Genomic DNA, 115343 nt, shown 5'->3' with positions numbered 1-115343 from the left:
TCGGTGCTGCCGCACCTGGCCGGCGCGCAGCGGCGCCGGCTCGACCTGCCCGGCGTGGCGCTGCTGACGGTGGCGATGCTGCTGGTGGTGGTGCCGCTCACGTTCGGCCACGACGCCGGCTGGGCCGCCTGGGTGTGGGTCGCGCTGGCGGCGGGAGTGGCCGGGCTGGCCGCGTTCCTGCGCTTCGAGCACGGCCTCGCGCGGCGCGGCGCGGCCCCGCTGCTGGATCTCGACGCGCTGCTCGCGCCCGGCATCCGCCCGGGGCTCGCGGTGGTGTCGATCGGCTTCATCGGCTACGGCGGCTGGCTGTTCGCCTGCGCGCTCTACCTGCAGACCGGGCTCGGCTACTCGCCGATGATCTCCGGCTTCGTGTTCGCCGCCTACGCGTTCGGCTTCGGCATCTCGAACGTGAGCTGGTCGAAGCTGCCGGCGCGGCTGCTGCGCTTCACGCCCGCCGCGGCGCTGGCGGTGATGGTGCTGGCCAACGCCGCGTTCGGCAGCGGCGCGCGCGAGTTCGGCTGGCTCGCCGCGCTGATGGTGCCGCTGCTGTTCCTGGCCGGCGCGAGCCACGGCCTCACGTTCGGCACCACCGTCAGCCAGATGACGCAGCGCACCGCGGCGCGCCATGCGCCCGCGCTGAGCGGCCTCGTCTCCACCTCGGTGCAGCTGTCGATCGTGATCGGCGTGGCCGCGCTCGGCTCGGTCTATCTGGCGCTCGCGCGGCCCGGCGACGTGCCGCGCTCGGCGCAGGCGATCTCGAGCGTCACGTTCACGATCGCGGTGCTGGCGCTGGTGGCGATCGCCTGCTCGCTGCGGCTCGCGACGATGCGCGCGGTGGCGCCCGCTGCCGCGCCCGCCGCGCGGCCGGGCGGCGACGCGCCGCGCCCGAACTGAGCGCGAGGCCCGTCGCGTGATGTGCTTCCCGATGCAATCCGACATACCGATGGTCACCACCACCATCCCGACCATCCCGATCATCACGAGGATTCCGACTTGAACGCCTATTCGTCCACCACGCACCCGGCCTCGCCCGAGCGGCTCGCCGAGGCGCGCGCCGAGGCTCTCGCCACGCTGCGCGCGATGCTTGCCGCGATGCTGCAGGTCGAGCCCGACGCGCTCGGGCTGGAACAGCCGATCGTCGAGACCGGCCTGACCTCGGTCGAGCTGATCGACCTGATCGTGCGCTGCCAGGCGCGCTACGCGATCGACCTGCCGGCCGGCTCGCTGGCGCGGCTGACGCTGGCCTCGCTGGCCGATGCCGTGGTCGCCGCCGCGCGGCGGGAGGCCGCCGCATGAGCCAGCCGATCGCGATCACCGGCGTCGGCCTGATGTCGCCGGCCGGCTCGACGCCCGCCGCGCTGTGGGACGCGCTGGTCGGGCGTGCCGAGCTGCGCGGCCCCTGGCCGAAGCGCTCGCTCGCGGCCTATCCGGCCGACAACTGCGTGGCGATCCCCGAAGCCCAGTGGCGCGCGCTCGATGCGTCGAGCGGCGGCGTCGAGAACCGCGCGGTGGCGCTGGCGCGCTTCGCCGTCGAACGCTGCCTCGAGGATGCGGGGCTGGCCCATGGCGGGCCGGCCGGCATGCGGATCGGCTGCGTGCTCGGCACCACCACGGCCGGCGTCGAGGTGGCCGAGAACGCGCTGCTGGGCCGCCACGGCGGCGAGGCGGCCGGCGTGGCCGAGTTCGACGCCAGCCGGCTGCTGCCCGGCGACGCCGCGCGCTGGCAGGGGCCGCTCGCGGTGCTGTCCACGGCCTGCTCGTCGGGGCTGCTCGCGCCGTCGCTCGCGATCGACGCGCTGTTGGCCGGCGAGGCCGACGCGATGGTGGCGGGCGGCGTGGACGTGCTGCTCGAATACACGGTCTGCGGCTTCAACGGCCTGCGCGTGGCCACCAAGGAACCGTGCCGGCCGTTCGACGCGAGCCGGCAGGGCGTGGTGCTTTCCGAAGGCGTGGCCTGCGTCTGCCTGGAGCGGCTCGACGCGGCGCTGGCGCGGCGCGCCACGATCCACGCGGTGGTGACGGCGCGCGCGGCCGGCTGCGACGCGGCCCATGCCACCGCGCCCGACATCGAGGGCGTGGCGCGCACGCTGATCGCGGCGCTGGCCGCGCCCGGCGCGCGCCCCGCGCGGCCGGCCGGCGTGTTCGCGCACGGCACCGGCACGCCGACCAACGACATCGCCGAGATCACCGCGCTGCGCGCCGCCTTCGCGGCCGCGTTCGGCAGCGACGCGCTGCCGCCCGTCACCTCGATCAAGTCCACGCTCGGCCATCCGCAGGCGGCGGCCGGCGCGTTCTCGCTGGTGGCCGCGTGCCTCGCGCTGCGGCACCGGCGGCTGCCGCCCACCGCGAACCTCCAGACGCGCGACGCCGCGCTCGGCGACACGCCGATCGTCGACGGCGCGGGCTGGCCGCTCGACGGCGCGAGCGTGCTGGTGGACGCGTTCGGCTTCGGCGGCAACAACTGCGTGATGGTGCTGGCCGATCCGGCCGCGCTGCGCGACACCGCGGGGGTGCCGGCATGACGAGCCCTTCGATTACCGCGCTGCGCATCGTCGCCACCGCCGGCGCCGCGCCCGACGCGCCGGGCACGCCGGCCGACCCCTGGCTGCATGCCGAGCGCCGCTCGCGCAAGGTCGGCCCGCTGCCGGTGAAGGCGCGCCTCGCGCTGGCCGCGTTCGAACGGCTGCGCGCCGCGCTCGGCGACGACGATCGCCGGTTCGCCGCGCCGCGCGCGGGCGTGAGCCTCGGCACGCTGTTCGGCTCGATCGAGGTGGCCGAGCAGTGCCTGACCGCCGTTCACGAGCACGGCTTCGAGCGCGTCACGCCGTCGTGGTACGCCACCGGCCTGCCGAACGCCACGGCCGCGATCGTCGCCTCGCTCGGCGAGCTGCAAGGCCCGAACCTCAGTTTCCTCGGCTACCAGGCCGGGCTCGACGCGATCGTCGGCGCGGGCCGCCAGATCGTGGCCGGCCATGCCGACGCGATGTGCGCGGGCGGCTTCGACCTGCCGAGCGAGCGCTACGTGGCGCGTGCCCGGGCGCAGGCGCCGTTCGCGCGAGCCGCCGCGATCCATGCCGGCGCGGGCCTCGTCTGGCTCGCGGCCGGCGCGCCGCGCGCGGGCGACGCGGGGCAGCTGCTCGGCTGGTCACAGCGGCTGTTCGACGACACCGCCTTCGAGGCCGCGCGCGACGACGGCTTCCGGCCGCTGGTGGCCGCCGCGCGCGCGATGGCCGGGCACGCCGCCGCCGGACTCGAACCCGAACTGCACCTGATCGCCCCGGGGCTGCCCGGCGCGATCGACCGGCTTGCGGCCGGCGCGCCGCTGGCGCTGGCCGAGGGGCTCGGCGACGGGCTCGCCGGCAGCTGGCGGCCCGGGCTGCACGCGCTCGTCGTCAAGGGGCTGGGCCCGGTGGCGACCTGCGTGCTGGTCGGCAAGCCGGGCGGCGCCGGCCATCCATCCCGCCATCAGGAGGCCGCGTGACGAACGTGACCCGCTACAAGAACCTGGACAACGAGCGCATGAACCAGCACATGAACGGCAGCGAAATCGGAGACGAGGTGATCGACATCATCGAGGCGACCCACCGACAGGCGGCGCCGAACCCGTTCGCGGCCCGGCTGCCGGCCGCCGTGCGCGGCTTCGCGGTGCTGGCCGCGCTCGACGCGCTGCGCCCGCACGAGGTCACGGCCAGCGACGGCACGCCGCTCGCCGCCTACGAGGCCGGCGAGCGCGGCCGGCCCACCGTGCTCGTCTTCAACGCGCTCGGCGTGTCGGTGGCGTTCGTCGCGCCGCTCGTCGCGCGGCTCGCCGTGGATTACCACGTGGTCGGCTGGGAGGCGCGCGGGCTGCCGGCGGCGCACGGCGACGAGGCCGCGGCCGCGGATCTCTCGCTCGCCCGCCACGCGCGCGACGCGGCCGAGGTGCTGGCCGCGCTCGGCGGCGACGGCACGCGAGGAGACAACGCAGACGGACATGAAGGAGACAAAGCCGCCGTGCCGCACGCCTTCGCGCTGGTGGCCTACTGCGCCGGCTCGAACGTCGCCGCGCAGGCGCTCGCCGAGGGCCTCGTCACGGCCGGCCGGCTGGTGCTGATGAGCCCGTCGATCGAGCTGCCCGGCGTGGCCGGGCGGACGCCGTACCAGGCCAGCGTGCTGCCGCTCTGGGACCGCATCGCGGGCGGCGCGCACGGGCAGGCCGCGCTGGTGCGCGTGCTGCTCGGGCAGGCGCGCCGCGACGACGACGGCACGCCCGACGCCCAGCTCGCGATCCTCAACGCGCTGCCGTTCGTGGACGACGCCTCGATCGTGCGCTACGCGCGCCTGCAGCACGGCTGCCGGCGCGACGACTGGGCCGCGCGGCTGGCCGGCTTCGGGCTGCCCGCGCTGGTGCTGCACGGCGAGAGCGACGAGGTGATCCACGCGGCCACCTCGCGCGCGGTGGCGCAGGCGCTCGGCGCGGCGCTGCAGACCGTCGAGGCGACGGGGCATTTCGGTGTGCATACGAGCCGTGATCTGCAGGAGCGGATCGCGGCGTTTCTGAAGGACGCTGGCGAGGCCGGCGGAAAACGCCTCTTGGGCAAGGAGTGATGGGCGATGGAGATGCATCTGGACGTACTGGAGGAGGCGAAGGCCGGGCTGGTGGCCCGCATTCGCGACCATTCGTTTCTCGCGCGCTGCCGCTCGGGCGACGTGCCGCTCGACGAGCTGAAGCTGTTCCTGGTGCAGCAGGGGCTCTACAGCAGCTATTTCACGCGCTACCTCTGCGCGCTGATGGCGAACCTGCCGGACAACGCCGACGTGCAGAAGCTGGCCGCCAACCTCTGCGAGGAACTGGGCCTGACCGATGACAGCGAGACGCCGCACAGCCTCGTCTACCGCGCCATGCTCGAACACTTCGGCCTGTCGCTGAACGGCGCGCGGCCGCTGATCGGCACGCGCCGGCTGATCGACACGATGTTCGACCACTGCCGCCATCCCGACCCGGCGCGCGGCCTGGCCGCGCTGTGCCTCGGCGCCGAGGCGCTGGTGCCGGTGGTCTACGCCGACATCATCAAGGGCTTCGAGGCGCACGGCGTGGCGGCCGGCGCGCTGGCGTTCTTCCACATCCACGTGGAATGCGACGACGGCCACGCCGAGACCATGCGCGACATCCTGGTGGAGATCGCGCAGCGCGACGACGAGCGGATCCAGACCATGCTGAGCGCGGGCGAGGCGCTGGTTGACGCGCGCCTCGCGTTCTTCGACGCGATCGAGGCCGGCGCCGGGCGCGAGCGCGGCGCGCACGCGCGAGCGCTCGAAACGGTGCAGTGATGCGTGCGATCCGGCCGCGGCGCGCCTCCGGTTCGCGCCGCGGCCGGCCCCCCACCGAGCAACGGCCGGCCGCATCGCAGCCGCCGGGAGACTGACAGCAACATGTACACGACACTCGATCACGACGCGAGCTTCACCGCCAAGGTGGTGGAACGGCTCGCCGCGAGCTGGGACCACCGCGTGGCGGTACGGCAGCCGCGGCTGGACCTGACGCAATACTGCGACGACTCGATCCCCGAGTTCCCGATCTCGATGGTGCCGTTCTGGGACGACGAGGATTTCGCGCCGCTGCCGCACGCCGACAAGCTGCGCTTTCTCGGCGCGGCCTGGGTCGCCTACAACGAGAAGGCGATGTACCTGGAGGACGAGATCGTGCAGCCGCTTTGCAGCCTGCTGCTCAAGCGCCGCCTGCCCGGCACCGGCGACGCGCGGCTCAAGCAGGCGCTCGCGCAGATCCAGGTGGACGAGCAGTTCCACATCCTGATGTGCCTCGAGGTTTGCCATTGCGCGCGCGAGCGGCACCGGCTCGGCGACCTGGAGGTGCCCGAGCCGCTGGTGGGCGCCGCGCAGCGCGCGCGCCTCGCGGCCGCGCGCGACGAGCGCGAGGCCGCGATCGTGCGGCTCGCCTACGCCTCGGTCGCGGAGATGTCGATCAACGCCTACCTGACGCAGGTCTCCACCGACCTGTCGATCCAGCCGCTGAACCGCATCAACACCGACCTGCACCGGCGCGACGAGGCCGCGCACGGCACCGGCTTCCACGAGATCGTCGGCTCGGTCTACCGCGCGCTCGACGCGCCGGGGCAGGCCGCGTTCGCCGCCGAGATCGCCGCCGCGCTCGACGTGTTCACGACGCCCGACACCACCGCCTGGCACGCGATCCTCGCGCACCTGGCGGTGCCGCATCGCGAGCGGATCCTGGCGCGCCTCGACGCGCGCAACGAGGGCGTGCGGCTGTCGCGCGATTACGCGACGCTGCGCAGCCTGTTCGACGAACTCGGCATCGCGGGCCTCGCCTGAACGCCACCCACCATTCCTGTACGGGAGCAGCATGAAGATTTTCGATCCGGCGATCCTGAACCTGCCGTTCTATGACGACGCCCACCGCCGGCTGGCCGCCGACCTCGAGGCCTGGGTCGAGGCCCACGAGTGGCTGCCGCGCGAATACGAGCGGCTCGAGGCCGCCGAGCGCGGCCGGCTCTACACGCGACTGCTCGGCCAGGACGGCTGGCTGCGCCATGCCGTCGATCCGGCGCCGGGCCGCGAGCGGCCCGACGTGCGCGCGCTTTGCCTGGTGCGCGAGGCGTTCGCCTATCTCGACGATCTGGTCGATTTCGCGTTCTCGATCCAGGGGCTCGCGGCCGCGCCGATCGCCTGGTACGGCTCCGAGGCGCAGCGCGCGGCCTGGCTGCCGGGGCTGCGCGACGGCACCACGATCGGCTCGCTCGCGCTGTCCGAGCCCGAGGCCGGCTCGAACCTCGCGGCGGTGGCGGTGGAGGCCGGGCGCACCGAGCGCGGCTATGCGGTGGACGGCCTGAAGACCTGGGTGTCGAACGGCAACATCGCCGATCACCACTCGGTGCTGCTGCGCACCGGCGAAGGCCCGGGCGGGCTCGGCCTGAGCTTCCTGTCGGTGCCGGCCGCCACCGCCGGCGTGGCGCCCGCCGGCATCGAGCTGCTCGCGCCGCGCGCGTTCGCCTCGCTCGCGTTCGAGCAGGCCGAGCTGCCGGCCGACGCGCTGATCGGCGCGGCCGGCATGGGCTTCCGCTACGCGATGGAGATCCTCAACATCTATCGCGCCAGCGTCGGCGCCGCCGCGCTCGGCTTCGCGCGGCGTGCGCTGGCCGCGTCGCTGGCCTGGTCGCGCGAGCGCCCGGTGGCGGGCGGCAAGCTGCTTCAGCAGCAGTTCACGATCGACAAGATCGCCAACATGGTGGCGTTCGCCGACAGCACCGCGCTGCTGGTCGCGCGCACCGCCTGGGAGTTCGACACCGGCGTGGTGGCCGAGGTGGCCGCGCACGCCAGCATCACCAAGCTGCTCGCCACCGACGGCCTCGCGCGCGTGGCCGACGACGCGGTGCAGCTGTTCGGCGCGGCCGGGCTGGTGGCCGGCTCGCTGCCCGAGGGGCTGTTCCGGCAGGCGCGCGCGCTGCGCATCTACGAGGGCACCTCGGAGATCCAGAAGATCGTGATCGCGGGCAGCGTCTCGCGCCGTCGCGCATGAGCGCGCCGGCGGGGCGCGCGGTGCTGGTGACGGGCGGCACGCGCGGCATCGGCGCGGCGATCGTGCGGCGCCTCGCGGCGGCCGGCTGGCGCGTGGCGGCCTCGTACCGCCACGACGCGAAGGCGGCCGATGCGCTCGAGCGCGAGCTGGGCGAGGCCGGCGTGACGGCCGCCGTGCTGCGCGCCGACGTGACCGATCCGCACGCGGCGCGCGCGCTGGCCGACGAGGCCGCGCGGCGGCTGGGCGGGCTCGACGCGCTCGTCAACAACGCCGGCATCGTCGACGACGGCGCGTTCGTCACGCTCGAGGCCGAGCGCTACCTGAACGTGCTGCGCACCAACCTGCTCGGCGCGATCCGCGTGACCGGCGCGGCGCTGCCGCACCTGTTGCGCGGCCGCGCGCCGGCGGTGGTCAATCTCGCCTCGCTCGGCGGCGTGGCGGGCAAGGAAGGGCAGGTGGCCTACGCGGCCAGCAAGGGCGGGCTGATCGGCTTCACGCACTGGCTCGCGCGGCGCTACGCGGCCGAGGGGCTCACCGCCAACGCGGTGGCGCCCGGCTTCATCGACACCGAGATGATCGCCGGCCTCACGCCGGCGATGACGGCGCACATCGTCGGCGGCAGCGCGGCGCGCCGTGTCGGGCAGGCCGACGAGGTGGCGCGCGCGGTGGCGTTCCTGCTCGAGCCGGGCTACCTGCACGGCACCACGCTGCGGCTCGACGGCGGCTTCAACCGCTGAGGGCGCAGGCACCGCGGACCTTGCCGACCCCGCCGACGCCGGGGCGCCCGCCACGCCGCGCGGCGGGCCGCCGACACGCAACCGATACGCAATTTCTTCACGGAGCCCCAGGATGCAATCCGATCCCGACGACGAGATCACGCTGCTCTACGACATCGGCTATGCCGACACCGACGCGGGCGGCATCGTCTATCACGCGCGCTACATCGAGATGGCCGAGCGCGCGCGCAACCGGCTGATGGTCGCCGCCGGCTATTCGTTCGCGCGGCTCGCCGCCGACGGCCTGCTGTTCATCGTGCGCCGCGTCGAGGCCGTCTATCACGCGCCGGCCTGGCTCGAGGACCGCCTCGCGCTGCGCTCGCGGATCGGCGGCATGACGGCCTCGCGCTCGGTGTGGGTGACCGAGGTCACGCGCGGCACCGACGCGATCGCGCGCATCAGCATCGAGATGGTGGCCGTGGAGCGCGCCACGCGTCGCGCGGTGCGGCATCCGCAGGCGCTGCTCGACGCGCTCGCGCCGCATCTGCCGGCCGGCGAAACGGCGGGGGTGTTCGCATGACGCCCGCCCGCTCCCTGGCGGCGGCCGCCGCCGATGCATTCGCCGCGCTCGACGCCGGCGCCACGCTCGACGCCGGCACCGCGCTCGGCCCCGATGCCGTGACGCGGCTGCTCGCGCACCGCGCGCCGTTCCTGTTCGTGCGCCATGCGCAGGTGGCCGCCGACGGCCTCGCGATCCGCGGCTTCCAGCATTTCGCGCCCGACGAGCCGTGGTTCGCCGGCCATTTCCCCGACGCGCCGATCGTGCCCGGCGTGCTGCTGGTGGAGTTCGTCGCGCAGACCGCGAACCTGCTGGTCGGCCACCGTCGCGACGGCGAGGCGCGCTGCCACCTGGTGGGCGTGCGCAACGCGCGTTTCCTCCAGCCGGTGCTGCCCGGGCAGGCGCTCGAGGCCTGCGTGACGCTGCCGGCCGGCAGCGCCGCGCCGCGCGCCGGCGCGGTGGCCAATTTCGAGGCGGTGGTGTTGCGCGGCACCGAGCGCTGCATGAGCGCGACCGTCACGCTGTACCTGACGCAGTAGCCGCGCGGCGCGCCGCCGGATCCTCAACCCAGACGGAGACAAGCATGAGCGACGTAACGACGAAGCACGAGATCATCGACGTGATCAGGACCGAACTGCTGCCCGCGCTCGAATCGGTGGCCGGCGTGGACCCGGCCGACATCGGCGCCGACACGCGCCTGCTCGGCGAGGGGCTGGCGCTCGATTCGCTCGACGTGCTGGACCTGCAGGTGGCGCTCGAAGGCCGCTTCCGGGTCAGCCTGCCGGTGCTGAACCGCGCGCTGATCGAGGCCTCGGGCAACAGCGTGGGCGGGCTCGCCGCGCTGGTGATCGAGCATCGGTCGCAGGCCACCGCATGAGTGCGCGCGCGCTCGTGATCGACGCGCACGGCGCCATCGAGCAGGCGCTGTGCTCGCGGCTCGCGGCGGCCGGCACGCGGGTGCTCGCGCATCGGCGCGAGGCGGTGGACGCTGTCGCGGCGGCCGGCGCCGACGGCGCGGTGAGGTTCCAGGACGGCGGCCCCGGCGTGACGAACGTCTGCGCCGCGCATCCCGCCGCGCATCTGGCCGCCTGGGACGCGAGCCACGGGCCGTTCGACACGATCGTGTTCGGCCGGCCGCGCGACGCGTCGGCCGGCCTCGGTGGGGGCGACGATGCCGCCGCCGAGTTCGACAGCCTTGACACCTTCGATGCGTTCGCCGAGCGGCTCGAAACGCGCCTCGGCGATTTCCTCGCCACGCTGCAGGCCGCCGCGACGCTGCTGCGCCGCGGCGGCAACGCGCAGATCTGGGCGCTCACGCAGGAAGACAGCATGGGCTATTACCTCGCCACCACGCCCGCCGCGCTGCCGGTGGACGTGCGTGCGCGCCACGCGGCCGTCAAGAGCCTCGGCAAGGAGATGCTGCGGCTCGGCGTGAAGGTCAACGCCGCGCATCTGCAGCCGGCCGCCGAGGAGGCCGCCGACGCCTCCGCGTGGAGCGACGCGCGCGACGGCCTGAAGGCGTTCGCGCTGCGCTTCAAACCCAACGGCGCGGGCGCGGTGGCGAACGCGCTCGTGGCCTGGATCGTCCGCGACGACCTGCCGGTCGCGGGCATGGTGGTGCCGATCGGCATCGGCTTTCCGGAGAACAACCTGTGACCCTCAACGAAACCCTGATCGATTCCTCGCGCGCGCGCCGCCATGACGACGCCGCGCAGGTGCTGGCCCGCCTGCGCGGCGGCCAGACCCATCCGGCCGCCGGCCGCGAATTCGTGCTGCGGCTGTCGTGTCCCGACAGCCGCGGCGTGGTGTACGCCGTCTCGCGCGCGCTCTACGAGGCCGGCTGCAACATCGTCGACACGCAGCAGTTCAGCGACTTCGATGCACGCGCCGCGTCCTCCCCATCGGCTCCGGCCGCCCCGGCAGCGGCCGACGGCGCCGCCGCGCGGGGCCGCTTCTTCATGCGCGTTCACCTCGACGCGCCCGGCGCCGCGACCGGCCCCGACGCGATCGCGCGGCTGCTCGACCCGCTGCGCCGCGACTACGACATGCAGATCGAAGTCCACGACGCCGGCTGGCGGCCGCGCGCCGCGATCCTGGTGAGCCGCGAGGGCCATTGCCTGAACGACCTGATCTTCCGCCAGAGCGTGGGGCAGCTGCCGGTGGAGATCGCCGCCGTGGTGTCGAACCACGAGGACCTGCGCGAGATGGCCGAGCGTTCGGGCCTGGCGTTCCATCATCTGCCGCTCGACGCGGCCGCGGGCGGCAAGCCGGCGCAGGAAGCGCGCGTGCTCGCTCTGCTGGAGCGCGAGCGCGTGGAGCTGGTGGTGCTCGCGCGCTACATGCAGATCCTCTCGCCCGAGCTGTGCGCGAGCCTGCGCGGGCGCGCGATCAACATCCACCACAGCTTCCTGCCGAGCTTCAAGGGCGCCCAGCCTTACCGCCAGGCGCACGCGCGCGGCGTCAAGCTGATCGGCGCGACGGCTCACTACGTGACCTCCGATCTCGACGAAGGGCCGATCATCGAGCAGGACGTCGAGCGCGTCGACCACGCGGCCGGCCCGCGCGAGCTGGCCGCGATCGGCCGCGACATCGAATGCGTGGTGCTCGCGCGCGCGCTCAAGTGGCACTGCGAGCACCGCGTGCTGATGAACGGCGCGCGCACCGTCGTGTTCCGTTGACGTCCGCCGCTGAAATGCGCCGCCGAGCGCCGCCTCCTTCCCGGATCTCCCGCAACCCGCCTTCGAACCCACCATGTCCGCCTATACCGAACAGACCGTCCTCAGCGTCCATCACTGGAACGACACCTTGTTCAGCTTCCGCGCCGAGCGGCCCGCCGGGCTGCGCTTCTCCAGCGGCCACTTCGTCATGATCGGCTGCGAGATCGACGGCAAGCCGCTCACGCGCGCCTACAGCATCGCCAGCGCCGCGCATGCCGACCATCTCGAGTTCTTCAGCATCAAGGTGCCCAACGGCCCGCTCACCTCGCGCCTGCAGTACCTGAAGCCCGGCGACAAGCTGCTGGTGTCGCGCAAGCCGGTCGGCACGCTGGTGCTCGACGACCTGCTGCCGGGCCGGCGGCTCTACCTGTTCGGCTCCGGCACCGGGCTCGCGCCGTTCATGAGCGTGATCCAGGATCCCGAGGTGTACGAGCGCTTCGAGCAGGTGGTGCTGGTGCATGGCGTGCGCTACGTGAGCGAGCTGGCCTATGCCGACTTCATCCGCGAGGAGCTGCCCGGCAGCGAGTTCCTCGGCGAGATGCTGCGCGACAAGCTGGTCTATTACCCGACCGTCACGCGCGAGCCGTTCCACAATCGCGGCCGCATCACCGACCTGATCGAGAGCGGCAAGCTGTTCGAGGATCTCGGCGTGCCGCCGCTGTCGCGCGAGCATGATCGCGCGATGCTGTGCGGCAGCCCCTCGCTGTTGAACGATCTGTGCGCGCTGCTCGATGCGCGCGGCCTGCGCGTCTCGCCGCATCAGGGCGAGCCGGGCGACTACGTGATCGAGCGCGCGTTCGTCGAGAAGTAACGGTGCAGGGCCGGCGCGATCGTGCGGGCAAGCGGCACGACGCGCAGGCCGGCCGGCATCAGCACGCCGGGCGGCACGTCGCCGGCGCCCGGTGCCGTGGCGGAGCCGGCCGAACTGGCCAGAGCGGCCGAGCCGGCCGGCATGAAGCGATGGCGCGCGAACGTCTCGCGATGCTCGATCGCGTCGGGCAGCGGCGTGTGCCGGATCGTCTGGCAGCCGAGCGAGGCCGCGAACGCGACGCTGCGCGCGAGCAGCGCGTCGAGCGCCGGGGCGGCATGCGCGGCGCTCACGTGCAGGCGCCGGATCTCGGCGGCGCACGCCGGCGTGTCGTGCGCGACCAGCGCCGCGCAGCCCACCGGCCGGCCGTCCAGCTCGGCCAGGAAGACCGCCCCGTGCGGCGTCGCGTAGGGCCCCGGCAGCGAGGTCAGCTCGGTGCCGAGCCGCAGCATCTTCACGCCCAGGCGCAGCAGCACCTTCTCGTAGTCGAGCAGCAGGTCCTGCACGCATTCCTCGTCGTCGGGAAAGCGGGCCGCGCGCGCGACGCAGAGAGTCGGCGCGTGCAGCGGGCGCGCCGCCTGCCGCGGGGCGCGCGCGAGCGACGAGAGCGACGAGAGCGACGCGTCGGCGCCGGCCGAGAAGCCGGCCAGGCGTTCGCCGGCAAGGGGCAAGGTGGCCATGTTGGAATCCCTCATCCGCACATCGAGAATCCGGACAGCAGCGCGAGCATGGTGGACGGCGTCAGCCACGCGGCGAACGTGACGGCCAGCAGCGCGAGTCCGGCCAGCCCCAGCAGCACGCGGCACCAGCCCGGCCACGCGAGGCGGCCGGCGCGGCGCGCGGCCGGCGGCGCGGGCCAGGCGGCGTGCTGCCGGCGCGTGTCGGCCGGCCCGTGGGTGCCGTGGCGCGGGTTCATGCCGGCTGCGCGGCCGGTGCCGCCGAGAGGCGCGGCACGCTGCTGTCGTTGATCGGCAGATGCACGAGGCCCGCCACCACGCCGAGCGCCATCGAGCCGTACCAGAGCGGCAGGTACGAATGCACGGCGTCGTAGACGAGGCTGCCGATCCAGACGCCGAAGAAGCTGCCGAGCTGGTGGCCGAAGAACACGAAGCCGAACAGCGTCGCGATGTAGCGCACCCCGAACACCTGCGAGACCACGCCGCTCGTGAGCGGCACCGTGCCGAGCCAGATCAGGCCGGTGACGAACGAGAACACGTAGAGGCTCGCCGGCGTGAGCGGCAGCAGCACGAACAGCGCCATCGCGATCACGCGCGTGAAGTAGATGCCGGCCAGCAGGTACTTGCGGCGCCAGAAGCCGCCCGCGTAGCCGCACAGGAAGGTGCCGACGGTGTTGGCCAGCGCGATGATGGCCAGCGAGATGCTGGCCTGGCGCGCGCTCATTCCGTGGTCGAGCAGGTAGGCCGGCATGTGCGCGGCCACGAACGCGAGCTGGAAGCCGCAGGCGAAGAAGCCGATGTTGAGCAGCCAGAAGCCGCGGTGGGTGAGCGCCTCGTGGACCGCCGCGCGGATCGTCTGGTGCTGGCCGCCCTCGGCGCCGCGTTCGAGCGGCCGGTCGCGCAGCCAGGCCGCGAGCGGCGCGGTGGCCAGCATCACCGCGGCCAGCACGAAGATCGCGCGCACCCAGCCGAACGAATCGATCACGCCCTGCGCGAGCGGCACCATCACGAACTGGCCGAGCCCGCCGATCGTGCCCGAGATGCCGAGCGCCCAGCTGCGGTGCTCGGGCGGGAACAGCCGCGAGAGCGCGCCGTACACGGCGCCGAACGCGGTGCCCGACAGCGCGATGCCGACCATCACGCCGGTGCCGAGCGTGTAGACGCCGGTGGAGGCGGCGAGTGCCATCACCACGAGGCCCAGCGCGTAGAGCACGCTGCCCGCGAAGATCACGCGCGCCGAGCCGTAGCGGTCGGCGATCATCCCCGTGAACGGTTGCGAGATGCCCCAGATCAGGTTCTGCAGCGCGAAGGCGAGGCCGAATGCCTCGCGGGACCAGCCGTGATCGAGCGTGACCGGCACCAGGAACAGGCCCTGCACGCTGCGCACGCCGAGCGCGCCGCCCATCACCACGCCGCCCGCGATCACCAGCAGCCAGCGGTAGCGCCAGGCGTCCTCCGAACGAATCTGCATTACGTCTCCCTGATGTCTTCCCGATGAGGTCGCGCCGTGTGCCTCGTGGGCGGGGCGCGTGGCGCGGCCCGCGCCGGAGGCGGGCAGGCGAACGCACGTTCATTTAAGCGTAGTGCATGGCGCTGCATCAAGTGAGATCGCGGCACGCTTCGCATTCGCCGTATGCATGAAAGCGGGCCGGGACGGGGGCGCCGGCGCGTGGCCTGCTTGGGGGCCAGGGGAGTGCTCGCGCGATCGCGGGCGTTCAACGATCAAGGCGCGGCTGCAAAAGGCAATGAACCTTACATCGAGCTTGTCGAGACGCGGGAAGATGCGTCGAAAGCCCTCTGGCGGCGAAACAATCGCTTGGACCGTGGTTCGTTTTCGTGACGCTCGTACCTTTTTCGCAGGCGTCGCCAGAATGTCATGCCGCTGCCGAAGCCGAACGCCTGCGGCAAGTCTTCCCACGGCATACCGATTTGCAGGACATGCAGGATGCCGTTCAGCGGCGCTGCCCCGGAAACACCGGACACGGCATCGCATCCGGGCACGACGACGAACACCTCACTTCCCCCCCGTCGCATCGAGAAACGTCCCCGTCACGAACGACGCCTCCGCGCTCGCCAGCCACAGAATCGCGCGCGCCACTTCCTCCGGTTGCCCGCCGCGTCCCATCGGGATCGAATCCTTCACTCGATCCACGCGCCCCGGCTCGCCGCCGCTGGCGTGCATGTCGGTATAGATATGCCCCGGCCGCACGCAGTTCACGCGGATCCCTTCGCGCGCCACTTCCTTGGCGAGGCCGGTCGTGAACGTTTCGATGGCTCCCTTCGACGCCGCGTAGTCGACATATTCGTTGGGACTACCGAGCCGGGCCGATGCCGACGAGACGTTGATCACGGCACCGCCGCGCCCGTGGTGGCGATAGGCCATCCGTTTCACCGCCTGCTGCGCGCAGAGCATCGGGCCGATCGCGTTCACGGCGAACACGCGCTGCATGCGCTCGAAGCCGAGATCCTCGAGGCGTGACTGCCGCGCGATGATCGCGGCGTTGTTCACGAGCACGTCGATCCGGCCGAATTCACGGTCGATCGCGGCAAACAGCGCGGCAACTTGCTCCGGGTCCGCGCTGTCGGCCCGCACGGGCAAGGCCCGTCGCCCGAGCGCCTTCACGTCGGCCGCCACGCCGAGGGCCGCGGCTTCGTCGGCGACGAAGCTGATCGCCACGTCGTAACCGCGCGCGGCGGCCAGCCTTGCGGTGGCCGCGCCCACGCCGCGGCTGCCTCCCGTGATCAGGATCAGCGGGGCCTGCGAAACGGAACTCATTGGATGAACCTCCTCTTGATGATGCGATGACGATCCGGGCCGGCCATGACGCACGGCCCTCGTTGAATCAACGCCGAACCGGGACCGCGCCACCCGGCGGTTTCACGCCACGCTCGCCGCGCCCGACGGCCCATGCACGCGACCCGCCACCAGACACGGCAACCGGCCCGCTCATGCCGCGCGCAAATGCCGGCGAAGCATCAGCGCCAGCGGCAGCACGGCCAGCGCGGTGGCCGCCGTCGCGAACGTGGCGCCGTGGACGCCGACCCGGTCGCCGAGGAACGCGTAGGCAATCGGGGAGAGCGCACCCGACGCGATCGTGCCGGTGTAGAACAGCGCGAACGCGCGCTCGGTGTGTTCGACCGGCGTCAGCTCGGGCACGGTGCCGTAGAGCACGGACGACGTACCGTTGAGCATCATGCCCAGCAGCGGCAGCAGCACCATGGCCGGCGCCAGCGGCAGCCAGATCACGGCGAGGATCAGCGCGGCCGTGCCGCCTTCGGTCGCGAGCACGGTGCCGATCACGCCCATCCGCGCGCCGAGCCAGCCGCAGGCGAACTTGCCGGCGGCCCCGCCGATGAACACGAGCGCGAGCGCGGTGCCCATCATCGATGGCGAGATGCCTTTGTCCTTCATCAGGAACGGCAGGAACGTGAGCAACCCCATGCGCACGGCCGTGTCGAGCACGCCGATCGTGAACAGCAGCGAGAAGCCGCTGCGCGCGCCACCGTCGCGACGGCTCGCGGCGCCTTCGACGGCCACGTGGCCCCTCGGTATCGCGGGGAGAAAAAGTGCAATCAAAGCCGCCACCGCCACGCCGATCACCGACACGCTCCACAGCGCGTGACGCCACGGCATGACGGTGACCATCAGCGAGATGGCGGCCGGCAACGCGGATTTGCCGAGGTCGCCGGAGAAGTTGTAGAGGCTGAGCGGCCCGCGGGCGTCGCGCCCATACACGCGCGAAACGGCGCCCGAGGCAAGCGGATGCTGCGTGCTCGAACCGCTTCCGGAGAGCGCGAGCGCCACGCACAGGCCGAACAGCGTGCCCGACATGCCGGCCACGGCGTAGCCGAACGCGGCCAGCAGGGTGCCGAGCGCGAGCGTGGCGCGCGTGCCGAGGCGCCGCGCGAGCCAGCCGGCGGGCAGTTGCAGCGTGGCCATGGTGCCCGCGTAGATCGCGCGCAGGGCGGCCAGCGCGCCGTAGCTGAGACCGAAGTCGGCCTGCCAGACCGGCAGCAGCGCATAGATCATGTCGGTATAGCCGTCGTGCAGCGCATGCGCCGTGCAGGAGAGCCACAACACGCGCGAACGCGAGGCGGCGGCTGGTTGCGTGGCCAGGGCAGGGGAGGAGGAACGTGTCATCGGACAGTCGAAGCGCGGCGCCGCCATGGGCGCCCGCACGTGTATCGGGTGAAGGGACAGGGCTAGTCTAGGGATGCCGGGTATTCGCCACAACTGACGTAAAATTGAGTCAGACGGGAGAAAAAGTCACGGATGAGTCACCGATGAACACGACCAAACGCGTCATCAAGGAAGCGGACCGGCTGCCGCCATTGAATGCGTTGCGGCACTTCGAGGCGGTGGCGCGGCTCGGCAGCTTCGCGGCCGCGGCCAGCGACCTGCACGTCACGCACTGGGCGGTCGGCAAGCAGATCCGCTTGCTGGAGGACTGGTTCGGCGTGCCGCTGTTCGAGCGCCGCGCGCGCGGCGTGGTGCCGACCGACGAAGGCGTGGCGCTGCTCAACGACGTGAACGGCGCGTTCGCGCGCCTGGGCAGCTCGGTCACGCGGCTGCGCCACGAGTCGGCCACGCGGCGCATCACGGGCGTGGTGCGAGTGAACGCGCTGGCGAGCTTCGCCTTGTGCTGGCTGATACCGCGGCTCGCGGATTTCCAGACGCGCTACCCCGATATCGACGTGCGGGTCTCCACCACCTCGCGCAAGCTGCGCTATGTCGGCGATGCATTCGACGTGGGCGTGCGCTCGGGTCCCGAGCACGCGGCGGGCCTCGTGTCGACCACGCTGATGCCCGATCTGCGTCTGCCGGCCTGCAATCCGGCAGTGCTGCTGAGCCATCCGATCCGCACCGTTGACGACCTGCGTCACCATACGCTGCTGCACTCCACGAGCACGCGCACGGCCTGGTCCGACTGGTTGCGGCAGGCCGGCTCGCCGGGCCTGCAGGGCGCCCGGCATCTGGCCTTCGATCACGTGTTCCTGCAACTGGGCGCGGCCGCCGAAGGGCTCGGCGTGGCGCTGGCCTCGCTGCCGCTGATCGAGCGCGAGATCGCGGCCGGGCGCCTCGTCTGCCCGATCTCCGAGCCGGCATGGCGCGGCCCCGACTACACGCTGGTCGTGAACACCGATCGCACCGGCGACGCCGCCGTCACGGCCTTCCGGCAGTGGATCGTGGCGGCGGCGCAGCACGAGGCGGAGCCCGCGCGAAGCGGGCGGCCCGTCGCGCCGCGTGCGAAACGAGCGCGGCGCGAGACGTGATCGCCGCGGTTCGCTCGATCTCGGAGATACGCGATCCGGCCATGAAAGCGCGCTCGTCGTGAAGCCGCCCGGGCCGGCGAAGCCATCGCGACATTTCCTGCCACCGGTCCCGAAAAAGATCAACGAGACACGCTCACCAGCGCCCACGCCTGCGATTCGCCCCGCTACAATGCGCGCTTTTTTCTCGAAAAAGACGCATGACTATGAAATGGCTAGCCGCGCTGAGCCTGCTGTCGATCGCGGCGAGCGTCCACGCCGCGTCGTGTTCGCAGTTTTCTCCGTCCGGCCTCGAGCCCGAGCTGACGAATCCGAAGATGGTCAGGCAGGCGCGCCTGCTCTGTTATTCCGACTTCGAAGTGCTGCACTCGGGCATCACGCATACGCCGCTCTGGTCGGCCGAGCATCTGACCGCCGCGCATCTGGCCGACGCGAAGGGCGAGGTGCGCACCAATCGCTTCTTCGCGGAAGCGCGCCTGCCGGCGGGCGAGGGCGCGACGCTGGCCGACTACCGGCGCAGCGGCTTCGATCGCGGCCACATGAGCCCGGCGGGCGACCGCTGGAACGACGCGGCGATGGCGGAATCGTTCTCGCTGGCGAACATGATTCCGCAGAATCCGCAGAACAACCGGCGCCTCTGGGCGCATGTGGAGGAGGCGGTGCGGGCGATGGCGATGCGCGACGGCGAGGCCTACGTGGTGACCGGCCCGATGTTCCATGGCAGCGAGCTGCAGACGATCGGCGCGAACCGCGTGATCGTGCCCACGGAAATCTTCAAGCTGGTCTATCTGCCGTCGCGGGGCGTGGCGTTCGCGATCGTCGTGAAGAACAGCAACGCGAAGCGCTACGATATCGAAACCGTGCATCAACTGGAGGCCGCCAGCGGGCTGCGTTTCCCCGGCGTGCCGGAACGACTGAAGGATATGAAGGCAGGAGGGTTGTCAGGTGTCTAGGACGAATTTCCCCGCGTTTGCCGACGACAGCACCGTCGTCAACCTCGCCGGCGACGCGTTGACGATCAGCAACGACCCGTCGCGCATCCGCCTGAGCGGTGAGCTCGAGATCGCCCGCGACCAGGAAGGGCTGAAACGGGCGCAGGCGCTGCTGGCCGCGCTCACCAGCATCGTCGAGGCGCTGAAGGCGGCGCCCGACCTGCCGGCGAAGCTCGCCGACGAGCCGCCGGCGCCCACCGGCACGATCGCGAACCCGTTCTGAACCGAACGCGCGCGGCGCGCTTATGCGGGCTTGCGCGCCACCACGGTCGGGAACATCCGCGCGCCGTCGTCGATGAACGTGACGTCGGCGAAGCCGGCGCGTTCAAGCTGCTCGCGCGTCTGCGCATGGGTGCGGAAGCTGCTCCACTTCGCCTCGATCACGCGCGCGAACAGCAGGAACTGCAAGCCGAGCAGCGCCGGCGTGGTGGTGCTCATGTCCCACGGCGAATCGGGCGAGAGCGAGGGCGGCGGCGTGAGGAAGCTGGTCACGAGGCGCCCGCCCGGCTTCAGCGCGTCGAAGAACTTGCGATACAGCTGCACGACGCGTTCGTCGTCGGGTTCGTAGAGGTTGATGCCGTTGCTGGTCAGCACGTCGGCTTCGGCGTGCAGGTCCATTTCCCAGGCATCGGCCCGGCGCAGCGACAGGCGTTCGGTCAGGCCGCGTTGCTCGGCCAGCGCGCGCGCCGCGTCGAGCGCGTTCTGGTCGAGATCGACGCCGATCAGCCGCACGTCCGGCGCCCGCGTGTAGTCGAGCAGCAGCAGGTCGCCCATCACGCCGCCGGGCACCGAGGCGAACACGGCGCCCGGCTTCAGCAGGGCCTGCAGTTCGCGGCGGAAGATGCCGAAGCGCTCGCGCGTGGCGCAGGTGGCGGGCAGGCGCTCGAAGCTCAGGTATTCGAGTTCGGGCACCTGGCCCAGTTGCAGGCTGCCCGGCTCGTGCGTGACGAGGCGGTGCGTCCAGATCGCGTCGAGCCCGCGGTTCACGAGCAGGAAGCGGCCGAGTTCGAATTGCGCGAGCTGGTCGACCAGCGCCAGCTGCTGGTCGAGCGTGGCGCCCGGGAACGGCTCCGCGGCGCGCAGGCGGGCCTTGGTCGCTTCGATCGTGGCATCGAGCGTGGCGCCGGATTGCGCCTCGTGCGAGATCAGTCGGTCGGACGTGTCCATCGTGTCGGTCGGCTCCGCGTCAAGGTGGGAATGGAATAGGGCGCACGATCATAACGCGTGTCGGCGCGGCGCTCCATACCTGCCCGGGGCCGCCTGCGTGCCGCCGTCCGGCAATTCGCATGGGGCATCGACGCATCGACGCATCGACGCTGCCCGGCCCGCCGCGCTCAGGCGCCCAGCAGCCGCTTCACGCGCGGAATCACGTGTTCGGCGAAGCCCTGCATGTCGGCCTCGAACGGCTGGAACTGCAGCATGAACAGCTCGATGCCGGCGCGATGGAACGCGGCGACGCGCTCGGCCACCTCGTCGTAGCTGCCGACCAGCCCGGCCGCGGTGCCGCCGTTCGAGCCGACCCGCGCCGAGCGCGCGAAGGTCTGGATCATCACCACGTTCGGGTCGATATTCCGCTTTTGTTGCTCGCGCAACGGCTTGTCGAGTTCGGCCAGCGCGAACAGGTGCTGGAGATGCGCCTCGGCCTCGCCGGCCGTCTCGCGCGCGATCACGAACGCCGACAGCCCGAAACGCAGCGGCGCGGCGCCGGCCGCGCGCGGCCGCGTGCCGACGTCGGCGATCAGGCGCGCCACGTCCTCGTGCGGCTGGCCGTTGATGAACCAGACGTCGCCATGGTCGGCCACCAGCTGGCGCGCCGGCTCCGATTCGCCGCCCACGTAGATGCGCGGCCGTGCCCGGAACGGGTCGGTGGGCCGCAGCGCGTAGTCGTCGATGCGGAAATGCTCGCCGGCAAAGCGCACCGTCTCGCCGGCCAGCAGCGCCTCGACCACGGTGATCCATTCGCGCCCGTAGGCGTAGCGCGCGTCGTGCTCGGCGAAGCCGATGCCGGCGCGTTCGAGTTCGGGCCGGTTCCAGGCGTTGACGAGGTTGATCGCGAAGCGCCCGCCGCTGATGTGCTCGATCTGCTGCGCCATCTTGGCGAGCACCACGGGGTGGTAGAGGTAGGGCTTGATGGCCGCGATGATCTCGATGCGTTCGGTCAGCGCGGCGAGCGCGGCCGAGGCGGTCCAGGCCTCGAGCTGGTCGAGCGCGGGATCGTGCGGATTGATGGTGTGCTGCGCGACCAGCACGGAATCGTAGCCGAGCCGTTCGGCGGCCAGCACCAGCGCCTTGTTGCGCGCCCACGAGGCGTCGTAGGGTTCGTCGGGATCCTGCAATGCGGCACGGCTGCCGTGAACGAGCGCCCACACGCCGAAGCGGGGAAGGGAGGCGGCCATCGGAGTTCCTTGGTGAGGCTGAGCAGCCCGCTATGGTCGCGAGATCGCCGGCCGCCACCAACCAAGTTTTCGAGCTATCGATATTCTTGCGCGCCGGCCACGCTTTGCGCCGCTGTCACGGCGGCGTCCCGCATGAGGTATAACGTACCGCTTCAGGACATCGACATATCGACACGACGGAGCCGCCCATGCATCGAATCGGATATCTGCTCAGCGACGGGTTTCAGATCATGGCGCTGGCGTCCCAGACCATCTTCGAGGTGGCGAACCTGGTGGCCGGCACGCCGTTCTATACGGTCGAGAACCATTCGATCTCGGGCGGCCCGCAGCGCTCGTCGCTCGGCATGCGGGTGGAGACGCGGGCGGCGCCGCCGCGCGGCGGCGTCGATACCTGGCTGGTGGTGGGCGTGATCGATCCGCTCGTGGTGCCGCCGCCGGACGATCTGGTCGCGTTCCTGCGCCGTTCCAGCGGCCGCGCGCGCCGCGTGGCGGGCATCTGCACCGGCGGCTTCATGCTGGCCGAGGCGGGGCTGCTGGACGGGCGCCGCGCCACCACGCACTGGGCCTTCGCGCGCGCGCTGCGGCAGGCGCGTCCGGCGATCCAGGTCGAGGACGACCGCATCTACATCGTGGACGGACCGGTCTGGACCTCGGCGGGCATGACGGCCGGGCTCGATCTGGCGCTGGCGATGGTCGAGCAGGATCTGGGCGCCGACGTGGCGCGCTCGGTCGCGCACAAGCTGGTGATGCATCAGCGGCGCTCGGGCGGCCAGTCCCAGCACTCGGAGATGCTCGAACTGGCGCCGAAGTCGGACCGCATCCAGAACGCGCTGAACTACGCGCGGCAGAACCTGCATCGTCCGCTGTCGGTGGAGGAACTGGCCAAGGCGGTGCATCTGAGCCCGCGCCAGTTCAGCCGCGTGTTCACGATGGAGACGGGCCAGTCGCCGGCCAGGGCGATCGAGGGGCTGCGCCTGGAAGCGGCGCGCCTGATGGTCGAGCGCGGCACGCATCCGCTCGAGGTGATCGCGCGCGAGACCGGCTTTCGCGACCGCCGCCACCTGCGCGAGGCGTTCGTGCGCGGCTTCGGCGTGCCGCCGCAAGCGGTGCGGCGCGAGGCGCGGGGCGGCTGAGGCCGGGCGGGCGAGCCCACGGCCGCCGCCGGGCAGCATCCGCGCGTCGCCTCGAATTGCCGCCTCAACCCGGCGGCGCCGACACCTCGATCGCGAGCAGCGCCGAGCTGACCGACTTGCCGTGCGCGTCGAGCGCGAGCGAACGCGTGACGCCGCCGCCCAGCGCCTCGCCGAGCACGAAATTGAAGGCGGCCAGCGCCGGCAGTTCGTGGCGCACCACCTCGCCCCGCACGAATGCGCCGAGCCAGGCCTTCACGCGCGCGGCGCTCAGCTGCTCGCGCAGGTGCGCGTAGTGTTGCGGATCGCGGCAGATCACCGAGACGTTCAGCGTGTTGCCCTTGTCGCCGGTGCGCGAATGCGCGAGTTCACGCAGTTGCATCGTCAGCCTCCACCATCGTGAACGTGGGCCGCACCTGCTCGCGCGGCAGCAGCACCGACTGCACGGCCAGCACCTCGCGCGCTGCCTTGGTCACGCCGCCGCCGCCGGCCGGCCCGTTGGTATAGAGCGTTTCCACCTCGTTGCCGATCCGCGCCGCGTCGACCGTCGTGGCGGTGCGGCCCGCCACGCGCAGCCGCACTTCGGCGGGCTCGCCGCGCGTGCCGGCCAGCGTGTCGCCGTACAGCGCGTCCACGCCGATCAAATCGATGCGCAGCTCGCTCACCGCCACGCCCGTCAGCGCCAGCCGCTCGCGCACGATCTCGCCGGCCAGCCGCGCGCGCGCGGTCGCGCCGGGGCCGCCATACGAGATCTGCCCTTCGCCGATATGGCCGTCGGTGTAGGCCACCGACACCTTCAGCGTGTCGGGTCGCGCGCGGCCGGCGCCGCCCGTCACGCGCACGCGGTCGGGGCCGTCGGGCACGACGCTCACGGCGCTGAAATCGGCGGTCACGTCCGGTTGCAGGTAGCAGGCCGGATCGTGGATCTCGTAGAGCAACTGCTGCTTGCAGGTGTCCACGCTGACCCGGCCGCCCGCGCGCGCGAGCTTGGTGACGGTCACGGCGCCGTCGGCGGACACCTCGCCGATCGGAAAGCCGAGCCGCGCCAGGTCCGGCACGTCGAGCCAGCCGGGATCGGCGAAATAGCCGCCCGTGACCTGGCCCGCGCATTCGAGCAGGTGGCCGACCACGGTGGCTTGCCCGAGGCGCGTCCAGTCGTCCATCGGCCAGCCGAACGCGTGGATCAGCGGCGCGGCGAACAGCGCCGGGTCGGCCACGCGGCCGGTCAGCACCACGTCCGCGCCGGCGGCCAGCGCCGCGACGATCGGCTCGGCGCCGAGGTAGGCGTTGGCCGACACGATGCGCTCGCGATAGTCGGCGACCGCGTCGCCCGATTCGAGGAAGCGAAACGCGCCGGCGAGTATCGGCCCGAGCACGTCGTCGCCGCTCACGGCCGCCACGCGCAGCCGGCCCACGCCGAGCGCGGCCGCGATCCGCGCGGTCTCGCGCGCGGCCGCGAGCGGGTTCGCGGCGCCCATGTTCGAGATGATCCGCACGCCGTTCGCGGCGGCGGCGGGCAGCACCGCGCGCATCCGCGCGCCGAGCAGCGGATCGTAGCCGAGCGCCGGATCGGCGCGGCGCGCCTGTTGCGCGATCGCGATGGTGCGCTCGGCCAGGCATTCGAAGATCAGGTAATCGAGCGCGCCGTGTTCGGCCAGTTCGACGGCGGGCTCGATGCGGTCGCCGGAGTAGCCGGCGCCGGCGCCGAGCCGGACCGGACGATCGGGGGGAAGGGCGGTCATGGTGAACGATCCGGTTGTGCGCGCAACGACATGGCGGATGTCGTCATCGCATCAGAGCGGGAACACGCCGAGCACGACGCAGGCGATCGTCATCACGACGGACGCGCCGAACAGCAGCGGGAACGTGAATTTCTGGTGCTCGGCCAGCTCGATGCCGCACAGCCCGACCACCAGGAACGTGGCCGGCGTGAGCGGGCTGACGGGAAAGCCGGTGGTCATCTGGCCGAGCAGCGCGGCCTGGCCGACATGCACGGCCGGCACGCCGAGCTGCCCCGACACCTCGGCGATCACGGGCAGCACGCCGAAATAGAACGAATCGGGATCGAACAGCAGGCTCAGCGGCATCGCCAGCAGGCCGAGCACGACCGGGATGTGGCCGGCCATCGACGGCGGCACGAAGCCCACCGCCGCGCCCGCCATCGCCTTGAGCATGCCGCTGCCCTGCATCACGCCGGTGAACACGCCGGCGGCGAGCAGGATGCCGGCCATCATCAGCGCGGCGCGCGCGTGGGCGTCGATGCGCTTGCGCTGCATCTCGACGTCGGGATAGTTGACCACCAGCGCGATGCACAAGCCCACCATGAAGGTCAGCGCGGGCGGCACCCGCTCGCCCAGCACCACCATGCTGCCGAGCACCAGCACCGTCAGCGCCAGGTTGAAGCCGAACAGGCGCGGGCGGCGCAGCGCCTGCTCCTCGGGCGTCAGCACGCGCTCGGGCATCGGGATCGCGCCGTGCGCCGCGCCGCCGAGCCGTTTTTCCTCGCGGCGGCCGAGCCAGTAAGCGGCGCCGAACACGAACGCGAGGCCCACCGCCTGCACCGGGATCAGCGGGTTGAACAGCGCGGAGATCGGCAGGTGCAGCGAGGCCGAGGCGCGGATCATCGGCCCGGTCCAGGGCAGGAAGTTGATGCCGGCCGCCATCGACACGGCCGCCGCGAGCACGCGCCGGTCCATCTTCAGGCGGTCGTAGAGCGGCAGCATGGCCGGGATCGTGACGAGGAAGCAGACGGCGCCCGAGCCGTCCAGGTGGATCAGCAGCGCGAGCAGCGTGGTGCCGATCACGATGCGCGTGGGGCGCGTGCCCACCGCGCGCAGGATCCGGTCGATGATCGGGTCGAGCGTGCCGGCGTCGGTGATGGTGCCGAAATAGAGGATCGCGAACACGAACATGCCCACCACCGGCGCGAGGCTTTTCAACCCGCCCACCACGAAGCCGCCGACCTGCAGCCCGAAGCCGCCGGCGAGCGCGGCGGCCACCGGCACGACGATCAGCGCCACGAGCGGCGAGAGCCGCCGCGTGAGGATCGTGCCGAGCAGCGCGACGATGGTGGCGAGCCCCAGCAACGGCAGCATCATGGTGTCTCCGGTCTTGTCTTTTGATGAGGGCGAGCGTAATTTCGCCACCGCGATAACGCAATTGAAATGATTTGATCGCAGCAATCACACTTCGTTATGGATCGGACATGGACCTGAACCTGCGCGAGCTTCGCGCGTTCGTCACCGTCGCGCAGGCCGGCAACTTCACGCGCGCGGCGGCGCGCCTGCATCTCTCGCAGCCGGCGCTGACCGTGCAGATCCGGCGCCTCGAGCAGACCGTCGGCGCGCGCCTGTTCGACCGCAACAGCCGCAGCGTGGCGCTCACGCAGACCGGGCGCGAGCTGCTGCCGCTGCTGCAGCGCTCGCTCGACGACATGGAGCGCGTGCTGCGCGACGCGCGCGCGCTCGGCGACGGCACCGCCGGCACGGTGCGGCTGGCCTGCCTGCCGACCTTCGCGGCCAGCGTGCTGCCGGACCTGATCCGCGAGTTCCGGCGGCAGGTGCCGCAGGCGCGCTTCGAGATTCGCGACGGGGTGGCGAGCGCGGTGGACGCGCTGGTGCGCGGCGAGGAAGTCGATCTCGGGCTGACCGGCGGCGAGCGCGTCGACCCCGCGCTCGAGGTGCTGCACGCGGGCTCGGACCGGCTGGTGGTGGTGTGTCCGCGCGGGCATCCGCTCGCGCGGCGCCGCCGCGTGACGGCCGCCGACCTGGCCGCGCACCCGCTGGTGCTGACCGCGCGCGGCACCAGCGTGCGCGCGGTGGTGGACACGGCGCTCGCGGCGCCGGCCGGGGCGGGCCGGCTGCCCGAGGTGGCCTGCGAGCCCACCTACATGATGACGGCGGTGGCGATGGTGCGCGGCGGGCTCGGCGTGACGATCCTGCCGGCCTCGGCACGCGAAGTGCTCGCCGAGCCCGAACTGGTGACCCGGCCGATCGCCGACGCGGCGTTCGCGCGGCCCGTCGCGCTCGTGAAGCGGCGCGGCCGCACGCTGCCGCGCATCGCCGAGGCGTTCGCGGCGGCGCTGGTCGCGCACGGGTTGCAAGGCGCGGTGCAACCGCCGAAACCCTGATGTACGCTGACGGCCGCGCGTGCGCGAGGCGCGCGCCGGGCGGGATCGAGGGGCGCCGGAGGCAACGGTGCAACCGATTGTTCAGTTGACTAGATGACTTCGCGTGTGCGGGCGAAGTCCCGGGGCCGGGCGCTTCGCAGGCTTCGCGAAAGCACCGCCGAATCTGCGTCAAACCCATACAGGGCAACGTTCCAAGGGTATCCCCTAGGTCGCCGTTCGTTTTCTCGAAATCGCTTGCCAAGGTGATTTTGTTGACTCATTCTTGTCTATACAAGATCAACGTTGGTCGTGGTGTTGCAGGTAATTTCCGAACCTATGGGGAATGTCGACATGAAGAGTAAGCACAGCCGTCTCGCAACGCTCGTGATCGGAGCGGTCCTCGGATCCGCGATGATGGCCGGGTCCGTGCAGGCGAAGGACTGGAAGACCGTCACGATCGCGCTCGACGGCAGCTACGCGCCGTGGAACCTGACCTTGCCGGGCGGCAAGCTCGGCGGCTTCGAGCCGGAGCTGGTCGCGAACCTCTGCGCGCATGCGCATTTGCAGTGCAATCTCGTCACGCAGGACTGGGACGGCATGATCCCGGGCCTGCAGGCCGGCAAGTTCGACGTGCTGATGGACGCGATCTCGATCACGCCGGACCGCGAGAAGATCCTCGCGCTCTCGCAGCCCTACGCGTCCACGCCGGCCACCTTCGCGGTGGCCGACACCAAGATCCTGCCGAAGTCGTCGCCGGCGGTGGGCGCGGTGCGCCTCGACAACGACGCGCGCAGCGCCTCGCCCGCCATCGAGATGCTGCGCAAGGCGCTCAAGGGCAAGACCATCGGCCTGCAGTCGGGCACGATCTACACGGCCTTCGTCAACAACAACTTCAAGGACGTGGCCTCGGTGCGCGTCTACAAGAGCGCGCCCGAGCGCGACCTCGATCTCGCCAACGGCCGCATCGACGCGTCGTTCGACGACATCACCTACTACACCGCGAACGCCGACAAGTCGCACGTCGTGCCGGCCGGCCCGGTGATCGCCGGGCCGGTGTGGGGGCCGGGCGAGGGCCTCGCGTTCCGCAAGACCGATACCGACCTGAAGGCGAAGTTCGACGCCGCGATCACGGCGGCGAAGGCCGACGGCACGATCAAGAAGCTGTCGATGAAGTGGTTCAAGACCGACGTGACGCCGTAAGCGTCGCGCGGGCTCTCGCGGCGCCGCGTGCCGCGCCCGGCGGGGCGCGCGGCGTCAGTCCGGTAGTGCTGCATCGTCTGGCTTGCCTGGGGTAGTCGCCATGTCGTCTCTCATCACCATGCTCGGTTTCGGATCGGAGGGCTGGGGCAGCGTGCTGCTGCTTGGCGCGCTGATGACGATCGTGCTCACCTTGTCCGCGCTCGCGATCGGTTCGGTGTTCGGCGGCCTGGTGGCCGCCGCGAAGCTGTCGCGCTTCCGGGCGCTGCGCGTGCTCGGCGATTGCTACACGACCGTGTTCCGCGGCGTGCCCGAGCTGCTCGTGATCTACCTGTTCTACTTCGGCGGCTCCTCGCTCGTCACCACGGTCGGCCAGTGGTTCGGCGCCGACGGCTTCGTCGGCGTGCCGCCGTTCGCGATCGGCGCGGTGGCGGTGGGCATGATCTCGGGCGCCTACCAGGCCGAGGTCTACCGTGCCGCGGTGCTGGCCGTCTCGCGCGGCGAGCTCGAGGCCGCGCGCGCGATCGGCATGCCGCGCCTGACGGCCGCGCGCCGCGTGCTGATCCCGCAGGTGCTGCGCTTCGCGCTGCCGGGCCTCGGCAACGTCTGGCAGCTGAGCCTCAAGGATTCCGCGCTGATCTCGGTGACGGGCCTGGCCGAGCTGCTGCGCGCCACCCAGGTGGCGGCCGGGTCCACCCACGAATATTTCCTGTTCTTCGTCGCCGGCGGCGCGCTGTACCTGCTGATGACGGGCCTCTCGAACCGCGTCTTCGGCAGGGCCGAGGCGCGCGTGGGCCGCTCGTTCAAGCGCAACTTCGCACGCAACTGACGTCAGGGCGGCCACCATCATGCATATCGATTTCCCGTTCCTGCTCGACACCATGCGGCAGCTGATCGCCGCCGTGCCGACCACGCTGGGGCTGTTCTTCCTGTCGCTGGTGCTGGGCGGGCTGCTCTCGCTCGTGATCGTCACGCTGCGCGTGTCGCCGCACTGGCTGCCGAACCGCTTCGCGCGCGCCTACATCCTGGTGTTCCGCGGCTCGCCGCTCCTGATCCAGATGTTCCTCGTCTACTACGGGCTCGGCGAGTTCGGCGTGATCCGCGAGAGCTTCCTGTGGCCGGTGCTGCGCGAACCCTACGTGTGCGCGGTGCTCTCGCTCGCGCTCTGCACCGCCGGCTACACGGCCGAGATCATTCGCGGCGGCCTGATGGCGGTGCCGGTCGGGCAGATCGAGGCCGGCCAGGCGATCGGCCTGTCGGGTTTCGCGCTGCTGCGCCGCGTGATCGGCCCGATCGCGCTGCGCCAGTGCCTGCCGGCGTATTCGACCGAAGCGGTGCTGCTGGTCAAGTCCACCGCGCTCGCGAGTCTCGTGACGGTGTGGGAAGTCACGGGCGTCGCGCAGCAGATCATCCAGCAGACCTACCGCACCACCGAGGTGTTCGTCTGCGCGGCGCTGATCTACCTGTTCCTGAACTTCCTCGTGGTGCGCGTGCTCGGCTTCGCCGAGGCGCGGCTCTCGCGGCACCTGCGCGGCGCGCCGGCGGCGGCGCCGCAAGCCGTCGCCACGCTCGAGGCGCGGCGCGCCGCGCCCTGAACGATCGCCCCATTCCCTGCTGGAGAAACGCATGCATTCCGCCAATCCCGTCGCGCTGTCCGCGCGGAACATCCACAAGTCGTTCGGCGATCACCACGTGCTGAAGGGGATCTCGCTCGACGCGCGCGAGGGCGACGTGATCTCGATCCTCGGCGCGAGCGGCTCGGGCAAGAGCACGTTCCTGCGCTGCCTGAACCTGCTCGAGATCCCCGACGACGGCGCCGTGACGCTGGCCGGCGAGGAACTGAAGATGACGCGCCGCCGCGACGGCACGCTGCAGCCGGCCGACCGGCGCCAGGTGGATCGCGTGCGCTCGCGGCTCGGCATGGTGTTCCAGAACTTCAACCTCTGGTCGCACATGACGGTGCTCGAGAACGTGATCGAGGGGCCGATGCGCGTGCTGAAGCGCAGCCGCGCCGAGGCGGTGGAGGAGGCCGAGGCGCTGCTCGCGCGGGTGGGCCTGGCCGAGCGGCGCGCCCACTATCCGGCGCATCTGTCGGGCGGCCAGCAGCAGCGCGTGGCGATCGCGCGCGCGCTCGCCATGCATCCGAAGGTGATGCTGTTCGACGAGCCGACCTCGGCGCTCGACCCGGAGCTGGTGGGCGAGGTGCTGCGCGTGATGCGCTCGCTCGCCGAGGAGGGCCGCACGATGCTGGTGGTCACGCACGAGATGGGCTTCGCGCGGCACGTCTCGAACCGCGTGATGTTCCTGCACCAGGGGCAGGTGGATTCGGACGGCACGCCCGACGAGGTGTTCGGCGAGCAGAAGTCCGAGCGGTTCCGCCGCTTCGTGTCGGGCCACGAGGACCGCAATGCCAGCTGATTCACCGTTCGCACGAACGTTGCGGGTGCAACGGCCGTTCGTCCACGCCACCATCGTCTGATCCGCAGGTACCGCCATGGCCATCCTCCGTTCCGATCGCCCGCTCGACTGGCGCGACATCGCCGCCGTCGCCGCCGGGGAGCCGCTGCACCTTTCCGACACGGCGCGCGCGAACATCGCGGCCGCGCGCGAGCTGGTCGAGCAGATCGTCTCGCGCGCGATCCGCGCCTACGGCGTGAATACCGGCGTGGGCGCGCTCTGCGACGTGGTGGTGTCGCCGGCCGACCAGCACGATCTCTCGCACAACATCCTGATGAGCCACGCGGTGGGCGTGGGCGCGCCGCTCGGCCGCGAGGAGACCCGCGCGATCATGGCCGCCGCGATCAACAACTTCGCGCACGGCCATTCGGGCGTGCGCGTGGAAGTGGTGGAACGGCTCGCGGTGCTGCTCGAGGCCGACTGCCTGCCCGAAGTGCCGGCGCTCGGCTCGGTCGGCTACCTGAGCCACATGGCCCACATCGCATTGGTGTGCGTCGGCGCGGGCCACGTGCAATGGCGCGGCGAGCGGCTCGCGGGTGCCGACGCGCTCGCGCGGCTCGGGCTCGCGCCGCTCTCGCTCGGTGCCAAGGAAGGCTTGAGCCTCGTGAATGGCACGCCGTGCGTGACGGGCCTGGCCGCGCTCGCGCTGCGGCGCGCCGCGCGGCTGCTCGACTGGGCCGACGCGGTAGCGGCGATGAGCTTCGAGAATCTTGGCGGGCAGATGGCCGCGTTCGATGCGGAATCGCTCGCGTTCCGCGTCTCGCCGGGGCTCGCCGAGGTGGGGGCGCGCATGCGCGCGGCGCTCGACGGCAGCGGGCTGCTCGCGGCCGCGCTCGGCCGTCACACGCAGGATCCGCTCAGCATGCGCACCATCCCGCACGTCCACGGCGCCGCGCGCGACGTACTCGCGGCCACCGCCGAGGTGGTCAATCGCGAACTGGCCTCGACCACCGACAACCCGATCGTGACCGGCACGCCCGACACGCCGCGCGTCTATTCGCAGGCGCACGCGGTGGGCGCCTCGATCGCGCTGGCGATGGACAGCCTCGCGGTGGCGGTGGCGCAGGTCGCGGCGATGGCCGAGCGGCGCATCGACCGGCTCGTCAATCCGCTCGTGAGCGGGCTGCCCGCGTTCCTCGCGCATGCGGGCGGCACGCGCTCGGGCTTCATGATCGCGCAGTACACGGCGGCCTCGCTGGTCGCGCAGAACCGCCGCGAGGCGGCGCCCGCGAGCCTCGACGGCGGCGTGACCTCGGGGCTGCAGGAGGATCATCTGTGCCATGCCACGCCGGCCGCGCTGAAGGCGCTGGTGGTGATCGAAAATAGCTGCCGGATACTTGGGATAGAATTGCTCGCCGCCGCGCAGGCCTACGACCTGCAGCCGGTCGAGGCGTCGCGCGCGGCCTATACGGAGGCGCTGCATGCGCGCATTCGCGGCGAGGTCGCGACCTATCGCGACGACCGGCCGCTCGCCGACGACATCGCGTTCGCGTTCCGGCTGATCGCCGACGGCACGCCGCCGCCGCTGCCGGACCCGGTGAAGGTGCGGCCGGTGGACGGCACGCTGCTGGCGGACGCGGCGCCGCCCTCGGCGGGCGGCCCGATGGCGTCGGCCAACGACGTGCTGCCCGCGGCGATCGGCGGCTGAACGGCGCCACCTTGCGATCGCGGCCGGCCGATCGCCCCTCACCGACGAAGTCGAGAATAACGATGATTACGAATACAGTGGACGATGCGACGCAGCCGGCGGGGGCGCGCAAGCCGGCTCCCGCCTATGAGCAGATCAAGCGCTACGTGATCGGCCACATCGCCAGCGGCACCTGGAAGCCCGGCGAGATGATTCCGTCCGAGACCGAGCTCGTGAAGGAGTTCGGCGTGGCGCGCATGACCGTTTCGCGCGCGCTGCGCGAACTGACCGCCGAACGCGTGCTCACGCGCGTGCAGGGCTCGGGCACCTTCGTCGCGCCGCGCGACGTCGAATCCACGGTGCTCGACATCCGCAACATCGCCGACGAGATCGTGGCGCGCGGGCACCATCACAGCGCGAAGGTGCTGCTGCTGGAATCGAGCCTCGATCCGCAGGCCTGCGCCGCGCTCGATCTGGCGGCCGGCCCGGTGTTCCATTCGCTGATCGTCCACTACGAGGAAGGCGAGCCGATCCAGTACGAGGATCGCTACGTGAACCCGCGAGTGTTTCCGCAGTACCTGGAGCAGGACTTCACGGCCGAGACGCCGAACCGCTACATGGTGCGGCTTGCGCCGATCCAGCGCGCCGATTTCCGCATCTATGCGCAGAAGCCCGAGGCGCCGATCCGGCGCCATCTGGCCATGGAAATCGGCGAGCCGTGCCTGATGATGTGGCGGCGCACCTGGGTGGGCGAGGCGGTGGCCACCGCCGTGCAGCTCTGGCATCCGGCCTCGCGCTTCCATCTGGCCGGCAGCATGTGAGCGCCGGGGCAGGGCGCGCGAATCGCTCGCGGGCCATGCCGCCTTGATGCGTTGATGCGTCTTCGCGGTTTGCGCGCGCCCGTTCGCGGCGCGCGCCGCGCCGCCTGCGTCGTCTGCTTTTTCTTCCTGTTTGACTAGACAAGCTGCTCGTGTCCCGGCATGGCGATGCGGGTGTCGGCGCGCGCGCGTCCACAAAAAATACCTTCGGATTGCTGCTCTCGGTATTAATCCCGAGGCCGCGAAAAATTTCCATTTCCAGGATAAAACGCGTTGTCTAGACAACATTGGCCGGCTAGACTCGTGGCTGTCCGGTTGCGCTGCAGCCGATCGTGCCGATCCGGCTTTTATCTCCCGAGGGCTGTCATGAACCATCCGAACCACATCGATCCGCGTCTCGATCCGACGCGCGTGATCCGCGCGCCGCGCGGCGCCGAGAAGACCTGCAAGACCTGGCTCGCCGAGGCGGCGTACCGGATGCTGCAGAACAACCTCGACGCCGAGGTGGCCGAGCATCCGCATGCGCTGGTGGTGTACGGCGGCATCGGCCGCGCCGCGCGCGACTGGGCGTGCTTCGACCAGATCCTCGCCTCGCTGAAGGACCTCGAGGACAACGAAACGCTGCTGATCCAGTCGGGCAAGCCGGTCGGCGTGTTCCGCACCCACGCCGACGCGCCGCGCGTGCTGCTGGCGAACTCGAACCTGGTGCCGCACTGGGCCAACTGGGACCACTTCAATGAACTCGACCGCCAGGGCCTGATGATGTACGGCCAGATGACGGCCGGCAGCTGGATCTACATCGGCAGCCAAGGCATCGTCCAGGGCACCTACGAGACGTTCTTCTCGGTGGCGAACCAGCACTTCAACGGCGATCCGTCGGGCCGCTGGATCCTGACCGGGGGCCTGGGCGGGATGGGCGGCGCGCAGCCGCTCGCGGCCACCATGGCCGGCTTCTCGATGATCGCGGTGGAATGCGACGAGTCGCGCATCGATTTCCGCCTGAAGACGCGCTACGTCGACAGGAAGGCGACCAGCCTCGACGAGGCGCTCGCGCTGCTCGACGAGGCCAGGCGCGACGGCCGGCCGGTGTCGATCGGCCTGCTCGGCAACGCGGCCGACGTGTTCGCCGAGGTGGTCGCGCGCGGCATCACGCCGGACTGCGTGACGGACCAGACCAGCGCGCACGATCCGGTGAACGGCTACCTGCCGCAGGGCTGGAGCGTGGCGCAGTGGCAGCAGGCGCGCAAGGTCGATCCGCAGAGCATCGTCACGCCGGCCAAGCAGTCGATGGCCAGGCAGGTGCAGGCGATGCTGACGCTGCAGCAGCGCGGCGCGGCCACGCTCGACTACGGCAACAACATCCGCCAGATGGCGCTGGAGACGGGCGTGCAGAACGCGTTCGACTTCCCGGGCTTCGTGCCGGCCTACATCCGGCCGCTGTTCTGCGAGGGCAAGGGGCCGTTCCGCTGGGTGGCGCTGTCGGGCGATCCGGAGGACATCTACAAGACCGACGCGAAGGTCAAGGAGCTGATCCCCGACGACGCGCACCTGCACAACTGGCTCGACATGGCGCGCGAGCGGATCGCGTTCCAGGGGCTGCCGGCGCGGATCTGCTGGGTGGGCGTGAAGGATCGCTACCGGCTGGGCCAGGCGTTCAACGAGATGGTGAAGAATGGCGAACTGAAGGCGCCGGTCGTGATCGGCCGCGACCACCTGGACACGGGCTCGGTGGCGAGCCCGAACCGCGAGACCGAAGCGATGAAGGACGGCTCGGACGCGGTCAGCGACTGGCCGCTGCTGAACGCGCTGCTGAACACGGCGGGCGGGGCGACCTGGGTGTCGCTGCACCATGGCGGCGGGGTGGGGATGGGCTTCTCGCAGCACGCGGGGGTGGTGATCGTGGCGGACGGCAGCGCGGCGGCGCACGAGCGGCTGGGGCGCGTGCTGTTCAACGATCCGGCCACGGGCGTGATGCGCCACGCCGATGCCGGTTATGAACTCGCGCAGCAGACCGCGCGCGAGGTCGGGCTCAAGCTGCCGATGCTGGGGCGTTGATGCCGGGCTGCTGATGCGGCCGGCCGTCATGGACGGCCGGCGATCTCGACGACGGCCGGTGCGATCGTGGCATGCCATCATGCCTGCGATCGCGCCGGCCGTTTTTCATGGGCGGGCTCAGCGCGCCCAGCGTCCTTCCACCCAGACCCAGCCCGGGCCGCGCTGCGCCCAGTGGCCCGGCACCCAGTGATGGCCGACGCGCACCACTTCCCAATGGCCCGGCTCCCATTCGTAGGCGCCGTGTACCCAGCGCCAGTGGCCCGCGGCCCATGCATAGCCGCTGCGTTCGGCCGGCACCACCTCGACGCGCGGCGGCGGGGGCGGGGTGCGTACCACGACGGTTTCGACCGGTTGCGCCGGTTCGACCACGCAGGCGGCGAGGCCAAGGCCCGCGAACGCCGCGATGGCGAGCGCGCCGAGCGTGCGCCGCGCGGTCTGGCGCAACACGACCTGCCCGTCTTGTTTCGTTTTTTCTTCCATGATTCCTTCAGTTGTCCTGCGCGGTTTATGTTGTTGAAATAATCGGCGCGCGCGCGCTGGCGTCGGCGCCGCGGCGACATCATAAGCGAACCCGAACGGAAATCCATCGGAAAACCGCCACCGCGCGTGGGGCCGGCTGGCGCGTGTCGATCCACGTCGCCGGCCGGGTCGACTTCATGCCGTGCGTTTACGCCGGATCGGTGTACTTCAGCGTCCAGCCCAGCGTGCGCGTGACACCCGAGCCGAGCGGGAAGAACCCCGTGGTGCAGGTGTAGCTCGAATTGAGCGCGCCGATCGGCGTCGCCGAAGGCGGGTACGGCGTGCCGGGCAGCGAGCCGAAGCTCGACACGCCGCAGCTGTCGAAGCCCGTCGTCGCATAGCCGGTGGCCGCGGTGCCGATATATGACGCCGAGGCGCCGTCGGGATTGGCCGTCGAGTTCGTGATGAGCGCGAAGCCGGCGTAGCTGGTCGTGACCAGGATGTCGCCGGTCAGCGTGGCCGAACTGAGCGTGTCGGTACGCGAGACCTGACCGTGGCTGAACGTGAGCACCGTGTGGGTTTGCAGATCGATGTCGGTCGAGGCGAGCGGGTTCTTCGTGGCGAGCCGGAACTTCGTCGTGTCGAACGACACCACCACCTGCCCGTTCGCCTCCTGCACGTTCAGGTTCCGGTAGTAGGTGACGGGCTGATAGGTCTTGTTGTTGTAGAGGATCTGCGGAATCAGCAGCGCGTAGGTGGCGTTGGCGGTGCCGTAGATCAGCCGGTCCGAGAACGGCACCGGATAGTACGGCGTGAACGGGTTGTAGTCGGGGGCCTGGCTCAGGTTCAGGTTGAACACGCGCTTGCCGTCGCGCACCGTGACGAGCGCGGCCACATACGGATGCGCGGTGTCGGTCGGCAGGTTGTACCAGGTCAGCTTGACGTGCGGCTGGGTGCTGTCGAGCCAGGCCTGGAACGCCGTGTCGGTGAGCGGCGTCGTGCCGCCGAAGCCGAGCTGGTTCCACCATGCGTTCACGTACAGGTACTGATGCAGCAGGCTGAAGTTTTCGCCCATCACGTGGGTGATGTCACGATCGACGTCGGTGCCGCGGCCCTTGACCCACATGTTGACGGACGGCGTGGGCAGCGCCGGGTCGTACCAGAAGTTCTCGAAGCGCAGCGCGGCGTGATAGATGAAGGCGTAGGCGGCCTGCTTCTCCGCGTCGGTCAGCACGCCCACGTTCGCGGCGGCGGTCAGCACTTCCATGAACGCGGTGTCGCCGGATGGCCCGATCGAGCGGCCGTAGTTGAAGCCCTGGCCGTCTAGATTCAGCTGCGGCAGGATCAGGTCCACCGACTTGCGAAGATAGCCCTTCAGCTCGGGCGTGAGGTTCGCCTCGTTGCCCATCTCGAGGGTGCTCTCGGTCACTTCGGCGATCAGCAGCGCGCTGTAGCGGTCGAAGCGCGCCTGGTCGTAGTAGGTGGTGTGGGTGTCGGACGCTTCGTCCGAGAAACCGCCCGAGGCATCGTTGCGGAGGTGGTTCGTCAGCGTGTAGAGCAATGCGTCGCGCGCGCTCATGGTGGCCACCGTCGGGTCCGTGGCCGACGAGAACGTCGGGTTGCTCCAGCCGAGCTTCTGGCGCAGGCCGGCGATGCCGTAGGCCACCGCGTAGCCATTCCACGACGTGTTCAGCGAGGCGATGTCGATCGGCGTGCCGGCGGCCGGGCAGGTGCTGGTCGCGCCGCTCGCGTCGGCGCCGAACATGTCGCAGAACTGCAGGCGCTGCCGCAGCGTGGCCAGCATCGCGTCGCTGAACACTTCGTTCAGCATGCCGTGGGCCTGGAGGTTGTTCAGCGCGACGAGGAAGTAGTATTCGCCCCACGACGTGTTCGCATACCGGTAGTTGCCGCCGTTCAGGCTCGTCATCAGCGCGGTCGTGACCGTCTGGTAGGTCGCGAGATAGGCGGCGTACTGCGGGTCGTGCTTCGCCTTCATGTCGATCAGGATCCACGACAGGCCGAGCGCGAGCTTGCCGGGTATGAACTGGTCGCCGGTGTTGGTCGCGAGCGGGTGGATCCAGCGCGCGCTGCCCATGTCCATCCATCAAATCGAGTTTGTCGAAGCGAGAGAAGATGCGACGAAAGCCCTTCAATCGGCGGAACAGTCGCTCGACTTCGCTGCGACGCTTGTACATTTCCCGGTCGTACTCCCAAGGCTCGACGCGTGTACTCAACGGAGGAACGACGGGAATAAGACCGAGATCAAGCGCAAGTTGTCGGGTTTCGTTGCCTTCATACGCTTTGTCCATCGCAGATGTAGCGGCCGATTCGGCGGTCCCAGACGTTCGAGCAATGCTCGCCCTGCGGGGCATCGCCGGCTTCGACGTCCCCCCGCCCTTGAGTAGCACGACGCTTTAGAGTCCAATCACGTAGTCAGGAGATTGGGCATGAAGAAACGATTCACCGAAGAGCGGATCATTGGTTTCCTGCGCGAGGCGGAGGCCGGCTTGCCGATCAAGGAGCTTTGTCGGCAGCATGGCTTTTCCGAGGCAAGCTACTACCTGTGGCGCAGCAAGTTCGGCGGCATGAGCGTGTCCGACGCGAAGCGCCTGAAAGAACTGGCGGCCGAAAACAACCGGCTGAAGAAGTTGCTCGCGGAATCGATGCTGGAGAACGAAGTCACTCGCGAGGCACTACGAAAAAAGTGGTGGGCGCACCGTCATGCCGAGACTTGGTGCGCCGGCGGCTTGAGCGAGCGACATGCGTTGCGGGTGATCGGCATGAGCACCCAGCGCTTATCGCTACAGCCCCGCGCCCGGACCCGCAATCCTCGCCCTTGCGGCCGCAGATCGTCGCATTGACGCAGCGGCACCGTCGCTATGGCTCGGGCATGATTTATCTGAAGCTGCGGCAGTCCGGCATGATCGTAAACCACAGGCGCGTGGAGCGGTTGTACGCGCAAGAGAAACTGCAGGTGCGTCGGCGCAAGCGCAAGAAGGTTCCGGTTGCGCAACGCCAGCCATTGGGCCGACCGTCGGTAGCCAATCAGGTGTGGTCAATGGATTTTGTGTTCGACCGCACGGCTGAAGGCCGCGTGATCAAGAATCTGACCGTGGTTGACGATGCCACGCACGAAGCCGTGGCCATTGTGCCGGAGCGGGCAATCGGTGGGCATGCATTGACGCGAATCCTCGATCGCGTTGCATTGCTTCGCGGCTTGCCGAAGGCGATTCGGACCGGCAGCGGCAAGGAGTTCTGCGGTCGGGCGATGTTGACGTGGGCACATCGGCGAGGTGTAAAGCTGTTTCTGATTGAGCCCGGCAAGCCGAATCAGAATGCTTACATCTAATCGTTCAACGGTCGATTCCGCGACGAATGCCTGAACGTGTACTGGTTCACGAGCCTGTCTCATGCCAAGGTGCTGATCGAGGCGTGGCGACGAGAGTACAACGAAGAGCGGCCGAAGAGATCGCTGGGCGGGCTGACACCTGCGACCTACGCTCGCCAACTGGCAGCAAAAGCAAAGACATCAACCCCGGATTCTAAAGCCGGACGCTACTGACAACGGGGGGACGTCGCTGATTCCATCACCACGCTGCGCTGGCGTATCGCTGCATACATCGCGCGTCGGCTCCTGCGATGTCCGTTTTGCTCAGCGTTCAAGAGTAATTATTGACACAGTAAGACTAGGCATGGAACGGCGTATCGTAGTTGAACCGCACCGGGAATCGTGGAGGCTGGTTGGTTTAAGTTAATGCGGACACGTCAGCGGCATTTCTGAGTTGCCTGTAGTAGTTTGCCTCAGCTTCAGCAGGCGGGATATAGCCGAGCGGTTCCATCAGCCGATGACGGTTGTACCAAGCGACCCATTCCAGCGTTGCCAGTTCGACGGATTCCCTCGTTTTCCAAGGGGCGCGCCGATGAATCAGTTCCGTCTTGTACAGGCCGTTGATCGTCTCGGCCAGCGCATTGTCGTAGCTGTCGCCCCGGCTGCCGACCGACGGCTCGATGCCGGCCTCAGCCAGCCGTTCGCTGTAGCGGATGCTGACGTATTGAGACCCTCTGACGCCGAATGATGAATCAAAGTCCCGTCCTCACCCGGTTGGCGGGCGTACAGCGCTTGTTCAAGTGCATCCAGAACGAAGTCCGTGGTCATCGACGAGTTGACGCGCCAGCCAACAATACGGCGGGCAAACACGTCGATCACGAATGCCACGTACAGCCAGCCTTGCCATGTCGAGACATACGTAAAATCCGACACCCAGAGCTGATTCGGTCGGTCAGCCTTGAACTGCCGGTTGACTCGGTCCAGCGGGCGCGGCGCGGTCACCTCGAGAATCGTCGTGCGAACACGCTTACCGCGAACTGCGCCACGCAAGCCCTGCAGTTTCATCAACCGTCCGACCGTGCAGCGTGCCACTGCAATGCCCTCCCGGTTCATCTGCTTCCAGACCTTCGGCACGCCGTAGACCTGCATGTTGGCCTGCCAGACACGCTTGATCTCCGGTTGCAAAAGCTCATCGCGTTTCGCGCGGGCGCAGCGCTTCGACGGATCGCGAAGTTGTGCTGCATGGCGTCGGTAGCCCGACGGGGCAATCCGCAAAACCTTGCAGATCGGCTCGACCCCGAAGGTGTCGCGATGCTGATCAATGAAGGCCTTCAGGACTTGAAACGGCGGTCGAGCTCCGCCTGGGCGAAAAACGCGCTCGCCAGTTTGAGAATCTCATTGGTCCGGCGCAGTTCCTTGACCTCGCGCTCCAAGGCCTTGATGCGTTCACGCTCGGCCGTACTCACGCCATCGCGCTCTCCACGGTCGACCTCGTCGCGCTTAACCCAATCCAACAACGTCTGCGGCGTGCAGCCGATCATCGGCGCAATCGATTCGACTGCCGCCCACATCGACGGGTGCTCGCTACGCTGCTCGCGTACGAGGCGCACAGCGCGCTCTCGGACTTCCGGGGAAAACTTGCTTGGCTTCTTGTTCATAGCTCGATTCTCTCAAGAATACGAGCCTCCACAAAATCCAGTGCGGTTCAAGTCGTTAAACGCCGAGTTCGGCTTTTACATCGACGTGCAGGCCCTGCTTGAATGGCCAGAGAAAACAACGCTCCTGAATGTCGCCGCGACTTTCTGTCTACTTTACATCTGTGCGCTGGCCTTGCTTAAATGGGTAAAGAAAACGAAGGCCGCAACGCTCCTGAATGTCGCCGCGAACTTCTATTTACTGACAACGCTCGTTTGCGTTGGCAGCGTTCTGCTCCATGCGGGGCGAATCTATGACATTATGCGGCACCATCCTCTCACTCGTCTGCCTGAATACATCTGCGGCGTCGTCGCCCGCCTGTTGCAACTCGGCACGGAAATCAGCGCTGGCCCGCTACTCAAGCTGGCTTCGATTGCTTCCATCGCAATCTGCGTGTTCGGTAACGAAAATCGTGATGCGGTCGCAATGATCAGCCTGTGTGCGCCCGCATTTTTGCCTTTCATTATCGATGGCGGTACCAATGACGTGGAAGAGAGGTCTTCCGTGTTCACACACGGGCGGTGGCAACTCATCGGAGAGGGAACGTTCTCACTGGACATGACGCGGGCGTTGCCTTTTGTCCTGATGGCCGGTGCCGTACAGACGCAAAATTTCAACCGTACGCAATCATTCTCACGTGCGCTTTCCTCACGGCAAGCGGTACCACTTGGGATCGTCTTCTACAAATTCGTCGAGTTACCGCTGTACCAGCTCATTCCTTCCCATGCGCGCTTCAGCCGATCAAAACATGTGCGTGTCGGATCTGCAGGCCGGAAGCCCGTAACTGACACGCAGCACGCCACCGTTACGGAGGCTCATTCCACCAGTCGATCCTCACAATCGCTATGAGAGTACAGGCCTTATTCCTTGACCGGGACGGTGTCGTCAACGTCGACACCGGCTACGCGCATCGCCCAGAGCAGATTCGCTTCGTCGACGGGATCTTCGAGCTCGCGGCCGCGGCCACCCGCTACGGCTACAAGATATTCACCATTACGAATCAGGCGGGGATCGGCCGTGGCTACTACACGGAGCAGGCGTTTCAGATATTGATGGATTGGATCAGCGAGCGGTTTGCCGAGACAGGCGGCACGATCGAGCGCACATACTTCTGTCCGCATCATCCGAAGCACGGGGTTGGCAAATACCGGCGGTTGTGTGAATGCCGCAAGCCGGCTCCCGGCATGCTGCTAGAGGCCGCACGCGACTACGATATCGACCTTGCCCGATCAATCTTCGTCGGCGACAAGCAGTCCGATATGGCAGCGGGGCAGCAGGCGGGTGTCGGCACCCTGCTATATATCGGCGACGAGTTGGACTTCCAACCGGACATCAAATTGACGTCACCAGTCGAGGCGATTGCGTATCTGCACGCAGGCAATGGAACCCATTCATCGTTGCCCCTTTACTCCGATACCGCTCCCTGAAAAATACCCGAGAGATTGCTTTACACGAATATGGATGGTCACAATCTGACGCACCCGCTCTTAACGATCGCGATCCCGACGTTCAATCGCGCCGGCTTTCTCGAATTGTGCTTGTCCCAGTTTCTCGCCGATGTCGATCTCGTCGAGAACAACACAGTAGAGATCCTCGTGTCGGACAATTGCTCGGCCGATGGCACGACAAAATGTATCGACGCGCTGCGCGAGCGGGGGCTGCCTGTCCGCTACGTCCGCAACGAAACCAATGTCGGCTCCGATGCAAACATCGCGCAGTGTTTCAACGAGGCGCGCGGTGATTACGTCCAAATCCTTGGCGACGACGATCTCTATCTTCCCGGAAAATTGCGTGAGATAGTCGCGATTCTACGGCAGAAAGAGCGCGGTGTTGTCTGCCTCAAATCATATGGCTACGAGCGGGATTTTCTGAAGGAGCGGCCGAGCGGCAGAACCGCCCTGATGGATTTCGCGCAAGCCTCGGATTTTCTATACAAAGTGGGGCCGCTCGTTACGTTTATCTCCGCCTGTATTGTCAACCGCCGCTTGCTCTCCGATGTCGATGCACGCGCGTTCTGTGGAAGCAACCTGGTCCAAGTGCATCTGGTCGTACGGGCGATGTTGCGCGCCCCCCTGAACAGCTACTATGTCGATTACACGCTCGCCTGTAAACGAGCGAATTCGGGCGGGTACGACTTCTCTAAGATATTCGTCGAAAATTTCTTCGAAATTCTAGCGAGTTACGAGACGTACGGATTGCCGCGCGAAGCTATGCGGCGCTTGGGCACCAAAATGCTAATCAGCTACTACCCGTTCAATCTACTAAGGCAGCGGCTGGCCAAACAAGGCGACGCCCGAGCCACCTATAGTCGTTTCGTGACACGGTTCGGCAGACAGTATGCTTTTCTCGTGTTTTGCGCACCTATCATTGCGCTACCGAGGCCTCTCGGTGTCGCCTGGGGATGGGTTGCGGTGCTCGTCGGTCGCATATGGAACGGTGAGCTTGGGCGAGGCTTGCACTTTGCGATACATCAGTTTTCCTTGATGATGAGAAGAACTCGATCCCGCGCATGGATTTCGCCGGCTTTGCATAACGTAACGGCTGAGAAAAGACGAACTGATACGCATCATCGGCGAAAACCATAACCCATTTCGACCGCGTCCTGCGTTTTCCAGATAATCTATTTCGACCTGAAGATGGCTAATTTCATGACCAGGACTCACAGTCCAGCGGAAACGCTGAAAACCAATATCAGTGAGTCACTGCGCGCAAAGGAAGCACTGCTCAACGACGTAAAGCTACTCGACGCATTCTCGGCTGCTGCAGCGCACGTAATCGACTGCTTTAAGTCTGGCGGACGGATGTACGTAGCCGGCAACGGCGGATCTGCGGCCGATTCGCAGCACCTCGTAGCCGAATTTGTCAGCAAACTGGCGCGCGATCGCAACCCGCTGCCGGCCGAAGCCCTCACGACGGACACTTCGATTCTCACCGCCATAGGCAACGACTATGGCTATGAGCATATCTTCTCGCGTCAACTGATCGCGAAGCTTCGGCCGAACGACGTATTCCTGGGCATCACGACCTCTGGTAAATCAAAGAACGTGCTGGCTGCGCTGCAAGTCTGCAAGCAGGTCGGCGTAAAGTCGATCGTTTTCGCTGGGTTCGGCGGTGGCCCAGCAGCCGAACTCGCAGACTATGCGCTGACCGTACCGGGCGGCCGCACCAGCACGATTCAGGAGATCCACATTGTGCTCGCGCACAGTATTTGCGAGTCGGTTGAACAGGCGTTGTTTCCGTTGGAAGACTGAGCGCGGGGCCGTTTAGACCAGAGACGCTTGGCAGCAATTCAGTCGGTGCGGCATTACGGCGACGCTGAAAGACAGATGCAGAGATCCGATTCGATTGAACGTTTCATCGGGGCATGCCGAACGCTCAGATGGTTGCCAAGCATCCGCCGCCCATGCAGAAAGAGTGCGGATAGCACGCTGTTCCGACTGCTGCACCTGTCGAATCAACCAGCAAGCATGTCCCCCAAATCCCGCAATGTCGGCACGGAAGACACAAGCTATAACCTGTTCGAAAACGACGGAGTTCCCAGATCCGAAATCACTTACCGCCGCAACCAGCCCAGGCCCGAGGCGATGCGCATGTATTGAACGACGGGATTTCCCAATCATTAATTCCGAAGGAGCTAGGCCTAGATGAAAGTTGTATTGCTTGCAGGTGGTCTTGGTACCCGAATCTCGGAGGAAACCTCCGTTCGACCGAAGCCGATGGTGGAGATCGGTGGCAAGCCCATTCTGTGGCACATCATGAAGATCTATGCCACGTACGGTTTGACCGATTTTATCGTTTGTTGTGGATATAAAGGATATCTAATCAAAGAGTACTTTGCCAATTATTTTCTGCACATGTCGGATGTCACGATCGATCTGGGCCAAAACCAGATCGAAGTCCATCAAAAGAAGGCTGAACCGTGGCGCGTGACGCTGGTCGACACCGGCGAGACCACGCAGACCGGCGGCCGCCTGCGCCGCTTGCGGGATTACATCGACGGCGATTTCTGCATGACTTATGGCGATGGCGTTGGTTCAATCAACGTGACCGAACTGCTCAAGTTCCACCGCGAGCACGGCAAGCAAGCAACGATGACGGCCGTCCAGCCGCCCGGCCGCTTCGGTGCTCTGGAACTGGACGGCACCCAGGTGAAGTCGTTCATGGAAAAGCCGACCGGCGACGGTGGCTGGATCAACGGCGGCTTTTTTGTGCTGAACCCGTCCGTGATCGACCTGATCGAAGGTGACGACACGCTGTGGGAGCGCCAGCCGCTTGAGAGACTCGCACGTAACGGCCAACTACAGTCCTGGTTCCACCATGGCTTCTGGCAGCCGATGGACACGCTGCGCGACAAGTCGCATCTCGAAGAACTCTGGAAAACAGGCCAGGCTCCCTGGAAAACCTGGGAGTGACGATGCAGGTTAATCCGGCCTTCTGGCAAAGCAAACGCGTTTTCCTGACCGGGCATACCGGTTTCAAGGGTGGCTGGATGTCGCTCTGGCTGGCCTCGATGGGTGCGAAGGTGGCGGGTTATGCGCTTCCTCCTAACACTCAGCCGAACCTCTTCGAGGTCGCGAACATTAGCACGGTGCTCGAGGAAAACCACTTTACCGACATCCGTGACCACGAAGCCCTCACCGCCGCGATGGTCGCGTTCCGCCCGGACATCGTGATCCACATGGCGGCTCAGGCACTCGTGCGTTACTCGTATGCAGAACCGGTTGAGACCTACGCGACCAACGTGATGGGCACCGTGCATGTGCTCGATGCAACCCGTCGGTGCAAGGGCGCGCGCGCCGCAGTCATGGTGACCTCCGATAAGTGCTACCAGAACAACGAGTGGCCATGGGGTTACCGCGAAGACGAACCGATGGGCGGCTACGATCCGTACAGCAATAGCAAGGGTTGCGCGGAACTCGTCACGTCGGCCTACCAGCGGTCGTTTTTCCCCACCGCACGCTATGACAAGCACGGCGTCGCCGTCGCATCGGGACGTGCGGGCAACGTGATCGGTGGTGGCGACTGGTCGGCCGGCAGGCTCGTGCCGGACGCGCTCGCTGCGTTCCAGAAAGGCGTGCCGTTGATGATTCGCAGCCCCGGCGCCGTGCGCCCCTGGCAGCACGTGCTGGAGCCTGTATCGGGCTACCTCGTACTGGCACAGGCGCTAGCGGAACAAGGTGCGATGTTCAGCGGCGGCTGGAATTTCGGCCCCAGCGATGATGATGCCCGCAGCGTGCGCGAGGTCGTCGAACTCGCGATCGAGAAATGGGGAGATGACGCCCGCTGGCAGCAGGATGGCGCCGAACAGCCGCACGAGGCCCACTTCCTCAAGCTGGATTGCTCGAAGGCGAAGCAGTACCTCGGCTGGCGCCCACGCTGGAACCTGTCGACGGCGCTTGGCGCGACGATCGACTGGCAGCGCGCGCTGACGGCAGGCAAGGATATGCAGCAGGTCTGCCATGCGCAGATTCTCGACTATGTAGAGGCTGCGCAACGCGCTGCGAAAAAGTAAACCAGGAATTGCTAAAGGTCTCCCAACAAATGGCTATTGAAATTATCGACGCTAAAAAGCAGGTGCAGGACGCGCTTCGCGGGAAAATCGCCGCGTTGGTCGACGAGTATGCTGCGCTTGCATTCGCCGACAAGCCCTTCGTCCCGGGGCAGACGATGATCCCGCCTTCGGGCAAGGTCATTGGCGCGCCCGAACTGCGCAACATGATCGAGGCATCGCTCGACGGCTGGCTGACGACGGGCCGCTTCAACGACGAGTTCGAGAAGCGCCTGGCCCAATACATCGGCGTCGAGTACCTGATCACGGTGAACTCGGGCTCCTCGGCAAATCTGGTTGCATTCACCACGCTCACGTCGTCGAAGCTCGGTGACCGTGCAATCCAGCCAGGCGACGAAGTCATCGGCGTGGCAGCCGGCTTCCCGACCACCGTGAATCCGATCCTGCAGTTCGGCGCGGTTCCGGTATTCGTCGACGTCGAACTTGGCACGTATAACATCGACGCGTCGCGCATCGAAGCTGCGATCACTAGCAAGACCAAGGCGATCATGCTGGCGCACACGCTCGGCAATCCGTACAACCTTCGCACTATCAAGAAGCTGTGCGAGCGTCACAACCTGTGGCTGATCGAAGACTGCTGCGACGCACTCGGTGCGACCTACGACGGCAAGAACGTCGGCACGTTCGGTGACATCGGTACGCTCAGTTTCTACCCGGCCCACCACATCACGATGGGCGAAGGCGGCGCTGTGTTCACGAATAATCCCGAGCTCAAGCTGATCGCCGAGTCGTTCCGCGATTGGGGCCGTGACTGCTACTGTGCGCCGGGCAAGGACAACACCTGCACCAAGCGCTTCTGCTGGAAGCTCGGCAACCTGCCCGAAGGCTACGATCACAAGTACACGTATTCGCATCTCGGCTACAACCTGAAGATCACCGACATGCAGGCCGCTTGCGCGCTCGCACAACTCGACCGCATCGACGACTTCGTCGCGAAGCGTCGTGCGAACTTCGACTTTCTGAAGTCACGCCTCGTCGCGTGTGAGGAGTTCCTGCTGCTGCCGGAAGCGACCCCAAACTCCAGTCCGTCGTGGTTCGGCTTTCCGATCACGCTGAAGGATGGCGCGCCGGTGAGCCGGCTCGATCTGTTGACATACCTCGACCAGAACCGCATCGGCACACGCCTGCTGTTCGCGGGCAACCTGACGCGCCAGCCTTACATGATCGGGCGAAACTATCGCGCCGTCGGTGATTTGACCAACAGCGACATCGTGATGAACCAGACGTTCTGGCTGGGCATCTATCCGGGCTTGACGACTGAGCATTTGGACTACGTCGCGACCAAGCTCGAAAACTATCTTGGCATTGGATTCTGATGATGGCCTCGCTCGCTGGCGCGCGCGCCGGGCACCGCCAGCCGTTCATCGAAATCGCGCACAGCGATTTCGAGCGGCTGGCTGCACACATCGATTCTCGCGAATTCGAGGGCAAGACGATTCTGATGTCGGGGGCGACCGGGTTCTTCGGCATGTGGATGCTCGCGTATTTCTCCTGGCTGCACGATGCCGGCAAGCAGCGCTTTCGTTTGCTCGCAATTTCCCGCGACCCGACCCAGTTCGAGCAGAAGCATGCATGGATTGCCAATGCCGAGTGGCTACATTGGATCACTGGCGACATTCGTAACTTCGAATTTCCTGTCGAGCCAGTCGATTATGTGATCCATGCTGCGACCGACACGTCTGCACAGGCCGGCCGCTCTCCGCGCGTGCTGCTGGAGTCGATCATCGGTGGCACCCGTCACATCCTCGACTGCGCGAAGGCATGCCGCGCGCCGCGCGTGCTGCTCGTCAGTTCGGGCGGCGCCTACGGCGGCCAGGCACTCGACGTGCCGCGCCTCGTCGAAACGTCGCGAACCGCGCCGTCGACGATGGACATCGGCGCCGCGTATGGTGAAGGCAAGCGTGTCATGGAGCTGCTCGGCACGATCCATGCATATGAGACGTCGTGCGAGGTCGTGTCGGCGCGCTGCTTTGCGTTCGTCGGGGCAGGCCTGCCGCTGGACGGCCATTTCGCGATCGGCAACTTCATTCGCGATGCGCTGACGCAGGATCGGATCGTCATCCATGGCGATGGCAAGAGCGTGCGCTCGTACCTGTATGCGGCCGATCTGGTGGGATGGTTAATGCGGCTACTGCTCAAGGGCGGGAACCGGGAGATCTACAACGTCGGCTCGGATGCCGAAATCACGATCGACGAGTTGGCGCGCGCGGTGATCGCCACGCTGGCGCCGTCGAAGACGGTCGTCATCGACGGCATGGTTACCGACCCGGGTGCTGGAAATCGCTACGTGCCATCGGTAGACCTCGTTCGGGAACAGCTCGGACTCGATGTCTGGACCCCGCTGCCGCTCGCGATTCAAAACACCGCTCTCTTGGCACCTGCACTAACATGAAAGCACTGATTCTCTGCGGCGGGCTGGGCACTCGCCTCCGAAGCGAAATCGGCGTGTTGCAAAAGGCGGTCGCCGACGTCAACGGACATCCTTTTCTCTACTACGTAATCGAGCAGCTCGCGCAAGCGGGTCTGAAGGACCTCGTCTTCTGCACGTGCTATCAGGCCGAGCAAGTGGAGCAGTTCGTGGCCAGCCTGCCGGCTGACCCCGCGCGCCGGGTCGCGATCGTGCGCGAACCCGTAGCGATGGGAACAGGGGGAGGGCTGATCCATGCTATCAGCACGCTGCGCTACGAAGGCGCATTCATCGCGCTAAATGCGGACACTTATCTTGACGCCAAAGCGTATCGCTCGGCCGCCTGCGCGCAACCGCCGTCGATCGTCGTCACACCGGTCGACGACTGCGGGCGTTACGGCGCCGTCCAGATCGACGACACCCAACGGGTGATCGCGGTCGAAGAGAAAGGCAAGATCGGCCCCGGCCTGATCAGCGCAGGCGTTTACGGTCTTCATACGCGCTATCTGCGCGCGTTCCCCGATGCGCCGTTGTCGATGGAGGAACACATCATTCCGGCGCTGATCTCCGGGCAATCCCTTGTCGCGACGCGCTATAACGGCCCGTTCCTCGACATCGGCACGCCCGACAGCCTGAAATTCATTCGTGAACACGGGGTGCAGAAACTGCAATGAAAGACCATTTCATCGACCTCGTCGTCAAGCATGATCAGCCGGTCGTCGATGCGATAGCGGCAATCGAGCGCGGCCCCACGCAAATTTCGCTCGTCGTCGACGACGCGAGAGTCCTCGTGGGCGTGCTAACGAACGGCGACATCCGTCGTTTCCTGATGCAAGGTGGTCAGACCAGCGCTCCAGTTCATACATGCATGAATCGGAAGTTTCATGCACTGCCCTACGGCACGACCCGCGAAGAGCTGCTCAAGCTGTTCGACCTCGGCTACAACGCTGTGCCGCTGCTCGACGAGGAAGGTCGCATCGTCGAATTCGCGACGCCGGACTTCTTCCCGCCGACCAAGGAAGCGGCCGTGCTGTCACGCGCACGTGCGCCAGTCCGCATCAGCTTTTCCGGCGGGGGCACTGATCTCACCTACTACTTCATGAAGAATGGCGGGGTGGTGCTGAATGCGTCGATTGCGCTCTATGCACACGCGACGCTAATTCCATCGGCGTCGCCCGAGATCAACATCATCTCGCACGACATCGACCGCCATGAGCACTACTCGATGCTGCGCAACCTGCTCGATAGTCCGGACAAGAGCCTGCTGTCGTCGGTCGTCTCGGTGATCCGTCCGGATTTCGGCTTCGATCTATACGTCCACTCCGATTTCCCGGTGGGCTCGGGCCTTGGCGGATCGTCGGCGGTCGCGACCAGCGTCGTCGGCGCATTCAACGAACTGCGGCTCGACAAGTGGAGCACTTACGAGATCGCTGAGATTGCCTTCCAGGCGGAACGGCTCAGCTTCAGTATCTCCGGCGGCTGGCAGGACCAGTATGCGTCGGCATTCGGCGGCTTCAACCTGATCGAGTTTGACGGCAAGCGCAACATGGTGCATTCGTTGCGCCTCGAGGAGGCGATCCGGAACGAACTCGAAGAGTGCCTCGTACTGTGTGACACGGGCATTGAGCACGATTCGGGAAAGATTCACGAGCAGCAGCGCGAGGACTTCCACAAGACCGATCGCAACAAGCAACTGCTCGACATGGTTGCGCTATGCCGCAAGATGCACCGGCATCTGATTCGCGGCGATCTCAGCGACTTCGGCGCCAGCCTGCACGAAGCGTGGGTCATCAAGCACGGCTTGTCCGCCGCGATCAGCGGTAACACGCTGGATTCGATCTACAAAACGGCACTTGACGCTGGTGCGCTCGGCGGCAAGCTGCTCGGTGCGGGTGGCGGCGGATTCTTCCTGTTCTACGTGCAGCCTCGCAACCGAGCAGTCGTCTGCGCACAACTCAAATCGCTCGGCTGCACGCTGAGTACAGTCCGTTTCGAGCCGGAAGGCGTTACATCGTGGAGAACGAAAGTAGAATGACCGCATCGACATTCAAGATTGACGATTTTACGGTGGGAGGCCCACGCACATTTGTGATTGCCGAGATCGGCAACAATCACAATGGCAGCGTCAAGCTGGCGAAGCAATTGGTCGACGTGTCGGTCGATGCCGGCGCGGACTGCGTGAAGTTCCAGCTTCGTAATCGCGAAGCGCTCTACCGCACCGCACCCGGAGAGGAAGGCTCGGAGGACCTCGGTGTCGAGTACATCCAGGATCTGCTGAACAAGGTCGAGCTGACCAACGACGAACACCGCGCATTGCGCGAGTACTGCCGCGAAAAGCACGTCACGTACATATGTACGCCGTGGGACGAGCCCAGCGTGGACGTGCTCGCCGACTTCGACGTGCCGGCGCTCAAGCTCGCTTCTGCCGATCTCGTGAACCCGTACTTGATCCGCAAGGCGGCGAGCCTCGACAAGCCACTGATTCTGTCGACCGGGATGTCATTCGAACCGGAAATCGAGGCTGCGGCCAAGCTGGTCCGCAGCCTCGGTGTGCCGTTCGCGATGCTCCATTGCAACAGCACGTATCCAGCTCCGGAACAGGACATCCACCTCGGCTATATCAAGCGCCTGCGGGAAATCCACGACGTGGTCGGCTACTCGGGCCATGAGCGCGGCATCGCCGTGACGATTGCCGCGGTCGCGCTGGGCGCGAAGATCATCGAGCGGCACATCACGCTGGACCGCAACATGGAAGGCCCGGACCATGCTGCGAGCCTCGAACCGAGCGAATTCAAGGCGCTGGTTGACGGCATCCGCCAGGTCGACCAGGCACTGCCGTGGACAGGCCCGGGCCGCCAGGCGAGCCAGGGGGAACTGCTCAACCGCGAAAACCTCAGCAAGAGTGTGATCGCGGCACGTGCGATCAAGCAGGGCGAAGCCTTCACCGAGGGCAACCTGCGTGTCGCGAGCCCGGGTCAAGGCCTCGCGCCGTACCGCCTGCCGGAGCTGCTGGGCAAGACCGCGCATCGTGACATCCGCGTCGGCGACTTCTTGTACGAAGGCGATCTGACCGGCGAGAAGACCGTCAAGCGCGCGTACAGCTTTGCCGGATACTGGGGCGTTCCCGTGCGCTACCACGATTTCCAGAAGTACGCAGAGATGATTGACCCGGATCTCTACGAGTTCCACCTGTCGTATCGTGACCTGTCGCTCGCGCCAGAGAACTACCTGAAGATGGTCGACTGCAAGCGTCTGGTCGTGCATGCACCGGAACTGTTCGAGAATAGTGAACTGCTCGACCTGACGGCCGACGATCTCGGCTACCGCCAGCGCTCGATCGACAATCTGAAGCGGGTGGTCGACGCAACTGAGCGCATGCGTCGCTACTTCCCGCATGCCGACTCCGCGCTGATCGTCGCGAACGTCGGCGGCTTTTCGATGGACGAGCCATTCCCGCTCGCGCACCGCGCCGAGCTATACGACCGCTTCGCCGAGTCATGCTCGAAGATCGATTTCGGCTCGACGGAACTGACGACGCAGAACATGGCGCCGTTCCCCTGGCACTTCGGCGGGCAACGCTATCAGAACATCTTTATGATGCCGGACGAACTGGTGCAAAAGGCGCAGGAACTGAAGCTGCGCTACTGCACGGACCTGTCTCATCTGTCGATGACCTGCAGCCACTTCGGAATCGATTTCCAGGAAGCGCTCGCGAAGCTGTTGCCGTACACGGCGCACCTCCACGTTGGCGATGCGTTGGGCGTCAACGGCGAAGGCGTCTTGATCGGGACCGGCGACATTGACTGGCAAGCAACGTGGGAGAAGGTATCCGCATACCCGGACGCGAGCTTCATCCCCGAAGTGTGGCAAGGCCATAAGGACCACGGTGCCGGTTTCTGGCACGCGCTGGATTTCCTCACTCAGCTTGGCTAGGACGCCACAATGAACGTCGCAGAATTCATTCTTTCAAATATCCAGCAACTGGGCACCGATACCGTGTTTAGCTTGACGGGAGGCATGGCCATGCACATTAACCGTGCAGCGGCCGAGTCCAGCATGCGGGTGATTTACTGCAATCACGAGCAGGCCGTCGCGGCTTCCGCAGACGGTTATGCAAAAGCCAAGGACTTCGTCGTGCCGGGTCTCGCGATCGTCACGTCGGGGCCGGGTGTCACCAACACGATCACTTCGGTCGCGTCGGCGTACTACGACTCCGTACCGATGTTTGTCCTGGCCGGCCAAGTCAAGCGCGCGGACATCAATGCACACGGTGTGCGCAGCCACGGTGCGCAGGAAACGCCTCAACTGGAACTGATGCAGCCGATCACTAAGTCGGCGTTCCGCTACATCCCGGCCGAAATCGATGATAAGACGCTGGCGGCCCATCTCGCGCAAGCCTTGACAGGCCGAAAAGGCCCGGTTTTCATCGAGATTCCGCTCGACGTCCAGGCTGAAGTCGTTCCGGATGCCGAAGCGCGTCTCGCAAAGATAGCCGAGCAAATCGCCGACGCTGCCAACAAGGATCGCGAAGTGCCTGAAGTAGCAGTCGGGGCGATCATCGATGGACTGAAGACGGCCCGACGGCCAGTGCTGGTCGTTGGCAATGCGCTGCGCATTGCCGGAATCTCGCGTGCATCGATCAAGCAGTTCGTGGAGAAGACCGGCATCCCGACACTGTTCACCTGGGCCAGCTTCGATCTGTTGACGCATGATCACGTGCTCAATTTCGGCAGTGCCGGTGGTCTCGCGCCGACGCATTCGAATCAGATCATCCAGTCCGCCGATTTCATCGTCTTCCTAGGCACGCGCCTCGACCTGCTGACCACCGCGTTCAATCCGGCCAACTACGGCAAGAACGCGCAGCGCATCGTCATCGAACTGGACGAGAAGGAGATCGCGAAAAACGCTGGCCTGCCGAACACGACCTTCTTCAACGAAAATGTCGCCGGCGTCGTGCGCGCGCTGCTCGAGCGTGCTCCCGAGACTCACAGCGCCGAATGGCTTGCCCATTGCAAGAGCCTGCTGATCAAGGACCAGACGGACGAACAGGCGGCATTCGGTACGCCCCGTCTGACGACGTACCAGATATCGAACGTGCTGTCGAAGTCGCGCCTCGGCAAGTACGTCGTGCCGACCGCGTCGGGCTACGCGATCGAAGGCATCGCCCGTTTCTTCAAGCCGGCCGAAGGCGCGACCTTCGCGTGGGCGGGGCATGTACTCGGCTCCATGGGACTCGGCCTACCGACCGCGGTGGGTGCTGTTGCCGCGTTGAAGCAACCCGTGGTCTGTCTTGAGGGCGATGGCGGCTTGCTGCTCAACGTGCAGGAACTGTTCACGCTCGCGGCGAACCCGGATCTACCGCTGACGGTCGTTGTGCTGAACAACCGTGGTTACCAGTCGATCATCAAGTCGCAGACGCGTGCGTTCAGGAAGGAGTTCGGCGCATCGGCAAAGTCCGGCTTGTTCGAACCCGAGTTTGAACTGCTGGCGGAACTCGTCGGCCTGCCTTACGAGAAGTGCGAGACGCTGGAACAACTCGAGGCCAGTCTGAATAGCGGTGTGCCGCGTCGTCTGATCGACGTGGCTGTCCAGGAAGACGGCTATCGCGGTCCGGCCATCACGACGAAGTTCGACGAGAACGGCAAACCGTATTCGACTGACATCGGCGACGTGACCTGGGAGCGATAATTCGCCACTCCGACGTACGGTGGAACTGAAGGTTCCGCCGGACCCGATACGCGAAAGGGCGCCGTCATTGACGTTCGGCAGCCGGCTCGGTCAGTACAGCATCGCCCTGAGCTTGCGCTTCATGGCGCCCGGCGCCATGTTCACCACTGCATACGTCAGGCGGCTACGGTAAAGGTACACGACGACGCGGTGCGTCAGTTTTCGCAGCGCGCTGGTCGGCTGCGCCGGAGTTATGCTGATCGGGTAGACGTGCGATAACGAGTCGACGGGCTCGACAAGCACGAATTCATCCATTTCCTTCTGGGTGAGGATCTGCCAGTGGTCGCTGATCGCCGGCGCATCGATGAGCTTGTAGGCAAGCATAAAGTTATCGTTGTCACTCACTCGTGAAACGATGAAGCCGCGCGGATGCAAGCGCACGAAGCTGTCGCCGAGCTGGCTGACGATCAGGGTGCCGAATCGAAGCGCCAGGCTGTCGATGCCAATTGCATCAAGAACCAGTCCTATCTTGTCGGTGAAATCCCGCCCCCGCAGCGAATTGCAGCCAACGTAGAGTTCCTTGATCATGTCGTTGAGAATGGCCTTCTCGGGGCAGACACGACACAGGAAATCGTAGACCTCGTCGAATTCGGTCTGCGTTATCCGCTCCAACTTCTTGAACCATCCGAATCTGATCTGCGCGACGATGTGCGAATAGATCTCGTCGACCTGACGGCGCAGCAGCGTGCCTTCCGAACACATCGACCGCCGCACGTCACCGTGATCGTAGACGCCTTTCGCGATCAGGTAATTGAACTGGCGAATCAGGCCGAATGTCCACGCGTAGTAGCGGTATGTCTTGGCAAGCTTCGAGTAGCGCGCCCATTCGCTGTCGTCGCCCGCGTGGTAGGCCTTACTTTCGATCTGGACGAGGTACATCGAAAAATACTGGACATCCTCGCCGTCAAGCATCGCCAGCGCCGTGGTCACATGCGAGAAGTGCGGCCCGCATGTGACGATGATTTCCTTCCAGACCGCCCGATCGAGACAGCGTCGCTCGAAGATCCATGCCCCCATGCCGGTCGCGATGAAGTTTATGCCGGTGCTCATGACGAATAGCTTGTATGGCATCGCTGCGTGATTCGCCAGCATGTGCGTCGACGGGTAATTGTTGGTCTTGCCGGTCTGGTCGATCCAGCTGGAGTTGAAGTAAGCGGCCGGTGTCGTCGGTGCTTCCAGCCACTTTGCCAGCATACGCAGCCCTTCCGGCAGGAAAATCCGCTTATCACCGGCAAGCCAGATGTACTTGCCTTGCGCGTGCGCGGATGCCGAGTGGGCCGACTCTTCCGCTGTCAGCTCGAAGCGTTCCGAGCGCACTACCTTCATTGAGTGGAATAGCGCCTGGATGCGTTCAAGACGATTTTCGACATGCGAGTAGTCGATCGGTGCAATTGGATCCGCGTTCAGAAAAACAATGAGTTCCGCCTTTTCGAGCAGCGGTTTCGGTGCGTTGTTTACCAATGAGTTCAAGCAACGAAAGAGATTTCTTTCTTTCCCAGTGGTCGGAACCACAATCGAAATCAACGGGCTGCCCATCAATTCGCTCTTAAAAATATGCATACAGTATAAAAACAGCAAATCCCGTCTAATATACGGTGCGCCACGTAGTGTGCAAAGGAGACATCGCACGCGATGACTGTTTCCCCTGGAGGGCAAAACATTGCAACAAACACGCGTTCGTGTGTCCAGTGTCAGCAGCTCGCCTCCGACACGATGGTGCCGTGCTCCATCGTGATGCGCCGCGTCGCGAGACGCTCCGCGAGCTCGTGATCATGCGTCGCAATCACCAAAATGCCGGCATCGCTGACGAATTGCTCCAGACGCGTTTCAGCCTTGTGCTTGAAATGTTCATCGCCGACACTCATCCACTCGTCCATTAGCAGGATTTCCGGCTTGATCACGGTAGAAATCGAAAAGGCAAGCCGCAGCGTCATGCCCGCCGAATAGGTCCGCACCGGTACGTTCAGGAAGTCGCCGAGTTCGCTGAATTCCGCAATCTCTTCCGCGAGCCTGGCAATTTCCTTCGCCTTCAGTCCGAGGAACAGTCCGCGCAGATACATGTTCTCGTAGCCGGTCGACTCCAGATCCATCCCGAGCATTGAATCAAGCAGGCTGGTAATCCGTCCCTGCACGTGAACCTTGCCGATTTCGGGCTCATAGACGCCCGCCAGCACGCGCAGCAACGTCGTCTTGCCGGCACCGTTGCCGCCGATCAGCGCTATGCGGTCGCCACGTACGATTTCGAGGTTGATTTCATGCAACGCCTCTACGACCGTATGGCCAGGCGAACCGACAAACCGGCCGCCGGTCGCGGCAGCCATCACCGCACGTTTGAACGAGCGGTGCCGTGCGTCGTAAATCGGAAAGCGAACGGTGACATTTTCAAGCGAAATATGCATATTAAACGCCCTCGATCAAAGCCAGTACGTCACGCGATGACGCAGCTTGCCGAGCATCGCCAGCGCCAGCGCGAGGCCTACCACGGCCATGCCAATCGCACCGATCCAGGTTGCTGGCGCTGGCATCCGGCCCAGCAGCGGCTGGCGTATGAGTTCGAGCAGGTAGAAGAACGGATTGAAGTGGATCAGGTGCTGACGCTTCGGCGACAATTGCTCGACTTTCCAGATGATTGGCGTCACGAAGAACAGCACCTGCACCAAATTGGAGATCACCGGATGCATGTCGCGATAGCGTGTGCAAAAAATGCTCACCACGCAACCCATCCAGAACAGGTTGACGAGCACGACCAACATCGAGAGCGGCAGGACCAGTAAGCTAGCATTCAGGTGAACCGGCAGAATGGCCCAGACGATCACAAAGACGAGGATGTTGTGCCCCAGGATAATCGTATGGCGCCACATCACCCGGAACACGAACATTGATAGCGGCAACTTTATTTGTCGGAGGTAGTTGGTCGAGTTCGAGAACGCCTCGCCAAAATCGGCAATCTGGCCAGCCATGAAGCCCCAGATGATGAGGCCAAGCGCGAGGTGTGGGATGAAGGTGGCGGGATCGTACTTGAACAGCATGCCATAGAGCGGACCCATCGCGCCGATCATCACGGCCATGCTGATTGTCAGCCAGAACGGCCCCAGCAGTGAGCGTCGATAGCGCTGACGAATATCCTGCACACCCAGCGCCAGCCAGAGATCGCGGCAGCGCAATCCATCCCGGATGTCATTTACGGCGTTTAAATACTTCACACTCAGTGGTTCAAAAGATCAGTCTGGTGACTGGTTTTATGGAATGGGCGTAGACAACGACGGAAGCGCCGCTGAACGCCCGCGTTGAAATTGGCGTACATCGAAGCCGCAAGAAGCCAGTCGCGTGCATCATTCGAAATGGCTGCCGGATCGAGAAAAAGCGCCCTAACTGACATGCCCCAAAGTATGAAACTTTGAGCAAGCTCGCGAAAAACGGGCGTGCAAAAATTCTGAGCTAAACTTGATGTGCGTCGGACGAAGGGTGTTATTTTTCAACTGTAGAAGTCGCGACCCGATCTGACAGTTACCCGTTCCGACGGTGCGTGACTGTCAGATCAGATTCAGGTGGCTCACTTTCTCCTTCCACACCTCCTTGCCCGTGATGAGCGTTTGCAGAGGCGTGCGACCACAACACATCTTACCTTGATGGGTCCGCTCGCCGTTGTAGTACATCAGCCAGGCATCGAGATCGACCTGCAGCTCCGACAGCGTCCAGATACAGCTTGCGGCGGAACGCGACCTGATAAAACTCCTGCGGGATGGTTTTGTGGAACCGCTCGCAGATGCCATTCGTCTGCGGATGTCACGCCTTGGTTCTGGTGTGCTCGATGTCGTTCAGCGCCAGGTACAACTGATAATCGTGCGATTCCGGCTTGCCGCAATACTCCGTGCCTCGATCGGTCAGCATGCGCATCACACCCATGCCGTGCTCCTCGAAGAACGGCAGCACCCGATCATTGAGCAGATCGGCCGCCGTGATCGGCGTCTTGGTGGTGTACAGCTTGGCCATGGCCACTTTGCTGTACGTGTCGACGAAGGTCTGCTGGTAGATCCGGCCTACGCCCTTGATCGTGCCCACCTAGAACGTGTCTTGCGAGCCCAGATAGCCGGGATGAGCGGTTTCGATTTCGCCGTGGGCCACATCGTCGTCCTGCTTTCTTTCCAGCGCGGCCACCTGGTCCTCGCTCAGCACGATGCTTTTTTCAGCGACCTGCTTCTCCAGCGCCACGAGCCTCAGCTTGAAGGACGACAACGCGTGACGCAGCCGGATCGAACGAACCCCGGATGCAGACACGAAAATGCCGCGCCGGCGTAATTCGTTGCTGACCCGAACCTGCCCGTGGGCGGGCTGCTCCATGGCATAGCCCAGCACGACGATTTCCGTCGATTCATCGACGCGATTCTTGGGATTCGGCTTGCGCCGATTGCTGTCGAACAGGGCATCGATGCCGCCCTCGGCCACGGCGTTCTGATAACGGTAGAACGTATCGCGCGAGAGCCCCATCACCTTGCAGGCTTTCGACACGTTGCCCAGCTCGGTGGCCAGATTCAGCAGACCGATCTTGTGGCGGATGACGTTTTGGTTGAGACTACTCACGGGGTGACTCCTTGGCGCTTGCGCGCTGTTTTGATGAAGATTCGCACCTCTATCAAAACGGGTAACCCCACCTCTTGGCAAGGCCTTACTGTCAGATCAAGTCTGAACTTCTACACCTGATTGGCACGGTCGATCTTCATGCCGCGTAGCAGGTACGGCCAGATCTTGTGCTGTGCGTGGCGCCGGCTCGTGTTCGGCTTGCAGTACAGCGCCTCGACACCCATGCGCCTCATCAGCGCGCGCACACGCTGGCGGCCGACTTCATGGCCTTCCCGGCGTAACAGACGTGCCAGCATCCGTGCCCCGGAAAATGGAAACCCCATGTGCAGTTCGTCGATTCGACGCATCAGCAACTGATCCGCCTCGCTCACTGGCTGCGCCCGGTAATATGCGCTCGATCTCGCGACGCCAACCAGTCGCGTCTGTCGCGAAACCGGCAACGCATGCGTGCGGTCAATCATCGCTTTGCGCTCGACAGTCCGGCTTTGCCGAGCGCTCCGGACAAAAAATCGTTCTCCAGCGTCAACTGTCCGATCTTCGCGTGCAGCGTTTTCACGTCCACCGGCGGCTCGTTCGACGGTGGACCGGCCGCGCCGAACACATCCGCCGCACGCTCCTGCAGTTGCCGCTTCCACTCCGTGATCTGGTTCGGATGCACATCGAACTGCTGCGCCAGCTCGGCCAGCGTGCGCTCGCCCTTGACCGCCGCCAGGGCCACTTTCGCCTTGAACGCCGCTGAGTGCGTCCGTCGGGTTCTCTTCGTCATCTTTCCGATTCCTTTGCCTGCATTATCGCTGGCTCAAGCCCCGGGCATTCCACTTACCCGACTGTCCGAATTTGCGCGGCCACCTCTCAATGGCTCGGCGAGCCGCCATATTCCATCTCAGGCCGATGCCGATGTCGGGCGGGAAGGGCGGGCCTGCGGTATGAAAAACGCCCTCGCATCGAGACGATGCGGGGGCGTAGCCAGCCGACGAGAGGCGATGGCCGGCTGGCCGGCCGCCGCGCCCTCATCGGCGTAGGCAGCCGTATGCAGCTTGCTGTGCAGCCGCTTATTGCACCTGCCGCTGCCGTGCCACGAACTTGCCGTGATAGCGCACCACCGGCCGGGCCTGGCGCACCACCGACGGCGCCGTCGCCAGCTGCCGCAGCGAGACCGCCGCCGGGCCGCTCACCGAGGTCAGCGCGGCCGAGCGCGAAGCCGGCGCGAGCTGGTTGCTGACGAGCAGCGCCGCGTCGTTGCGCAGGTTCGTCAGCAGCACCGGATCGTTCACGCGCGACAGTTGCGGCAGCAGCGCGCTCCAGGCCGTGTCGCTGTAGTTCGTCACGTAGTAGTCGAAGCCGGTGGGGTTCGCGAGCACCGCCGAGCAGCCCTCGAGCCGCACCTGCGTCTGCGTGTCGGAGAGCGCGAGCGTCTTGCGGTTGATGAGGCCGTCGCCATACGCGAGCGTCACCGGAATCGTCCACTGCGTGCCGGGGTAGGCGTTCCGGTTCGGGAACGGCGCCTGTTTCAGCGTGACGATGTTCTGGTTCTTCGTCAGGTCGCACTGCGTGTCGAGCGACAGCAGCGGCACGCCGGTCTGGCGCACGAAGCTGTCGCCGATCGGGCCGACCTTCTGGCCGCTCGCGTTCGACAGTGCATCCCACAGCCGCTGCGGCGTGCCGTTGCCGAACGAATAGTCGGCCAGATACTGCTGCAGCCCCTTGCGCATCACCTCGTCGCCGAGATAACCCTCCAGCATCTTCAGCACGTGGCCGCCCTTGTCGTAGACGAAGGTGCCGGCGTTGATCACGAAGTCGTTCGAACCGAACGCGTTGAAGTTCGGCTGCACCGGGAACGCGTCGGGGCCGATGTCGGCCTTGATCACGGCCGCCTTGTTGCCGGCGTCCTGCACCCAGTTGAACACGTCCGGATGGAACTGGATCGTGGTGCGCGTCTCGAAGTACGTCGCGAACGACTCGTTGAGCCAGACGTCGTCCCACCAGTCGAGCGTGACGAGATCGCCGAACCACTGGTGCGCGGCCTCGTGCGTCAGCACCGTGAGCCCGTAGCGCGACATCGGCGTGCCGGGCTTGGGCAGGATGTCGTCGGCGAACTCCAGGATCGACCCCCAGTTCTCCATGCCGCCGAAGTTCAGGTCCTTCTGCGCCTTGAACTTGTCGTTCGCGGCGATCGTGTCGAACTTGGTCAGCGGCAGCGCGATGCCGGTGTAGCGGTAGTAGTAGTCGAGCGCCTGCTTGGTTTCCTGCATCGCCGGCTTCGCCCACTCGCTCATGCCGGGCGGCGTGAAGATGCGCAGGTGCAGCCCCTTGCCGTCGGGCAGCGGGCTCGTGAAGTCGTCTTCGAGCGTGTCGAACTTGCCGCCGCCGAAGAACAGCAGGTACGACGGCATCGGCGGTGTCTTCTCGAACGACACCAGCTTGTAGCCGCCGCCGATGCTGGCGGCCGGCTTCTCGGCCGCGTTCGACACCACGCGCCACGCTTGCGGCACCTCGGCCGACACTTCATAGGTGGGACGGAACGCGGGTTCGTCCCAGCCCGGGAACCACTGGCGCGCGAGGTCCGATTCGCCTTGCGTGAGCACCGCGCCGCTGGAGGTGCCGTCGGTGCCGACCAGGTCGACGCGGAACATGCCCTCGGCCGCCGAGCAGCCCGGATACGGATCGTTGTCGCAACTGCCGACCGTGCCCTGCGCCGGGTCGCCGTGCGAATCGAAGTTGATGATGCCCTGCCATTCCATGTGCAGCGAGTAGTTGCCGCGCGGGATCGTGCCGCTGGCCGGGCGCAGCTGGTAGTAGTCGCCCTGGCCCTGCGGCGTGGCGATCAGCTCGATGTTGCCGGGCTGCAGCGTGATCTTGCCGTTGGTGAACTGGATGCGATGGCCGGCCACCACGATCGCGTTGACGGCCTGCTTGACGTTGATCTCGACGTCGGCGCGCCCCTGGAACTGGCTCAGGTCGTCGCTCGGCCGGAACCAGAGCTTGTAGTTGACGGGCACGACGGTGTCGGGCATTTCCACCGGCGGCGTGCCGGGGTTGACCGTGGCCCGGGTCGGCGCGGCGGTGCCGGCCGGATTGTTCGCCGCGCCGAGCGAGACGGCCGAGCCGGCGCCGCCGTCGTCACCGCCGCAGGCGGCGAGCGCCAGCAGCCCGATCAGGGAGAGATGACGGATGTTGCGGATACGCTTCCACATACCGATGCCTCTGCTGTTGGAATGAACGGTTGATGTCATGTTGAAACCGGCAGGCAATGCCGCTCCCTCGCCGGTTTGATTTCGGCGAAAAGAAATGGCTGGCTTTCCGGATGAAACGAAGGCGGGAATTAAGCGGAAATCAGGTGATGAAATGCATGATCGAAGGCCCTGTTGTTCAAGAATGGTTGGCAAACGTGGCGCGCTCTCGGGCGCGTGCCGGCTCGACGACACGGATCTCGGCCAGCGCCCGCGCGACGGCCGCGAGGCCTCGGTGCCGTTGGCTTTCTCGCTTCGGGATCGCGGCGGCGCAGCGGCGGCGCCGCCCCAGGCTGACATCGAGCCGACGCTTTGCTGAATGCCGGCTGCCGCCGAATCCGTGAGCGAATATACATCGTAATTTTTTGTAATGGAACAAAAGGATTGTCGAAATCCGCTGATCTGAAGTTTTTGCCGATTCGCAAATCGATAAAGAAAAATATGCTTGTTAATTGAAATGACTGTTTGAATTGGAATGGTGATCGTGCCGTGAAACGAGAAGATGGCGGCGATATTTTCATTTCACCGCAATTCGGAATGGATTCACGCCGGGCGGCGGCAAGCAAGACGAAACCAGGCCGTCATGTGGGCCATGGATCGGGGTTGCGGGTTAGCCCGGATGGCCGGCGGCGCCGTTCTGAACGATCTTCGAGCGGATTGGCTGGACCTTTGGTCCGATGCCGGCACGACCCGAGGCGCCGGTGCCGGTGGTACGGGCGGTGACGCCGCCGGCGTCTGCGTCGTTGATCCGGATCCCGAAGCGTTTTTTCGCCCTTTCTGCTGTTTCGCCCGCGCAGGCAGCCGCTGCGCGACGTCAACCCGAACGAGGAACACGCCCGATGAGCTCACGCATCGATGCGCATCAGCATTACTGGCAAATCGCCGCCCGCGCGGGCGACTGGCCGCCGCCCGAACTCACGGCGATCCATCGTGATTTCGGCCCGGCCGATCTCGCGCCGCATCTGCGTGCGACGGGCATCGACGGCACCGTGCTCGTGCAGTCGCTGCCGTCGCTCGACGACACGCGCTACCTGCTCGATCTCGCGAGCGCGACGCCGAGCGTGAAGGCGGTGGTCGGCTGGGTCGACCTGAAGGCGGCCGACGCGCCCGCGCAGATTGCCCGGTTCGCGGCGGCGCCGAAGTTCCGCGGCGTGCGGCCGATGCTGCAATCGCTCGACGACCGCTGGATCGACGACGCGGCGCTGGCACCGGCCGTGGCCGCGCTGCTCGCGCACGACCTGCGCTTCGACGCGCTCGTGCTGCCCGCGCAACTCGATGCGCTCGCAACCTTCGCGCAACGGTATCCGGATCTGCCGATCGTGATCGATCACGCCGCCAAGCCGCCGATCGCGAGCGGCGCGATCGAGCCGTGGCGCAGCGCGATGGCGCGGCTCGCGGCACTGCCGAACCTGCACTGCAAGCTGTCGGGCCTCTGGACCGAGGCCGGCGACGTGACCGGGGGCAACCCGAGCGCGCCCTACGTGCAGGCGGTGGCCGAGCTGTTCGGCCCGCGCCGCGTGATGTGGGGCAGCGACTGGCCGGTGCTGCGGCTCGCCGCGCATCACGGCGGCTACGAGGATTGGGTCGCCGCCTGCGAGCGCGACGGCGAGCGCTGGTTCGGCGCCGGCGCGATGGCGGATCTGTTCGGCGGCAACGCGCGCCGTTTCTACCGGATCGACTGAACGCCGCGAGCCGGAGGAAGGCGGGCCGGCTCGCGCTTGCATCGCGCCCGCCGGCCCATCTCGCCTGGAGTCCCCGAAGCCCACGAAGCTCCACGCCGCGCCCGGGAAAACCCGGAGTCCATCGAGGCATTGAACGTCGTATGATTGGCTGCAATTGGCTGGACCATTAAACCAATCGACACCAACACGCCGGTCACGATGGCTCGCCCGCCGGCTTCGATTGCCATTCCGAAACGACGCAGCACGCAGCTGGATTCACGACCGATCACCATGCCCATCATCCGCTCGATGCGCGTCCTGGACGTGCGCTTTCCGACCTCGCAACGGCTCGACGGCTCCGACGCGATGAACCCCGATCCCGACTACTCGGCCGCCTACGTGATCCTCGACACCGATCACGACGGCCTGGCCGGCCACGGCCTGACCTTCACGATCGGCCGCGGCAACGAGATCTGCTGCGCCGCCATCGAGGCGATGCGCCATCTCGTGGTCGGCCTCGACCTCGACTGGATCCGCGAGGACATGGGCCGCTTCTGGCGCCACCTCACCTCCGACAGCCAGTTGCGCTGGATCGGCCCCGACAAGGGCGCCATCCACCTCGCCACCGGCGCCGTGGTCAACGCCGCCTGGGACCTCTGGGCCAAGGCCGAGGGCAAGCCGCTCTGGCGCCTCGTGGCCGACATGACGCCCGAGCAACTCGTGCGCTGCATCGACTTCCGCTACCTGAGCGACGGCCTCACGCGCGACGAGGCGCTCGCGCTGCTGCAGCGCCAGGCGCCCGGCAAGGCAGAGCGGATCGCCACGCTCGAACGCGAGGGCTACCCGTGCTACACGACCTCGGCCGGCTGGCTCGGCTACGGCGACGACAAGCTGCGCCGGCTCTGCCAGGAAGCGGTGGACGCCGGCTTCCATCACGTGAAGCTGAAGGTGGGCGCGAACCTCGAGGACGACATCCGCCGCGTGACGATCGCGCGCGAGGTGCTCGGCCCCGATCGCAAGCTGATGATCGACGCGAACCAGGTGTGGGAAGTGAGCGAGGCGATCGACTGGGTGCGCGAGCTGGCGTTCGCGAAACCGTGGTTCATCGAGGAGCCGACCAGTCCCGACGACGTGGAAGGCCACCGCAAGATCCGCGAGGCGATCGGCCCGGTGCAGGTGGCCACCGGCGAGATGTGCCAGAACCGCGTGCTGTTCAAGCAGTTCATCATGCGCGGGGCGATCGACGTGGTGCAGATCGATGCGTGCCGGCTGGGCGGCGTCAACGAGATCCTGGCGGTGATGCTGCTGGCGGCGAAATACGGCCTGCCGGTGTGCCCGCATGCGGGCGGCGTGGGGCTGTGCGAGTACGTGCAGCATCTGTCGATGATCGACTACGTCTGCATTGCCGGCACGCGCGAGGGCCGCGTGATCGAGTACGTCGATCACCTGCACGAGCATTTCGTCGAGCCATGCGTGGTGCGCGACGCGGCCTATCTGCCGCCGGCGGCGCCGGGCTTCTCGATCGAGATGAAACCCGAGTCGCTCGAACAGTACCGGTTCCGCGGCACGTCCGGGGCGCCTGCCGGCGCCGCGGCCTGAGCCCGCTGGACATCACGGAGGCAGCCAGTTGAATCTCGATCTCGAAGACAAGGTCGTGCTGGTCACGGGCGGCGCGGCCGGCATCGGTGCCGCGATCACGCGCGCGCTGGCCGCCGAGCACGCGATCCCGGTCGTGCTCGACCGCAACGCGCCCGACGACGCGTTCGCGGCCGAGCTGCGCGCGTTGCAGCCGCGCACGCGCTTCGTGCGCACCGACCTGCTCGACGACGCGCAATGCGAGGCCGCCGTGGCCGGCGCGCTTGCCGAATTCGGCCGCATCGACGCGCTCGTCAACAACGCCGGCGTGAACGACAGCGTCGGCCTCGGCGCCGGGCGCGCCGCGTTCGTCGCCTCGCTCGAACGCAACCTGATCCATTACTACGCGATGGCGCATTACTGCGAGCCGCACCTGAAGGCGAGCCGCGGCGCGATCGTCAACGTCTCGTCGAAGACGGCGCTCACCGGCCAGGGCGGCACCAGCGGCTATTGCGCGGCCAAGGGCGCGGTGCTCTCGCTCACGCGCGAATGGGCCGCCTCGCTGGCCGCCCACGGCGTGCGCGTGAACGCCGTGGTGCCGGCCGAGGTGATGACGCCGCTCTACGAATCGTGGCTCGCGAGCTTCGACGATCCGGCCGCCAAGCTCGCCGCGATCACGCAGCGCATCCCTCTCGGCCAGCGCATGACGAGCGCCGACGAGATCGCCGCCACCGCCGTGTTCCTGCTGTCGGGGCGCGCGGCGCACACCACCGGCCAGTGGCTGTTCGTGGACGGCGGCTACACGCATCTCGACCGCGCGCTGAGTTGAGGCGCGCAACGACGCACACGCGATCCAACGCATTGCAACCCACCCGCACGGCGCCTCGCTTCGCGTCGCGCGGCCAACCCCGGAGACACCCCGATGCGGCAATGCCTGGCGCTGGACCTGAAGGACGACCCGGAATCGATCGCGCGCTACGAAGCGCATCACGAGCGGATCTGGCCGCAGATCGCCGCGCATCTGCGCGGGCAGGGCGTGACGGCGATGGAGATCTACCGGATCGGTAACCGGCTCACGATGGTGATGGAGACCGACGACGCCGTGTTCGATGCGGCGCGGATGCGGGCGGCGAGCCTGGCCGATCCGAAGGTCGTGGAATGGGAGGCGCTGATGGATACGTTCCAGCAGCCGACGCCATGGAGCGAGCCGGGCACCAAGTGGACGCCGATGGCGCGCATCTTCGATCTCTCCCGGCAGTAACGCGGCGCATCCCGGGCGCATCAGGAACACGGCGGGCAGGGCGATCGACCGAGACGGCAACGGAAGGAGACAAGCATCATGCAACAGGTATCGAGGGCCGGCGCGGCGCCGGCCGGCACGACGGAACGCAGCCACGACTGGCGCACCGCGTTCATTCTGGTGACGAGCCTCTTTTTCATGTGGGGGCTGTCGTATGGGCTGCTCGACGTGCTCAACAAGCATTTCCAGGACGTGCTGCATGTCAGCAAGGCGCAGTCGGGCCTGCTGCAGGGCGCCTATTTCGGTGCCTACTTCGTGATGGCGATGCCGGCCGCGCTGCTGATGGAGCGCTTCGGCTACAAGCGCGGCATCCTGCTTGGCCTGGCGCTCTACGCGATCGGCGCGCTGCTGTTCATTCCGGCCTCGGCGGCCGCGAGCTTCCCGTTCTTCCTGTTCGCGCTGTTCGTGATCGCCGCCGGGCTCGGCTGCCTCGAGACCGCCGCGAATCCCTACGTGACCGAACTCGGCGCGCCCGAGACGGCCGAGCGGCGGCTCAACCTCTCGCAGTCGTTCAACGGGCTCGGCAGCTTCCTCGGGCCGCTGATCGGCGGCACGTTCTTCTTCCAGGCGGCGGCGCCCTCGGCGACCGCCGCTGCGGGTGCCGAGGCCGGCCTCGATTCGGTGCGCGTGACCTACGTGGCGATCGCGGTGATCGTGGTGCTGCTCGCGCTGCTGATCGCGCGCACGCCGATGCCCGACATCCGCCGCGCCGCCTCGCCCGCGCAGCGCGCGGCCGGCGCCTCGCTCTGGTCGCGCCCGCACTTCGTCGGCGGGATCGTCGCGCAGTTCTTCTATGTGGCCGCGCAGGTGGGCGTGGGCGCGTTCTTCATCAACTACGCGATCGTCCACTGGCCGGCGCTGACCGCCCAGCGCGCCTCGTTCCTGCTGTCGGTGGCGCTGCTGCTGTTCATGGCCGGGCGCTTCGTCAGCACCGCGCTGATGGGCCGGATCCCGCCGGCCGCGCTGCTGAGCGTCTATGCGCTCGCCAACGTGGCGCTGAGCGTGGTGGTGCTGGCCGGCATCCCGGTGGTGTCGGTGCTGGCGCTGATCGCCGTGTTCTTCTTCATGTCGATCATGTTCCCGACCATCTTCGCGCTCGGCGTGAAGGACCTCGGGCCGCAGACCAAGCGCGGCGCGTCGTACCAGGTGATGTCGATCGTCGGCGGCGCGATCATGCCGTATGCGATGGGGCGCGTGGCCGACGGCTCGGGCGTGAGCATGGCTTATGCGCTGCCGCTCGTGTGCTTCGCGATCGTCGCGTGGTACGGCTGGCGCGGCAGCCGCGTGGCCGGCGCCTGAGCCGCGCCCGAGAGGGGCGGCGGGAAGGGGGCGGACGGGGCGGCTCGCGCCGACGTATTAGAATCGCCGTCTGGTTCACGTTCGCCGCCTTGCCGGCCGCGGGCGGCGAACGCCTTCGACCCCGACGCTCCTCGCCCGCGCAAGTATGCCGATCCAGCCCATCCAGAACCGCCGTCTCTACCAGCAAATCGCCGACCAGCTGCGCGCGATGATCGAATCGGGCAGCTTTCCGCCGGGCAGCTACCTGCCGCCCGAGCGCGAACTGGCCGTGCAGTTCGGCGTCTCGCGTACCTCGGTGCGCGAGGCGCTGATCGCCCTGGAGGTGAACGGGCTGGTGTCGGTGCGGGTCGGCGACGGCGTGTCGGTGCGGCCGCGCGAGCCGCGGCCGGCCACGCCCGACACGGTGGCCGCGCCGCGTTCGGCGCGGCTCGAAGTCGATCCCGAACTCGGCATCGAGTTCGACCTCGACGCGGAAATCCCGCCGTTCTCGCTGTTGCAGGCGCGCAAACTGATCGAGCCCGAGGCGGCCGAACTCGCGGCCGTCCATGCCTCCGAGGCGCAGCTCGCCGCGATTCACGACGCGTTCCTGCGCAACCAGCGGGACAACCGCAGCGGCTCGACCACGCATCCGGGCGACCGCCTGTTCCATATCCGCATCGCCGAGGCGAGCGGCAACGACGCCTACGCGATGATGGTCAAGCAGATGCTCGCGCATCGCTACGATCCGCTGTTCCAGCGTCTGCAGCGGCTCTACACGCCGCGTGACATGCCGCATCGCTCCGAGGTCGAGCACCGCGCGATCCTCGACGCGCTGGAGGCGCGCGACGCAAAGGGCGCGCGCCGCGCGATGCTCACGCACCTGAATTCGGTGATCCGGATTTTCTCGCGGCAATCGGCTTAGGGCCGCGCGGCGGGTTCGGCTCCCGCTGCCTTCCGCCGTCTTCCGGCACGGCTCGCGTCGTCGTCGCCCGCAGTGCCTCAGCCGCCGGGCCGAGCCAGCAGCAGCACCGTCAGCGAACGCACGCCCTGCGCGCCCTGGATTAGCACGCCCTCGATATCGGCCGTGGCCGACGGGCCGGTCACGAGCGCCGCGTAGTTCGCGGTGTGGAAGTCGCCGAGGCGGTAGATGTCCTGCAGGCCGTCGACGATGTCGGCCGGATCGAGCAGCACCACGAGGTGCTGGACCAGATAGCCGAGCGCGTTGACGCGATATTCCTCGTCCGACAGCCAGACCGAGCCGGTTTCGGCCACGCCGTAGCGCGCCCGCACCACGCCCACTTCCACCTCGTGCAGCGAGGCCGGCAGGCGCGCCGGGTCGAGCGGCTCGGCACCCGTCAGCTCGGGCGTGGCGGTGAGCGGCGTGTGGCCGGGGAAACGCTCGGCGAACCAGCCGGGCAGCTCGGCGGGGGAGGCGGGCGCCGCGTGGCGGCCGCCCATCGTGGCGAGATTCGCGCAGAAGCGCTCGAGGCGCCCGCCGGCGGGCGTCGCGAAGCGCGGCAGCTCGGGCAGCGGATGCGGATCGTCGGCGGCGACGCGGCCCGCAAGGGGGCCGTCATCGTCGCGCACGGCCACGCGCTGCGCCGCGCGCACGCGCATCAGGAATTCCTCGCGGGAGGTGCTCATGTCGATTCCTTGTCGTGGTTCGCGGCGGCGTGGCGGTCGTCGTCTGCGGCGTTCGCGGTGGCCTGCGATGCGGCGGGCACGGGCGAGGTGGTTGAGGCGACTGAGGCGACCGAGGCGACCGAGGCGGCTGAAGCGTTTGAAGCGGTCGAAACGGCATGCGGCGCGCCCTTGCCGCGGTGCGCCTCGTACCAGTCGCGGAACGTCTCGCGCGGCGCGTCGGGCAGCTCGCGGCCCTTGCCCCAGGTGTTGAGCGGGTTGTAGAGCACGAGGTTCGGCAGGCGGTGCAGGGCGCCCTGCAGCGAGCGCACCGAGGCGCGATACAGCGACGGGTTCGCGAGCAGCTTGCCGGCCACCTTGATCAGCCCGCGCTTCACGCGCGGCAGCTCGCCTTCCTCGGCCACCACCTGCCGCCACTTGTAGAGCTGCTCGTGGATGTTGATCTTCACCGGGCAGACGTTGCTGCAGCTGCCGTTCATGGTCGAGGCGAACGGCAGCGTGCTGAAGCGCTTCAGGTCGTAGGCCGGGTTCAGGATCGCGCCGATCGGCCCCGCGTAGGTGCTGCCGTACGACAGCCCGCTGCTGCGCCGGTACACCGGGCAGGTGTTCATGCAGGCGCCGCAGCGGATGCACTTGAGCGAGTACCAGAAATCGTCCATCGCGAGGCGCGCCGAGCGGCCGTTGTCGACGATCACATAGTGCAGCTCGGTGCCCGGCCGAGGGCGGCGGAAGTGCGAGGTGTACTGCGTGATCGGCGAGCCGAGCGCGCTGCGCGAGAGCAGCCGCACGAACACGCCGAGATCGGCGATGCGCGGGATCAGCTTCTCGATGCCGATCGAGACGACATGCACGGGCGGCACGTTGGCCGAGAGGTCGGCGTTGCCCTCGTTGGTGCAGACCACCACGGTGCCGGTCTCGGCCACCGCGAAGTTGCAGCCCGTCATGCCCGCGCCGGCCGCGAGAAAGGCCGGGCGCGTGGTGACGCGCTGGCTCTCGGCGAGATAGTGGATGTCGTCGTTGGCGGGATCGGTGCCGAGCGTGCGGCCGAACAGTTCGGCCACGTCACCGCGCAGCTTGTGGACGGCCGGCACCACCACGTGCGAGGGCGGCTGGTGGTCGAGCTGCTGGATGCGCTCGCCGAGGTCGGTTTCCATCACGTCGATGCCGCGCGGGCCGAGGTATTCGCGCAGCTCGCATTCGTCGGTCAGCATCGACTTGCTCTTGACCAGCGTCGTCACGCCATGCGAGGCCAGGATGTCATGCACGACCTGGTTGTGCTCGGCCGCGTCGAGCGCCCAGTGGACCGTTACGCCGTTGGCCTCGGCGTTCGAGGCGAACTGGGCGAGATAGTCGGCCAGGCGCGAGAGCGTGTGCTCCTTGATCTGCGAGGCGAGCGAGCGCAGCGTTTCCCATTCGTCGATCGAGGCGGCCTGCGCGTCGCGTTTCATGCGCAGGTCCCAGAGGCGGCGGTCGTGGAACGCGACGTGTTCGGTCTTGGCGAGAAACGCCTCGGCGGCCTTCGCGTGATCGACCCGGATCGTCTTGCTCATGCGCGTGCCTCCCCGCGGCCGGTGCCCGGCGCGGCCCGGCCGCGCGAGGCCGGCGCGAGCGCGGCCAGCTGCGCGGCGTCGAGGCCGTTGAGCACCTGCGCGATGTGCAGGAAGCGCACCGGCCGCTGCTCGCGCGCGGCGCAGCCCTGCTGGTGCATCAGGCACGACATGTCGGCCGAGACGATGAATTCGGCGCCGGCCTCGTGGTGGTCGCGCACCTTGTCCTGGCCCATGCGCACCGACACCGCCTGCTCGGTCACCGAGAACGTGCCGCCGAAGCCGCAGCATTCGTCGGGCCGGCGCGGCGCGGCGAAGCGGATCTCGCGCACGCCTTCGAGCAGCGTGCGCGCCTTCGACCACGGCTTGCCGGGAATCTCGCTGGCCGAGGCCGCGTGCAGGTGGCGGATCGCGCTGCAGCTGTTGTGCAGCCCGACCGAGTGCGGAAACGCGGCCCACGGGAACTCGCGCACGCCGAGCACGTCGTGCAGGAACTCGGTCAGTTCGTAGGCGCTGGCGCGCACCGCGGCCACCTTCGGCGATTCGCCGGCCGCCGTCAGGTGGCGGCGCACGTGGTGGATGCAGCTCGACGATGGCCCGACCACGTAGTCGTAGCCGGCGAAGTTCTCGACGAACAGCGCCTCGGTGCCGGCCGCGTCGGCCTCGCAGCCGTTGTTGGCGAGCGGCTGGCCGCAGCAGGTCTGGCGGCGCGGGTAATCGACCTCGAGGCCGAGTTTTTCCAGCAGTTCCAGCGTCGCGACGGCGACTTCCGGATACAGCGCATCGATGAAGCACGGGACGAACAGGGCCACCTTCACTTGAATCTCCTGCCGGGGGAAGCGGGCACCGCCGTGGGGGAGCGGGTGCCATCGTGGGGTCGTGCCGCCGCGCGAACGCCGCCGCGGGCGGAGGCTGCCGCCGCCTTGCTCGGGCGCCGTCAACCGGTGACCGCCATGATCGACAGCCGTGCCGCGTTCCGGCAAACTGGTACGACCAGTTTACGCGCCGCCAGCCGGCACCGCTCCCCGTGAAAACACCCTGATGAAGACGCTCAACCAGACCGACCGGATCATGCGCGAGATCGAAACCCGGCTGATCGAGGGCGTCTGGGCGCCCGGCCAGCGGATTCCGGGCGAGCGCAAGCTGGCCGAGGCGATGGGCGCCGCGCGCTCGACGGTGCGCACCGCGCTGCAGCGGCTCGTGGCGCGCGGGCTGCTGACGAGCCGGCCGATGTCGGGCTTCTACGTCTCGGACCGGCTCCAGACCGGGCTCATCTCGCCGTGGCGGCAGCTCGTCAGCGAGCATCCCGAGCTGCGCCCCGACATGCTCGAATTCCGGCTGATGCTGGAAGGCACCACCGCCTACCTGGCCGCGATGCGCGCCACCGACGACGATCTCGCGCGCATCCAGGCCGTGATCGACGCGATGGCCGACGCGCATCGCGACGGCGACCACGAACGCGGCTCGCGGCTCGACGGCGATTTCCACGCGGCGCTCGCGAGCGCCTCGCACAACGCGATGCTGCGGCACCTGCAGGGCAGCCTCGCGAAGATGCTGCACACCCACATCTCGCTCAACAACACCGGGCTCGTGGCGCTGCGCGAGCAGTCCTCCGGGCAGTTGCTCGGGCAGCATCTGGCGCTGTGGGAGGCGATCCGCGCGCGCCGGCCCGAGGAGGCGCGGCGGCTGATGCTGGAGCACATCGGCTTCGTCTGGCAGCGGCTCGAGCCGGAACTGCCGGTGACGATGCTGTGAGCGGCTTCGGTCCGGCGCCTGGTCGTCGGCGTTCCGCATGGCGCGGCTTTTTCCTCGAACCGATTCCGACGACACGATGACTTCACTGCTGATCCGCAACGTCCGGCTCGCGAGCGGCGCGAGCACCGACCTCCGCATCGACGGCGATCGCTTTGCCGCGTTCGGCCCCGCGCTCGACGCGCCGCCCGGCTGCGTCGTGGAGGACGGCGGCGGCGCGCTCGCGCTGCCGGGCCTCGTCGAGGCGCATACGCATCTCGACAAGACGCACTGGGGCATGCCGTGGTTTCGCAACGAGGTGGGGCCGCGGCTCGTCGACCGGATCGAGTTCGAGCGCCGCTGGCGCGCGACGAGCGGCCACGACGCGGGGCGCCAGTCGCTCGCGCTGGCGCGTGCGTTCCTCGCGGCCGGCACCACGCGGCTGCGCACGCACGTGGACATCGACACCGAGGCGGGGCTGAAGCACCTGGAGGGCGTGCTGGCCACGCGCGAGGCACTGCGCGGCACGATGGAAATCCAGGTCGTGGCGTTCCCGCAGTCGGGCGTGCTGGCGCGCCCCGGCACCGCGGCGCTGCTCGACGCGGCGCTGCGTGCTGGCGCCGATTGCGTAGGCGGGCTCGATCCGTGCGCGATCGAGGGCGATCGGGCGGCGGCGCTGGACTTGCTGTTCGGGCTCGCCGAGCGGCACGGCAAGGGCCTCGACCTGCATCTGCACGAGCGCGGGGCGACGGGCGCCGCGTCGCTCGACGCGATCCTCGATCGCACCGCCGCGCTCGGCATGCGCGCTCGCGTGGCCGTCAGCCATGGCTTTTGTCTCGGCGGCGTCGACGCGCCCGCGCGCGACGCGCTGCTGGCGCGGATGGCCGCGCTCGAGGTGGCGCTCGTGACGAGCGCGCCGCCCGACATCGAGGTGCCGCCGCTGCTGGCCTGCCGCGCGGCCGGCGTGACCGTGGCCGGCGGCAACGACGGGATTCGCGATACGTGGACGCCCTATGGCCGCCCCGACATGCTCGAACGCGCGATGCTGATCGGCATGCGCTACAACCTGCGCCGCGACGACGAGCTGGCCGTCGCGCTCGACTGCGTGACCGGCTCGGGCGCGCGCGGCTGCGGGTTCGCCGACCATGGGCTCACGCCGGGCGCGCGTGCCGATCTCGTGCTGGTGGAGGCGGCCACGCCGGCCGAGGCGGTGGCGGCGCGGCCGGCACGGCGGCTGGTGGTGGCCGCGGGGCGGGTGGTGGCGCGCGATGGCGTGCTGGTCGATTGACGGGATGAAGGCGCCGGAATGTCAAACAGGCGGCGGGCATGGGGCGTGCTCCGCCGCGCGCTGCGCGAAGCGTGCGTGATGCCGCCGGGCTCGCCATGTCGCTGCAGGCGAATCCGGCGCGACGGCTGGCGGGGCGAGGGCGCCGGGCAGTGGCAGGGCGCGCCGGGTTCGTCGCGCGCCGCGTGGCGGGACGGTTGCCGGCCGCCGGTGCGGGCCGGGCATCGACGCCGGATCGCTGCTGCAATGGGAGCCCATTTCACGAGCGCCCGGAGAGGCCCATGATCGAACGTCCCGACACCCCGGCCGCCGCGCCGCGCTCGGCGCCCGAGGCGCACGACGCGCTCGGCAAGCTGCTCGACAGCCTTCACCAGCGCGGTTTCCTGCGCGTCGCGCACGACTTCGTCGATGCCAACAGCCAGGTCGCGGAGATGCTCGGCGGCCTGAGCCAGCCGGAAGTCCAGGCCGGCATGCAGAACCTCGCGGTGCTGCTGACGGCGCTGTCGCGCATCCCGGCCGACCAGCTCGGCCGCTTCGCGTTCGCGGCGACCGACGCCGTGAATCACGTCGCGAACTGGCAGCCCGCCGAGCATCGCGATGCGGCGCCCGGCGTGACGGGCGCGTATCGGCTGCTGCACGACGAGGCGCTGTGGCAGGCGGTGACGCCGCTGCTGGAAGGGCTGAAGGTATTTCTGCAGCGCTTGCATGAGGCGCCGGGAGCGGCGAGTCCGGGAGCGGCGCCGCGAGGCTGATCCGACGTGCGGGATCGGGCAGCCTGAGCGCGACGCCCAAGGGGGAACCCGGCACCGTGCCCCGGCAGCCCCCGGATGCAGCGCTGCTACTTCCGCAACGCCGCCGCCAGCGCCGCTTCCAGCACGCCCTTCGAGCGGCAGGCCACGCGCGCGACCTTCGCCTTGCCGTCGGCGATCACGCTCGCGGTGCCGCTTACGTCGACGGACACCGTCACGCCCTGGTCGGCCTGATCGACGCGCGTGATCACCTTCAGCGTATTGGTGACGTTCGAGGTCTGCTTCAGCGCGGAGCAATCGAGGAAGTTGCCCGCGTTCGGATAGGTCGAATAGGCCGAGGCGACCAAGCCGGTCTCGCGGTCGTCGACGCGCACGGCCAGCTTCTGGTCGGCGTAAAACTGGCCGACCTTCTCCAGCACTTCCTCGTATTTGCGATTGCCGATCACGATCGGCTGATTCGACTGACCGCCGGTGCCCTTCGCCGCGGCGCCCTTGCCGCTGTTTTGCTGATCGGCTTGCTGGCTGTCGCTGCTGGCGAAGCCGCCGCCGCGCGCGCCCGGCCCATACAGGTTGATGCACCCCGCCAGGGCCGAGCAGGCGAGCAGGGCGAGTAACGGATATTTCATTGCAAACCCGGTTTGATTAACGGTAGTAAAGGCTGACGCAGCCGGAAAGCCCGACCGTCAGCAACAACACAAGCGCCCAGTCGATGCGCATCGCGGCCTTCAACGGTAATAGGCGGCGATGCAGCCGGCGAACTGGGTGCAAACGAAAATCAGAATCGCGATCGAAATACGCTTATGCATTGGGTGGTAATCCTCGTCATCGGTTGAAACGCGAGATGGACGGCATGTCCGTCACGCAGGCCGCATTCTTGTCGGCACGAATCGTAAGCACAATTTGACGAATCTCCTGATTTTTTGAGACAAATCCCGATCGTAAAATCCTTTTACGCAATGCGATTCCGGATGACGACGTTCGCCGCGTTTCTGTTGATTTATCCTGCCGTGGGGAAATGACCGGTGCCGGAGCCATCGCCGGGGGTGTCGCAACCAGCCCCGACGCCACGTCGGTCGGCTGCCGGCCGTTTTTGAGACATTCGACATCGTGGCCCGGCTCACTCACAATGACCGTGCCGCAACGATCAAGCGTGCCGCCAAGTCAATGACCCATCGAACGGCGCCAGGATGAACTCCAGCGCGGAAATCTATTTGAAGGACTTCCATCGCCGCCGGGCGGGCGCGACAGGTCGCGCCTTCGGCGATCAACCTGCACGATCGGGGCAGGCGGAATACGCATCTTCCTATCATGCACTGGCGCATCGCGTGCCAAACGATGCGATGCCGCGGACGGTGCTGGACCTGGCTTGTGGCGACGGGCCGCTATTGCGAATTCTGAACGACCGGGGGCATGCGCAAACGAAACTGATCGGCGTGGACATGAGTGACGGCGAGTTGAGCGCCGCCCGGCAAGGATTGCCGCGCGGAATTCGCCTGCTTGAAGAGCGTGCCCAGCAGATGTCGCTCGATAGCGGCTCGGTGGACTACGTGCTGTCGCACATGGCGCTCATGTTGATGGATGATATCGAGCAGGTAATCCGCGAGATCCGCCGTGTATTGCGTCGGAACGGCACCTTTTCCGCTGTCGTCGGACGCACCTTCTTGACGGGAAGGATCGGTACGGTCTTTTTGGACGTCTTCAAGCCGATTGCGAAGACTCACCTCCCGCGGTTGCCGCTCGGCGACGCACGCACCCGCAGTGAAGGCGGGTGGCGGGAACTTCTGGGACGTGAATTTGTTGACGTCGTGTTCGAGGACATCGAGATCGACTGGACACCTGCGCCCGAGCAGTTCTGGTTGGAGATGCTTGATACCTACGATGCCGACAGGATGCCGGAGGAGGCACGCGCACGGCTCAAGCGAGAACTATGGCCGGCGCTTGCGCCCTTGCAGGATGAAAACGGGCGGCTCCAGACGGGGTGGGGCCTTCGCCTGATTCAGGCCACCGCCGCCTAGCAGGCGGAAGCGGCCTGTCGGCGGTCCCGGGCAGATGGTTTCGATCGGAGAATCAGACCAAGCGCCTGGGGCGCCGAATCGGAACCGGGAACCGACGGACTCCCTGTGCCAATCGGCAAGCGCCATCGTTCACGGTCTCGCGGGGCATCTCGCCTCGCCCCGGGCGCCTGTCTAACTCATTGACTCATCTCGTCGAGTTTCCGCTCGGAAGATTGGCCGGGGAATTTGCACTGCCCATATCGAATCACGAGTACCCCCGTCGCCATCAATACCACCGCAAGGGCGGAGGCAAGCAGATGCGCCTCGGTATTCGTTGCGGCCCGCAGGATGATGTCTCGCGCAATCGAACCGATCGCAATATACAGTGGAAAACGCACCGGCAACTGACCGGATTTGAGATATTGGCTCACCATCGCAAACACTTCCAGGAACAGGAACATCAGCAGCAGGTCGGTGAGGGTTACCTGCTCCGTGCGGATGACGCTCCATACCAGATTCGCCAATGCGATCGCGGTGCCGAGGCCGATGACGACGAGGCCGAGCATCTCGCAAATTTCCATCAACCATTTCAGATGCGATTCAAGTCTCTCTCGCAGCATGGTGTTCCATCCAGTACGCGTTTGCCGACGTGAGCCGGGTCGACCCGACGCCGGGGCGAACGTCCGGTCGATGGGCCCGGGCGGGGCGACGGGGAGCCGGGGAGCCGGGCATTGGGCGTGTCGGCTTGCTCCTGGTGGTTCGCCGATCGGGAAATCAGCGAAACGCCCGGCTCCAGGGACGACTCACGGGCCTTATCCACGACTCGCGGTTTGCGGTATCGCATTGATGTCGAGATGATCGAATCGCACGCTTGCCTGTATCTGGCGCAGCACCTGTCCGGCCTCGTAATACTTTCCCGCGTCCAGCAACGCCGAGGCCTGGTCGATCCTCGTGGCCGTCGTCGCCAGCGGCACCACGTCAACGGTGTAATCAACGTTGACGTCGGCGAGCTTGAGGGCGCGGATCGCCGCGCCGCGATCGCCGCTTTTCAAGGCCGCATTGGCGTGTTCGACGGCCTTGGCCTTGATCGGCTGGCTGGCGAAATTGTCGAGGATCGTCACATCGCCGGCGACTGGAAGCCACGCTGTCCGCGCCTCGCCGGCCGGACTCGGGTGTTTTCCTGCCGCGTCGGTCAGCGACGATGCCGCCCGCAGAAATGCGGAATCGTCGGATGCGGCCGCTTTCATCGCCACCTTGGCTTGGGCCAGCAGGTGCGCCGCGCCGTCCGGATCGCCATTGAACAGCGCGGAACGTGCGGCGCCCACATCGTCCATGGCGTGACTGCCGGCGTCGGACAGCTTCGTGAAATCCTGCCTCATGGCAGTCGGTTCGGATGTCGAAGCAAATACGTAATGAATCGGCAGGATCCCGACCGACAGGGCGACCGCGGCCATCAGGCAGGCTGCTGCATTCCTTTTTCTCTGGATTCGCATTTCAACTCTCCTTTCGAGAACATCGACTTGGATGACGACCCGGACCGGCTTTCGCATGCATCACCTGTCCGGTGCTGGCAAAGATAGGGCGCGGAAATTAACGGATACTTAAGGCGATGTGGCGGCGCCGTTGCTCCCGCGCGATGCATGGTCGTCAGTGGGTCCGGCACACCGGGCGAGGCACCCGGCGTCGCACCTGGCGGCGATCGTCGAACCTGATGGCACGGCCTGCACGCCGGCGCCGCGCTTCATCTGCGATGTGCCGACGTGGCAGCGTCTCGACGCGGGTCTTGTCGCGTGCCCCGGTTGAAACGAGAAAGGCCGCTCCGGTTGCCCGTGAGCGGCCTGCATCGTTTTCGCGCCGTGCGTTACTTCGGCGCCGACTGCGTGCGGACATCGTGCCGACCGATCGTCGGGCGGAACTCCTGATTCGCGGCCGCCCGTGGTCGGCCCGGTCCCGCTCGAGGCGCGCCGCGGCCTGCCGCGGACATCCGGCCGGGTAATCTGCCGCCTGAAAGCTTGCGGCATTGCCGTTTTAGATAATGAATTTTCGAGCGCGGGCGAGTGAGGCGAGCCCTTGAATGCTTGGGCAGGTCGCTTGTTTGCAATAACGGACACATAATCGCAGGATTGTTGAGCGTTGCGAAATCGTGACCGAAAGCGTGAATTTTAGGCTTCGATAAAACAAAATGCTCGGGATCGACTGGTCAAACCTGCGGGGCGAAATTCAATGAAGCCGGTTAATGTCACGGATGCCACGGTTGCATCGATGCGGCGGCGATGCCTTGCCGCCGCCGGCGTCATGACAAACCGGTTAGCCGAGCGTGAACTTCAGCGTGCCCAGGCTGCCGACTTCCACCACGCCATCGCTATTGACGAAGGCGCGCGTACCTTCGGCAATGATCGTGTTGTCCGTCAGATAAGCGCCATTCCAGCTATCGACGATGTTGTAGGGGCGCTGGTCGGGGCGCTGGCTGCCGCCGAAGCTGATGTTGAACGGCGCGACGCCGTCCTTGCCCTGGGACTTGCTGAACACCCAGCCATAGTGCCCGACGTTGCCTTCGGAATTGAACGCACCGATCGGGCTGTACTTGGTGCCATAGCCGCCGGCGATGACGCCATTGGACGGATCGGCGGACGTGATTTTGAATGTGAAATTCTTGTCCGACGAAGTATAGGTGCCGGTGAGCGGGACATTTGCCATGTTGATCTCCATTTTGCGTGGTTGTGAGTAATGCAGTTCAGCGCGTTGGTCGCGCATCTGCCACGGCAATATATACACCGAATACCGTAGATACATCCTGTCAGGGCTGACAGGGCGGAAAAACAGAATCACTCGATTATCATTTTGGATGGTCGTTGCCGAACAATGCCGAGAATCATCGGCAATAAGGCGGCGAGTGACAAACGATGGCGACGGTTTTCGGAAAAAATGAATATTAATATGTGAATAATTTATATCCTGATGAGGTGTGGATTGATTCGATGACGCCGCCGGCAGCGGGAGATGCCTTTCGCTTGCCGCTGCGCGAGCAGATCAACCCGGCGCACCGGCTGGTTTGCCCTGCGGATCTGATCGACCGGCCGCGAGCGAGCGCGTCGATCAGTGCGTGCCTCGTGTCGCACTGGGTCCCTCGCGGCGCGACGCCATCGGCCTCGCCGACGCAAAACGCTTCAGACCATGGTCGGCCGTAGGCGGTTGTTGAGGCCGGGCTCACAGATCGGCGACAATCGATCATTGCGCAACGCGATACTGTCGATTGCGCCGATGTCTTTCTTGTCCACGGCAACCCTCTCCGACTCGCCGTTCCATTCACCTTCTCGAAGTCACCGAGAACCCCTTGACCGCGCCAACGCAACCAATCCGTCCGGATTTTCAAGGACGCAGGCCCCGAGACTCGTCGAGCCGGTTCGCCACATCATGACGCCGACGAAAAAGCTGGCGCTCATCCTGACATGCGTGTTTGCGTTTTCCCGGCATGGCCACGCGCAATGTGTCGACCTGGTCGCCAGTCTCGATGACGGCCAGTTGATGCAGTCGCGGATTGCGCTGATCGACCATGCCACGCCCGCCGAGCCGATCCGCATTCTTGCCTACATCTTCGAAATCGATCAGACCGGCGGCGTGCTGCTGCGCCATCTGGTCGAGGCCGCGCGCCGTGGCGTGCCTGTCAGGCTGCTGATCGACGGCATCGGCCCCGAGCCGCACTTCCCGTTCGAGGACGAGCTCATCGTCGCCCTGCACCAGGTGGCTCCGGGTATCGAACTGCGGATCTTCCATCCGCGACCGGATCTCGTGGAGCTTGCGCATCGCATGCACGACAAGCTGTTCCTGGTGGGCAACACGGCCGTGATCGGCAGTACCTCGATCTGGGACGAGAGCTTCCGCAACTGGCTCAGCGAGCGCGATCTGCTGGTGTCGGGCGACGCCGGCCAGGACGCATCCTCGCTGCACGCCATGCACCAGCATTTCGACTTGTTCTGGAATAGCCCGCAAGCGGTTCGCCCCGAGCCGGAAAAATTCCTCGAGGTCGACAGTCCTTATCGGATTTCGCGCGGGTATCTGACGCTGGATCTGGCGCGCATCCATGATTGGCGGGCGTGGCTGCTGGCGCCGCCCGACGCCGCGGCCGCGGCGACAGACGCATCCGCGCCCGATGCGCCCGCTGCCTATGTCGATCCCGTCTCGATGCCGATTGCCTGCGATCGCCTGCGCTATGTCCACGACTGGCCCGACAAGCACTCACCGGGCACGTTGCGGGACATGCTGCAGGCGTTCGCCGCGGCGCGGCACGAAATCCTGATCATCAACCCCTACCTGATCCTCGTGCCGGAATTGCGCGAGGCGCTTGCACGCAAGCAGCGCGAGGGGGTGAAGGTGACCCTGGTGAGCGCCTCGCTGGCGAGCGTCGCGCAGGAATTTCCCGCGGTCGGGCGCGCCTATGCCGACGATCTGCCCGGCCTGGTGAGGGCCGGGATCGACGTGCGCGAATATTCCGATCGGGAGAACCGCATGATGCACGCCAAGCTGGTCGTCATCGACGGGCATCGATACTATCTCGGCAGTTTCAATTTCGATTCGCTGTCGGCCCGCTTGAATACCGAAAACGGCCTGTGGATAGACGTCCCCGAGGGTGGGCTCGATCCGTTGCAGGACAGCGTGGCGTACTTCGTGAACCATTCGAGTCCGGTGAGCGACGCCAATGGCCGCCTTCTGGCGGATCCCGACGCGCGCTGCCGGGCCGCCGGCTGCGGCGGCGCCTGGCGGTGGGTGGCGGTGATGATCCGGAATTTGCTCTGAGCGCGGCCTGGCCGGTCATTTTCGGCCTGGCTTCGCGTGCAGCACTTCATTACCCGAAATGCAGCCGCCATCGCATGCCGGCAAGTTCGCGGATGACTGCCGCCCGGTAGCGGACCCACAAGGATGCCGTCAGCGACCGTTCACGTGACGACGCCCGGCCAACCCGTTCGAAGTTCGCCGTCGCCGTGATCGGGTTGCTCATGCCGTTACGGTGTCCGTGCTCGTCCGTTTCGGAAATAGGATGCCCTCCCTGATTTTGCTTCCCGGCTTCACGCCATGGCCCCACGGCAAGCCCCAGCGCAATTCAGCGGGGGCGCCGAGCAGCGATCGCAGCTCGGCCATCTTGCCGGGCATCACCGGGGAAAGCAGGTTGGACACACCGTGGATCGCTTCCACCAGCGTATACAGCACCGTATCCAGCCGGTCGGACGCCTCGGCGTCTTTCGCCAGCCCCCATGGCGCGCGACTCGCGACGTAGCCGTTCAGCTCGGTTACGAACTCCATCACCCGCTTCGCGGCACCGCCCGGTTTCATCTCGTCGACCAGCGCCAGAACGGTGGCTGGCAACTCGCTCGCCCGCGCGATGATCCGTTCTTCCGGCGCCTCGTTCGCCTTCGGCGCAGGCACCGTTCCGCCGCGGTACCGCGTCACCATGGCAAGCGTGCGGGCCACGAGGTTGCCCAAGTCGTCGGCGAGGTCGCGGTTCAGCCGCTGTTCAATCACGGCGTGACTGATTATTCCGTCAAAACCAAAGCTGACCTCGCGAATCAGCGTGTAGCGCAGCGTATCGACGCCGTACATGTCCGCCGCCTCCAGCGGATCGACGCCGTTGCCGAGCGATTTGCTCATCTTCCGGCCGTCGGCGCCGAGCAGGTGTCCGGAGACGTGCAAGCGTCGATACGGAGGGATTCCCAGCGCATGCGTCATGCTCAGCCAGAACAGGGTATGCGTACGCAGGATGTCTTTGCCGATGACGTGCCGCACCGATGGCCAGTAATCACCGAAGACGGATTGCTCGGGATAGCCGAGCGGTGAAATGTAGCTGAGCAGCGCGTCGAACCAGACGTAGGTGACGTGTTCGGCATTCCACGGAATCGGGATGCCCCAGTCGAGCCGATCCACCGGACGAGAGATGCTCAAGTCACCTATCGGCTCTTCCAGCAGCGTCAGGATTTCGTTGCGATAGTGCGCAGGCTGAATCAGGTCCGGGGTGTCCAGCAATAGTTGGCGCATCCAGTCACGGTGGGCCTCCATGCGGAAGAAATAGTTGGGTTCGCGCCGCAACACCGGCGGCTCCTTGTCCTCGGGAAGCTTGCCGTTCACCAGTTCCTTGTCCGTGACGAAGCGCTCCTGGCCGACCGAGTAAAGTCCTTCGTAGTCGGCCAGATAGATTTCTCCGGCCTCGAAGAGCCGCGTCAGGCAATCGGAGACGACCTTGGCGTGTGCGGGCGCGGTGGTGCGAACGAACAGGTCCGGTTCCACGGCCAAGCGCCGCCAGGCTTCTTCAAACGTCCGTGCGTGGCGTTCCGCGAACGCGTGAGGCGGTTCGTTGGCCAGCATCGCGGCCTTGGCGATTTTTTCGCCGTGCTCGTCCGCGCCGGTGAGCAGCAGTACCTCATGTCCGGCGGCCCGCAGGTAACGGGCCATGATGTCGGCATGTACGCTGGCGTAGGCATGGCCCAGATGGGGGCGATCGTTCACATAGTAAATTGGCGTGGTGATGTAACGATGCGTCATTTGCCGCTCCAAAAAAGAAAAGGGACGCCCGCGGCGTCCCTTTTTAGAAGCAAAAAGCCCTCAGCGCCCGGGGAAATATCCTTCCTGGGGCATGCGCATCGAATGCACGAGAGCTTGACGGGCTTGAGTGTTCATTGAGTTGAATTTCACGACGAACGAGCGCGGATTGGCGCGCGATTGCTGCATCGTGCCAGCTAACGCCAAGCCTGTCCAGCGTCGCGGCCGGCGATAACCCGGGCAGACCATTCATGCCCCTTGCCGGCCATTGCGGCGCGCTCGTCGAACCACCGCTGCGGGTCGGTGACGGGCAGCGCTGCCCAAAGCGCCGGCGGAGGTCCTGGCGCGGCTTTTCCTGCTGCGGCCTGTCGGATGAGGCAAAGGCGCCGCATCAAACGCGCCGGCCCACCCTGTACGTCACGCGCCCGCATTCAGCGAGTAGGTTTCCCGCCCGGCACTGCGCAACGCCTCGATCATCAACGCGGCGGCCGGCGAAAGCAGCTTCTCGGCCGGCGTGATGAGCCCGAAATCATCCATCCAGCACTCCATCGGCAGCGGCAGAATCTCCACCATGCCGTGCCCGGCGTAGTAATCCGCCACGTCCTTGGCCAGCACCGCGATCATGTCGCTCTTTTCCAGGACGCGCGTGATGAACAGCAGGGCCGCCGTCTCGACCACGTTCGAGGGCGGCGCAAGGCTCGCGCGCTGGAACATCAGCTCGAAGCGATGCCGCAGCACGCTGCCGGCCGGCGGCACGATCCAGGCGTGGCGGCGCAGTTCCTCCAGCGCACTCGGCGCGCCGGTCAACAGCGGATGTCCGCGCCGCACCACGGCGCGTACCAGCTCGCCGGCCAGCGTCTCGTAGCGCAACTGGCGTTTGTCGTGCTCGGGCGAGAGCCGGCCGATCACGATGTCGAGTTTGTCTTGGGCCAATCGCTCGAGCAGTACGTTGCTGGTGTCGATCTCCACCGAAATGCGGATGTCGGTGTGCTGCCGCTTCACGGCCGCCACCGCGGACGGCAGCAGCCGCACGCCGGGCGAGGTGATCGCGCCCACCGCCACGTGCCCGAGGCGTCCCGCCTTCAGCGCGCTCAGTTCCTCCTGCGCCTGTTCCAGGCTGCCGAGCGCGGCGCGCGCATGGCGGATCAGCGCGTCGCCGTACAGCGTCGGCTTCACGCCGCGCGGCATGCGTTCGAACAACACGGTCCCGAGCATCTCCTCCAGTTCGCGCAACAGTTTCGAGGCGGCCGGCTGCGTCATGCTCAGCGCCGCCGCCGCGCGGTGGATGTTGCCTTCCTCGGCGAGCGCCACCACGAGCAGCAACTGCCGTGTCTTCAGGCGCGTGCGGATGTACCAGGGATTCGAATCGAGCATGGAATTAGGTGTTTGCACCGATACGGAGATCGATATGTGAGACGTCCAACTTTTCATTAGTACGTTATCAACTTTGTTAATAGACTGCACGCAAATCTGGCCACCCCAAGGCGAACGATGTCGGCAAGCAAACCGAAGCTGCGGTCCCAACAATGGTTCGGCACCACGGACAAGAACGGCTTCATGTATCGAAGCTGGATGAAGAATCAGGGTATTCCCGATCATGAATTCGACGGCAGGCCGATCATCGGCATCTGCAATACGTGGTCGGAGCTGACGCCCTGCAACACCCATTTCCGCAAGCTCGCCGAGCACGTCAAGCGCGGCGTGTACGAGGCGGGCGGCTTCCCGGTCGAGTTCCCGGTGTTCTCGAACGGCGAATCGAACCTGCGCCCGACCGCGATGCTCACGCGCAACCTGGCGAGCATGGACGTGGAAGAGGCGATCCGCGGCAACCCGGTGGACGCGGTGGTGCTGCTGGCCGGTTGCGACAAGACCACGCCGGCGCTGCTGATGGGCGCGGCCAGCTGCGACGTGCCGGCGATCGTGGTGAGCGGCGGCCCGATGCTGAACGGCAAGCTCGAGGGCAAGGACATCGGCTCGGGCACGGCGGTCTGGCGCCTGCACGAATCGCTGAAGGCCGGCGAGATCGACCTGCATCATTTCCTGTCGGCCGAAGCGGGCATGTCGCGCTCGGCCGGCACCTGCAACACCATGGGCACGGCCTCGACGATGGCCTGCATGGCCGAATCGCTCGGCGTGACGCTGCCGCACAACGCGGCGATTCCGGCCGTGGACGCGCGCCGCTACGTGCTCGCGCATCTGTCGGGCAGCCGCATCGTGCAGATGGCGCTGGAAGACCTGAGGCTCTCGAAGATCCTCACGCGCGCCGCGTTCGAAAACGCGATCCGCACCAACGCGGCGATCGGCGGCTCGACCAACGCGGTGATCCACCTGAAGGCGATCGCGGGCCGCATCGGCGTGCCGCTGGAGCTGGAGGACTGGATGCGCATCGGCCGCGGTACGCCGACGCTGGTGGACCTGCAGCCGTCGGGCCGCTTCCTGATGGAAGAGTTCTACTACGCGGGCGGCCTGCCGGCGGTGCTGCGCCGGCTCGGCGAGGCGCAGCTGCTGCCGCATCCGGACGCGCTGACGGTGAACGGCAAATCGATCTGGGACAACGTGCGCGAGGCGCCGAACTACGACGAGGAAGTGATCCGTCCGCTCGACCGGCCGCTGATCGCCGATGGCGGCATCTGCATCCTGCGCGGCAACCTCGCGCCGCGCGGCGCGGTGCTGAAGCCGTCGGCCGCCACGCCGGAGCTGCTCAAGCATCGCGGCCGCGCGGTGGTGTTCGAGAACTTCGACCACTACAAGGCGACCATCGGCGACGAGTCGCTGGACGTCGACAAGGATTCGATCCTGGTGATGAAGAACTGCGGCCCGCGCGGCTATCCCGGCATGGCCGAGGTGGGCAACATGGGCCTGCCGCCGAAGCTGCTGCGCCAGGGCGTGAAGGACATGGTGCGGATCTCGGATGCGCGCATGAGCGGCACGGCCTACGGCACGGTGGTGCTGCACGTCGCGCCGGAAGCGGCGGCGGGCGGCCCGCTCGCGGCGGTGCGCGACGGCGACTGGATCGAACTCGATTGCGAGGCGGGACGGCTGCATCTGGACATCAGCGACGAGGAACTGGCGCGACGCCTCGGCGACATCGATCCGGCCGCCGCGCCGGGCGTGGCCGAGCAGGCGGGCCGCGGCGGTTACGCCCGGCTCTACGTCGACCACGTGCTGCAGGCCGACGAAGGTTGCGACCTCGACTTCCTGGTCGGCATGCGCGGCGCGGAGGTGCCGCGCCACTCGCACTGACGGCGCGTGCCGCGGCCGATGCCGCTGTCGGGATGCCTGACGGCGGCCGCCCGGCACCGGCCGCGCGCCGCGCGACGGGACCGGTCGGCAAGTGCCGCCGATCGCCGGAGCGGGCGCCGCCGCCAACGGTGTCCGACGCGCAACGCACGCGCCGCGCGCGACGCGGATCGCCGACAAGGTTCAAGGAGACACGATGACGAATTCGCAGGACGGGCGCGCCGGCGCCACCGATAGCGCGCAGGAGCGGCAGATCGTCGGCCACATCTCGCGGCGGCTGGTGCCGTTCCTCGCGCTGATCTACGTGGTCGCCTACGTCGACCGCACCGTGGTGGGCTTCGCGAAGCTGCACATGAACGCGGCCGTGGGCTTGAGCGACGCCGCCTACGGGCTCGGCGCGGGGCTGTTCTTCGTCGGCTACTTCCTCTGCGAGGTGCCGAGCAACCTGGCGCTGTCGCGCTACGGCGCGCGCGTCTGGTTCGCGCGGATCCTGTTCACGTGGGGCTTGATCACCATGGCGATGGCCTGGGTCAGCGGCCCGCACAGCTTCTACGCGCTGCGCTTCCTGCTCGGCGCGGCCGAGGCGGGCCTGTTCCCCGGCATCCTCTATTTCCTCACGCAATGGTTTCCGATGCGCCATCGCGCCGGCGTGATCGGGCTGCTGGTGCTCGCGCAGCCGGTCGCCGGGATCGTCACGGGGCCGCTGGCCGGCGCGCTGCTGGAGACGCACGGCCTGTTCGGCCTCGCCAACTGGCAGCTGCTGTTCATCGCCACCGGGCTGCCGGCGGTGCTGCTCAGCGTGCCGACGCTGCGCGTGCTGCCGGAGTCGCCGGCCCAGGCGCGCTGGCTCGCCGATCACGAGCGCCGCTGGATCGAGCGCGAACTGGCCGCCGACCAGCGCAGCCACGCGCTCGACCCGCACCGCAACGCGCTGGGCGCGCTGAAGGACCGCCGCGTGCTGCTGCTGGCCGCGCTGTACCTGCCGTTCCCGATCAGCATCTACGGGCTGTCGCTGTGGCTGCCCACCATCATCAAGGGCTTCGGCGTGGGCGATGCGACGGCGGGCTGGCTGTCGGCCATTCCGTACCTGTTCGCGGTGGCGGGCCTGCTGATCGTGCCGCGCCACTCGGATCGCCGCCGCGAGCGCTACGGCCACATCGTGGTGGTGACCACCGCGGGCGGCCTGACGCTGGCCGCGAGCGCGTGGGTTCACGCGCCGGCGCTGCAGTTGCTGCTGCTGAGCCTGACCGCGTTCTCGCTCTACTCGATCCAGACCGTGGTGTGGGCGCTGCCCGGCGAATTCCTGAGCGGGCCGAGCGCGGCCGTGGGGATCGCGACGATCAACTCGCTGGCGAACCTGGGCGGCTATTTCGGCCCCTACGGCGTCGGCGTGATCAAGGACGCCACCGGCAGCCTCGCGGCGGGCCTCTATTTTCTCGCGGCGACGCTGTTGTTCGCGGTGCTGATGACGTTCGTCGTGCGCGCCGCGCTGGCCCGGCCGCGCGACGAACGGGACGGCACGCTCGCGCGCCAGTCGTGACCCATCGTGACCAGCCGTGACGCCGCCCGCATGATCCGTTTATCGAAGCAGGACCGAAGGACACCATGAATACGAGTCGTTCCCCCCGTTATCGCGGCGTTTTCCCCGTCGTGCCCACCACCTTCACCGAGACCGGCGAGCTGGATCTGGCGAGCCAGAAGCGCGCCGTCGATTTCATGATCGACGCGGGCTCGGACGGCCTCTGCATCCTCGCGAACTTCTCCGAGCAGTTCTCGCTCGCCGACGACGAGCGCGAGCTGATCACGCGCACCGTGCTCGAGCACGTGGCCGGCCGCGTGCCGGTGATCGTCACCACCACCCACTACGGCACCGGCATCTGCGCGGCGCGCAGCCGGCGCGCGCAGGAGCAGGGCGCGGCGATGGTGATGATCATGCCGCCGTATCACGGCGCGACCTTCCGCGTGCCGGAGCCGGCGATCCACGAGTTCTACGCGCGCGTGTCGGACGCGATCGAGATCCCGATCATGATCCAGGACGCGCCGGCGAGCGGCACGGTACTGTCCGCGCCGTTCCTCGCGAAGCTGGCGCGCGAGGTCGAGCAGGTGGCCTACTTCAAGATCGAGACGCCGGGCGCGGCCAACAAGCTGCGCGAACTGATCCGGCTGGCCGGCGACGCCGTGGAGGGGCCGTGGGACGGCGAGGAGGCGATCACGCTGCTGGCCGACCTGAACGCCGGCGCGACCGGCGCGATGACGGGCGGCGGCTATCCGGACGGCATCCGCCCGATCCTCGAGGCGCACCGCGAGGGCCGCGCCGACGACGCCTACGCGCTGTACCAGCAATGGCTGCCGCTGATCAACCACGAGAACCGCCAGGCCGGCCTGCTGGCCTGCAAGGCGCTGATGAAGGAGGGCGGCGTGATCGACTGCGAGCTGCCGCGCCACCCGCTGCCGGCCATGCATCCGGACACGCGCGCCGAGCTGATCGCGATCGCGCGCCGGCTCGACCCGCTCGTGCTGCGCTGGGGCAAGTGACATCCACAGGACCATGACCATCAATACGACCACCTATACCCTCGGCATCGCCGGCGTCGGCAAGATCGCGCGCGATCAGCATCTGCCCGCCATCGCCGCCAACCCCGGCTTCGAACTCGTGGCCGCCGCGAGCCGCAACGCGCAGGTCGATGCGGTGCGCAACTATCCCGACATCGCGGCGCTGCTGGCCGCCGAGCCGGGCCTCGACGCCGTCTCGCTCTGCACCCCGCCGCAGGTCCGCTACGAGCAGGCGCGCGCCGCGCTGCTGGCCGGCAAGCACGTGATGCTCGAAAAGCCGCCCGGCGCGGGCGTGAGCGAGGTCGAGGCGCTGCGCGCGCTGGCGCGCCAGCACCACCGCACGCTGTTCGCCACCTGGCACTCGCGCCATGCGGGCGCGGTGGAGCCGGCGCGCGCATGGCTCGCCGAGCGCGAGGTGCGCGAGGTGCGGGTGCGCTGGAAGGAAGACGTGCGGCGCTGGCATCCCGGCCAGCAATGGATCTGGGAAGCGGGCGGCCTCGGCGTGTTCGATCCGGGCATCAACGCGCTGTCGATCGTCACGCGGATCCTGCCGAACCCGGTGCTGCTGCGCGCTGCCACGCTGCACGTGCCGGCCGACTGCGCGACGCCGATCGCGGCCGAACTCGACTGCGTGGACGCGGCCGGCGCGCCGGTGCACGCCGAATTCGACTGGCGCCACGGCCCGGTCGAGCAATGGGAGATCGACGTCGACACCGCCGACGGGCGGCTGTCGATCGCCGAGGGCGGCAAACGCCTGACGATCGCGGGCGAGGCGATCACGCTCGATGCCGAGCGCGAATACGCGTCGCTCTACGAGCGGTTCCACTGGCTGATCGGCCATGGCACCGACGACGTCGACGTGAGCCCGCTGCGGCTCGTGGCCGACGCATTCATGTTGGGCAAGCACGTCGAGGTCGAGCCGTTCGGTCACTGAACGGCCGCGACCCGACCATCACCATAACCGAGGAGACAGAAACATGATTCGCAACACCCGCCGTCTGACCCTGCGCGTCCTGCTCGCGGCCCTGTGCGCCGCGCCGCTCGGCTTCGCCGCCACGGCCAGCGCCGACGCCCCCGTGAAGATCGGCTTCCTGGTCAAGATGCCCGAGCAGGCCTGGTTCATCAACGAGCAGAAGGCGGCCACCGCGCTCGGCCAGAAGGAGAACTTCTCGGTCGTCAACATTGGCACGCCCGACGGCGAGAAGGTGCTGGCCGCGATCGACAACCTCGGCGCGCAAGGCGCCAAGGGCTTCGTGATCTGCGCGCCCGACGTGCGCCTCGGGCCGGCCATCGAGCGCCGCGCCAAGCAGTACAACATGAAATTCGTGACGGTGGACGACCAGCTCGTCGATTCGTCCGGCAAGCCGCTGCCGAACGTGCCGCACCTGGGCATGTCGGCGTTCAAGATCGGCAACCAGGTCGGCCAGGCGATCAGCGACGAGATCAAGAAGCGCGGCTGGAAGCCCGAGGAAGTCGGCGCGCTGCGCATCACCGACTACGAGCTGCCCACCGCCAAGCTGCGCACCGATGGCGCGACCCAGTCGCTGCTGGCCGGCGGCTTCCTCAAGCAAAACATCTTCGACGCGCCGCAGAAGACCACCGACGACGAAGGCGGCTTCAACGCGGCCTCGCCGGTGCTCGCGCAGCATCCGAACATCCACAAGTGGGTGATCTTCGCGCTGAACGAGGAATCGGTGCTGGGCGCCGTGCGCGCCACCGAGCAGCTGCACGTGCCGAGCGCCGACGTGATCGGGGTGGGCATCAACGGTGCCGGCGAGGCGTTCGCCGAGTTCCAGAAGACGCAACCGACCGGCTTCTACGGCACGATCGCCGTCAGCTCGACCAACCACGGCAAGGACAGCGCGCAGAACCTGATCGACTGGATCCGCACCGGCAAGCAGCCGCCGGCCGACACGCAGACCACCGGCAAGCTGATGACGCGCGAGAACTGGAAGGCGGTGCGCGCCGAGCTCGGGATCTGAGGATGACGCAACCAGGCGACCGACAGGGCGGGATGCAATGACCGATCAACTCATGATGGATGCGGGCGTGGCGCCGGCAGGCGGCGACGCCGCGCGCGCCTACCTGGAACTCGACGGCATCACCGTCAGCTTTCCGGGCGTGCGCGCGCTCGACCAGGTCTCGCTCGCGGTGCGCGCGGGCGAGGTGCATGGCCTGATGGGCGAGAACGGCGCCGGCAAATCGACGCTGCTGAAGGTGCTGTCGGGCCTGAACCAGCCGCAGGAAGGCACGCTGCGGCTGGCCGGCGTGGAGCGCCGCTTCGCCACCACGCGCGCGGCGATCGATGCCGGCATCGCGATCATCTACCAGGAGCTGCATCTCGTGCCCGAGCTGACGGTGGCGGAAAACCTGATGCTCGGGCAGCTGCCGAACCGCCTCGGCGTGCTCGACGAGCGCGCGCTCGTCAAGCGCGCCACCGACGAACTGGAACGGCTCGGCGAGCGCATCGATCCGCGCACGCCGGTCAAGGATCTCTCGATCGGCCAGCGCCAGATGATCGAGATCGGCAAGGCGCTGATGCGCGACGCGCGCGTGATCGCGTTCGACGAGCCCACCAGCTCGCTGTCGGCGCGCGAGACCAAGAACCTGTTCCGCATCATCGACGCGCTGCGCGCCGACGGGCGCGCGATCATCTACGTCACGCACCGCATGGACGAGGTCGATGCGCTGTGCGACCGCGTCACCGTGTTCCGCGACGGCCGCCGCATCGAGACCTTCGAGTCGGTGGCCGACCTCGACCGCAACCGCCTGATCGCGGCGATGGTGGGGCGCTCGATCGCCGACGTGTACGGCTACCGGGCGCGCGCGGCGGGCGAGGTGCTGCTCGAGGCGAAGGGGCTGATGGGGCCGGGCCTCGCCGAGCCGGTGTCGTTCACGGCGCGGCGCGGCGAGATCGTCGGCTTCTTCGGGCTGGTGGGCGCGGGGCGCTCCGAGCTGATGAAGCTGATCTACGGCGCGGTGCGCGCGAGCGCCGGGCACGTCGAACTGGGCGGGCGGCGCATGAACTTCGCGAGCCCGCGCGACGCGGTGCGCGCCGGCATCGCGCTGTGCCCCGAGGACCGCAAGCAGGAGGGCATCGTCGCGATCGCGTCGGTGGCCGACAACCTCAACATCAGCGCGCGGCGCCATTTCAGCCCCGCGCGTTTCCTGCTCGACGAGAAGCGCGAGCGCGAACTCGCGCAGGAGTACATCCGCAAGCTCGCGATCAAGACGCGCAACGGCGATACCGCGATCGGCACGCTCTCCGGCGGCAACCAGCAGAAGGTGATCCTGTCGCGCTGGCTGGCCGAGCGCATCGAGGTGTTCCTGATGGACGAGCCCACGCGCGGCATCGACGTGGGCGCGCGCGCCGAGATCTACCACCTGCTGTACGACCTGGCCGAGGCCGGACGCGCGGTGGTGATGGTGTCGAGCGATCTCGCCGAGGTGATCGGCGTGGCCGACCGCATCGTGGTGATGCGCGAGGGGCGCATCGTCGGCAGCGTGCCGAAGGCCGAGGCCTCGCCCGACGAACTGATCAAGCTCGCGCTGCCGCGCTGAGCCAACCACTGCGGCGCGCCTGCGACGTTCGCGGCGCGCCGTTTCGAAACGATGGACCGGACATGAACCAAGCCATGCAGCCAAAGGGTACGCCCACCGCCAACGAAGCCGCCGCGCCGATCACGCCCTCGCGTGCGCGTGCGTGGGAGATGATCAACAAGTCGGGCATCGTGGTGGTGTTCGTGGTGCTGTTCGCCGTGCTCTCGGCAACCGTGCCCGACTTCCTCACGACCCGCAACATCCAGGGCCTGCTGCTGTCGGTCACGCTGATCGGCTCGATCGCCGTGACCATGATGTTCGTGCTCGCGCTGGGCGAGGTGGACCTGTCGGTGGCCTCGATCGTCGCGTTCTCGGGCGTGGTGGCCTCCACCGTGATCACCGCCTCGCACAGCGTCATGCTCGGCGTGGCGGCCGGGGTGCTCGCGGGCGGCGCCGTGGGCCTCGTGAACGGCGTGCTGATCGCGCGGTTCCGCATCAACTCGCTGATCGCCACGCTGGCCATGATGGAGGCGGTGCGCGGGCTCGCCTTCCTGACCTCGAACGGCGACGCGGTGATGATCTCCGAGGAGCGCTTCTTCGATCTCGGCAGCGGCTCGTTCCTCGGCATCTCGTTCCCGATCTGGAGCAACATCGTCGGCTTCGTGGTGTTCGGCTTCCTGCTCAAGAAGACCGTGTTCGGCAAGAACGTGCTGGCGGTGGGCGGCAACAGCGAGGCGGCGCTGCTCGCGGGGCTGTCGGTCACGCGCATCAAGATCGTCGTGTTCGTGCTGCAGGGGCTCGTGACCGGCTTCGCCGGCGTGATGCTGGCCTCGCGCATGAGCCTCGGCGACCCGAAGACCTCGGTCGGGCTCGAACTCGGCGTGATCTCCGCCTGCGTGCTCGGCGGCGTGTCGCTGACGGGCGGCGTGGCCACCATCGCCGGCGTGCTGGTGGGCGTGCTGATCATGGGCGCCGTGCAGGACGCCATGAGCCTCGTGAACGTGCCGACCTTCTACCAGTACCTGATCCGCGGCGGCATCCTGCTGCTGGCGGTGCTGTTCGACCAGTTCCGGCGCAGCAAGCGGGCGGTGTGAGCGTGGGCCGGCGGGGCCGGTCGGTGTGTGAAAGCGTGGCGTGACGGGAGCGGCCGATCGTGGTGGTCCGGTGGTGTTGGCCGGGTACCCGGTCGGCCTTGTCGTTGGTGGCGCGTTGGCGCGGCCGGCTTCGCGCGCCGGAAACGTCCACGAAGGCCGAGGCGGGGCAGGGTGCCGCCGCGAGCCGGAAAGCCCCGGCGCCGAGGCCTGGCAGTAAAGCGGTCGCGCTGCCGGCGATCGTGGCCGGGCAGCGCCTCGGCCGCGCGCATTCGCTCGCGCGCGGCATGGGCGACCTGGTGGCGGCCGCCAACCCGCGCACGATCGGCGCGCGCCTCGGCGCCGATTCCTGAGCGGCGCCGCCTGATGCGGCGGCGCGCCCACCGGCTCACCCGGCCGCGCGGACTCGGACGGCCAGCCGCAGCCAGCTGAGCAGCGAGGCGAGCGCCGCGAAGATCGCGCCGAGCGTCAGCGCGACGGTCGAGCCGTGATGCGAGAACAGGCCGAAGCAGAGCGCCACCAGCGCCGCGCCCGTGGCCTGGCCGATCAGCCGCGAGGTGGCGATGATCGCGCTGGCGCCGCCGCTGCGTTCGGGCGGCGCGCTCGAGATCATCGATTTCAGGTTCGGCGACTGGAAGAAGCCGAAGCCCGCGCCGCACAGCGCCATGCGGATGCCGATGTCGAACGCGCCCGGGTTGGCCGGCAGCAGCGCCGACGAGGCCAGCCCGAGCGCCAGCGCCGCGAGCCCGAGGCCGCTCAGCATGCCGGGCTGATAGCGGTCCGACAGGCGTCCGGCGATCGGCGCGGCCAGCGCCACGAACACCGGCCACGGCGTGAGGATGAAGCCCGTCTGCACCTGGCTCAGGTGCTGCACGGTCTCCAGATAGAACGGCAGCGACACGAACGCGAGCCCCTGCGCCGCGTAGGCCGACGAGGATACCGTGGCGGCCAGCGCGAACGAGCGGTTGCGGAACAGATCGACGGGCAGCATCGGCGCCGGATGCCCGGCCTCGCGGCGCACCAGCAGCCAGCCCGCCAGCAGCGCGACGAGCGCGGTGGCGACCGTCCAGGCGGCCGGGCCGCGCTGCGTGGCCTCGCCCAGCGCGTAGATCAGCGCCGCGAACGTGACCACGTTGAGGCCGGCCGCGAGCGGATCGAAGCGGTGGCCGGTGCGGATCGAGTCGGGCAGCGCCGGCCACGCCACCAGCAGCGCGAGCCCGCCGAGCGGCACGTTGATCGCGAACAGCCACGGCCACGACGCCACCGACAGGATCAGCGAGGCCACCGTGGGGCCGACCGCGTAGGCCACGCCCACGATCAGCGTGTTGATCCCCATGCCGCGCCCGAGCCGGTTGGGCGGGTAGATGATGCGGATCAGCGCGGTGTTGACGCTCATCACCGCGCTGCCGCCCAGGCCCTGCAGCACGCGCGCGGCCGTGAGCGTGGCGAGCGAATCGGACAGCGCACAGGCCAGCGAGGCGAGCACGAAGGTGGCGAGGCCCAGCAGGTAGACGCGCCGGTGGCCGACGATCGCGCCGAGCGCCGCGAACGGCATCAGCGTGGCCACCATCGCGAGCTGGTACGCGTTGACGATCCAGACCGAGGCGGCCGGCGAGGTATGCAGGTCGGCCGCGATCACGGGCAGCGCGACGTTGGCCAGCGCGGTGTCGAGGATCGACAGGCCCACCGCCATCAGGATCGCGAACATGGCCCGCCGCGACGAGGCGGACATCGCGGGCGGTACGGCGGTGGGCAGGGCACCGGCGGCGTTCGCGCCGGCGCCTGCAACGGGTTTTCGGTCCGGCACGGGGTTCCTTTCGAGTAGCCGACGGCAGGGCGTGCGCCGGACGACGCGCTGCCGTCACGTGGAACGCCCTCACGCCGTCACATCCGGTTCAGGCGCCAGAGATCATACCGCTCGTCGGCTGTTTTCACCGCGAGCACGCCGTGTTCGTCGAGCGCAAACAGCAGGCGGCCATCGCGATGGCAACGCAGGCGGGACGTGGGGTTTTCGCATGATCGGTACATGAGCGAGGTCTCGGGGTTCGCGGCATGGCGGCATGGCGGCGTCGTGCGGCGCGGACGGCGTGACGGCTACCGAGGCCGCGCGCGGGGCGTCGGCAAAGCCGCTGTTTCGTCTCGACGGCCGAGCGAAAACGAACAGGGCGCGGCAGGGCGACGGCACCGCGCGCCTCGATGCAGGAGCGGCACGAGGCGCGCCGCGGGCGCCGGTACATGGGTGCAAAACGTTCGACGCGTCCGCTCGATCCATGCCGTCCAACCTCGTCGGACCCGCCCGGCATCAAGCCGATGGAGACCGCTCGGTCCACGCCGGGCCGGCCTTGCCATCGCTCCGCGCCGCGCCCGACATGACCGGTGAAACCGGCGCTTGCCGCCGCACGAACGCCGGTGCCGGCGCGGCGAACGGCGGGCGCGGGCGCGCGGGCCTCCCGTCGCCCGACCCGTTCCTCAACCACCCACCGGCAGATCCCCCACATAGGCACGCACGTAATCGTCCTGCGCGATCGGCGCCGCCACCATCTCCGTGTTCAATTCGAACGCGTCGAGCAGCCGGTCGAGCTGCGCCAGCACCGCGTCGTAGGCCGTGAACGCGATCCGGTCGCGCGTCACGTAATCCAGCGCGCCGCCAAAGTGCTCGAGCGCATGGATTGCCGCGAGCGCGAGCAGCGCGTCGCGATCGGCGCCGTCGGCCGGATGGTCGAGCATCGCCTCGAGCGCGAGGCGCGCGCCGTGCGTGCGCGCCAGATCGAGCAGGGCGGGCAGGCGCGGCTCCCAGGTCGCCGAGAAATCCGCGTCGCCGAGCTGGGCCGGCGTGAGGCCCGCGGTGGCGCGCGCATGCTGGCGGCGCTCCTCGAAGCGCGCGAGGCGGCGGATCGCGTCGGCGCTGTCGAGCGCCCCGGGCGGGCTCGGTTCGTCGGGCAGCTCGCACGGCGCCGAGGCGAGCTGGCGCCCGATCTCGATCAGGATCAGCTGGTTGTCGCCGCCGGCCCAGGTGTAGGCATCGGTCAGATCCTCGTAGGCGTGGTAGCGATTGACGCCGAGGCAGCCGTGGCTGCCGCTCGCGTTGCGGCAGCGGCGCATCACCTCGGCCGCGCCCGACACGGCCACCGCCTTGGTCAGCGCGGCCAGCCGGTTCACGGCCGCCCACGGCACCGTGGCGATGTCGTTCATCTTGCGCTGCGTGCCCTGCTGTTCCACCAGCCGCCGCGCGAAGCCGCTGACGACGTAGGCCTCGGCCAGCGCCGTGAATAGCAGCCCCTGCTGGTTGCGCAACGCCAGCAGCGTGCGGCCGGTGCCGAGCCGCGCGCTGGTCTTGCGATGCGAGGCATAACGCAGCGCGGTCCAGACGCAGGCGCGCGCGGCGGCGGCGGCGGCCACCGAGGTGGCCGTCGAGGCGTTGGTGCTGATCGCGAGCGAGCGCACCAGGCGCTGGTCCGAGCCCGCGAGCGGATCGCTGACGTTGCCGTCGCGATCGAGCGTGGCGCTGTCCTGCAGCCAGTGCGCGCGCGGCACCCGCACGCGGTCGAACGAGGCGATGCTGTAGTCGAGATCGAGCGAGGTCGGGCCGGGCAGCGCGCGGATATGGATGCCGTCATGCACCCGCTCGCGGTCGCGCACCGGCACCACGAACGGAAACAGCCCGTGCTGCCGGCCGCCCGCGCGCAGCCGCGCGTAGACGATCGCCGTCTTCGCCACGCCGTCCAGCGCGATGTTGCCCATGAACTTGCAGGCGCCCGCGTGCGGCGTGGTGAGCACGAACTCGTCGGCCTGCGGATCGTAGTCGGCGTGCGTTTCCACGCTCATATGGCTGCACGCCACGCCGACCTCGGTGATCAGGATGGTGGCGGCCGAATCGAGCCGGTCGAGTTCGCCGATCAGCGTGTCGAGCGCCGGCGAGGGGCGGCCGAGCATCATCACCGAGCTGAGGCAGACGCCGTAGTGCGATTGCGCCGCGCTGAACAGCGCCGGATCGATGGTGGCCGCGAACGCCAGCATGCTGAAGAAGCGATCGCGATCGACCAGCAGGGCCGAGCCCGAGCCGGCCCAGTCGTTGATCGCGGCGAGCCGCGCGTAGGTGCGGCGATGCTGGGCGACGCGGTCGGCGTCGTCGTGATGCGGCTGGAAGGCCGGCTGGCTCAGCAGGGCGGTCAGTTCGGCGTGGACGCCCTTGGCATGACCGTGAATCAGCGTGCGCAACATGTCGAATCCTTGATGAATGGGAGGCTGGATTGGGTTCCGGGGGAGCGGGGCGCGGCGTTACCAGCCCGGCAGCTCGGCGTCGCCGGTCACGGCCTCGGCGGCGGCGGGCTGGGCGGCGGCGCCCGCCAGCTGGCGGTGCAGCGCGTCGGCCAGCGCGGCGAGCGTCGGGTGTTCGTAGACCACGGTCTGGTCGACGGGCATGCCGAGCCGCGTCTCCAGATGCAGCGCGAGTTCGACGGCGCGCACCGAATCGCAGCCGAGTTCCGCGAAGGTCTGCCGCGCATGGGTGGGCGCCTTCAGCCCCTCCCCGACGAGCCAGGCCGTGGCGAGCGCGACGATCGCCCCGGCCGTGAGCGGCGCGGCGGCGACCGGTTCGACGGACGCGTCGGGCCGGTGCGTGGCGGCCGCCGCCGGTACGGCGGCTTCACTCGTGCCGAGCGGATTCGCGCGCGACGAGCGCCCCTGCACGATCCGCTCGAGTTCGCCGCGCGCATGCAACTGCCGGCACAGCACGCGTTGGATCTTGCCGCTCGAGGTCTTCGGCACCACCTCGGGCTTGACGAGCACCACCTCTGCCACCGCGAGATCGTGCTCGCGGAACACCGCCTCCGAGATCAGCGATATGAGCGCCTCGCGATCGACCGTGGCCAGCATCGATCGCTCGACTTCCTGCACCACCACCAATGCTTCTCCGTCGCCGCCCTCGACCGCGAACGCGGCGCCACCGGCCGGCCGCAGCGCGTCGTGGGCGCGCTGCACCGTCGCCTCGATGTCCTGCGGATAGATCTTGCGGCCGCGCACGATGATCACTTCCTTGATGCGGCCGGTCACGTACAGCTCGCCGTCGAGGATCACGCCGAGGTCGCCAGTGCGCAGGAACGGGCCGTCGCCGTCGCGGGTGGTGGCGCGGAAGCCGCGCTGCGTTTCGTCCTCGCGTGCCCAGTAGCCGTGCGCGACGCACGGGCCGCCCACCCAGATCTCGCCGACCGTGTCGGCCGCGCACGGCACGCCGGTCTCGGGATCGACGACGCGCACGCGCTGCGGCGCGCGTACGCGGCCCGAGCTGACGATCTCGCGCTGCCGCCCGGCCTGTTCGGTGTAGGCGATGCGCCCCTGGTCGAGCGCCTGCGAATCGACCGACAGCGTCACCGGTTCGGCCTGCGGATCGCCGGCCGACACCACCAGCGTGGCCTCGGCGAGGCCGTAGGCGGTCTGCATGCTGGCGGCGCGAAAACCGCTGTCGCGATAGGCGTCGCGGAACCGCGCGATGGCGCTGGCGCGGATCGGCTCGGCCGCGTTGAACGCCACGCGCCAGCTCGACAGATCGAAGTCGCGGCGGCGCGCCTCCGGGATCCGGCGCACGCAGAGTTCGTAGGCGAAGTTCGGCGCCATGCTGACGGTGGCGCGATAGCGGTCGATGGTCTCGAGCCAGCGCGCCGGGTTCTGCACGAACGAGACGGGCGGCATCAGCACGCATTCGGCGCCGGCCCACAACGTCTGCAGGATGTTGCCGATCAGGCCGAGGTCGTGATATGGCGGCAGCCAGGTCACCACGCGCGCGTCGTGATCGATGCCGGTGGCCGGCCCGGTGATGGCGGCGTTCGCGGCGAGGTTGCCGAAGCTGATCACGGTGCCCTTCGGGTTGCCGGTCGAGCCCGAGGTGTACTGCAGGAACGCGGGCGTGTCCGCGTGCGGCCGCGTGCGCGCGACGGCGGCACGCGCGGGCGCATCCTCGAGGCAAAGGATGTCGAGCGCCGACAGCTCCGGATTGGTGGCGAACCAGCCGGCCAGCTTGGTGGTGGAGGCCTGCTCGGTCAGGATGCAGGTGGCGCCCGAGTCGCGCACGATCGCCACCAGCCGGTCCCAGCTGGTGCGGCCCGGCTTCGCGATGTTGGCCGGGATCGCCACCACGCCGGCGCGCAGGCAGCCGAGGAAGGTCACGACGAACGCGAGCCCCGGCTCGAACAGCATCAGCGCGCGCTCGCCGCCCACGCCGTGCGCGGTGAGCGCGCCCGCATAGGCTTCCACGCGGCGGTGCAGCTCGCCGTAGCCGAGCCGCTCGGTCTCGGCGCCGTCGGCGCCCACGGCGATGTAGGCGATGCGCTCGGGGTGGAGCGCGGCGCGCTGTTCGAGCAGGTCGAAAAAGCTGCGGTCGTGGTCGGACAGGGGATCGATCGACACGGGAACTCTCCAGGTATCGGGTTGCATGGCCGGCTGACGTCGGAACGTCGGAACGTCGGAACGTCGGAACGTCGGAACGTCGGAACGTCGGAAACATCGGGAAGCTCGGATACGGGTGAAGCGGGCGCCGCACGGGCGCCGCACGGGCGGCGTTCGTCACGGCATGATCGATCCGGAATCCTCATCGATCGGTCGGGCGGGCCACGTCGATCCGCCCGTGCCGCCCGTGCCGCGAGCGGTCGCCGCCCGCCTCGATGCCCGTCATGTTGGCATGGCGGCAAGCCACGCAATCTGAACTTTTCTGAACGGCGCGCCGGCCCCGGAAAACGTGACAAATGTTCACTTTGCCCCCGGTCGATGCGACTTATGCTGGCCGCCATCCGCATCACGAGTGCCCGCGGCCGATGCCGGCGGCGGCCCCTGTACCGTGCCTCCCAGGAGAACCCATGACTGATCAGGTGATAGACGAGGTGATCGCCGCGCCCGCCCAGGTGCCGGACGTATTCGACGTGGGCGCGACGATCCCGTTCGGCGTCGTGCCGCGGCGCATGCATGCGTGGACGATCCGCCGCGAGCGGCACGGCGAGCCGCAGCAGGCGTTCACGCATGAAGTCGTGGCGGTGCCCGAGATCGGCGACGACGACGTGCTGATGCTGGTGATGGCCGCCGGGGTCAACTACAACGGCGTGTGGGCCGCGCTCGGCGAGCCGTTCTCGGTGCTCGACCTGCACTCGCAGCCGTACCACGTCGCCGGCTCCGATGCCTCCGGCATCGTCTGGAAGGTGGGCCGCAACGTGCGGCGCTGGAAGGTGGGCGACGAGGTGATCGCGCACTGCTCGCAGGTGGACGGCGACGACGAGGAATGCAACGGCGGCGACCCGATGCTCTCGGCCACGCAGCGCATCTGGGGCTACGAGACCTCGCACGGCTCGTTCGCGCAGTTCTCGCGCGTGCAGGCCACCCAGCTGCTGCCGCGCCCGCAGCACCTGAGCTGGGCCGCCAGCGCCTGCTACACGCTCACGCTCGCCACCGCCTACCGGATGCTGTTCGGCCATCGGCCGCACGCGCTCGGCCCGGGCCAGTCGGTGCTGATCTGGGGCGCCGCGGGCGGGCTCGGCACGATGGCGATCCAGCTCGCGGCGCTGGTCGGCGCGAAGCCGATCGCCGTGATCTCCGACGACGCCAAGGCGGCCTTCGTGCAGCGGCTCGGCGCGGCCGGCGTGATCAACCGCGCGAAGTTCGACTGCTGGGGCGTGCCGCCCGCGACGACGGCGCCCGGCCATGCCGCCTACATGGACGGCGTGCGCGCGTTCGGCAAGGCGATCTGGCAGGCCGCCGGCGAGAAGCGCGACGTCGACATGGTGTTCGAGCATCCGGGGCGCAACACGTTTCCGGTGTCGTGCTTCGTGGTCAAGCGCGGCGGCATGGTGGTGTTCTGCGCGGCGACGAGCGGCTACGACCTGACCTGCGACGCGCGCTACGTCTGGATGCGCCAGAAGCGGATCCAGGGCAGCCACTTCGCGAACCTGAAGCAGGCCGCGGAAGCGAACCGGCTGGTGATGGCGGGGCGGATCGACCCGTGCCTGTCCGAGGTGTTCGGCTGGGACCAGCTGCCCGAGGCGCACCAGAAGATGCGCCGCAACGAGCACGCGCCCGGCAACATGGCCGTGCTCGTCAACGCGCGGCACCACGACGACGGCCGCCGCATCGCGCCGCCGAACCTGCCGTCGAATCCGTCGCCGATCGCGCGCTGACCCCGCCGGCGCCCGCCCGCCCTTCATCCATCTGACTCGAGGAGCATATGCAGACGCCGCCCGACTCGCGCATCGCCATCATCGGTTCGGCCTTCCGGTTTCCGGGCGAGGCCGGTTCGCACGCCGCCTACTGGGCGCTGCTGCAGGCGGGGCGCACGGCGCTGCGCGACACGCCGGCCGAGCGCTTCGACATCGAGCCGTATTTCGACGCGGACCCCGGCGCGTCCGGCACCACCTATGCGCGCCGCGCCGGCTACGTGGACGGCGTGTTCGAGTTCGATCCGGCGTTCTTCGGCATCTCGCGCGCCGAGGCGCTGGCGATGGACCCGCAGCAGCGCTGGATGCTGGAGCTGAGCTGGCACGCGCTGGAGCATGCCGGGATCGTGCCGTCCACGGTGCGCGGGCGCAATCTCGGCGTGTTCGCCGGTAGCGGCGAGGTGGACTACGGACGGCGCAGCGTCTGGTCGGGCGACCCGCACCGCATCACCACCTACGCGCGGCTCGGCACCAACAAGGCGGTGCTGGCCGGGCGCATCGCCTATTGCCTCGGCGTGCATGGCCCGGCCGTGTTCGTCGATACCGCCTGCTCGTCGTCGCTGGCGGCCGTGCATCTGGCCGCGCAGAGTCTCGCGAGCGGCGATTGCGACATCGCGCTGGCGGGCGGCATCAACCTGATCCTCGGCCCCGAGGAAACCATCGCGATGGCGCGGCTGCAGGCGATGTCGCGCTCGGAGGCCTGCCGGCCGTTCGACGCGGCGGCCGACGGCTACATGCGCGGCGAGGGCGGCGGCATGGTCGTGATGAAGCGGCTGGCCGACGCGCTGCGCGAGCGCGACCGCATCGACGCGGTGCTGGCCGGCTCCGCGATCAACAGCGACGGCGCGAGCAACGGCCTGACCGCGCCGAACGGCGCCGCGCAGGAGCGCGTGATCCGCCGCGCGCTCGAACGGGCCGGCGTCGGCGCCGAGGCGGTGGCCTATGTCGAGGCGCACGGCACCGGCACGCCGCTGGGCGATCCGATCGAGCTTGGCGCGCTGCGCAACGTCTACACCCATCAGGTGCCGCGCGCGAAGCCGCTCCTGGTGGGCTCGGTGAAGGCGCAGCTCGGGCATCTGGAATCGGCGGCCGGCATCGCCGGGCTGATCAAGGCGCTGCTGGTGCTGCGCCATGGCGAGGTGCCGGCCCAGGCGAACTTCGCCGAGCCGAACCCGCGCTTTCGCTGGGACGGCAGCCGGCTGGAGGTGCCGCGCGAGCGCGTGGCGCTGGCCGCCGACGCGCATGTCGGCGTGAGCAGCTTCGGCATCAGCGGCACCAACGTGCACCTGGTGCTCGCGCGCGCGCCGCGGGTCGAGGCGCCGCCGCTGCCGGCGCGCGAACGCGTGCTGCCGCTGTCGGCGCGCTCGCGTGACGGCTGCCGCCGGCTCGCGCTGGCGCTGCGCGAGCAGCTCGCGAATCCGGGCACCGCCTTGCGCGACGCCTGCTACACGGCCAGCGTGCGGCGCGAGCATTGGGCCACGCGCGTCGCGCTGGTCGGCACCACGCGGCGCGACTTCGTGCAGGCGCTCGACGATTTCATCGCCGACGATCCGAGCGGACGCTGGCATGCGGGCGAGGCCGAAGCAGGCCCGGGGCAGCGCGGCAAGCTGGTGTTCCTGTTCCCGGGCCAGGGCGCCTGGAAGCCCGGCGTCGGCGGCGGGCTCTATCGCGACAATCCGTTTTTCCATCGCCACGTCGATCGCGCGCTCGCGCTGCTCGATCCGGCGCTCGCGCGCGAGGTGCTGGGCGCGCTGCACGGCGAGCGGCCGGCGGCGGTGCGCCACCGCGTCGGCCAGCTCGCGCACTTCGTGTTTCTTCATTCGCTCGCGCAGGCCTGGATCGAGCTGGGCTGCACGCCCGACGTGGTGATCGGCCATTCGCTCGGCGAGCACGTGGCCGCCGTGATCGCCGGCGTGATGTCGGTGGAGGACGGCCTGAAGGCGGTCGAGGCGCGCGGGCGCCTGTTCGACACCGAGACGCCGCGCGGCGCGATGCTCGCGGTGGCGGCCAGCGTGGACGAACTGCACGCCTGGTTCGAATTCGGCACGGTGCTGTTCGTGGCCGGCATCAACGGCCCCGGGCAGACGGTGCTGAGCGGCACCACCGAGGCGATCGCGGCGGCGCAGGCGGTGGTGGCGGGCAAGGGGCGTCGCGTCTCGGCGCTCGGCACCTACGACACGCCCGGGCATTCGCCGCTGCTCGCACCGCTGCGCGAGCACTTCGCGCGCGCGCTGGCGCCGCTGCGCTTCGCGCCGCCGCGCATCCGCCTGATCTCGACGCTGACGGGCCGGGCCGCCGGCGCGGAGATCGCGTGCGTCGAGCACTGGCTCGATCTGGTCGAGCAGCCGGTGCGCTTCGCCGAGGCGCTCGAGCAACTGGCCGGCGAGGACTGCGTGCATCTCGAGGTGGGGCCGGGCAGCGCGCTGTCGAACCTCGCGCGCGCGGCCACCCAGCGCTGGGATCGCTCGATCAGCTCGCTCGCCGACGGCCCGGACGGCGACGAACACACCGAGCCGGCCGGCTTCGCGCATGCCTGCGCGCGGCTCTATTGCGTCGGGCAGCTGTCCAGCTGGGCCGCGCTCTACCGGCAGCCGCCGGCGCCGGCCGAGCTGCCGGGCTATCCGTTCGAGCGCGTGCATCTGGAACTGCCGCGCGTGACGATGCGGGCGGCCGAGGCCGGCAACGGCCATGCGCCGCTGGCCGAACCGGCCGGCCTCGCCACCGCGGCCCGCGCGGTGGCCGGGGCCGCCGGGCACGACGGGACGAACGTGGCCGGCGCGCTCGCCGTGATCCGCGAGCTTGCCGCCTCGGTGCGCACGGTGCCGGGCTCGCTCGACGACATCACGCCGCTCGCGCGCGGCGGCTTCGATTCGCTCGCGCTCACCGAGCTGCGCACGCGGCTGCAGCAGCGCTTCGGCCGGCCGGTGCCGGTCTCGCTGCTCGCGCGCGGCGCGTCGATTGCCTCGCTCGCCGCGTTCCTCGGCACGGCGCCGCGAGACGGGCAGGTCGCCACGGTGGCGCCGGCCACGCGCCACGCACGTGCCGGCGCGCCGCTCGTCGAGACGCTGCGCGAAGGGCGCGGCGCCACGCTCGCGCTGGTGCATCCGGTGGGCGGCGACGTGCTCTGCTATCAGGCGCTCGCCGCGGCCTGGCCCGGCGACCCGACCATCGTCGGCCTGCGGCACCCCGATCTCGACGCGCCGCCGCCGTTCGCGGCGCGCACGCTGGCGGGCCTCGCGCACGACTATCGCGACGCGCTCGTCACGGCGCTCGGCAGCCTGCCGGACCGGCTCGGCGGCTGGTCGTTCGGCGGCCTCGTCGCGCACGAGATGGCGGCGCAGTGGGAGGCGCAGGGGCATGACGCGCCGCCCTTGCTGATCATCGACAGCCCGTTCCCGCGCGGCGCGTTCGTGGGCCGCCTGCACGCGATCGTGACAGCGGCGCCGAGCCTCGAGGCGCTGCGCGACGACGCGCGACTGCGCGAGCTGATCGAGCACGAGCTCGGGCTGGCGGCGCTGCGGCCGAGGATGACGGCCGACGCGTTCGCGCGGCTGCTGGCGGTCGTCACCTCGAACGCCGCCGCGCTCGGCGGCCACGCGCCGCGCGTGGTCGACGCCCCGATCGTCTACGCGCTCGCCACGCGCGGCGCGAACGGCCGCGACGGCGCGCAGGCGATCGCGCACCTGCACGGCATGACGCGCGGCGCGGTCAGCTTCGGCGAGTTCGACGAGGATCACGACTCGATCGTGGCCGAGGCGGCGGCGCGGGCCGTCACCGCGTTCCTTGGCGAGAGCCACGCCGATCGCGGCGAAGCCGTGGCCGACGCCTGACCGCGCAACCCTGTTTCACCATTTCACGTCTTGCTGGCCATGGAGGAAAGCGCATGAACGAATCGGGCGGATACGACATCGAGGACCTGGCGGTCGGCATGAGCGAGCGCTTCGTCAAGACCCTGACCGAGCACGACGTCGTGCTGTTCGCCACCGCCACGGGCGACCACAATCCGGTCCATCTCGACGACGACTACGCGCGCGGCACGCGCTTCGGCGGACGCATCGTCCACGGCATGCTGTCGGCGTCGGTGATCTCGGCGGCGCTCGCGTCGCGCCTGCCGGGGCCGGGCACGATCTATCTGTCGCAGAACCTGCATTTCCGGCGGCCGGTGAAGCCGGGCGAGACGCTCAGCGCGATCGTGACGATCCGCGAGTTGCAGCCGCGGCGGCAGCGCGCCGTGCTCGCCACGGTATGCGAAGTGGACGGGCGCGTGGTGGTGGAGGGCGAGGCCGTGGTGATACCGACCTCGCGGGCCCCGGCGGCGGCCGGGGCGGCCCGGCGCGCGCCGCCGCTCGCGGTCTGAATCAATCGGTCCTGGCCGCACGCGGGACGATCCGGCATTTCAACCGACAGGAATCCTCATGAAGCTGAATGGCAAGGTGGCATTGGTGACGGGCGGCACGTCGGGCATCGGCAAGGGCGTCGCGATGCGCTTCGCGCGCGAGGGCGCCAAAGTGGGCATCGCCGCGCGGCGCGAGGAGGAGGGCCGGCAGGTGGTCGAGCTGATCCGCGCCGCGGGCGGCGAGGCGATCTTCACGCGCACCGACGTGGCCTGCGCCGAGGATTGCGCGCGCGCCGTGGCGGCCACCGTCGAGTCGTTCGGCAAGCTCGACATCGCGATCAACAACGCCGGCACGGAAACCTACGGCAAGCCGCTCGCCGAGACCGACGAAGCCGCCTGGGACACGGTGCTCGACGTCAACCTGAAGGGCGCGTTCCTGTCGATGAAGTATGAAATTCCCGAGTTGCTGAAGCAGGGCGGCGGCGCGATCGTCAACATCGCCTCCGTGTACGGGCTGGTCGGCTCGGCGTTCGGGGCCTCGCCCTACCACGCGTCGAAGCACGGCCTGATCGGGCTCAGCAAGGCCGCCGCGCTCGAATACGCGCCGCGCCACATCCGCATCAACGCGCTGTGCCCGGGCCTCGTGCTGACCGAGATGGCCGAGCGCTGGCTGGCCGAGACCGACGTGGGCGCGCAGCTGAAGGCGCTGCATCCGCTCGGGCGCTTCGCGTCGGTCGCGGAGATCGAGGAGGCGGTGCTGTTCCTCGCCTCCGACGCGTCGAGCTTCATCACGGCGGCGTCGATGCCGATCGACGGCGGGTATTCGGCGGGTTGAGCGGAGGGTTGAACGGCCGGCCGTGGGGTGACGCGGGCGGCCTGCGTTCGATCGCACCGATGGTTGGCGGGACTGCCGACTGCCAGCCGCTTTACCCGTCCTTCAACCGCCCGCCGCCGGCCGGTATTGCCCGATCACGGCGTCGGCGCGCGACTCGTCGCACGGCTTGCCGATGAAGAAGCCCTGGCCGTCGAGATCGCCGGGCCGGCAGGCCCAGGCAAGCCGCGCCGCGCTCTCGATGCCGGCCCGCACGATGCGCTGGCCGCACTCGCGCGCGATCGCGGCCAGCCTCGCGAGCCGGGCCCCGCCTCGGCGCTCGCCGGCAGGCGCACGAGCAGCGAACGGTCGAACTTCACGATGTCGGCCGGCAGCTGCTGCAGCGTCAGGGAATTGAAGCCGGCGCCAAGATCGTCGAGCGCCACGCGCGCGCCCGCCGCCTGCGCGGCGTGAATCGCCTCCCCCAGCCAGTCCGGCCGCTCCGGCTCCACCGTGCAGGTCAGTTCGATCCCGATGCCTTGCGGCGCCACCGCGCGGGCGCGGCAGGCGTCCGCCAGCCGCCGCGGCGGCGCCGTGAACTGGCCGGCGAGTCCGGAATCCTCCACCACGCTGATGAAATATGCGGGATGCGGCACGGCGCCCTCCGGATGGCGCCACCGGATCAGATATTCGAATCCGCACCGACGGTGCACGGGCAGCCGCGCTTTCGGCCGTGCCATGAAGAGGAATTCGCCCTGGTCGAGGCCGCGTTCGGCGTCGTTGACGACGGCTTCGAAATGATCGGTCGGGGCAGGGGGCATCGGCCGGCCGCGGGACGTTGGCTCCTTGGCGCGTCGCGCGCGAGCCGATCGCAAGCATTCCTGACGATGGCGGCGCGGGACGGGATGGGGCGCAAACCTGGCATATCGGCGGTGGATTAAAAACACGCAATTCGATGACCACTTCCATGGAAAAGGCATGCCATCGATGAATTCCAGGTTCGTCATATTCCTTCAATAAAAATGACGTCATTTTTTCCGTGAATTCACCCCGCCCGTCGGACCACCCGGAACCCACGCCATCAATCCGTCAAGCCCGCCGCCAGCCTGCACGAGCTGAAATTTTTGACAGTTGTCCGGGTTCGATAATTTTGATAAGCGATTGGAATGGCCGGCTGGATTTACCACGCAATTTATTCGTGACATTTCAAATTCCGGAGATCGGCGTACTATCCGTGCGATCGCACTCATAAACGAAATTCATCTTGAGTTCATTGTCTTGCATCAATGTCTCGTTCGTCGGGGAACGGACAGGTTGTAGTGCAGGTGTCATCGAACGATTGACGGCGTGCGGCCGCTATCAGACAAGTCATGATGAAACGTAAATTCCCTGCCTTCGGGCGCCTGCGCCGGGCCGGCCGGAACGCGCCCGTGCCGGCCCGGCCGTATCCGGACCTCGCGCGGGAGTGGCCGGGGCTGGCGGCGGTGCTGCTGCTGGCCTGCCTCGTGTTCGTGTATACCGGCATCCTGCAGCGCGCGGACCTGGCGTTCCTGGACCTGGCCTCGCGTTCGATGCATCGCGGCGCGGTGCCGGGCGTGATCGTGGCGGCCATCGACGCGCGCACGCTGGAGCGGCTCGGCGGCTGGCCGCTGCGGCTCGACGTGCAGGCACGCCTGATCGACCGGCTGACCGAAGCCGGCGTGGCCGCCGTCGGGCTCGACCTGACCGGCGCCGACGACGCAGCCGGCGCGCGGGGCCGCGCGGCGCCCGACGGGCTGGCCGTGCTGGTGGCCGCGATCCGCCGCAACGGCCACGTCGTGCTGCGGCGCCCGGCGCCGGCCCCCGACGGCCTCGACGGCACCGACGGCGAGGCGCTGATCGACGCGCTGGCGAATGCGGGCTACGCGGCCGGGCAGGCCGAACTGCTGCGCGACGCGGACGGCATCTACCGCGGGGTGCCGCTGCTGGCCGGCGCGGCGCGCCTCGAACCGCACGTCGCGACGCTGTTGCTGCGGGCCAGCGGCAGCCGCGCCGTGTTCTGCGACGAGGCCGAGATCGCCGCCGCCGCGCGCCAAGGGCGCGGCTGCCCGCGCTACCTGCCGTTCGGCGCCGCGCGCGGCTACCAGACGGTGTCCTACCTCGACGTGCTGCAGGGGCGGGTGCCGGCCGACCTGCTGCGCGGCCATATCGTGCTGGTCGGCGCGACGGCGGCCGGCCTTGCCGCGCGGCTCGCCACGCCGGCCGTCCACGGGCCGCCGCTGAACTGCATCGGCTTCCTCGCGGAAGCGACCAGCGCGCTCGCCGGCGCGACGCCGATCCGGCCCGCGGGCCGGCGGCTCGCCTTGCTGTTCAACCTCGGCGTGGTGCCGCTGCTGTGCCTGGCGCTGTCGCTGCTCGGCCCGCGCGCGAGCCTGCTGGCGGTGGTGGGGCTCGCCTGCGGCCTGACCGGCTCGGCCTGGGCGCTGCTGCGGCTCGGGCACCTGTTCGTGCCGGCCGCGGCCGGCGTGCTGACCTGCGCGCTCGCGTATCCGCTGTGGGCGTGGCGCTCGCAGGAGGCGCTGCTGGCCTACCTGTCGCGCGAGGCCGGCGGGCGCCACGCCGCCGGCCCGCTCCGCCGCCGCCGCGGGCTGATGGCCTCGTTGCTGCGCGACGTCCACGACTACCGCGAGCTGGTGGCCGAGTGGGTGGACGGCCTGCCCGAGGCGACGCTGGTCGGCTCGGCGCAGGGCACGGTGCTGCTGGCCAACGCGCAGGTGCTGGCGCTGGCGCGGCGCGCGGAGCTGGCCGGCGACGGCCAGCGCTCGCCGCTCGGGCGCCGCGTGGCCGACGTGCTGTTCGAGATCACCGCCTCGCATCGCGCCGTGGAATTCGCGAGCCAGGCGCTCGCGCTGCTGGCGCCGCGCGCGGACGGCGCGGCGGTGCCGGCGCAGGCGCTCACGCGGCTCGCGCGGGGCATCGAGATCACCCATGCGCGCGGCGCGCGCTCGCTGCTGATCAAGTGCGCGCCGCTGCGACCCGGCGCGGCGCGGCCGGCGGGGCTGATCTTCCACGTCGCCGACGTGTCGTCGGTGCGGATGGCCGAGCGGCAGCGCGACATGGCGCTGCGCTTCCTCTCGCACGACATGCGCTCGCCGCAGGCGGCGATGCTGGCGCTGGTCGAACAGATGCGCGAGACGCCGCCGCGCTTCACGGGCGAGCGCTTCGTCGAACTCGTCGCGCACTACGCCACCACGGCGCTGAACCTGTCCGACGACTTCATCTTCCTCGCGCGCGCCGAGAGCGCGCCGCCCAGGCTGGCCTGCGTGGATCCGGCGCTGGTGCTCGGCGACGCGGTGGACGATCTGTGGCCGCAGGCCAGCGCGCGCGCGACCACCGTGGAGCTGATCGCCGAACCGGGCGCCACCACGCTGGCCGACGTGCAGCTGCTGCGCCGCGCGTTCGGCAACCTGATCGGCAACGCGATCAAGTTCAGCCCGCGCGACTCGACGATCCGGGTTCGGCTCGCCATGAAGGGCCGGCACCTGATCATCTCGGTGGTCGACCAGGGCATCGGCATGTCGGCGCAGGACCGGCGCAACCTGTTTCGCGAGTACGGCCAGTTCGACGCGCGGCTCGCGCGCGAGGGGCACGGCCTCGGGCTCGCGTTCGTGAAATCGGTGGTCGATTCGCTCGGCGGGCGCCTCCTGGTGCGCTCGGCGCCCGGGCGCGGCACGATCTTCTCGATGCGCCTGCCGAGGCTGGCCGGCGCGGGGCCGTAGCGCCCCGGGGGCGGGTCGGAAGCGCCGCGCGGCGGCCGTCACCGGAGCGTGACAATTGTTCACAAAGGCGCAGGACGGCTGGCATACGATCTTTCGTCGGAAGGATGAAACTGCTCCGGCAAACGATTGCGCCCGACGGGACGCGGCCGCCGGGGAGCGAAAACATGCAGTTTGAACACGCTACGGGGCCGAGCAAAATGAGGATCTTGATTGTCGAGGACGACCCGGTGCAGGCAGAGGCCGTGTCGAACGTGCTGTCACGCCACCGTCACACGGTCAACGTGGTCGCGGACGGCGAGAAGGCCGTGCGCGTGCTGCGCACCGAGCCCGTCGACGCGGTGGTGCTGGACTGGCATCTGCCGCGGATGAGCGGGATCGAGGTGCTCGGCTGGATCCGCGACCGGCTCGGCGCGCGCTACGGCGTGCTGTTCCTGACCAGCCGCGCGCACGAGGTCGACATCGTGCGCGCGCTCGAGGCCGGCGCCGACGATTACCTCGTCAAGCCGTTCCGCGCCGACGAACTGGCCGCGCGCGTCAACGCGCTGCTGCGGCGCGTCAAGCGGCTGTCGATCCCGGACGGCTGCGTGCGGGCCGGCGACTACGTGCTCGATCCGCAGGCGCGCACGATCTCGCTGCGCGACGAGCCGATCGAGCTGACCACCAAGGAATTCCAGCTGGTCTCGGCGCTGTTCGGCAATCTCGGCGCGATCATGCCGCGCGACCTGCTCGCCACCACGGCGTGGGGGCGCGATCTCGGCCGCGAGTCGCGCTCGCTCGACACGCATATCTACCGGATTCGCCAGAAGCTGAAGCTGCGGCCCGAGAACGGGTTGCGGCTGACGTCGATCTACACGGTCGGCTACCGGCTCGATCCGGTCAAGGCGGCGGCCGGGGCGCCGGCCATGCCGTTCGAATGCGTGCCGGCCGTGTGAGGCCCGTCACGCGATCGGGCGGGGCGGGGCAGCCGTGGCGAGGGCGGCCCATCGGCTCGCCTCGCTGCTTTGGCCCGCTGTCGGCCCGCTGTCGGCCCGTCGTTCGATCCCGTCACAACCGCACGCCGTCGCGCGTCCATCCCCGCTGAACCACGCATCGTTCCCGCCACGCCGTGCCCGCCGCTGCGCATGGCTCGCTTCTTGCTGTTACCGACGCGCGGATCCGACGTGCATCGCTCGGTCGCCCGATGGTGGCCGGTGCCGCCCGCCGGGGCGATCCGCCCGCATGTCTTTCGCGACGGCGGCATTGTAGTTTTTTCCAGGCAATGGGACCTCGCGCGGTGGCCGGGCGCGCCGCGAGACCGTGCCCGGCCTGCCGCCGCTCGATCCCGTCGGACGCGCACCCAGCTAACGGAGTCAGTCATGTTCATGAATGAGTGGTTCTTGCGGCGCGCGCTGGCCATGGCCTGCGCGCGACCGATCGGCAGCGCGGACCCGACCGGCCGCCCGCAGGTGATCGCCCATCTGGCCGCGCGCGCCGGCCACGCCCGGCGCCTGCTCGTGACCGGCCTCGACGGCGACCGCGTCACCGGGCTCGGCGGCGAGGCGGCGGCGGGCGAGGCCGCGCCGGTGTCGATGACGATCGACGAACTCGACCGGCGGCGGGTGAGCTACGTGGTCTACCTGCGCCGCTACATGTTCCATGAGCGCGAGGCGTGGCGCGTGGTGCTCGGCGTGCGGCTGCACGGCTACCGGCTCGCGGCCTGGCTCGGCGACCTGCGCATGCGCGGCTTCTGGCACGCCAACGCGCCGCGCGCGGCGCGCATGGAAGTGCTCGGGCGGATCGCGGCGCTGTCGGCCGAGCTGTCGTCGCAGGTGGCGCCGGCCGCGCTGCTGGCGCTGGCCGACTGGCCGCAGGTGCCGCGCGACGCCGCCGTGGACGAGCGGCGCCGGTTCCTCGACCGCACCATGGCCACGCTGGTCGCGGCCGGCTACGTGCGCAAGACGGCGACCGGCGGCTTCGAGGTCAGCCCGCGCGGGGAGGAGGCGCTCGAACGCTATGATGCCGACCGGCAGCGTTACTGCCACCAGTCCGCGCTGCGCCACGCGCTGAACGTGCTGGTGGTGGTGGCCGGCATCGCCGCGCTGGAGGCGGGCGGCACCGCCCGCGCGCCGTCGCGGCCGGCCGACGGCGGGCTCGGCGCGGTGCGCTCGTGCGTGCCGGCCGATGGCGACGACGACGGCGGCAGCGACGGCAACGGCTGCGGCCGTTTCTTCAGCGAGGGGCCGTCGACGATCGCGCCGGCGCCGTACACGCTCGACACCGCGCGCCGCCTGCCGCCCTCGGCCGGCATCGAGCCGTTCGGCGCGGGGCGGCACGGCTCGCGCAAGGGCGCGCGGCCCGCGGCGAGCTGGCCGCGCGTGGCGCCGTCCGGCGCCACCGGGCCGGGCGGCCACCGGCTCGCGGCGGGGCAGCAGAGCGCCTGACAGGCCGCGCGCGGTTCACCGGCGGCTCACAGATATTCCACGTTGCCGTCCACGCTGATCGCCTGCCCGGTGATGTTGCGGCCGGCCGGCGAGGCGAGGAACAGCGCCATCGCCGCGATGTCCTCGACGCTCACCATCCGGCGCAGCGAGATCTTGCGCAGATAGTCGTCGCGCATCGCCTCGAACGTCACGCCGGTCGCCTCGGCGCGCGCGGCGATCACGCGATCCATGCGCTCGCCCTGCACCACCCCGGGCAGGATCGCGTTGACGCGGATGTCGCTCGGCCCGAGTTCGACGGCGAGCGACTTTACGAGCCCCACGATGGCCCACTTGGTCGACGCATACGGCGTGCGGTACGCGTAGCCGAGCCGGCCCGCCACCGACGAGATGGCGATGATGCCGGGGCAGTCCGAGCCGGCCTTCAGGATCGGCACGACGCGATGCAGGAAGGCGTGCTGGCTGTTCAGGTTGGTGGCGACGGTGCGCTCCCATTCATGCGGCTCGATCGCCTCCACCGCGCCGGTCGGCCCGGCGATGCCGGCGTTGTTGACGAGGATGTCGAGGCCGCCGAGCCTCGCGTGCGCGTCGTCGACCACGCCGTCCACCTGGCGCGGGTCGGCGACGTCGGCCACGCCCGCATGCAGGCGCGGGTCGCGGCCGCGCGCGCGCGCCACGGCCGCTGCATCGACGTCGCAGACGTAGACGTGGGCGTCGGCCTGCAGGAAGGCGTCGGCGATCGCCGCGCCGATCCCGCTGGCCGCGCCGGTGACGAGCACGCGCAGGCCGGGGCGCGGCTTCAGAAGGTCGAGGGTGTTCATGGTGGTCCTGATTGAATGGGCTGACTGAAATAAGCGAGGGCGGGCGCGCGGCCTCACCAGTGAATCATCGGCAGCCCCGCGACGGGCGAGGCAAACGCGGCCAGCGCGCTGCCCTTGAGGCTGCCGAGGTAGACGGTGCGCAGATCCGGGCCGCCGAACGTGATGCTGGTCAGCCAGGGCGCGAGCGTGCCGCCGGTGGCCTCGATCACCGGCATCGGCACGATCTCGCCGGTCGCGAACGCGGCGTCGAAGCGTGCGGTCGCGGCCGCGTCGCCGTCGTCGAGCAGCAGATGGGGCTCGCCGTCCGGGTCGATCGCCACCAGCCGGTCGGCGAAGATCATCGCGCACCAGAGGTTGCCGTGCGCATCGAACGCGATGCCGTCGATCAAGCCCGCTCCAAGCTGGCTCGGCCCGTAGGTCTCGCGCGCGCCGAGCGTGCCGTCGGCCCGCACCGCGAACCGGCTGACGCGCTTCGCCGTGGTTTCCGCCACGTAGAGAAACGCCTCGCTCGCGTCGAGGCGGATCTCGTTGGCGAACGCGAGGCCCTCGGCGACGATCCGCGCGCCGCGCCCGTCGATCAGCACGATGTAGCCGTCGGCCAGGTTCGAACGCACCGCGTCCGGCCACGGGTCGACGCGCGTGGAAACCGTGACCCACAGCCGCTCGCGGCTGTCGCGCAGCACGAAGTTGACCTTGCCGAGCGGCCGGCCGTCGATCCGGTCGAGCAGCACGCGCGAATCGCCGCCGCGCGTGATCAGCTCGACGCGATCGGTGCCGATGTTCGCGACGATCAGGTTGCCGTGGGCGTCGAACGCGAGGCCGTTCGGCAGCGAGCCGCTGGTCAGGCCGTCGCCGGCCGCGACGTCCGCCGGCGCGCCGGCGTGGTTCGGCACGATCAGCCGCTGGCCGCCCGCGGCGTCCAGATGCATCACGCCGCCGCGCGCGTCGGCCGTCCACAGCGAGCCGTCGCGCTCGGCGAGGATGCATTCGGGCCGCCGCAGGCCCTGGCCGACCGAGGTGACGGCGGCCCGCTCCACCTTGAAGCCGTGAATCGGATTCATCGTGTCCTCCCTATCTGCTGTCTGTCCCGGTTGTGTCGATGGCCCGCTCGATCGCGGGCGGGCCGCGCGTTCACAGCGTCATGCCGCCCGACACCTCGATCACGGCGCCGTTGATGTAGCTCGCCTCGTCGCTGGCGAGGAACGCATACACGCTGGCAATCTCCTCGGGCTTGCCG

The 115343-nt window shown here is 68.1% G+C and carries 99 protein-coding genes, 6 pseudogenes and 1 other annotated feature (2 of these 106 running past the window's edge); of the genes and pseudogenes, 66 read left to right on the top strand and 39 right to left on the bottom strand.

From position 1 onward, the window contains the following. From bpln_RS09530 to bpln_RS09460, 15 genes are all read left to right on the top strand, one after another. Positions 1–894 carry the 3' portion of an MFS transporter gene (locus tag bpln_RS09530; protein WP_052498322.1) on the top strand. It extends 597 nt beyond the left edge of the window, so the window shows 894 of its 1491 coding nt (coding positions 598–1491); its start codon lies beyond the left edge, outside the window; its stop codon occupies positions 892–894. A gap of 99 nt (positions 895–993) precedes the next feature. After that, on the top strand, positions 994–1296 hold the full coding sequence (locus tag bpln_RS09525; RefSeq protein WP_055138675.1) for an acyl carrier protein: 303 nt from the start codon (positions 994–996) through the stop codon (positions 1294–1296). Further along, positions 1293–2522 carry a beta-ketoacyl synthase N-terminal-like domain-containing protein gene (locus bpln_RS09520; RefSeq protein ID WP_055138674.1) on the top strand — a complete coding sequence of 410 codons (1230 nt, stop codon included), beginning with the start codon at positions 1293–1295 and terminating at the stop codon, positions 2520–2522. The genes bpln_RS09525 and bpln_RS09520 overlap by 4 nt, the downstream gene beginning before the upstream one ends. Then, the gene (locus tag bpln_RS09515) at positions 2519–3481 is read left to right on the top strand and encodes a beta-ketoacyl synthase N-terminal-like domain-containing protein (protein ID WP_042625017.1); all 963 of its coding nucleotides are present in this window, start codon (positions 2519–2521) and stop codon (positions 3479–3481) included. Before bpln_RS09520 ends, bpln_RS09515 begins: the two co-directional genes overlap by 4 nt. Further along, positions 3478–4587 carry an alpha/beta fold hydrolase gene (locus bpln_RS09510; protein ID WP_175937967.1) on the top strand — a complete coding sequence of 370 codons (1110 nt, stop codon included), beginning with the start codon at positions 3478–3480 and terminating at the stop codon, positions 4585–4587. Before bpln_RS09515 ends, bpln_RS09510 begins: the two co-directional genes overlap by 4 nt. Before the next feature lie 6 nt (positions 4588–4593). Further along, positions 4594–5310, top strand: a complete 717-nt coding sequence (locus tag bpln_RS09505; RefSeq protein ID WP_042625016.1) for an iron-containing redox enzyme family protein — start codon at positions 4594–4596, stop codon at positions 5308–5310. Positions 5311–5412: 102 nt separating this feature from the next. Beyond that, positions 5413–6330: a diiron oxygenase gene (locus bpln_RS09500; RefSeq protein WP_055138673.1), complete on the top strand. Its 918-nt coding sequence runs from the start codon at positions 5413–5415 to the stop codon at positions 6328–6330. Between the two features lie 31 nt (positions 6331–6361). Next, a complete protein-coding gene (locus bpln_RS09495; RefSeq protein WP_055138672.1) occupies positions 6362–7534 on the top strand; it encodes an acyl-CoA dehydrogenase family protein in 1173 nt (390 codons plus the stop codon). After that, the gene (locus tag bpln_RS09490) at positions 7531–8271 is read left to right on the top strand and encodes an SDR family NAD(P)-dependent oxidoreductase (RefSeq protein ID WP_055138671.1); all 741 of its coding nucleotides are present in this window, start codon (positions 7531–7533) and stop codon (positions 8269–8271) included. The genes bpln_RS09495 and bpln_RS09490 overlap by 4 nt, the downstream gene beginning before the upstream one ends. Positions 8272–8383: 112 nt before the next feature. Next, a complete protein-coding gene (locus bpln_RS09485) occupies positions 8384–8830 on the top strand; it encodes an acyl-CoA thioesterase (RefSeq protein ID WP_042625012.1) in 447 nt (148 codons plus the stop codon). Then, positions 8827–9348 carry a 3-hydroxyacyl-ACP dehydratase FabZ family protein gene (locus tag bpln_RS09480; protein WP_052498321.1) on the top strand — a complete coding sequence of 174 codons (522 nt, stop codon included), beginning with the start codon at positions 8827–8829 and terminating at the stop codon, positions 9346–9348. The genes bpln_RS09485 and bpln_RS09480 overlap by 4 nt, the downstream gene beginning before the upstream one ends. Before the next feature lie 44 nt (positions 9349–9392). Continuing rightward, positions 9393–9686: an acyl carrier protein gene (locus tag bpln_RS09475; protein ID WP_055138670.1), complete on the top strand. Its 294-nt coding sequence runs from the start codon at positions 9393–9395 to the stop codon at positions 9684–9686. Further along, positions 9683–10465 (top strand): hypothetical protein, encoded by a 783-nt coding sequence (locus tag bpln_RS09470; protein ID WP_055138669.1) that lies wholly within the window; start codon positions 9683–9685, stop codon positions 10463–10465. Before bpln_RS09475 ends, bpln_RS09470 begins: the two co-directional genes overlap by 4 nt. Positions 10466–10536: 71 nt before the next feature. Further along, the gene (locus bpln_RS09465; RefSeq protein WP_042626603.1) at positions 10537–11487 is read left to right on the top strand and encodes a formyltetrahydrofolate deformylase; all 951 of its coding nucleotides are present in this window, start codon (positions 10537–10539) and stop codon (positions 11485–11487) included. A gap of 73 nt (positions 11488–11560) precedes the next feature. Then, positions 11561–12337 (top strand): ferredoxin--NADP reductase, encoded by a 777-nt coding sequence (locus bpln_RS09460; protein ID WP_042625009.1) that lies wholly within the window; start codon positions 11561–11563, stop codon positions 12335–12337. On the opposite strand, the gene bpln_RS09455 is transcribed toward bpln_RS09460, so the two are convergent. The 6 genes and pseudogenes from bpln_RS09455 to bpln_RS09435 form a co-directional block, all read right to left on the bottom strand. After that, positions 12304–13014 carry a GNAT family N-acetyltransferase gene (locus bpln_RS09455; protein WP_055138668.1) on the bottom strand — a complete coding sequence of 237 codons (711 nt, stop codon included), beginning with the start codon at positions 13012–13014 and terminating at the stop codon, positions 12304–12306. The genes bpln_RS09460 and bpln_RS09455 overlap by 34 nt on opposite strands. A gap of 11 nt (positions 13015–13025) precedes the next feature. After that, the gene (locus bpln_RS09450; RefSeq protein WP_055138667.1) at positions 13026–13250 is read right to left on the bottom strand and encodes a hypothetical protein; all 225 of its coding nucleotides are present in this window, start codon (positions 13248–13250) and stop codon (positions 13026–13028) included. Next, on the bottom strand, positions 13247–14482 hold the full coding sequence (locus bpln_RS09445; RefSeq protein ID WP_055138666.1) for an MFS transporter: 1236 nt from the start codon (positions 14480–14482) through the stop codon (positions 13247–13249). Before bpln_RS09445 ends, bpln_RS09450 begins: the two co-directional genes overlap by 4 nt. A gap of 383 nt (positions 14483–14865) precedes the next feature. After that, positions 14866–14985, bottom strand: a pseudogene (locus bpln_RS36975) (IS5/IS1182 family transposase); the annotation flags it as partial. A 40-nt stretch (positions 14986–15025) separates the two neighbouring features. Beyond that, the gene (locus tag bpln_RS09440; protein ID WP_042625005.1) at positions 15026–15787 is read right to left on the bottom strand and encodes an SDR family oxidoreductase; all 762 of its coding nucleotides are present in this window, start codon (positions 15785–15787) and stop codon (positions 15026–15028) included. A 171-nt stretch (positions 15788–15958) separates the two neighbouring features. Next, positions 15959–17179: an MFS transporter gene (locus tag bpln_RS09435; RefSeq protein ID WP_080937182.1), complete on the bottom strand. Its 1221-nt coding sequence runs from the start codon at positions 17177–17179 to the stop codon at positions 15959–15961. A gap of 116 nt (positions 17180–17295) precedes the next feature. Between bpln_RS09435 and bpln_RS09430 the strand changes: the two genes are divergently transcribed. The 3 genes from bpln_RS09430 (at position 17296) to bpln_RS09420 (ending at position 19497) form a co-directional block, all read left to right on the top strand. Next, entirely contained in the window at positions 17296–18285 is a 990-nt protein-coding gene (locus bpln_RS09430; RefSeq protein WP_055138665.1) for a LysR substrate-binding domain-containing protein, read from the top strand. Positions 18286–18482: 197 nt separating this feature from the next. After that, positions 18483–19235: a DNA/RNA non-specific endonuclease gene (locus bpln_RS09425; protein WP_055138664.1), complete on the top strand. Its 753-nt coding sequence runs from the start codon at positions 18483–18485 to the stop codon at positions 19233–19235. Beyond that, positions 19228–19497: a hypothetical protein gene (locus bpln_RS09420; protein WP_042625002.1), complete on the top strand. Its 270-nt coding sequence runs from the start codon at positions 19228–19230 to the stop codon at positions 19495–19497. The genes bpln_RS09425 and bpln_RS09420 overlap by 8 nt, the downstream gene beginning before the upstream one ends. 20 nt (positions 19498–19517) lie before the next feature. Here the strand turns inward: bpln_RS09420 and bpln_RS09415 are convergent, their stop codons facing one another. Together bpln_RS09415 and bpln_RS09410 are read right to left on the bottom strand one after the other, a co-directional pair. Next, positions 19518–20441: an SAM-dependent methyltransferase gene (locus bpln_RS09415; protein ID WP_042625001.1), complete on the bottom strand. Its 924-nt coding sequence runs from the start codon at positions 20439–20441 to the stop codon at positions 19518–19520. A gap of 167 nt (positions 20442–20608) precedes the next feature. Continuing rightward, the gene (locus tag bpln_RS09410; RefSeq protein ID WP_055138663.1) at positions 20609–21670 is read right to left on the bottom strand and encodes an LLM class flavin-dependent oxidoreductase; all 1062 of its coding nucleotides are present in this window, start codon (positions 21668–21670) and stop codon (positions 20609–20611) included. A 188-nt stretch (positions 21671–21858) separates the two neighbouring features. On the opposite strand from bpln_RS09410, the gene bpln_RS09405 reads away from it, so the two are divergent. Next, positions 21859–22803, top strand: coding sequence for a GlxA family transcriptional regulator (locus tag bpln_RS09405; RefSeq protein ID WP_042624999.1), 945 nt, complete (start codon positions 21859–21861; stop codon positions 22801–22803). 64 nt (positions 22804–22867) lie between these two features. Here bpln_RS09405 and bpln_RS09400 read toward each other — a convergent pair whose 3' ends face one another. From bpln_RS09400 to bpln_RS09390, 3 genes are read right to left on the bottom strand one after another with little or no spacing between them, the layout of a single operon-like run. Beyond that, positions 22868–23182: an AtuA-related protein gene (locus tag bpln_RS09400; protein WP_055138662.1), complete on the bottom strand. Its 315-nt coding sequence runs from the start codon at positions 23180–23182 to the stop codon at positions 22868–22870. Next, positions 23169–24542 (bottom strand): acyclic terpene utilization AtuA family protein, encoded by a 1374-nt coding sequence (locus bpln_RS09395; RefSeq protein WP_055138661.1) that lies wholly within the window; start codon positions 24540–24542, stop codon positions 23169–23171. Before bpln_RS09395 ends, bpln_RS09400 begins: the two co-directional genes overlap by 14 nt. A 51-nt stretch (positions 24543–24593) precedes the next feature. Continuing rightward, complete coding sequence (locus tag bpln_RS09390) at positions 24594–25895, bottom strand: CitMHS family transporter (RefSeq protein WP_042626600.1); 1302 nt, start codon at positions 25893–25895, stop codon at positions 24594–24596. A gap of 110 nt (positions 25896–26005) precedes the next feature. On the opposite strand from bpln_RS09390, the gene bpln_RS09385 reads away from it, so the two are divergent. The 8 genes from bpln_RS09385 (at position 26006) to hutU (ending at position 35062) form a co-directional block, all read left to right on the top strand. Next, positions 26006–26929 carry a LysR family transcriptional regulator gene (locus bpln_RS09385; protein WP_042624996.1) on the top strand — a complete coding sequence of 308 codons (924 nt, stop codon included), beginning with the start codon at positions 26006–26008 and terminating at the stop codon, positions 26927–26929. A 330-nt stretch (positions 26930–27259) separates the two neighbouring features. Further along, positions 27260–28108 carry a transporter substrate-binding domain-containing protein gene (locus tag bpln_RS09380; RefSeq protein ID WP_042624995.1) on the top strand — a complete coding sequence of 283 codons (849 nt, stop codon included), beginning with the start codon at positions 27260–27262 and terminating at the stop codon, positions 28106–28108. A gap of 100 nt (positions 28109–28208) precedes the next feature. Further along, on the top strand, positions 28209–28934 hold the full coding sequence (locus bpln_RS09375; RefSeq protein WP_055138660.1) for an ABC transporter permease: 726 nt from the start codon (positions 28209–28211) through the stop codon (positions 28932–28934). 19 nt (positions 28935–28953) lie between these two features. After that, complete coding sequence (locus tag bpln_RS09370; protein ID WP_042624993.1) at positions 28954–29700, top strand: ABC transporter permease; 747 nt, start codon at positions 28954–28956, stop codon at positions 29698–29700. 31 nt (positions 29701–29731) lie between these two features. Continuing rightward, entirely contained in the window at positions 29732–30523 is a 792-nt protein-coding gene (locus bpln_RS09365) for an ABC transporter ATP-binding protein (protein ID WP_042624992.1), read from the top strand. A 76-nt stretch (positions 30524–30599) separates the two neighbouring features. Then, positions 30600–32210, top strand: a complete 1611-nt coding sequence (locus bpln_RS09360) for an HAL/PAL/TAL family ammonia-lyase (protein ID WP_042624991.1) — start codon at positions 30600–30602, stop codon at positions 32208–32210. 62 nt (positions 32211–32272) lie between these two features. Beyond that, positions 32273–33010, top strand: a complete 738-nt coding sequence (gene hutC, locus bpln_RS09355) for a histidine utilization repressor (RefSeq protein ID WP_042624990.1) — start codon at positions 32273–32275, stop codon at positions 33008–33010. Positions 33011–33373: 363 nt separating this feature from the next. Further along, the gene (gene hutU / locus bpln_RS09350; RefSeq protein ID WP_055138659.1) at positions 33374–35062 is read left to right on the top strand and encodes a urocanate hydratase; all 1689 of its coding nucleotides are present in this window, start codon (positions 33374–33376) and stop codon (positions 35060–35062) included. Between the two features lie 117 nt (positions 35063–35179). On the opposite strand, the gene bpln_RS09345 is transcribed toward hutU, so the two are convergent. The 3 genes and pseudogenes from bpln_RS09345 to bpln_RS33830 form a co-directional block, all read right to left on the bottom strand. Next, entirely contained in the window at positions 35180–35542 is a 363-nt protein-coding gene (locus tag bpln_RS09345) for a YXWGXW repeat-containing protein (RefSeq protein ID WP_080937181.1), read from the bottom strand. A gap of 187 nt (positions 35543–35729) precedes the next feature. Further along, positions 35730–37622: a hypothetical protein gene (locus tag bpln_RS09340; protein WP_244131964.1), complete on the bottom strand. Its 1893-nt coding sequence runs from the start codon at positions 37620–37622 to the stop codon at positions 35730–35732. A 1-nt stretch (position 37623) separates the two neighbouring features. Then, positions 37624–37889 (bottom strand): annotated as a pseudogene (locus bpln_RS33830) (transposase); the annotation flags it as partial. Between the two features lie 79 nt (positions 37890–37968). On the opposite strand from bpln_RS33830, the pseudogene bpln_RS09335 reads away from it, so the two are divergent. Further along, positions 37969–39067, top strand: a pseudogene (locus bpln_RS09335) (IS3 family transposase). A 200-nt stretch (positions 39068–39267) separates the two neighbouring features. Here the strand turns inward: bpln_RS09335 and bpln_RS33825 are convergent. Continuing rightward, positions 39268–40507 (bottom strand): annotated as a pseudogene (locus bpln_RS33825) (IS3 family transposase). Next, positions 40110–40226: a sequence feature (AL1L pseudoknot), on the bottom strand. It overlaps the preceding pseudogene by 117 nt. 40 nt (positions 40508–40547) lie before the next feature. Here bpln_RS33825 and bpln_RS35265 point away from each other — a divergent pair. The 12 genes from bpln_RS35265 (at position 40548) to bpln_RS09280 (ending at position 54208) form a co-directional block, all read left to right on the top strand. Beyond that, positions 40548–41393 (top strand): hypothetical protein, encoded by an 846-nt coding sequence (locus bpln_RS35265; protein WP_148653979.1) that lies wholly within the window; start codon positions 40548–40550, stop codon positions 41391–41393. Next, positions 41390–41971 carry a D-glycero-alpha-D-manno-heptose-1,7-bisphosphate 7-phosphatase gene (locus bpln_RS09325; protein WP_055138658.1) on the top strand — a complete coding sequence of 194 codons (582 nt, stop codon included), beginning with the start codon at positions 41390–41392 and terminating at the stop codon, positions 41969–41971. The genes bpln_RS35265 and bpln_RS09325 overlap by 4 nt, the downstream gene beginning before the upstream one ends. A 15-nt stretch (positions 41972–41986) precedes the next feature. Then, positions 41987–43129 carry a glycosyltransferase family 2 protein gene (locus tag bpln_RS33820; RefSeq protein WP_148653978.1) on the top strand — a complete coding sequence of 381 codons (1143 nt, stop codon included), beginning with the start codon at positions 41987–41989 and terminating at the stop codon, positions 43127–43129. 63 nt (positions 43130–43192) lie between these two features. Beyond that, the gene (locus tag bpln_RS09320; RefSeq protein ID WP_244132072.1) at positions 43193–43795 is read left to right on the top strand and encodes a D-sedoheptulose-7-phosphate isomerase; all 603 of its coding nucleotides are present in this window, start codon (positions 43193–43195) and stop codon (positions 43793–43795) included. A gap of 393 nt (positions 43796–44188) precedes the next feature. Beyond that, positions 44189–44956 carry a glucose-1-phosphate cytidylyltransferase gene (gene rfbF / locus bpln_RS09315; protein WP_055138656.1) on the top strand — a complete coding sequence of 256 codons (768 nt, stop codon included), beginning with the start codon at positions 44189–44191 and terminating at the stop codon, positions 44954–44956. 2 nt (positions 44957–44958) lie between these two features. Beyond that, positions 44959–46056 (top strand): CDP-glucose 4,6-dehydratase, encoded by a 1098-nt coding sequence (rfbG, locus tag bpln_RS09310; protein ID WP_055138655.1) that lies wholly within the window; start codon positions 44959–44961, stop codon positions 46054–46056. A gap of 29 nt (positions 46057–46085) precedes the next feature. After that, entirely contained in the window at positions 46086–47429 is a 1344-nt protein-coding gene (gene rfbH, locus bpln_RS09305; protein WP_055138654.1) for a lipopolysaccharide biosynthesis protein RfbH, read from the top strand. Further along, the gene (locus tag bpln_RS09300) at positions 47429–48505 is read left to right on the top strand and encodes an NAD-dependent epimerase/dehydratase family protein (RefSeq protein ID WP_082465247.1); all 1077 of its coding nucleotides are present in this window, start codon (positions 47429–47431) and stop codon (positions 48503–48505) included. Before rfbH ends, bpln_RS09300 begins: the two co-directional genes overlap by 1 nt. Then, complete coding sequence (locus tag bpln_RS09295; RefSeq protein ID WP_055138653.1) at positions 48502–49194, top strand: sugar phosphate nucleotidyltransferase; 693 nt, start codon at positions 48502–48504, stop codon at positions 49192–49194. Before bpln_RS09300 ends, bpln_RS09295 begins: the two co-directional genes overlap by 4 nt. Further along, positions 49191–50555 (top strand): GHMP family kinase ATP-binding protein, encoded by a 1365-nt coding sequence (locus bpln_RS09290; RefSeq protein ID WP_055138652.1) that lies wholly within the window; start codon positions 49191–49193, stop codon positions 50553–50555. The genes bpln_RS09295 and bpln_RS09290 overlap by 4 nt, the downstream gene beginning before the upstream one ends. Continuing rightward, positions 50552–52453 (top strand): N-acetylneuraminate synthase family protein, encoded by a 1902-nt coding sequence (locus bpln_RS09285; RefSeq protein ID WP_055138651.1) that lies wholly within the window; start codon positions 50552–50554, stop codon positions 52451–52453. The genes bpln_RS09290 and bpln_RS09285 overlap by 4 nt, the downstream gene beginning before the upstream one ends. Before the next feature lie 9 nt (positions 52454–52462). Then, complete coding sequence (locus bpln_RS09280; protein ID WP_063891207.1) at positions 52463–54208, top strand: thiamine pyrophosphate-binding protein; 1746 nt, start codon at positions 52463–52465, stop codon at positions 54206–54208. A gap of 90 nt (positions 54209–54298) precedes the next feature. Here the strand turns inward: bpln_RS09280 and bpln_RS09275 are convergent, their stop codons facing one another. The 6 genes and pseudogenes from bpln_RS09275 to bpln_RS09245 form a co-directional block, all read right to left on the bottom strand. After that, positions 54299–55783 carry a glycosyltransferase family A protein gene (locus bpln_RS09275; RefSeq protein ID WP_148653977.1) on the bottom strand — a complete coding sequence of 495 codons (1485 nt, stop codon included), beginning with the start codon at positions 55781–55783 and terminating at the stop codon, positions 54299–54301. Between the two features lie 155 nt (positions 55784–55938). Beyond that, the gene (locus bpln_RS09270) at positions 55939–56646 is read right to left on the bottom strand and encodes an ABC transporter ATP-binding protein (protein WP_055138648.1); all 708 of its coding nucleotides are present in this window, start codon (positions 56644–56646) and stop codon (positions 55939–55941) included. A 15-nt stretch (positions 56647–56661) separates the two neighbouring features. Then, entirely contained in the window at positions 56662–57450 is a 789-nt protein-coding gene (locus bpln_RS09265) for an ABC transporter permease (RefSeq protein WP_244132071.1), read from the bottom strand. Positions 57451–57780: 330 nt separating this feature from the next. Beyond that, a pseudogene (locus bpln_RS09260) lies at positions 57781–58828 on the bottom strand (IS481 family transposase). Positions 58829–58941: 113 nt separating this feature from the next. Further along, positions 58942–59594 (bottom strand): annotated as a pseudogene (locus bpln_RS37665) (IS3 family transposase); the annotation flags it as partial. A gap of 286 nt (positions 59595–59880) precedes the next feature. Then, positions 59881–62022, bottom strand: coding sequence for a M1 family metallopeptidase (locus tag bpln_RS09245; protein ID WP_042624986.1), 2142 nt, complete (start codon positions 62020–62022; stop codon positions 59881–59883). Positions 62023–62116: 94 nt separating this feature from the next. Between bpln_RS09245 and bpln_RS35260 the strand changes: the two genes are divergently transcribed. From bpln_RS35260 to bpln_RS09215, 7 genes are all read left to right on the top strand, one after another. Then, positions 62117–62377 carry a hypothetical protein gene (locus bpln_RS35260; protein ID WP_148653976.1) on the top strand — a complete coding sequence of 87 codons (261 nt, stop codon included), beginning with the start codon at positions 62117–62119 and terminating at the stop codon, positions 62375–62377. A 520-nt stretch (positions 62378–62897) separates the two neighbouring features. Beyond that, positions 62898–63740 (top strand): amidohydrolase family protein, encoded by an 843-nt coding sequence (locus tag bpln_RS09240; RefSeq protein ID WP_042624985.1) that lies wholly within the window; start codon positions 62898–62900, stop codon positions 63738–63740. A gap of 270 nt (positions 63741–64010) precedes the next feature. Next, positions 64011–65318 (top strand): L-fuconate dehydratase, encoded by a 1308-nt coding sequence (locus tag bpln_RS09235; RefSeq protein ID WP_055138647.1) that lies wholly within the window; start codon positions 64011–64013, stop codon positions 65316–65318. 28 nt (positions 65319–65346) lie between these two features. Continuing rightward, positions 65347–66123 (top strand): SDR family oxidoreductase, encoded by a 777-nt coding sequence (locus tag bpln_RS09230; RefSeq protein ID WP_055138646.1) that lies wholly within the window; start codon positions 65347–65349, stop codon positions 66121–66123. A 93-nt stretch (positions 66124–66216) separates the two neighbouring features. Beyond that, positions 66217–66555 (top strand): L-rhamnose mutarotase, encoded by a 339-nt coding sequence (locus tag bpln_RS09225; RefSeq protein WP_042624982.1) that lies wholly within the window; start codon positions 66217–66219, stop codon positions 66553–66555. 78 nt (positions 66556–66633) lie between these two features. Beyond that, entirely contained in the window at positions 66634–67893 is a 1260-nt protein-coding gene (gene fucP, locus bpln_RS09220; RefSeq protein ID WP_042624981.1) for an L-fucose:H+ symporter permease, read from the top strand. A gap of 145 nt (positions 67894–68038) precedes the next feature. Next, complete coding sequence (locus tag bpln_RS09215; RefSeq protein WP_042624980.1) at positions 68039–68794, top strand: FadR/GntR family transcriptional regulator; 756 nt, start codon at positions 68039–68041, stop codon at positions 68792–68794. Between the two features lie 77 nt (positions 68795–68871). On the opposite strand, the gene bpln_RS09210 is transcribed toward bpln_RS09215, so the two are convergent. Genes bpln_RS09210 through bpln_RS09200 form a run of 3 tightly spaced genes read right to left on the bottom strand, consistent with a single transcriptional unit; the run spans position 68872 to position 71878 of the window. Further along, positions 68872–69516: a LutC/YkgG family protein gene (locus bpln_RS09210; RefSeq protein ID WP_082465244.1), complete on the bottom strand. Its 645-nt coding sequence runs from the start codon at positions 69514–69516 to the stop codon at positions 68872–68874. Further along, positions 69513–71063: a lactate utilization protein B gene (locus bpln_RS09205; protein ID WP_055138645.1), complete on the bottom strand. Its 1551-nt coding sequence runs from the start codon at positions 71061–71063 to the stop codon at positions 69513–69515. Before bpln_RS09205 ends, bpln_RS09210 begins: the two co-directional genes overlap by 4 nt. Next, positions 71060–71878, bottom strand: coding sequence for a heterodisulfide reductase-related iron-sulfur binding cluster (locus bpln_RS09200; protein ID WP_055138644.1), 819 nt, complete (start codon positions 71876–71878; stop codon positions 71060–71062). The genes bpln_RS09205 and bpln_RS09200 overlap by 4 nt, the downstream gene beginning before the upstream one ends. Positions 71879–72101: 223 nt before the next feature. Between bpln_RS09200 and bpln_RS09195 the strand changes: the two genes are divergently transcribed. From bpln_RS09195 to bpln_RS09185, 3 genes are all read left to right on the top strand, one after another. Beyond that, positions 72102–72815 carry a FadR/GntR family transcriptional regulator gene (locus bpln_RS09195; RefSeq protein ID WP_042624977.1) on the top strand — a complete coding sequence of 238 codons (714 nt, stop codon included), beginning with the start codon at positions 72102–72104 and terminating at the stop codon, positions 72813–72815. 76 nt (positions 72816–72891) lie between these two features. Further along, entirely contained in the window at positions 72892–74079 is a 1188-nt protein-coding gene (locus bpln_RS09190) for an amidohydrolase family protein (protein WP_042624976.1), read from the top strand. A 278-nt stretch (positions 74080–74357) separates the two neighbouring features. After that, a complete protein-coding gene (locus tag bpln_RS09185) occupies positions 74358–74828 on the top strand; it encodes a hypothetical protein (protein WP_055138643.1) in 471 nt (156 codons plus the stop codon). Between the two features lie 86 nt (positions 74829–74914). On the opposite strand, the gene bpln_RS09180 is transcribed toward bpln_RS09185, so the two are convergent. Next, positions 74915–75451 carry a hypothetical protein gene (locus tag bpln_RS09180; RefSeq protein ID WP_042624974.1) on the bottom strand — a complete coding sequence of 179 codons (537 nt, stop codon included), beginning with the start codon at positions 75449–75451 and terminating at the stop codon, positions 74915–74917. A 561-nt stretch (positions 75452–76012) separates the two neighbouring features. Between bpln_RS09180 and bpln_RS09175 the strand changes: the two genes are divergently transcribed. Continuing rightward, positions 76013–76840 (top strand): class I SAM-dependent methyltransferase, encoded by an 828-nt coding sequence (locus tag bpln_RS09175; RefSeq protein WP_055138642.1) that lies wholly within the window; start codon positions 76013–76015, stop codon positions 76838–76840. A 176-nt stretch (positions 76841–77016) separates the two neighbouring features. On the opposite strand, the gene bpln_RS09170 is transcribed toward bpln_RS09175, so the two are convergent. From bpln_RS09170 to bpln_RS09160, 3 genes are all read right to left on the bottom strand, one after another. Beyond that, positions 77017–77439 (bottom strand): phosphate-starvation-inducible protein PsiE, encoded by a 423-nt coding sequence (locus tag bpln_RS09170; RefSeq protein WP_042624972.1) that lies wholly within the window; start codon positions 77437–77439, stop codon positions 77017–77019. A 192-nt stretch (positions 77440–77631) separates the two neighbouring features. Then, positions 77632–78312 (bottom strand): YfdX family protein, encoded by a 681-nt coding sequence (locus tag bpln_RS09165; RefSeq protein ID WP_042624971.1) that lies wholly within the window; start codon positions 78310–78312, stop codon positions 77632–77634. 814 nt (positions 78313–79126) lie between these two features. Further along, positions 79127–79516 (bottom strand): hypothetical protein, encoded by a 390-nt coding sequence (locus tag bpln_RS09160; protein WP_055139488.1) that lies wholly within the window; start codon positions 79514–79516, stop codon positions 79127–79129. Positions 79517–80233: 717 nt separating this feature from the next. Here bpln_RS09160 and bpln_RS09155 point away from each other — a divergent pair. Next, positions 80234–81613 carry a phospholipase D-like domain-containing protein gene (locus tag bpln_RS09155; RefSeq protein WP_055138641.1) on the top strand — a complete coding sequence of 460 codons (1380 nt, stop codon included), beginning with the start codon at positions 80234–80236 and terminating at the stop codon, positions 81611–81613. A gap of 49 nt (positions 81614–81662) precedes the next feature. Here bpln_RS09155 and bpln_RS36655 read toward each other — a convergent pair whose 3' ends face one another. From bpln_RS36655 to bpln_RS09145, 3 genes are all read right to left on the bottom strand, one after another. Then, positions 81663–81815: a hypothetical protein gene (locus bpln_RS36655; RefSeq protein ID WP_158512017.1), complete on the bottom strand. Its 153-nt coding sequence runs from the start codon at positions 81813–81815 to the stop codon at positions 81663–81665. Further along, positions 81812–83350: a methionine--tRNA ligase gene (metG, locus tag bpln_RS09150; RefSeq protein WP_055138640.1), complete on the bottom strand. Its 1539-nt coding sequence runs from the start codon at positions 83348–83350 to the stop codon at positions 81812–81814. The genes bpln_RS36655 and metG overlap by 4 nt, the downstream gene beginning before the upstream one ends. Positions 83351–83764: 414 nt before the next feature. Next, positions 83765–84721, bottom strand: a complete 957-nt coding sequence (locus bpln_RS09145) for a LysR family transcriptional regulator (protein ID WP_042624969.1) — start codon at positions 84719–84721, stop codon at positions 83765–83767. A gap of 117 nt (positions 84722–84838) precedes the next feature. On the opposite strand from bpln_RS09145, the gene bpln_RS09140 reads away from it, so the two are divergent. From bpln_RS09140 to araH, 7 genes are all read left to right on the top strand, one after another. Next, a complete protein-coding gene (locus bpln_RS09140) occupies positions 84839–86590 on the top strand; it encodes an IlvD/Edd family dehydratase (RefSeq protein WP_055138639.1) in 1752 nt (583 codons plus the stop codon). Positions 86591–86783: 193 nt separating this feature from the next. Further along, positions 86784–88127, top strand: coding sequence for an MFS transporter (locus tag bpln_RS09135; protein ID WP_055138638.1), 1344 nt, complete (start codon positions 86784–86786; stop codon positions 88125–88127). 65 nt (positions 88128–88192) lie between these two features. After that, a complete protein-coding gene (locus bpln_RS09130) occupies positions 88193–89122 on the top strand; it encodes a dihydrodipicolinate synthase family protein (RefSeq protein ID WP_042624966.1) in 930 nt (309 codons plus the stop codon). Positions 89123–89135: 13 nt separating this feature from the next. After that, a complete protein-coding gene (locus bpln_RS09125; RefSeq protein ID WP_055138637.1) occupies positions 89136–90074 on the top strand; it encodes a Gfo/Idh/MocA family protein in 939 nt (312 codons plus the stop codon). A 43-nt stretch (positions 90075–90117) separates the two neighbouring features. Then, positions 90118–91122: an arabinose ABC transporter substrate-binding protein gene (locus tag bpln_RS09120; protein WP_042624964.1), complete on the top strand. Its 1005-nt coding sequence runs from the start codon at positions 90118–90120 to the stop codon at positions 91120–91122. 37 nt (positions 91123–91159) lie between these two features. After that, entirely contained in the window at positions 91160–92701 is a 1542-nt protein-coding gene (gene araG / locus bpln_RS09115; protein WP_055138636.1) for an L-arabinose ABC transporter ATP-binding protein AraG, read from the top strand. Between the two features lie 62 nt (positions 92702–92763). After that, complete coding sequence (gene araH, locus bpln_RS09110; protein ID WP_042624962.1) at positions 92764–93774, top strand: L-arabinose ABC transporter permease AraH; 1011 nt, start codon at positions 92764–92766, stop codon at positions 93772–93774. 385 nt (positions 93775–94159) lie between these two features. Here the strand turns inward: araH and bpln_RS09100 are convergent, their stop codons facing one another. From bpln_RS09100 to bpln_RS09090, 4 genes are all read right to left on the bottom strand, one after another. Continuing rightward, positions 94160–95503 carry an MFS transporter gene (locus bpln_RS09100; protein ID WP_042624961.1) on the bottom strand — a complete coding sequence of 448 codons (1344 nt, stop codon included), beginning with the start codon at positions 95501–95503 and terminating at the stop codon, positions 94160–94162. A gap of 152 nt (positions 95504–95655) precedes the next feature. Further along, positions 95656–95799 (bottom strand): hypothetical protein, encoded by a 144-nt coding sequence (locus tag bpln_RS37305; protein ID WP_209444919.1) that lies wholly within the window; start codon positions 95797–95799, stop codon positions 95656–95658. A 441-nt stretch (positions 95800–96240) separates the two neighbouring features. Then, a complete protein-coding gene (locus bpln_RS09095) occupies positions 96241–97992 on the bottom strand; it encodes an acyl-CoA dehydrogenase family protein (RefSeq protein ID WP_055138634.1) in 1752 nt (583 codons plus the stop codon). A 57-nt stretch (positions 97993–98049) separates the two neighbouring features. Continuing rightward, positions 98050–100173 carry an AMP-binding protein gene (locus bpln_RS09090; protein WP_055138633.1) on the bottom strand — a complete coding sequence of 708 codons (2124 nt, stop codon included), beginning with the start codon at positions 100171–100173 and terminating at the stop codon, positions 98050–98052. 446 nt (positions 100174–100619) lie between these two features. Here bpln_RS09090 and ccrA point away from each other — a divergent pair, with 446 nt between their 5' ends. The 4 genes from ccrA to bpln_RS09070 are packed head-to-tail and all read left to right on the top strand — an operon-like array spanning position 100620 to position 107134. After that, a complete protein-coding gene (ccrA, locus tag bpln_RS09085) occupies positions 100620–101927 on the top strand; it encodes a crotonyl-CoA carboxylase/reductase (RefSeq protein ID WP_042624959.1) in 1308 nt (435 codons plus the stop codon). A 47-nt stretch (positions 101928–101974) separates the two neighbouring features. Beyond that, positions 101975–105793: a type I polyketide synthase gene (locus tag bpln_RS09080; protein WP_055138632.1), complete on the top strand. Its 3819-nt coding sequence runs from the start codon at positions 101975–101977 to the stop codon at positions 105791–105793. A 53-nt stretch (positions 105794–105846) separates the two neighbouring features. Continuing rightward, on the top strand, positions 105847–106320 hold the full coding sequence (locus tag bpln_RS09075; protein ID WP_055138631.1) for a MaoC family dehydratase: 474 nt from the start codon (positions 105847–105849) through the stop codon (positions 106318–106320). 58 nt (positions 106321–106378) lie between these two features. Beyond that, positions 106379–107134, top strand: a complete 756-nt coding sequence (locus bpln_RS09070; RefSeq protein ID WP_042624956.1) for a glucose 1-dehydrogenase — start codon at positions 106379–106381, stop codon at positions 107132–107134. A gap of 134 nt (positions 107135–107268) precedes the next feature. Here bpln_RS09070 and bpln_RS09065 read toward each other — a convergent pair whose 3' ends face one another. Then, positions 107269–108117 carry an EAL domain-containing protein gene (locus tag bpln_RS09065; protein ID WP_244132070.1) on the bottom strand — a complete coding sequence of 283 codons (849 nt, stop codon included), beginning with the start codon at positions 108115–108117 and terminating at the stop codon, positions 107269–107271. A gap of 423 nt (positions 108118–108540) precedes the next feature. Between bpln_RS09065 and bpln_RS09060 the strand changes: the two genes are divergently transcribed. The 3 genes from bpln_RS09060 (at position 108541) to bpln_RS09050 (ending at position 113288) form a co-directional block, all read left to right on the top strand. Continuing rightward, positions 108541–110868: a CHASE2 domain-containing protein gene (locus tag bpln_RS09060; RefSeq protein ID WP_063891258.1), complete on the top strand. Its 2328-nt coding sequence runs from the start codon at positions 108541–108543 to the stop codon at positions 110866–110868. Positions 110869–111065: 197 nt separating this feature from the next. Beyond that, positions 111066–111800, top strand: coding sequence for a response regulator transcription factor (locus tag bpln_RS09055; RefSeq protein WP_042624954.1), 735 nt, complete (start codon positions 111066–111068; stop codon positions 111798–111800). A gap of 423 nt (positions 111801–112223) precedes the next feature. Then, on the top strand, positions 112224–113288 hold the full coding sequence (locus bpln_RS09050; RefSeq protein WP_055138628.1) for a hypothetical protein: 1065 nt from the start codon (positions 112224–112226) through the stop codon (positions 113286–113288). A gap of 26 nt (positions 113289–113314) precedes the next feature. Here the strand turns inward: bpln_RS09050 and bpln_RS09045 are convergent, their stop codons facing one another. The 3 genes from bpln_RS09045 to fabG all read right to left on the bottom strand — a co-directional run. Continuing rightward, a complete protein-coding gene (locus bpln_RS09045) occupies positions 113315–114106 on the bottom strand; it encodes an SDR family oxidoreductase (protein WP_042624952.1) in 792 nt (263 codons plus the stop codon). Between the two features lie 53 nt (positions 114107–114159). After that, on the bottom strand, positions 114160–115167 hold the full coding sequence (locus bpln_RS09040) for an SMP-30/gluconolactonase/LRE family protein (RefSeq protein ID WP_055138627.1): 1008 nt from the start codon (positions 115165–115167) through the stop codon (positions 114160–114162). A 70-nt stretch (positions 115168–115237) separates the two neighbouring features. Further along, positions 115238–115343 carry the end of a 3-oxoacyl-[acyl-carrier-protein] reductase gene (fabG, locus tag bpln_RS09035; protein WP_055138626.1) on the bottom strand. It continues 635 nt past the right edge of the window, so 106 of the gene's 741 nt are visible here — the last part of the coding sequence; its start codon lies beyond the right edge, outside the window; its stop codon occupies positions 115238–115240.

This window comes from Burkholderia plantarii, assembly GCF_001411805.1.
GTDB lineage: Bacteria > Pseudomonadota > Gammaproteobacteria > Burkholderiales > Burkholderiaceae > Burkholderia > Burkholderia plantarii.
The sequence above is the reverse complement of the archived record's forward strand: the minus strand, read 5'-3'. Positions and strand labels throughout refer to the sequence as shown.

Coding starts and splice junctions, on each gene's coding strand:
- bpln_RS09520 (WP_055138674.1), top strand. CDS start 1,293: ATGAGCCAGCCGATCGCGATCACCGGCGTCGGCCTGATGTCGCCGGCC.
- bpln_RS09515 (WP_042625017.1), top strand. CDS start 2,519: ATGACGAGCCCTTCGATTACCGCGCTGCGCATCGTCGCCACCGCCGGC.
- bpln_RS09505 (WP_042625016.1), top strand. CDS start 4,594: ATGGAGATGCATCTGGACGTACTGGAGGAGGCGAAGGCCGGGCTGGTG.
- bpln_RS09500 (WP_055138673.1), top strand. CDS start 5,413: ATGTACACGACACTCGATCACGACGCGAGCTTCACCGCCAAGGTGGTG.
- bpln_RS09495 (WP_055138672.1), top strand. CDS start 6,362: ATGAAGATTTTCGATCCGGCGATCCTGAACCTGCCGTTCTATGACGAC.
- bpln_RS09490 (WP_055138671.1), top strand. CDS start 7,531: ATGAGCGCGCCGGCGGGGCGCGCGGTGCTGGTGACGGGCGGCACGCGC.
- bpln_RS09485 (WP_042625012.1), top strand. CDS start 8,384: ATGCAATCCGATCCCGACGACGAGATCACGCTGCTCTACGACATCGGC.
- bpln_RS09480 (WP_052498321.1), top strand. CDS start 8,827: ATGACGCCCGCCCGCTCCCTGGCGGCGGCCGCCGCCGATGCATTCGCC.
- bpln_RS09475 (WP_055138670.1), top strand. CDS start 9,393: ATGAGCGACGTAACGACGAAGCACGAGATCATCGACGTGATCAGGACC.
- bpln_RS09470 (WP_055138669.1), top strand. CDS start 9,683: ATGAGTGCGCGCGCGCTCGTGATCGACGCGCACGGCGCCATCGAGCAG.
- bpln_RS09460 (WP_042625009.1), top strand. CDS start 11,561: ATGTCCGCCTATACCGAACAGACCGTCCTCAGCGTCCATCACTGGAAC.
- bpln_RS09455 (WP_055138668.1), bottom strand. CDS start 13,014: ATGGCCACCTTGCCCCTTGCCGGCGAACGCCTGGCCGGCTTCTCGGCC.
- bpln_RS09450 (WP_055138667.1), bottom strand. CDS start 13,250: ATGAACCCGCGCCACGGCACCCACGGGCCGGCCGACACGCGCCGGCAG.
- bpln_RS09445 (WP_055138666.1), bottom strand. CDS start 14,482: ATGCAGATTCGTTCGGAGGACGCCTGGCGCTACCGCTGGCTGCTGGTG.
- bpln_RS09440 (WP_042625005.1), bottom strand. CDS start 15,787: ATGAGTTCCGTTTCGCAGGCCCCGCTGATCCTGATCACGGGAGGCAGC.
- bpln_RS09435 (WP_080937182.1), bottom strand. CDS start 17,179: ATGGCGGCGCCGCGCTTCGACTGTCCGATGACACGTTCCTCCTCCCCT.
- bpln_RS09430 (WP_055138665.1), top strand. CDS start 17,296: ATGAACACGACCAAACGCGTCATCAAGGAAGCGGACCGGCTGCCGCCA.
- bpln_RS09425 (WP_055138664.1), top strand. CDS start 18,483: ATGACTATGAAATGGCTAGCCGCGCTGAGCCTGCTGTCGATCGCGGCG.
- bpln_RS09415 (WP_042625001.1), bottom strand. CDS start 20,441: ATGGACACGTCCGACCGACTGATCTCGCACGAGGCGCAATCCGGCGCC.
- bpln_RS09410 (WP_055138663.1), bottom strand. CDS start 21,670: ATGGCCGCCTCCCTTCCCCGCTTCGGCGTGTGGGCGCTCGTTCACGGC.
- bpln_RS09405 (WP_042624999.1), top strand. CDS start 21,859: ATGCATCGAATCGGATATCTGCTCAGCGACGGGTTTCAGATCATGGCG.
- bpln_RS09400 (WP_055138662.1), bottom strand. CDS start 23,182: ATGCAACTGCGTGAACTCGCGCATTCGCGCACCGGCGACAAGGGCAAC.
- bpln_RS09395 (WP_055138661.1), bottom strand. CDS start 24,542: ATGACCGCCCTTCCCCCCGATCGTCCGGTCCGGCTCGGCGCCGGCGCC.
- bpln_RS09390 (WP_042626600.1), bottom strand. CDS start 25,895: ATGCTGCCGTTGCTGGGGCTCGCCACCATCGTCGCGCTGCTCGGCACG.
- bpln_RS09385 (WP_042624996.1), top strand. CDS start 26,006: ATGGACCTGAACCTGCGCGAGCTTCGCGCGTTCGTCACCGTCGCGCAG.
- bpln_RS09380 (WP_042624995.1), top strand. CDS start 27,260: ATGAAGAGTAAGCACAGCCGTCTCGCAACGCTCGTGATCGGAGCGGTC.
- bpln_RS09375 (WP_055138660.1), top strand. CDS start 28,209: ATGTCGTCTCTCATCACCATGCTCGGTTTCGGATCGGAGGGCTGGGGC.
- bpln_RS09370 (WP_042624993.1), top strand. CDS start 28,954: ATGCATATCGATTTCCCGTTCCTGCTCGACACCATGCGGCAGCTGATC.
- bpln_RS09365 (WP_042624992.1), top strand. CDS start 29,732: ATGCATTCCGCCAATCCCGTCGCGCTGTCCGCGCGGAACATCCACAAG.
- bpln_RS09360 (WP_042624991.1), top strand. CDS start 30,600: ATGGCCATCCTCCGTTCCGATCGCCCGCTCGACTGGCGCGACATCGCC.
- hutC (WP_042624990.1), top strand. CDS start 32,273: ATGATTACGAATACAGTGGACGATGCGACGCAGCCGGCGGGGGCGCGC.
- hutU (WP_055138659.1), top strand. CDS start 33,374: ATGAACCATCCGAACCACATCGATCCGCGTCTCGATCCGACGCGCGTG.
- bpln_RS09345 (WP_080937181.1), bottom strand. CDS start 35,542: ATGGAAGAAAAAACGAAACAAGACGGGCAGGTCGTGTTGCGCCAGACC.
- bpln_RS09340 (WP_244131964.1), bottom strand. CDS start 37,622: ATGGACATGGGCAGCGCGCGCTGGATCCACCCGCTCGCGACCAACACC.
- bpln_RS09325 (WP_055138658.1), top strand. CDS start 41,390: ATGAGAGTACAGGCCTTATTCCTTGACCGGGACGGTGTCGTCAACGTC.
- bpln_RS09320 (WP_244132072.1), top strand. CDS start 43,193: ATGACCAGGACTCACAGTCCAGCGGAAACGCTGAAAACCAATATCAGT.
- rfbF (WP_055138656.1), top strand. CDS start 44,189: ATGAAAGTTGTATTGCTTGCAGGTGGTCTTGGTACCCGAATCTCGGAG.
- rfbG (WP_055138655.1), top strand. CDS start 44,959: ATGCAGGTTAATCCGGCCTTCTGGCAAAGCAAACGCGTTTTCCTGACC.
- rfbH (WP_055138654.1), top strand. CDS start 46,086: ATGGCTATTGAAATTATCGACGCTAAAAAGCAGGTGCAGGACGCGCTT.
- bpln_RS09300 (WP_082465247.1), top strand. CDS start 47,429: ATGATGGCCTCGCTCGCTGGCGCGCGCGCCGGGCACCGCCAGCCGTTC.
- bpln_RS09295 (WP_055138653.1), top strand. CDS start 48,502: ATGAAAGCACTGATTCTCTGCGGCGGGCTGGGCACTCGCCTCCGAAGC.
- bpln_RS09290 (WP_055138652.1), top strand. CDS start 49,191: ATGAAAGACCATTTCATCGACCTCGTCGTCAAGCATGATCAGCCGGTC.
- bpln_RS09285 (WP_055138651.1), top strand. CDS start 50,552: ATGACCGCATCGACATTCAAGATTGACGATTTTACGGTGGGAGGCCCA.
- bpln_RS09280 (WP_063891207.1), top strand. CDS start 52,463: ATGAACGTCGCAGAATTCATTCTTTCAAATATCCAGCAACTGGGCACC.
- bpln_RS09275 (WP_148653977.1), bottom strand. CDS start 55,783: ATGGGCAGCCCGTTGATTTCGATTGTGGTTCCGACCACTGGGAAAGAA.
- bpln_RS09270 (WP_055138648.1), bottom strand. CDS start 56,646: ATGCATATTTCGCTTGAAAATGTCACCGTTCGCTTTCCGATTTACGAC.
- bpln_RS09245 (WP_042624986.1), bottom strand. CDS start 62,022: ATGTGGAAGCGTATCCGCAACATCCGTCATCTCTCCCTGATCGGGCTG.
- bpln_RS35260 (WP_148653976.1), top strand. CDS start 62,117: ATGGCTGGCTTTCCGGATGAAACGAAGGCGGGAATTAAGCGGAAATCA.
- bpln_RS09240 (WP_042624985.1), top strand. CDS start 62,898: ATGAGCTCACGCATCGATGCGCATCAGCATTACTGGCAAATCGCCGCC.
- bpln_RS09235 (WP_055138647.1), top strand. CDS start 64,011: ATGCCCATCATCCGCTCGATGCGCGTCCTGGACGTGCGCTTTCCGACC.
- bpln_RS09225 (WP_042624982.1), top strand. CDS start 66,217: ATGCGGCAATGCCTGGCGCTGGACCTGAAGGACGACCCGGAATCGATC.
- fucP (WP_042624981.1), top strand. CDS start 66,634: ATGCAACAGGTATCGAGGGCCGGCGCGGCGCCGGCCGGCACGACGGAA.
- bpln_RS09215 (WP_042624980.1), top strand. CDS start 68,039: ATGCCGATCCAGCCCATCCAGAACCGCCGTCTCTACCAGCAAATCGCC.
- bpln_RS09210 (WP_082465244.1), bottom strand. CDS start 69,516: ATGAGCACCTCCCGCGAGGAATTCCTGATGCGCGTGCGCGCGGCGCAG.
- bpln_RS09205 (WP_055138645.1), bottom strand. CDS start 71,063: ATGAGCAAGACGATCCGGGTCGATCACGCGAAGGCCGCCGAGGCGTTT.
- bpln_RS09195 (WP_042624977.1), top strand. CDS start 72,102: ATGAAGACGCTCAACCAGACCGACCGGATCATGCGCGAGATCGAAACC.
- bpln_RS09190 (WP_042624976.1), top strand. CDS start 72,892: ATGACTTCACTGCTGATCCGCAACGTCCGGCTCGCGAGCGGCGCGAGC.
- bpln_RS09185 (WP_055138643.1), top strand. CDS start 74,358: ATGATCGAACGTCCCGACACCCCGGCCGCCGCGCCGCGCTCGGCGCCC.
- bpln_RS09180 (WP_042624974.1), bottom strand. CDS start 75,451: ATGAAATATCCGTTACTCGCCCTGCTCGCCTGCTCGGCCCTGGCGGGG.
- bpln_RS09175 (WP_055138642.1), top strand. CDS start 76,013: ATGAACTCCAGCGCGGAAATCTATTTGAAGGACTTCCATCGCCGCCGG.
- bpln_RS09170 (WP_042624972.1), bottom strand. CDS start 77,439: ATGCTGCGAGAGAGACTTGAATCGCATCTGAAATGGTTGATGGAAATT.
- bpln_RS09165 (WP_042624971.1), bottom strand. CDS start 78,312: ATGCGAATCCAGAGAAAAAGGAATGCAGCAGCCTGCCTGATGGCCGCG.
- bpln_RS09160 (WP_055139488.1), bottom strand. CDS start 79,516: ATGGCAAATGTCCCGCTCACCGGCACCTATACTTCGTCGGACAAGAAT.
- bpln_RS09155 (WP_055138641.1), top strand. CDS start 80,234: ATGACGCCGACGAAAAAGCTGGCGCTCATCCTGACATGCGTGTTTGCG.
- bpln_RS36655 (WP_158512017.1), bottom strand. CDS start 81,815: ATGAGCAACCCGATCACGGCGACGGCGAACTTCGAACGGGTTGGCCGG.
- metG (WP_055138640.1), bottom strand. CDS start 83,350: ATGACGCATCGTTACATCACCACGCCAATTTACTATGTGAACGATCGC.
- bpln_RS09145 (WP_042624969.1), bottom strand. CDS start 84,721: ATGCTCGATTCGAATCCCTGGTACATCCGCACGCGCCTGAAGACACGG.
- bpln_RS09140 (WP_055138639.1), top strand. CDS start 84,839: ATGTCGGCAAGCAAACCGAAGCTGCGGTCCCAACAATGGTTCGGCACC.
- bpln_RS09135 (WP_055138638.1), top strand. CDS start 86,784: ATGACGAATTCGCAGGACGGGCGCGCCGGCGCCACCGATAGCGCGCAG.
- bpln_RS09130 (WP_042624966.1), top strand. CDS start 88,193: ATGAATACGAGTCGTTCCCCCCGTTATCGCGGCGTTTTCCCCGTCGTG.
- bpln_RS09125 (WP_055138637.1), top strand. CDS start 89,136: ATGACCATCAATACGACCACCTATACCCTCGGCATCGCCGGCGTCGGC.
- bpln_RS09120 (WP_042624964.1), top strand. CDS start 90,118: ATGATTCGCAACACCCGCCGTCTGACCCTGCGCGTCCTGCTCGCGGCC.
- araG (WP_055138636.1), top strand. CDS start 91,160: ATGACCGATCAACTCATGATGGATGCGGGCGTGGCGCCGGCAGGCGGC.
- araH (WP_042624962.1), top strand. CDS start 92,764: ATGAACCAAGCCATGCAGCCAAAGGGTACGCCCACCGCCAACGAAGCC.
- bpln_RS09100 (WP_042624961.1), bottom strand. CDS start 95,503: ATGTCCGCCTCGTCGCGGCGGGCCATGTTCGCGATCCTGATGGCGGTG.
- bpln_RS37305 (WP_209444919.1), bottom strand. CDS start 95,799: ATGTACCGATCATGCGAAAACCCCACGTCCCGCCTGCGTTGCCATCGC.
- bpln_RS09095 (WP_055138634.1), bottom strand. CDS start 97,992: ATGTTGCGCACGCTGATTCACGGTCATGCCAAGGGCGTCCACGCCGAA.
- ccrA (WP_042624959.1), top strand. CDS start 100,620: ATGACTGATCAGGTGATAGACGAGGTGATCGCCGCGCCCGCCCAGGTG.
- bpln_RS09080 (WP_055138632.1), top strand. CDS start 101,975: ATGCAGACGCCGCCCGACTCGCGCATCGCCATCATCGGTTCGGCCTTC.
- bpln_RS09075 (WP_055138631.1), top strand. CDS start 105,847: ATGAACGAATCGGGCGGATACGACATCGAGGACCTGGCGGTCGGCATG.
- bpln_RS09070 (WP_042624956.1), top strand. CDS start 106,379: ATGAAGCTGAATGGCAAGGTGGCATTGGTGACGGGCGGCACGTCGGGC.
- bpln_RS09065 (WP_244132070.1), bottom strand. CDS start 108,117: ATGACGAACCTGGAATTCATCGATGGCATGCCTTTTCCATGGAAGTGG.
- bpln_RS09055 (WP_042624954.1), top strand. CDS start 111,066: ATGAGGATCTTGATTGTCGAGGACGACCCGGTGCAGGCAGAGGCCGTG.
- bpln_RS09050 (WP_055138628.1), top strand. CDS start 112,224: ATGTTCATGAATGAGTGGTTCTTGCGGCGCGCGCTGGCCATGGCCTGC.
- bpln_RS09045 (WP_042624952.1), bottom strand. CDS start 114,106: ATGAACACCCTCGACCTTCTGAAGCCGCGCCCCGGCCTGCGCGTGCTC.
- bpln_RS09040 (WP_055138627.1), bottom strand. CDS start 115,167: ATGAATCCGATTCACGGCTTCAAGGTGGAGCGGGCCGCCGTCACCTCG.